Below are 115,343 nucleotides of genomic sequence, written 5' to 3' on the forward strand. Positions count from 1 at the left end.
TTAAATCAGCGTATAATAGCTAATTAAGCGAAGTTAGCGTTCGCGAATTCCCAGTTAACAAGCGCCCAAAAACCTTTAAGGTAATCAGGACGAACGTTACGGTAATCAATGTAGTAAGCGTGTTCCCATAAATCCACAGTTAGGATTGGTGTAACACCTTCGTCTGTAAGCGGCGTTGCTGCGTTAGACGTGTTTACGATATCTAATGAACCGTCAGCTAGTTTAACTAACCATGTCCAGCTAGAACCAAAGTTATTAACCGCTTTGTCGTTTAATGCATCTTTAAACGCGTCAAAAGAGCCCCATTTAGCGTTAATAGCGTCAGCGATAGCACCTGTTGGCTCGCCGCCGCCATTTGGAGATAGACAGTTCCAGTAGAAAGTGTGGTTCCAAATTTGTGCAGCGTTGTTAAATACGCCACCTTCAGATGAACAAACAATCTCTTCTAAAGATTTGTTTTCAAATTCAGTACCTGGAATTAAACCGTTTAATTTAACAACGTAAGTGTTGTGGTGCTTACCGTGGTGATACTCAAGAGTTTCTTGTGAAATATGAGGCTCAAGTGCATCAATTGCATATGGTAGTGACGGTAGTTCAAATGCCATTTTTTTATCTCCATCTTCTTTTGGTTGATAACTCGCTTGATAGTACGTAATGCCTGATAGAACAGACCACTTACCTATACCAAACGAAAATATAGTGTTACTATAATTGTTGAGTATTTTACTCAAGTTTAAGCAAACAGCAATGCTATTGCTAAAGACTATTTCAATTGCGGCTTTATTTGCCCATTTTAAGTTATATATCTGTGGCCACAATGATTTATTTTCAAGCCCTAGGTATATCAAGCTATCGTCATTTTGAGGTTGTAGATGGAAACCATTGATAAAATTAAACAGCAGATTTCAGAAAACCCAATTATCCTTTACATGAAAGGGTCGCCTAAATTACCAAATTGTGGTTTTTCTTCACAAGCGTCACAAGCTCTAATGTCATGTGGCGAACCATTTGCCTATGTTGATATTTTACTTAATCCAGATATTCGCGCTGAGTTACCAGCATACGCAAATTGGCCTACTTTCCCACAGCTTTGGGTTGAGGGCGAATTAGTAGGTGGTTGTGACATTATCATTGAAATGTTTCAACGTGGTGAATTACAGCCACTGATCACTGAAACTGCAGCTAAGTATAAAGAAGCTGACGCAGAGTAATTGCTACTTTGCTAGATTATTAAGGCCACGTTTTACGTGGCTTTTTTGTGCCTATATAACTTTATTACGTCTTAATCTCTTGAACAGCCCATCAGTGGGTGATTAAAACCATTAATCTGTGCTCAATAGTTAGCAAACTCAGCTCTCGATTCTAGTTTAGGTGCATCTAGTAAGGATAAGTAAGCAACAAAGCTACTTATATCAGCGCGAATTTTAATTAAAATATGAGTTTTATATCAATGCGCAATAAGACTTAATCAATTTAAGGGGCTAAATGTGTCGCTATTTGCGCTAAAAAATTATTTTAGAACAACTAAATAGCGAGTTTTTTGCCCAGCTATCAACACGTTTTTCCAGCCTCAAAATAGTTCGCTCAATCAAGCGAATTGGTAATAAATAAAAATTCACTACATCTGCACTAAAAACGACACAACAATTAATAACTATACTAATGAACGCTAAAAAAGCGTGATCCTAAGCCTCTAATTTATTTAAAACGCATTAAACTATCTAAATGTTAACTGAACCTGCGGGAAGTTAGTGAATATTTATTCATTGCTTTTGTGCTTTACGTTTACGTAAAGGGTATTGCTTTAACGCCTTTGTTTTTACAAAATGTTAAAATTGACACCAGTGTCATGAAAAAATAACGCGCAAATAAGCGCTAAATGTTAAAACTTATGGGTGAAAAAGAAATCTTGCCTTGAAGTGAGAAATATTCAAGAATGTGAATATGTATTCAAAATAATATTGACTCTATTTACTATAGAGGCTAGTTTTGTGCGTCTGTTAGCAAATCGTCGAGCAGTTCATTCACGTTAACAGTGCAGCAAGGGAGGGGTCTATGTTATACGACTCAACATTAGAAAAAGATAATTGTGGCTTTGGCTTAATAGCCCAAGTAAATGGTCAAGCTAGTCATCGGCTTATTCGTACAGCTATTACTGGACTTGATCGCATGCAGCACCGCGGTGGTATTTCTGCCGATGGTAAAACAGGTGACGGCTGTGGTTTATTACTACAAAAACCTGACAGTTTTTTCCGTGCTATTGCGAGTGAGCATAATTGGCACTTAGGTAAAAATTACGCCGTAGGCATGGTTTTCTTAAATTCAGATCCCGTTTTAGCACAAGCTGCAAAACAGGTTTTATGTGAAGAATTAGAACAAGAAACACTTAAAATACTCGGTTGGCGTGAAGTGCCTACTGACCCTTCAATGCTAGGGCCAATTGCGACACAGCAATTACCTGGTTTTGAGCAAATTTTTGTTAGTGCGCCTGAAGGTTGGCGTTCTAAAGATTTAGAGCGACGTTTATATGTAGCACGTCGCCGTGCAGAAAAGCGTTTAGCAGAGGATGAGTCGTTTTATATTGCGAGTTTATCGGGGTTAGTGACTATCTATAAAGGCCTTATGATGCCTGCAGATTTGCCTAACTTTTATTTAGACTTAGCTGATATTCGTATGACCAGCGCTATTTGTGTATTCCATCAGCGTTTTTCTACTAATACTCAGCCGCGTTGGCCTTTAGCACAACCATTTAGGTATTTAGCGCATAATGGTGAAATTAATACCATTGAAGGTAACCGCCAATGGGCTCGTGCACGTTCGTATAAGTTTTCATCGCCACTTATTCCTGATTTACAAAGCGCAGCGCCGTTTGTAAACGAAACCGGCTCCGACTCTTCAAGCTTAGATAACATGCTGGAGCTGTTTTTAGCGGGTGGCATGGATTTATTCCGTGCTATGCGTATGCTTGTGCCACCTGCATGGCAGAAAAACCGTGCTATGGATGATGATTTACGCGCATTTTACGACTTTAACTCTATGCATATGGAGCCGTGGGATGGCCCTGCGGGCATTGTTATGTCTGATGGGCGTTTTGCAGCCTGTAACCTTGACAGAAATGGTCTGCGTCCAGCGCGCTATGTTATTACCCAAGATGGCTTTATTACACTTGCCTCTGAGGTAGGGATTTGGGATTACACTGCAGATGAAGTGGTCGAAAAAGGCCGTGTAGGGCCAGGTGAGCTGTTAGTAATTGATACTAAATTAGGCAAAATTTGGCACTCAGACGAAATCGACCAAGATTTAAAATCGCGTCATCCTTATAAGTCATGGCTTGAAGAAAACGTTAAACGTTTAACCCCGTTTGAAGAGCTTACCGAGCAAGATGCGGGTAATCGCTCTTTTGATGACGAAACACTTGTTAAATACCAAAAAATGTTTGGTTACACTAACGAAGAGCTCGATAGTGTTATTCGCGTAATGGGTGAAAATGGCCAAGAAGCAACAGGCTCTATGGGTGATGACACGCCATTTGCAGTACTTAGCGAAGGGCATCGTTCATTGTACGATTACTTCCGCCAAAAGTTTGCACAAGTGACTAACCCGCCAATCGACCCGCTGCGTGAAAACCACGTAATGTCACTGGCAACGTGTATTGGTAGTGAGCAAAACGTATTTAATGAAACCACAGGCCACGCTAAGCGCCTACAGTTTGATACGCCAATTTTAATGTATGCAGACATGCAGCAGCTACTAAATGCCGATGACGAGCATTACAGCTACTGTAAAATTGATATTACATACACAGCAGAGGAAGGTTTAGAAAAAGCGGTTGCACGTATTTGCGACGCTGCACAAGAAAAAGCAGCAGCCGGCTGTGTAATGCTTATTTTATCTGACCGTAACTTCAGCGAAACTCAATTACCAATTCCTGCTGCTATGGCGGTAGGTGCTGTACAAAAACGTTTAGTAGATAATAACTTACGTTGTGAGTCTAATATTATTATTGAAACGGGTAGCGTACGCGATGCACACCAATTTGCCGTATTACTTGGTTTTGGTGCAACCGCAATTTACCCATACCTTGCATACGAGTCACTGGTTGCGATGAGCGACAGTAAAGTGATTGATAAATCGTACTGCGAAGTGACGCTTTCGTACCGAAAAGCCATTAATAAGGGCTTGTACAAAATTATGTCTAAAATGGGCATAAGCACAATTGCATCGTACCGTTGTTCAATGCTTTTTGAAGCGGTTGGTCTATCTGATGCTATGGTAGAAATGTGCTTTAAAGGTGTGGCAAGTCGTATTAAAGGCGCCTGTTTTAGCGATTTTGATATTGATCAGCAAAAGCTACATAAACTTGCTTTTAGTAAGCGTAAATTACTGAGCCATGGCGGTTTATTAAAATACGTTCACGGTGGTGAATACCACGCTTACAACCCAGATGTTATTCAAACGCTACAAAAGGCCGTACGTTCAGGCGATTATAAAGACTACGCAGCCTATGCTGATTTAGTTAATAACCGTCCTATTGCAACGCTGCGCGATATGTTAGCGCTTAAATTACCTGAAAAAGGCATTAGCATTGATGATGTTGAGCCGGCTGAATTTTTATACCAGCGCTTTGACTCTGCAGCTATGAGTATTGGTGCACTTTCGCCTGAGGCGCATGAAGCGCTTGCCATTGCAATGAACCGCTTAGGCGGGTGTTCAAATTCTGGTGAAGGCGGCGAAGATAAGCTGCGCTACAACACCGAGAAAAACTCCCGTATTAAACAAGTTGCCTCGGGTCGTTTTGGTGTAACGCCGCACTACCTTCGTAATGCTGATGTAATTCAAATTAAAGTGGCGCAGGGTGCTAAACCTGGCGAAGGCGGGCAATTACCAGGTGAAAAAGTAACGCCGTATATTGCAAAACTTCGTTATTCGGTTCCCGGTGTAACATTAATTTCACCACCACCGCATCACGATATTTACTCAATTGAAGATTTAGCCCAGCTAATATTTGATTTAAAACAAGTAAACCCAGAAGCGATGATATCGGTGAAGTTAGTATCTGAGCCGGGTGTAGGCACAATTGCCACAGGTGTAGCTAAAGCCTACGCCGACTTAATTACTATCTCAGGTTACGATGGTGGTACCGGTGCAAGCCCATTAACGTCAGTTAAATACGCGGGTAGCCCGTGGGAGCTTGGCCTTGCAGAAACCCAGCAAGCGCTTGTTGAAAATGGTCTTCGTCACCGTATTCGCCTGCAAACAGATGGTGGTTTAAAAACAGGTTTAGATATCATTAAAGCCGCTATTTTAGGTGCAGAGAGCTTTGGCTTTGGTACGGGCCCAATGGTGGCGCTAGGTTGTAAATACTTACGTATTTGTCATTTAAATAACTGTGCGACCGGTGTTGCAACGCAAGATGAAACACTTCGTCAAAAGCATTACCACGGCTTACCAGAAATGGCGATGAACTACTTTAAGTTTATAGCCCAAGAAGCACGTGAAATTATGGCAAGCTTAGGTATTGCTAATCTAACTGACTTAATTGGCCGTTTAGACTTATTAGAAGCGATTGAAGGTAAAACAGCGAAGCAAAAGAAAATAGATTTATCGTCTGTAATTGCTCAGCCAAATAACCCAACGGGCGAAACCTTATTTTGTAGCTCACCAAATAGCTCGCACTATTTAGGTGAACTTAACGAAACGTTACTAGGTAAAGCGCAACAAGCGATTGATACCTCATCGGGTATTTCGCTCGTGAGCCGCATATGTAATACAGACCGTTCAGTGGGCGCAATGCTGTCGGGTTACATAGCCTCTAAGCATGGCAACCAAGGTATGGCTGCAGATCCAGTATCTATTGAGCTACATGGTACAGCAGGGCAATCATTTGGTGTTTGGAATGCCGGTGGCCTTGAAATGACCCTTATTGGCGATGCAAACGACTACGTGGGTAAAGGCATGGCTGGTGGTAAGCTTGTTATACGCCCACCACTGGGATCATCGTTTGAAAGTCATAAAGCGACTATTGCTGGTAACACATGTTTGTACGGTGCTACGGGTGGTAAGTTATTTGCCGCAGGCTGTGCTGGTGAGCGTTTTGCAGTGCGTAACTCTGGCGTGCAAGCCGTTGTTGAAGGCGTAGGTGATAACGGCTGTGAATACATGACTGGCGGCGTTGTATGCGTGCTAGGTAATGTAGGCGTTAACTTTGGTGCGGGTATGACAGGTGGTTTTGCTTATATTTTAGATGAGCGAAGTGACTTTGAAAAACGCATTAATCAAGAGCTTGTAGAAGTAGTAACACTTGATGATTTAAGTTCGCACCAAGAGCATTTACGTGGCCTAATTGCCGAACATTTAGAGCTTACGGGTTCATGTCGAGCAGAAACCATTTTAGCTAATTTTGAACTGTACTTACCTATGTTCAAACTAGTTAAACCAAAATCAAGTGATGTAAAAAGTTTACTCGGGCACCGCGCTCGCAGTAGCGCAGAACTTCGTGTTCAAGCGCAATAAGGGGGCAGTATGAGCGAAAATGTATATCAATTTATAGACGTGCAGCGTGTTGATCCGCGCAAAAAACCAATCTCGTCGCGTAAAAAATCTTTCGTGGAAATTTACGAACCCTTTTCTGAGAATCAGGTAAATTCACAAGCTGACCGTTGTTTAGATTGTGGTAACCCTTACTGTGAATGGAAATGCCCAGTGCATAACTACATTCCACAGTGGTTAAAACTAATTAGAACTGGCCGTATTTTAGAAGCGGCTGAGCTTTCTCACCGTACAAATAGCTTGCCTGAAGTGTGTGGACGCGTATGTCCACAAGACAGACTGTGTGAAGGTTCATGTACGCTTGATGAAGAGTTTGGCGCAGTAACGATAGGTAATATTGAAAAATACATTACCGATACCGCATTTAAAATGGGCTGGAAACCAGACATGTCATACGTGACATGGACGGATAAAAAAGTAGCTATTATTGGTGCGGGTCCGGCTGGTTTAGGGTGTGCAGATATTTTAGTGCGTAACGGTGTAAAGCCAGTGGTTTTTGACCGTCACCCAGAAATTGGCGGATTACTTACTTTTGGTATCCCTTCTTTCAAACTTGAAAAAGAAGTAATGCAAAAGCGCCGTGAAATTTTCACCGAAATGGGTGTGGAATTTAAGCTAAACGTTGAAGTGGGTGTAGATATCACTATGGACGAAATTTTAGCTGACTACGACGCGGTATTTTTAGGTGTAGGTACGTATCAGAGTATGCGTGCTGGTCTTGAAAACGAAGACGCGCCAGGCGTACACGACGCACTGCCATTTTTAATTGGTAACACAAATCGCGTTATGGGTTACGATGAAAAAAACCAAGCGTGCATTGATATGGCCAATCAAAAGGTTGTGGTACTTGGCGGTGGTGATACCGCGATGGACTGTGTGCGAACGTCTATTCGCCAAAATGCAGCTAAAGTAACTTGTGCTTATCGTCGTGATGAAGAAAATATGCCTGGCTCTAAGCGTGAAGTTAAAAACGCTAAAGAAGAAGGTGTAAACTTTACCTTTAATGTACAGCCAACGGGTATTGTACTTGATGATAATGGCCATGTTGCAGGCGTTAAAATGGTTAAAACACAACTGGGTGAGCCTGATGAAAACGGCCGTAGCCGAGCAGAAGTTGTACCAGGCTCTGAGCACGTACTTGAGGCAGACCAGGTTATTATGGCGTTTGGCTTTAAACCACACAAAATGGACTGGTTAGAAAAGTATGATGTAGAAATTAACCACTGGGGCGGCATTAACGCACCAGAGCAAGGTGAATTTACTCATCAAACAACTAATCCGAAAATATTTGCAGGTGGCGATATAGTGCGAGGCTCTGATTTAGTGGTAACGGCTATTTTTGAAGGGCGTAACGCTGCTGAAGGTATTATGGATTATTTAGAGGTTTAATTATCTCGTTAAGTTTTAAATATAATAAAGGCAAGCCAACTGGCTTGCTTTTTTTTTGCTTTTTCAAATGAAAAAGTATTAAAAAGTTGTCATTAACCAATAATTAACGTGTAAATCTTGCTTAAAGTACTATTTCAGTACAAACTTGCTGCTAACTTCTTTTTTAAATCCTCGGAAAATGAGCTTTTAAAGCTCGCTTGCAAATAAAAAATAATAATATGAATGCATACTCAGACAACAGAGAAAGAAAGCTAATTGTTCGCTTTTTTTCGACCATCGGATTTATAGCTACCTTCGCTATGGCGTGTAATGCATTGTCCAGTGCTGATGTAGTGCTTGGTATTATGCTGCTAGTTTCAGCTGGTTTTTATGCGTGGGCTTTTAGCCTTTATCGCGCAGTCGAAAAATCAGCAACCACCATTTTATATAACCTTTACTGTTTAATGCTGTATTTAGTGATCTCGGGCGGAGCTGAAGGTACTGGGCCAATTTGGATATTTATTGTATCACCGGTGACTTACTCTATTAGAGGCCTTAAAAAAGGAACATTTGATATTGTTGCCTTTTTATTTGCCGTGATCGCCGGCTTTATTATTACAGATAACTTTAATATTTATGATTATCAGCCTGAAGCACTTCCACTAAGGGTGGTCATTTCTTTTATTATTGTTGCTTTATTAAGTGGTTTTTATGAGCGCTCACGCGAAAAATACAATGAAAAAATAGTCGCGCTGAGTCAAAAAAATGAGCGCCTTGCCACAATAGATCACTTAACTGATTTACCTAACAGACGTTTTATGATGAAAGAACTTGCTGAGCTTAAACATCTTTATAAAAAAAATAAGCAGCCGTATGTAATTTTGCTAGCTGATGTTGATAATTTCAAAAACATTAATGATAACTACGGCCACGACTTTGGTGATGAAGCGTTAACCCAACTTGCCAATATTTTAAAAAAGAGCATGCCAAAGCAAGGTATTGCTTCTCGGTGGGGCGGTGAAGAGTTTTTAATTGCACTACCAAACAGCGACAAAGATCAGGGGCAAAGTATTGCAGAAAAAATTCATGCAGAATTACAAAAAAATCCAGTGCGCATGAGTGGGAAATCGGTGGTATTAACTATAAGTATGGGGCTTGTGCAAAGCCAGTTAGATACAACCATAGCCCAAGACATAAAGCTTGCCGACGAGCGATTATACAAAGCAAAAGAGCAAGGTAAAAATAGAACTTGCTCTTAACGCTTGTGTTAGTTAATCCATAGAAAAACTATCAAGGTTGGGGCGGCTTTTACTTTTTCGCCGCTGTAAACTTAAATAGCACATTGCACAGCACAGTATCTGTGCTAATAAAAGTAACCATTGATTATTAGCCACTATGTTGCCAATAATAAACCACTGCCAAACACTCACCGTTACTTGATAAACCAATATAAGTTTTAAAAAGCTAAAGAGTTTTAGCTTAAATTCTGCGTGCTTAAACTTACTAAACCCAATAAGCAAAAAGCTCAAAACAAAAAGTAGCCACCCAGTAACATGGCAAAAATTTATCAGCATGCTTTGCATTTAAAACGTCTCTCCACTGTTGTAGCAAAAGTATAACTTAGGCGTGCGCCATAATAAGCTCTTTAGCATTTGCTTTAGCGGTTTTACTTATATTATCGCCGCCAAGTAAGCGTGCAATTTCATTAATACGGCCGTCTTTATTTAGGCTGAGCATTTGAGTAAAGGTCTCGCCTTGTGCTATTTCTTTTGCTACAAAAAACTGCTGATGCGCACTACTTGCAACCTGGGGTAAATGGGTTACACAAATAACCTGTGTTGATTTTCCTAGTTGGCGTAGTAACTTCCCTACAGAGGAGGCGGTAGGACCTGATATACCTACATCCACTTCGTCAAAAATAAGCGTTGGCGTTGTCACTTTTTGGGCAATGATCACCTGTATGGCAAGGCTAATACGCGACAGCTCACCACCCGAGGCAACTTTAGCTAAAGGTTGTAATGGCTGCCCAGGGTTAGTAGAGACCAAAAACGAGACGCTATCAAAACCTAATGCATTGGGTTGGCGCTCAGCTTCTTGGGTAAGCTGAATTTCAAAGACCCCATTTTCCATCGATAAATTAGCCATGCTTTCACTAATTAATTGATTTAATGTATTAGCATATTTATGGCGACTTTCGCTTAGCTGATCACTGGCGTGCTGGTATGCACTTAGCGCATTAGTTATTTCATCGTCTAATTGCGCCAAACGTGAGCTATTGTTACTAATTGATTCTAGCTCTTGTGTTAAACCTTGATGAAACTCAACCAGCTCTTGAGGCTTTATATGATGCTTACGGGCTAAGTCCATTGCGCCACTTAAGCGCGCTTCTACTTCTGTTAATCTAGCAGGGTCTAAGTCGGCCTGCTCTGCGTAGTTTCTTACTTCTCTGCTTGCTTCTTCAACTTGCACTGCGGCTTCATCTAATAATGCAGCTACACTTGCTAAGCTTTCGTCATAATTTGCAAGCTCGGCAAATTGCTGAGCGCTGTGTTGCAGCATTGAACAGGCATTTTGCTCATCACTTTCGTATAAATGTTGAAGTTCGCGCTGGCAGGCTTCTAAAATGGTTTGGCTATTACTTAGCTTGTAATGTTCGGCTTCTATTTGTTCAAACTCGCCGTCTTGTAAGGCAAACTCATCTAATTCGGCAACTTGGTATTCGAGTAATTGTTTTTGAGCGGCTTGTTGTAATTGCTGTTGCTCAAGCTGTTTAAATTCTTTTTGCAGGTTTGCATATAATTTAAAGCTTTGGCTAACCGCTTTTACAAGCTGATTGTGGCCTGCGTAGGCGTCTAGCAGTTGCAGCTGGTGTTCAGCTTTTAAAAGGTGCTGATGAGCATGCTGTCCGTGTATAGAAATTAAATACTGTCCCAGCTCTTTAAGTTGAGCTGCTGTAACAGCGCTGCCATTAATATAGCTTTTGCTACGGCCATTTTTACATACAACGCGTCTAAGTAGGCATTCGTTGTCGTTACTCGTTAGCATGTGTTGTTCTAAAAATGCTTTAGCAAGAGGAAGGGCAGTTAAATCAAATTGTGCGCACACTTCTGCTTTATCTGTGCCAGGGCGAACCGCCGACGCTTCAGCGCGCTCGCCTAAACACAGTGAAAGTGCATCAATGGCAATCGATTTACCCGCGCCGGTTTCACCCGTGATCGCCGTCATGCCGTTATGCCACTCAGTGCTTAAGTTACTTACAATTGCAAAATTTTTAATTTCTAAACCAATTAACATACTGTTCATCCATCCAGTGAATTAACTGTTAATTTATACAGTGTTTAGGTTTTTTGCAAATTAATTTTTTACTTTTTAAGCAACACTCGCATTTTGAGAAAACTGACTATCAGAGTCAGTACTTTCATCAGAAGGGGTTTCGTCAGTATTTTCAAGGCTTTCGCTTGGGTTTTCAGGTGTGTCAGTTTTAATTTGTACAATCAATGAGGGCAAAATTTCATGATAAAACGCTTTATTATAAAGTATGCCTTGCTGGGGTAACTCACTCACAAAGTACTGTATATTATCTTGTAGCGCTTGGGCGTTTTCACTTTGCAGTGCTTTTTGAAACTCAATCGAAAGCGTGCTCACTAAGCTGTCGCTAATATCTTCTAAATGCTGTAGGTTTTCATCAGTATGGGGCTGAACCACAAAAAAATTGGTCACAATTGCCTGAATTTGCGCTACATACTTAGGTCTTATTATTTTGGCTTCTAATAAATTGTTTAGCTTGGTTTTGAGGCGAGTGTTTACTTGGGCAACACGTTCGTTAAATTGTTTCTTCTTGGTTTCTAACGCTTTTTTTCTATTGTTTTCAACTCTAATATAAGCGCCAAGCAAAGTGATAAGTAATAACAAAGCAAAGATAACAACATAAGTCATTGCTAGATATTCCTAGTTTGATTAATTTTTATTTGTCTTGTATTTTGCGCTAAAGCACTACGCTTGGCAATAAAATTAGTATAAACGGCTGCCCCAATTAAGTTTAGTACGTAAAACGTTGTAGTAAGAGTAGTTTTTTGGGTGAATTAAGCGCAGTTTTCTGTCGGCTTTTTTAATAACTACTTCATCGCCGGGTAAAACGGCAAGCACTACATGGCTGTCGCAACTGACTTGTAAGCTGTCGGTGTTCTCAAGGCTTAACTTTAAGCGTACCTCGTTATCGGCATCAACCACTAAGGGTCTGCTTGATAATGTATGCGGAAACATAGGCACTAACGAAATTGCATTAAGCTCAGGTGTTAAAATGGGCCCGCCACCCGATAAAGAATAAGCTGTAGAGCCGGTAGGGGTTGATACAATTAAACCGTCAGAGCGCTGAGAAAACACAAAGTCGTTATTTATAAAAGCCTCAAACTCAATCATGTGGGCAACTTTGTCGGCGTGTAGCACCGCTTCGTTAACGGCTGAATTCGCACTTTTAAGTTCGTTATGGCGGTATACTTCTACCTCGAGCAAAAAGCGTTTTTCTTCTAAATACTCGCCGCTTAACACTTGCTCTAGGCTACCTTCAAAGCCCTCTGGATTTAAGTCGGTTAAAAACCCTAAATTACCTCTGTTTACGCCTATTACAGCTACGTCAAAGCGTGCCAGTACGCGAGCAGCACCAAGCATATTGCCATCACCCCCTACAACAATAGCAAGGTCGGCTTGCTCGCCTAAGCTAACAAGGTCAACTTGATGAGTATCAGGGACATCCGATAACTGCCCACCGGTGCGCTTTTCTACAATCACGGTAAAGCCAAGAGCCGATAAAAAAGTATGTAAACGCTGTAACGTAGCCGCAGCTTTAGGATGGTTTGGTTTACCTATAAGGCCAATAGTTTTAAACGGTGAGTGCATAACGGCTGCAATAAAAAGTAATAATATTTTTGTAGGGTAACTCAAAACAGAAGTGTTTGAAAACACAGATTTACCAATATGATAATGATTCACTTACGCCTGTATATTGCCAAGCTCACCTAAGTGCTGATTATTGGCTCAACAGATTAAATTACCCCTTTAATTTTTATATTTAATGCTTAAAAATAGTTGCTGCAGTGTTTTATTGTAATGCATGCAACAACATATTCACTTAAAGCGTGCTTTAGGCTTGAATTTGTTTTAACTGCCCCGATATCTCTTTCATGCAACAAGATGTAGATAACATGAATATAAACCCGCGAGATCAACAAATTTTTTCAGCAGTGATGAGCCTTTATTGTAATGGTGAAGGGTTACCCGTTCCATCAACAAAAATAGCGAAGCAAAAAGGCATGGCGGTTTGTTCTGCTACGGTACGAAATGCTATGGCGCGACTTGAAAAAGTAGGCTTGTTATATTCCCCTCATACATCGGCAGGGCGTGTGCCTACAAACCAAGGGTTTGATTATTGGTTTGATGAGTTTTTTCCGTTAGCTGAAATAGCTAATTACTGGCAGCCAAAGCAAGCACAACTTGTGGAGCTTGCCCATGGATTAAGTAAAAAGTATCAAGTATGTTGTTGTGTAGGCTTACCACAAGCAAGCTCGCAACAAGTGTTTAGAGTAGAAGTACTTGAGTTTGATTCTAACGATTGGCTTGTACTGCTAATAGATAGAGCAGGGCAAAGCCACAATATTTGTATCAACAAACCTGATGATTCCTCAGATGCTGTGCGTTATCAATTTGCAACTTGGTTAAACACAGTATTTAGCCAACAAACCTTAATGGAAGGTTTGTACAGAATGCAAGCAATGGCAAACACCGCACCGCGTAATTGCCATGACTCACTGACACAGTGGACGCGCCAGCTTAGTCATAAGCTTGGATCAGATAACAGTATTGTAGTAGGCGAAAACTATTTATATAAAAAGGTCGATTGCGAACAAAGCTTAAATATTGGCGTTTCATTTTTAAATTTTGTCGAAGATAAACTCGCATTTAAAAACGGTGTATCAGTTTTAAACACTGAAAACTTACCGTTTACAGAGTGCAATGAGCTGATAGTAATTAGTGTGCCGTACTTTCAAAATCAAGAGTATCAAAGCCGTTTTTGCGTAATTTGCCCTAAATCGGCGCAAATTGAACAATTAATCCAAGAATTTAAATTATTAGAGCCATCTAACTCTTGAATCTTTTTATTCAATCCCCATAATTACCGCAGTTGTAAAGAATTGGAGCACGTATTTTATGTCTGAGCAGACACAAAACCCAGAGCAAGAAGTAGAACTAAACGAAGAAGTAGCTCAAATGGAAGCTGATGTTGAAGCAGCAGTAGAAGCCGCAGAGCAACACGAAGCAGACCAAGAGCAAAGCCCTGAAGCTGAAATTGCAATGCTATACGCAGAGCTTGAAGCCGCTAAGCAAACCATTGCGGATCAAAAAGACAGCGTTGTACGCGCCGCCGCAGATGTAGATAACATTCGTCGTCGTGCTGCACAAGATGTAGAAAAAGCACATAAATTTGCACTGGAAAAGTTTGCTAACGAATTACTTCCAGTAATCGATAACCTAGAGCGCGCTATTGAGTTTTCTGATAAAGAAAACGAAACCCTAAAGCCATTGCTTGAAGGTATTGATATGACAGTTAAAAGCTTTAACGATGCGGTTGCAAAGTTTGGCGTTGAAATTGTTAACCCACAGGGTGAGCAATTCAATCCAGAATTCCACCAAGCAATGTCTATCCAACCAAGTAACGATGTTTCACCAAACACGGTACTTGCAGTAATGCAAAAAGGATACACATTAAATGGTCGTTTATTACGCCCTGCAATGGTTATGGTATCTAAAGCAGCAGACGCTTAATTAGTCACTGTTTATAAAAAATGCCTCATTATGAGGCATTTTTTTTGTCTATTTTATAGTGGATTAACTGCACCAGCATAGTTAATAGTACGGCGCTAAACATTAAGCTTGAAAACGGCACAGCACTTTTTGCATGCACCACCGCAAGCAATGGGCCAACGAGCGCGCCACTGCCAAAGCGCAGCGTTCCAATAACAGCGGTGGCGGTACCGGTGTTTTTTTCAAACTTCATTAATATTAATGAATCAGCATTACTCGCCGTTACCCCTAGGCTCATCATTAAAGGCGCAATGGCCGCTACAATGTAGTATAAAGAAAGCTGCAACAAGCTAAACGTAAGCAGTGCCAGCCCAGAGGCAAAGCCACATACAAGCCCTATGTACAGCATTTTTCGAGAGCCAATTCTTGGTACAATTCGGGTATTTAAAAAGTTACCACACATAAGTGCCATGACATTAAATGCGAATAAAATACCAAATAATTGCTCAGATACATTATATAAATCTAAGTATACAAAAGGCACTGAGGTTAAAAAGCAAAAAAAGCCAAACGAGACAAACATAGAGCTTAATATGTCTGCACGTGCATCTTTATTACTAAGTACCGTTTTATAGCTGTCGAAAAACAAGGCTAGGCCTTTTTTCTCATTTTTATGAATGGGGATATCAATTAAATACACCTGTACAAACGCTAAAATTAAAAAGCTATAGGCAGCAAGAACCAAAAATATGGTTGACCATACCGAGAACCCTAAAATAAACGAGCCCACAGAGGGGGCAACTAAGGGCGCTACCATCATGATCATAGATACATACGACATGCCTTTAGCGGTGTTTTTTTGATAAATATGCCTAATTACGCCAGGCACAACCACCGTAGCTGCCGCGCCGGTGAATGCTTGCACGGCTCTAAGTACCCAAAAGGTGTGTATTTCGTTGGTAAAAGCCAGCGCAAATGAGCTTGCACCAAATAAGGTTAAGCCAATCCGGGCTAGTTTTCGTCGTCCGAGTTGATCGGCAATAGGGCCAAAAAATAACATGCCTAGCGAGTAGCCAGCCAAATAAATACTTAGCGAAATTTGTACATTTGGCATAGTGGTTTGTAAATCGTTCGCAATAACCAACATGGCCGGTAAGTACATGTCTATAGCCAGTGGCGTAATAGCAACAATACTGGCTAACAAAGGTAACAAAATTCGGGTATTAAAAGACGAGGCCGAGGCGTCCATGTAGTCACTCAACATTCACTAAAAACAAGGCTTATAGTGTAACAGGGCTATGCAAGGGTATAAACTTAGTTTGTCTGGCAAGGTCATTTATTTATTAAAAATAAAAAGCGGCGTAATAAAGAGCAAAGATTCTAAACTGGCACCGTGTTTGCTATTCTACAACTAATAAAAATTAAAGACTTGAAGGAAACACCATGAAAAAACTAGCCCTTGCCTTACTCGCAACCGCAGTTTTAGCCGGCTGTAAAACATCGCCTACGGGGCGTACTCAAATTGCGCTGTATTCAGAGCAACAAATGAGTGAAATGGGCACTGCAAGTTTTGCTCAAATGAAGGAATCACAGCCAATCAATAAAGATGCAAAAACCAATGCGTATGTAAATTGTATTGCTGAAAAGGTCGTGGCTGTTTTACCAAAAGAATACGCCTCACAAAATTGGGAAGTCGTAGTATTTGAAGATGAGTCGGCAAATGCTTTTGCATTACCTGGTGGCTACATAGGTGTTCATACGGGGTTATTAAAAATAGCCACCAATCAAGATCAGCTTGCAACCGTACTAGGGCACGAAGTGGGCCACGTCATAGCAGAGCATTCAAATGAGCGTGTATCACAAAGCTCAATTTTAGATACTGGTATGCAATTAGGCAGCGCAGCGCTTGAAATGGGCAACGTACAATACCGCAACGAAATTATGCAAGGTTTAGGTTTAGGGGCGCAGTACGGCGTAATTTTACCGTTTAGCCGTTCACACGAATCAGAGGCCGATACCATTGGCTTAGATTTAATGGCGCAGGCTGGCTTTAACCCACAAGAGTCGGTAACGCTTTGGCAAAATATGAGCGCAGCAGGCAGTGGTAGCACACCTGAGTTTTTATCTACTCACCCTGCACCGAGCAATCGAATTAATAATTTACAAGCACAAATGAGCGAAGCACTTAGCGAGCAAAGTACGGCTAAATCGCAGGGTAAAAACCCGCAATGTACGCTGTAAATTAAAAAGCCCCTGTAAGCAGTTTACTTACAGGGGCTTTATTTTATTAAGTATCAAGCTATTAATCACTTAGTGCTTGTTTAAACACTGCCTTAAATCGCTCAAAATCTTCTACTTGCGGTAAATGCCCTAAATTATCAAGTTCAAACAGTTGCGAATCAGGAATAAGCGCAGCAGCGTGTTTTCCTAATTTGTCGTAACGCCCCAGCTGATAATCTATCCCGTCTTTTTTCCAGTTTCGGCCAGGGCCTGTTCTGTCACGCGTACCAATAATTAATTTAACGGGCACCGTTAAGTCTTTAAATTCAGTGATCACCGGTTGGGTAAAAATCATATCGTAGGTTTTAGCGTTAACCCAAGCAATTTGCTCTTTATCTGGGCCTTGTATTTGCCCTGTAATAAAGTCGGTTAATGCTGAATACTGGGTATTCCATTGACCATCGTAATAGTTTTTTTGCTGGTACTTTTTAACACCTTCGGGCGTTTTGTTAAGCTCATTTTTATAAAAAAAGTTGGTGTCTTTGTATTTTACATAGTGTAAGTAGTTTTCAAGCCCTATTGGATTAAGCAAAATAAGTTTTGTGGTTGTATCTGGGTACATTAATGCAAAACGGCTCGCTAGCATTCCCCCCATAGAGTGGCCAACAATAATCGACTTTTCAAGGTTTAGCGAGTCCATTAATGCATGTGTATGATGCGCAAGCGCCGCAAATGAATATTGATAGTTAGTGGGCTTTGAAGACTTACCAAAACCAATTTGATCGGGGATCAGCACCCCAAACCCAAGCGACTGTAAGTAACGGGCTGTGGGGCTCCAGTAGTCGGCATTAAAGTTTTTACCGTGCATTAGCGTCACTGTTGGCATATTTTTTTGTGTGGGTTTTAAATAAATATACGCCATTTTTAGCGATTGCTTTTGTGAAGCAATATCAAAATAATTTACTTTAAAATCATACTGGTAATTTGTTAAAAGTGCATCGTAAGAGAGGGTTTTAGAGGGTTCTGTACTACTGGCAAATGCATTATTAGTAAAGGCTAATAATGCAGACAAACAAATAACTTTAATCGCTGGCATTTCCTTACTCCTATTAAAGGCAAGCACACGGCTTTAATTAAAGTAAGACAATAACTAAGTATTAAAGGCTGTTCAATTAAATAGTTTTCATGGCAAAAAAAAGAGCACTGTTTAAGTGCTCCGTTTAAAAGTAATGTTGACTCTGTTTTACACTGTATGGACTTAAAAAGTCCACTCAACGTGTATTTGTGGAACCGATTCAGTGACCTCAGTGCCTAGCTTATTATGCCAGTATTGCAGTTCCATACCCAGTAATAGGGTGTTTTCTTTCATTTCTAACGCGTGGCCCATATCCCATACTAAAATAGGCTGTGCAAGTATCCACGCTTCTACGTCGTTACCAAACTCATCTTCGCGCTCTGCAATGTATTCAGCGTGTCCTTTAAAGCTAAATTTTTGCGAGCCTAGGGTAAACGGGTATTCAAAGGCTACATCAAACATCCAGCTGTTAGTTTCAATAGGGGCACCGCCTTTGGCTACGCCTTCACTGTCATCAATATAGGCAGTGACAAGTGTTTGAAAAAAGTTGAACCCAGGTACATCCCAGCTTAATTTAACACCCGGTAGGTATTTCATCATTTTGGCATCGCCGGCAACGTTAATTCCGCCAGTAAGGCCTACATCTAATAATGCACCAGCGCCAATTTTCTCACCGCTAATAGCCGATAAGCTTAGCGTTGAATACCATTCGCCGTAAAAGTTGCTATCTTGGTAGCCGTCGGTTGTATCGTCTTTGCTGTAATCAATAAAGAAAAAGTTATCACCGTAATCATAGCCCGATGCATGTTGCAGCGAGTAAACAGTAGTGTCTGATTCTTGCTTGGTAAATGGGTTTTTTTGGTCGCCATTATTAACATGTAATGCGGTGCTGCTCCAATTAGCAGCAAGGGCAGAAGATGATAAAGCGATTGACGTAAGGGTAACGAGGGGAAGTATTTTTTTAAATTTCATAATCTGTATTTAACTATAACTTTAGTGACACGCGAAAGCGCGCATTATAGCACAAGGTATTGATTTGTAGATTATTATTTTAACATATGTTGCAGCTTATTTATTAAGCTGCAACATAAGGTTTTGCACAAAATTTAGGCTTTATTGCGGCGCAAACAAATAACGGCAATGGCAGTAAAAGCTAAAATAAAGCAGTAGTAAGATGACGTTGATACTTCCCACGGGCTAATTTTAAACGTAGCACCTAACAGTAATGCTTGAGCACCATAGGGCAGTGAGCCTTGCGTAACACAAGCAAAAATATCAAGTAAACTTGCAGAGCGTTTACCACTTATTTCGCCATCATCAGCAAGTTTTTTAGCAATAGGGCCTGCAACAATAATGGATACCGTGTTATTGGCTATACACACGTTACTGGTTAATACCAACGCAGCTATACCAAGCTGATCAGCTACTTTGCGGTGCCACTTGGCAATCACTTTTGTAATGGCTTGAATTTTTTGTGCCAGAAAATCAAGGCCGCCGTTAATACGAATGAATTCAGATAAGCCACCAATAAACATAGAAAGTAAAAATATTTCCTGCATATCGGTAAAACCTTTGTAAATATCTTTTACAAAGCTTGCGCCTTCGTAGCTGCCGGTAAAGCCCATTAGCGCAGCAAATACAATACCGCTAAATAGCACGACAAACACGTTCATACCGGCAACAGCCAATACTAAAATAAAGGCATAAGGCAGCACTAATAATAAATCAAAATCTTTAGTTTCTACTGCTTGTGGAGCAGGTGTTAAATAAAGCAGCAAAGCAATGGTTAATACGGCAGCAGGAACCGCTATTTTTAAGTTTTCTTTAAACTTGTCTTTCATTTCACAGCCTTGCGTACGCGTTGCCGCAATGGTTGTGTCTGAAATAATAGAAAGGTTATCACCAAACATTGCGCCCGATACTATAGTACCGGCCATTAGCGCAGGGTCGATGCCTGTTTTAACGGATACCGCATAAGCAATTGGCCCTATAGCACCAATGGTACCCATTGATGTACCCATTGCAGTAGAGACAACCGCAGCAATTAAAAATAGCCCAGGTAATAACAGCGACGGGGGAATAAGTGACAAACCAGCGTTTACAACCGCATCCACACCACCGGTGGCACTTGCTACTGCCGAAAATGCACCAGCAAGTAAATAAATTAAACACATGGTAATAATGTTGTTGTGTCCTGCGCCTTTAATAAAGGTTTCAACACATTGGTTTACTGTGCCTTTGTTTAAAATAAAGGCAAGCATAATAGCGGGTAGTATAGCAACCGGCGCTGGGAGCTGGTAAAAAGCGTAATCAACCCCTTGCGATTGTAAATATAAACCTGAGCCTAAAAAAAGGGCTACAAAGGTAAGAAGGGGAAGCAAAGATAGAATTGCTTTGTTTTTATTAAATGTTGGCTGCATTGTATTCCTCATAACCAGTTAATATAACCACAGCCAAAACTCCTCTTTTAGCTGAATTTAGTAGATCACTCTTTAATAAAAAAGTAGATGACCACAGCGCCCGCAAGCCAAAGACCAAATCGACGCGAAAGAGAAGTTTAAATGTATAGATGGCTAAAGTAAACTGGTATTGTTATTATTATTTAATTAAGGGCTTACCTGACTATTGCACGACTTTTAGATAATATCTACCGGTGTGCGATTATATGCGGCTAATAATTGCTCAAAGCAAGTTTAGGGCGGCAAATTAGTCAGGGTACTCAACAACAGATCCAACTAAATCAGATTAAGGCAATAACAATGAATCGAATAGGTGTTTTTGGTGCTAACGGCAGAATGGGCTTAGCCCTATTAGAAGCCGCGACAATTAAAGAGCAAACACAACTTGGTGGTGCGTATGTTCGCAGCAGCTCATCGTTATTGGGTATTAATGTAAATCAAGTAAACAGTGCAGCCGACAAATCCATTAGCTTTAGCGACGAGAGCAAGGTTGCTGATGTTGATGTACTTATCGATTTCACGTTACCAGCAGGTATGCGCAATCACTTAAAAACAGCGCTCGATAAAAAACTGCCTATGGTTATAGGCACCACAGGTTTAACTAGCGAAGACATGGCATTATTAGAAAATGCTGCTAAACATATTCCTATTGTGTTTGCGCGTAACTACAGCGTTGGCGTTAATGTGCTACTTAACCTAGTGCAAACAGCAGCCACTAAATTTGGTGACGACCTAGATATAGAAGTTTTTGAAGCGCATCATCGTCATAAAATAGATGCGCCATCGGGCACAGCATTAGCCATTGGTGAATCTATTGCACAGGCTAAAGGGTGGGATCACGATGAAGTAGCGGTATACGACCGCAGCCAAGTAGAAACCGCAAAATCACAAAATGAAATTGGCTATTCAGTACTAAGAGGCGGGGACATAGTAGGTGAACACACCGCCTATTTCGCAACTATGGGCGAAAGGCTTGAATTAACCCACAAAGCAAGTTCGCGAATGACCTTTGCATTAGGAGCTATAAGGGCTGCGCAGTGGTTACAAAATAAACCAGCAGGACTTTATGATATGCAAGATGTGCTAGATCTGAAGTAGTTTAGTTACTTTTTTAGCTGTTTGGGTCTATTTTTGCCTAAAGCGACTTATTTGTAGTATTTATCTAAATAACGTTAGACCTAAATAGCATCTTCATGTAGAATGCAGCCAATTTGCCAAAAATTACTAAATGCGTGTTTCCAATTATACCCAAGTGGCTAGTAAAACCAGGGGTTTCAGTGGGAATGAAAAGAGTTTTAGGCAAGAAAAATGATTGAAGGTTTAGCGTTTTATATCGGCATCATTTAAGACTGCGTAAAACAATTTAAGCTCACAAAAAAATCTGGTTTTGACGATCCCTCTGGGTATTGGCGGGGTGTTAAGCATTTGCTTACTCCCGTTTTTTACTGTTAGGAGGTTTAACTTGACTAAATCCGCTCTGTTAGTCCTAGAAGACGGCACAGTGTTTCGCGGTACTGCAATCGGCGCTGACGGCATGTCAGTCGGTGAAGTAGTATTCAATACGTCTATGACTGGTTATCAAGAAATTTTGACTGATCCATCATACGCGGAACAAATCGTAACTTTGACGTACCCACATATCGGCAATACGGGTACCAACAGCGAAGACGAAGAAGCGAATCAAATTTGGGCTAAAGGCCTAGTGATCCGTGATTTGCCACTGCTAGCAAGTAACTTTCGTAACGAGCAATCGTTAGATGATTACTTAAAACAACGTAATATTTTAGGTATTGCGGACATCGACACCAGAAAGCTTACCCGTATTTTGCGCGACAAAGGCGCACAAAACGGCTGTATTATTGCCGGTGACGAGTTAGACGAAAACAAAGCGTTACAAGCCGCGCAAACCTTCCCAGGTTTAAAAGGTATGGATTTAGCAAAAGTTGTCTCAACCAAGGAAAATTTTGAGTGGCGCGAATCAAGCTGGACATTAGGCCAAGGATTTAAAACCCTTAGCAGCGATGATGAAAAGTTTCATGTAGTAGCCTACGACTTCGGTGTTAAACGTAATATTTTACGAATGCTAGTTGATCGCGGTTGTAAATTAACCGTTGTACCAGCGCAAACCTCAGCCGCCGATGTACTTGCTTTAAACCCAGATGGTATCTTCTTATCTAATGGTCCTGGCGATCCAGAGCCATGTACTTACGCTATTGATGCAATTAAAACCTTTTTAGAAACCGACACACCAATTTTTGGTATTTGTTTAGGGCATCAATTATTAGCACTGGCCTCAGGTGCTAAAACAGTAAAAATGAAATTTGGCCACCACGGTGGTAACCACCCAGTAAAAGACTTAGACCGCGATGTAGTAATGATCACTGCACAAAACCACGGTTTTGCTGCCGATGAAGACACACTACCAAGTAACTTACGTGCCACGCACAAATCGTTATTTGATGGAACACTACAAGGTATTCATCGTACTGATAAACCAGCGTTTAGCTTCCAAGGTCACCCAGAAGCAAGCCCAGGCCCGCACGATGCAGCCCCATTATTTGACCACTTCATCGACCTGATGCAAGCGCGTAATAACTAATTTAACTGGAGTAATAATGCCAAAACGTACCGATTTAAAAAGCATTCTTATCTTAGGCGCAGGCCCAATTGTAATTGGTCAAGCTTGTGAATTTGATTACTCTGGTGCTCAAGCGTGTAAAGCACTTAGAGAAGAAGGCTTTAGAGTAATATTAGTTAACTCAAACCCAGCGACTATCATGACTGACCCAGAAATGGCCGATGCAACGTACATCGAGCCTATTCATTGGGAAGTGGTAGAAAAAATTATTGAAAAAGAAAAGCCAGATGCAGTACTACCAACAATGGGTGGTCAAACGGCATTAAACTGTGCACTTGATTTAGATAAGCACGGCGTACTGGCTAAACACGGCGTTGAGCTAATTGGCGCAACCGCCGATGCAATCGACAAAGCAGAGAACCGTGAACGCTTTGACGTAGCCATGAAAAACATTGGCCTTGAATGTCCACGTGCTGAAATTGCTCACTCTATGGATGAAGCACACGATACGCTAACACGTATTGGTTTTCCGTGTATTATTCGTCCTTCTTTCACTATGGGTGGCACCGGTGGCGGTGTGGCTTACAACATGGAAGAATTTAACGAAATCTGTGAGCGCGGCCTAGATTTATCACCAACAAGTGAGTTGTTGATTGATGAATCACTGATTGGCTGGAAAGAATATGAAATGGAAGTTGTTCGTGATAAAAAAGACAACTGTATCATTGTATGTTCTATCGAAAACTTTGACCCAATGGGTGTACACACTGGTGATTCAATCACCGTTGCACCAGCACAAACGCTAACCGACAAAGAATATCAATTAATGCGTAATGCCTCTATGGCGGTACTGCGTGAAATTGGTGTTGAAACCGGTGGTTCAAACGTACAGTTTGGTGTAAACCCTGATGATGGCCGCATGGTTATCATTGAGATGAACCCTCGTGTATCTCGCTCATCAGCATTGGCATCTAAAGCAACGGGTTTCCCTATTGCTAAAATTGCCGCTAAGTTAGCAATTGGTTACACGTTAGATGAACTTCAAAACGACATTACGGGTGGCAAAACACCAGCGTCATTTGAGCCATCAATCGACTACGTAGTAACAAAAATTCCTCGCTTTAACTTTGAAAAATTTGCCGGCGCGAACGACCGCTTAACAACGCAAATGAAATCAGTGGGCGAAGTAATGGCGATTGGTCGTAACCAGCAAGAATCGTTACACAAAGCATTACGCGGTCTTGAAGTAGGCGCAACGGGCTTTAACCCAATTGTGGCACTTGATGACCCGAAAGCGCGCGAAAAAATCATTCGTGAACTACGCGAGCCAGGCGCTGAGCGTATTTGGTACATTGCCGATGCAATGCGCCACGGTATGAGCGTAGAAGAGGTATTTGAACTTACCAAAGTTGACCCTTGGTACTTAGTACAAATAGAAGACATTTTAAAAGACGAAGCTAAAATTGCTGAAGGTGGCATGGCCGGCTTAAATGCCGAGTTTTTACGTAAACTTAAGCGTAAAGGCTTCGCCGACCCACGTATTGCTGAAATTGCTGGTGTATCTGAAGCCGAAATTCGCAAAAAGCGTCATCAGTTAAACATTGTACCTGTGTACAAGCGTGTTGATACCTGTGCTGCTGAATTTAGCTCAGACACAGCTTACATGTACTCAACGTACGATGAAGAGTGTGAAGCGAACCCGTCAGACAAAGACAAAATCATGGTTATTGGTGGCGGTCCTAACCGTATCGGCCAAGGCATTGAGTTTGACTACTGTTGTGTGCACGCAGCCCTTGCGCTACGCGAAGACGGCTATGAGACCATCATGGTTAACTGTAACCCTGAAACGGTTTCTACCGATTACGATACCTCTGACCGTTTATTCTTTGAACCAATTACACTTGAAGACGTATTAGAAATTGTACGTGTTGAAAAACCAAAAGGTGTGATTGTACAGTACGGTGGCCAAACACCACTTAAACTAGCACGTGAACTTGAAGCGAATGGTGTGCCAGTAATTGGTACTTCACCAGATGCGATTGACCGCGCAGAAGACCGTGAGCGTTTCCAACAGTTAGTAGAGCGTCTTGATTTACTACAACCAGAAAACGCAACAGTTACATCAACTGAAGAAGCATTACTTAAATCAGGTGAAATTGGCTTCCCACTGGTTGTGCGTCCATCGTACGTACTGGGTGGCCGTGCAATGGAAATTGTTTACGATGAGCAAGACTTACGTCGTTACATGACCGAAGCGGTACAAGCTTCAAATGAAGCGCCAGTACTACTTGATCACTTCTTAGATAATGCAATCGAAGTGGACGTTGATGCAATTTGTGACGGCGAGCAAGTAATTATTGGCGGTATAATGGAGCACATTGAGCAAGCGGGTGTTCACTCGGGTGACTCAGCATGTTCATTACCTGCACACTCTTTATCACAAGAAGTGCAAGATGTTATGCGTAAACAAGTAACCGATATGGCACTTGAGCTTGGCGTAGTGGGCTTAATGAATACACAATTTGCTGTAAAAGATGACAAAGTGTACTTAATTGAAGTGAATCCACGTGCGGCGCGTACTGTACCGTTTGTATCTAAAGCGACCGGTATTGCACTTGCAAAAGTAGCCGCGCGTTGTATGGCGGGTCAGTCTTTAGCAAGCCAAGGCATTACTAAAGAAGTAATTCCACCGTATTACAGCGTTAAAGAAGTTGTTTTACCGTTTGCTAAGTTCCAAGGTGTGGATCCTATCCGTGGCCCAGAGATGCGCTCTACAGGTGAAGTGATGGGTGTTGGCGATACTTTCGCCGAAGCGTTCGCAAAAGCACAATTAGGTGCAAGCAACACTTTACCACGCGGTGGTCGCGCGTTACTATCTGTACGTAACAGCGATAAGTCTCGTGTTGTAGAACTTGCTAAAACCATGACAGACCTTGGTTTTGAAATTGATGCAACAGGTGGCACAGCAGAGGCTTTAAAAGAGGCCGGTATTGAAGTACGCCGTGTAAACAAAGTATATGAAGGCCGCCCGCATATTCTTGATAACATCAAGAATAAAGAGTACAGCTATATCGTAAATACCACCGAAGGTCGCCAAGCGATCGAAGATTCGAAGGTGTTGCGTCGTGGTGCATTGCAAAACAAAACCAACTACACGACAACCTTGAACGCGGCATTTGCTAACTGTACTGCTAACCAAGCGGACGACCGTAGTAAAGTGACGTCAGTTCAAGAGCTACACCAGCGATTGAACTAAGGAAATGTACCAAGGCCACTAGGCCTTGGTGTTAAGTGAGAAAAGTATGCAATCAATTCCGATGACAGTTCGTGGCGCAGAGTTACTGCGCGAAGAGCTTAACGAATTAAAAACAGTTACCCGTCCTAAAATCGTAAATGATATTGCGATTGCACGTGAACATGGTGACTTAAAAGAAAACGCTGAATACCACGCAGCGCGTGAGCAACAGGGTTTTTGTGAAGGCCGTATTCAAGAAATTGAAGCTAAGCTTTCAAATGTGCAAATTATTGACGTAACTAAAATGCCTAATACAGGTAAAGTTATTTTTGGTACTACTGTCACTATTGTAAATGTAGAAACAGATGCCGAAGTAACCTACCGTATTGTGGGTGATGACGAAGCAGATATTAAAAATAACTTAATTTCTGTTAACTCACCGATTGCGCGCGGTTTAATTGGTAAACAAACAGATGATGCTGTGACCATTAAAACGCCTAAAGGCGACGTTGAGTACGAAATCATTGACGTTGAGTATCTTTAATATTTAGCTCACAGTAATGTACAAGCAAAAACCGATGCAATTGCATCGGTTTTTTTATGCCTAAAAACTAGCTAAAGCCAACTTATCCTCATAAACCCCATATATAACACCACCCCTCAAAATAAAGAGCTGAGTTAAACGGATTGGCATAAGTGGATTGCTAAAAAAGCGCGTGCCATTACCCGTTAAAAAAATTTATAAATAAAATGGTGACTGCATAAATGCTAAACACACTCTACGCTTATTCATATTGCATAAAGAGTGTGCGTGTTGATATAGGTACATTCATATAGGTAATGTGTAAATGCATAACGGCTTTTACACAGTGGAATCACTTTATTAAAAGGAACATTCATGGCTAATATACTTTATCCAGCGCCTTTAAAAGTAGGCTCTAAAATTGCTATTTGCTCGCTTTCGTCGGGCTTAAAAGAAAAATACCATGCACGATTAGATAGAGTGATAGACGGTTTAAAACACCGTGGTTACGAGGTAGTAGAAGGGGAGTTTTTACGCCAAAATAAACCCCGCGATGAATTAGATGCAAAAGCGCATGCCAAGCAATTAATGGGCTTTTTGCTAGACGATGAGGTTGCCGCCATTATGCCGCCAATGGGCGGAGAGCTGGCAATGGAAATTTTGCCACTACTGGATTTTAACGCCATAAAAGAGGCCAAACCTAAATGGCTGGTGGGTTTTTCTGATGTGAGCACAATTGCTTGTGCACTTACGGCTAAGTGCCAATGGGCAACACTTCATAGTGCCAACCTAATGCAGCTCCACCCTGATGAAACAAACCCCTACAGCTTACAAATTTTTGAAACCATTACCTACGAGTCAGGAAGTAAATTTGAGCAAGGACCTTCTGCTTATTATCAAAAAAATAAACCCAATTACGCACAAAACCCTGATGAACTGCTAGCGCCAAGCGAGCCTACCCAGTGGCAGTGCCTAAATTACACAGATGAGCGCTCAATAGAGATGTCTGGGCGCTTATTTGGCGGCTGCCTTGATACGGTAGGATTATTGCTGGATTCGCCATTTTTAGCATTGCACGACTTTAAAAAACACAGTGCGAACGAAGGGCTAATTTTATACCTAGAAAATTCAGAGCTTACGCCTACCACCGTGGCACGATTTTTACTGTCGCTCAAACTTGCCGGTGTATTTGATGATATTAACGGCCTTATTTTAGGGCGCAGCGAAATAACACAAAGTCATCACGATGCATTTGATTACCGCCATGCGCTAGAGGTGGCATTGGGTGGGTGTTTATTCCCGGTAATAATAGATGCTGATATTGGCCATGTGCAGCCAAATTTAAACTTAGTTAATGGCGCAAAATGCTCACTCACGGCCGATATTAACCAAGGTAACGTACTCAATGCCTCACTAAACACTGAACTTATTTAACGTTTATTTTTGAATAACGTATAAATACACGCGTATAATGCGCAGGCCTGAACAGATAAGTTCACGGTACATTCTCAGGGCGGGGTGAAATTCCCCACCGGCGGTATGTTTTACTCATTAGCTTTTGAATAAAACGAGCCCGCGAGCGCTTTATTTAATAATCGTTTTTTTAATGTATTAAATAAAGGTCAAGCAGATCTGGTGAGATGCCAGAGCCGACGGTTATAGTCCGGATGAAAGAGAATATAGCTTGTAGCGTATGCAAACACGTGGCCTGTGGCTGCGTGTTTAATACCAATTCGCAATAATACTTAATTATTTTGAGCGACACGTTTTTCTAACCTCAAAATAAATCACTTAATTAAGCGGATTGGTATAAGCTGTTTAGTGGCAAAAAGTGCGCAATTTAGTTTGTGTGTTTTGCCATGCCTTTCAGTGTCCTGAATCTATTTATTTTTATGTGGAATATAATAATGATTCAGTCTTTACTTAGCCAATTTGGCGAAAGCCACACCCGCGTAGGAAACGCCATTGCTGCTTTGCAGCAAGGCCAAGGCGTACTTGTTGTTGATGACGAGAACCGCGAAAACGAAGGTGATTTTGTTTTTTCTGCCGAGCATTTAACGACCCAACAAATGGCGGAAATGATCCGCGAAGGCAGCGGTATTGTGTGCCTGTGTATGGGCGATGAGCGTATTAAGCAGCTCGAGCTACCGCAAATGGTAACTCACAACACCAGCCAAAATAATACAGCCTACACAGTCACAATAGAGGCTAAACACGGTGTTACAACCGGCGTATCGGCCGCCGATCGAGTAACAACGATTAAAGCCGCCACAGCCGATAACGCCAAACCCAGTGATTTATCGCGCCCAGGCCATGTTTTTGGCTTAAAAGCACAAACAGGTGGGGTTTTAGTTCGCCGCGGCCACACCGAGGCATCTGTTGATTTAATGCAGCTGGCTGGTTTAAAACCGTTTGGGGTTATTTGTGAACTCACTAACCCTGATGGCACCATGGCGCGTTTACCACAGGTAAGTGATTATGCTAATAAACACAGCATGACAGTGGTAACGATTGAAGACTTAGTACAGTACATACAAATGCAAGAATTAAAGGTCAGTTAAGGTTTTTTAAGCATTACCTAAGTAAAACCCAGCTTTATTGCTGGGTTTATATTTTGTAATAAGTAATTAATTACTCGTTTTTATTTGATAATGTTTCTTGCCTAGGCGGCTTTTTCAAAAATCCTCAGCCTGTAAACTTTACCTAAATAGTCAGTGCAGCCGCACACAGTTTATTATTTAGGTGAAACTATGAAAATTAACACGTTTTTATTAGCAACTGCTTTAACAAGCAGTGGCGTATGGGCAGCGCAAAGTAAACTTGAACAGCAAATAACGCCTGCACCCCAAATGGGCATAATGGATAGTTATAATCAGCACATTACTAACGCCCCTTTTTTACTTAATCTCGACAGCCAACCCAAAGAGCAAATGGGCCCATATTTAACACGCCAATATTTTCATGGTACGCAATCTACGTTTGTAAAATGGGTGGCTAAAAAAGGCGGCAAAGTACCGCTTCATAAACACCCTAATGAACAAGTAACGTGGATCATGTCAGGCGAGGCTAAAGTGTTTTCTGGCGGTAAACAATACCTTATGAAAGCGGGTGACATGATGGTGATTCCGGCCAATGTACCGCACGAATTTCACTTTACCCAAGATACGGTAGATATTGATTTTTTTGCCCCAGCTCGACAAGACTGGATAGACGGCACAGCTAATTACATTAAGCAAAAGTAGGGCAAATTATGTTTTTAAATAAATCTAAATTAGGGCTAAGCGCTATAGCCTTGCTAATAAGTGCCTCGGCTTTTGCAAATGACACGGTACCCGCTGAGGTTTACGCACAAACCGACGGTGCTGTGGGCGGTATTACGTATACACTAAACAAGCGCTTTATTTTTAGTTATCACCCTTTTTATAACCCAAAAGTAAAAGTGGGGGAGCTTTTAAAAAGTGGTGAGGTAGTGCCATTTCCTAATGCGCAAATGCAAATTCCTTATAAAAGTGATGGCAGCTTAAAAAATCCCGCTAACTATTTAAATTGGGTATTAGGGGTAAGGGCTGATGACAGAGGTAATGTATGGATACTCGACTCAGGCCAGGCGCAGCCGCGTATTACGCCAAAGCTGATATCATGGGATGCGCTAAACAATAAGCTTAATAAAATTATTTATTTACCTAGCCCTATATCGGTTGCTCAATCTCAACTTAATGATTTAGCTATATCGAGCAAATACAATACATTGGTGATCGCTGATGAAGGTATTGCAGATGGCGGAAATGGCAAGCAAGCCGCCCTTATTATCGTTAATACTAAAACAGGTAAGAGCCGGCGAGTACTGCAAGGTCACGAAAGTGCATTACCCGATTACACAATGCCAATAATGATTGATGAAGGGACTGATAACCAAAAGCAACTTAATGCCTTTATTGGTGCCGATGGCATTGTGCTTGATAACGCGCAGCAATGGCTTTACTTTGCTCCGCTTAATAAAAAGTATGTTTACCGTATTAAAATGGCCGACATTGCTAACGAGCAATTAACCGATAAACAACTAGGCGAACGAGTAGAGCAATACGCACAAAAACCAGTAAACGGTGGTTTAAGTATTGATGCTGATGATAATTTATATTTAACCATAGTGGGTGAGCGTACTGTGGGCGTTATTGATGCCAAAACACGTACTTACCGTGATTACACGTACGATAAAAACATGATTTGGCCAGATGGTGTAAGCATTGGACCAGAGGGTTACATGTACACCGGCGCTGCACAATTGCCGCTTTCGGCACAACTTAATAACGGCAATGCTCAAAATAAAGCACCCTATTACATATTTAGATTTAAACCTTTAGCTGAGGGCGTAATAGGGCGCTAACTATAATGTGTAAATTAAGCACGCCTTTATGGCGTGTTTTTTTATGTTATTAACTACTTATATCAATCCGCATTAACGCTTAATCATTTTCAGGGGCTAAACGTGTCGCTATCTGCGTTAAAAAATTCTCATTTAGAACGACTAAATAGCGAATTTTTTGCCTTGCTATCAACACGTTTATCCATCCTCAAAATAGATCACTTAATTATGCGGACTGGTATTAAAGCGTGATTATCAATTTTTACAAGATAAAGTTTCAACCTAAATGCGGTTTTTCTGCGCTGACTATTTGGGTATCTTACGGCCATAGGTACTTAACCCGCTTTAGGCTTTAATTAATTATGAAACTATACAGTTACTCCCATTGTCCTTTTTGTGCGCGTGTTATATATGTAGCAGGCAAATTAGGCATTAAGCTTGATGACGTTGTACTTGATTACGACGACACTGAAACACCAACAAAACTAATTGGTAAAAAAATGGTACCTATTCTTGAAATGGATGACGGCACTGTTATGAGTGAAAGTAACGAAATTATTAGCCTGTTTATTAAACTTGCTGGATCTAGCGAATCAAATAAGCCAACGCAAGGGGCTATTGAGTGGCAAGGTGGCTCGTTTGCGCCTTTATTGCAAATTGGTTTGCCGCGCTGGCCATTACTTGATTTAAAAGAGTTTAAAACAGAATCTAGCCGCATAGCGTGGGAAGATAACAAGCAATCGACAGAGCTTAACTTTGTAAACCTAATAGCATCAACTCCTGAGATCGTTTTACAAGTAAATGAATTTTTAATTGGCACCGAAAAACAGCTCAATATTAATAATGGTAAAACGTCATTAAGCTTGCTTGATAGCGCTATTTATTTTTCTATATTACGCGGTTTATATTGCGAGCCAAGCATTACCTGGCCAGAGCAATTAAACCAATGGATGAACTATCAGGCATTAGAATCTCATGTGCCGTTATTAAGATAACGAATACTGAAAAAGTTTTAACAGCCAGTACGACTCCCTTCGTATTGCCTTCTTTTGGCCGGTGACCTCGTCACTGGCTTTTTTTATTTAGCTCTGAAAATCACCCCTTTTAATCCAGCACTTAGCAGTGTGCGTGAGCATGGCTGAGTAGTATATTAATAACATTAAAAAATTAGTTACCTATTTACACTACATATTATTAGTGGAATTATTAAGCAGGCTTATTCAACGCTATGAATACGCAAAATAATACCAGGAGCTATTATGTGGGATGAAAGGTATAACACTCAGCAATATGCTTATGGCAAACAGCCAAACGATTTTTTAGCTGAGCACTATAAGCAATTACCTAAAGGCAATGTTATTAGCTTAGCCGAAGGTGAGGGACGAAATGCGGTATTTTTAGCAAAAATGGGTTACAGCGTTACCGCGGTTGATGGCTCAAAAGTAGGGCTTGAAAAAGCGGCAAAGCTTGCCAAAGAGCACAACGTAAACATTGAGATCGTACACGCCGATTTAGCGAAGTTTGATTTTGGAAAAGAAAAATGGGATGCAGTAGTGTCTATTTATTGCCCTTTACCAAGTGCCGTGCGTTCAGCGGTATATAAGCGCGCTGTTAAAGGTTTAAAGCCAGGTGGGGTGTTTTTACTTGAGGCCTATACGCCTGAGCAAGTAAATTATAATACCGGAGGCGGCCCAAGTGTCGATACTAAAACCTCAAAAAGCGACTTACAAGATGACTTAACCGAGCTTAGCTTTATACATTTAGAAGAGCTAAAGCGAGAAGTGTTTGAAGGCACATACCACACAGGTTTAGCGTCGGTACTGCAAGCTATTGCTAAAAAATAAAATGAATATAAAAGCTTAGCACTCATTAGCGCTAAGCTTTTTTAATAGGTTTTTATAAAACCTGAATAACTTGCTCTTTTGCTAAGCGAGATTTAGGTAACTTAGCGTTATAATCTTCAGTGTCATCGTGGTAGCCAAGTACCAACGCTACATCACAAATATAGCCATCGAGCTCTTGTTCAAACACTTCACCAATAAGCTGTGCATCTACACCTTCCATAGGTGTTGAATCAACGCCTAAGCGTGCTGAGGCGTGCATTGTGTTGCCCAGGGCAATGTAAGTTTGCGCTTTGGTCCACATTGCATTGTTGCCTTGCTCATCGGTATTCATATCAACAAAAGCAAATGCGCCAAACGCTTGTTCGCGGTTTTCACTTTGAGTACGGCCATTTTTAATGTCTGCATCAATGACTTGTGCGTAGTCATCACGTTTATATTTAGGGTTGTAAGCAAATAAAATAACGTGCGATGCAGTTTTAATATGCGGCTGATTAAATTGAAATTTATTAGCAAACGTAGAGTGCATACGCTCTTTAGCTTCGTCTGACTCAATAACAATAAATTTCCACGGCTGCGAGTTAATCGATGAAGGAGAAAGACGCATAGCTTCGTAAATTACATCTAGATCATCTTGAGGAATGCGCTTGGTTGTGTAGCGTTTAGTTGTATAACGTTTTTCTAAATCATTAATAATTGGATGGGTCATGGTTATCTCCGTTAAGTGGCTATTTTAGCCAAGTAGTGTCTATATTGAGCCTTTTTAAAAAAAACAAAGCACAAATTACTATTTAATTGGATTGTTATTAAGCCAATTACGCGTTACGTCATCGAGTGGTTGTAAGTTTTTGCATACTTTATAGTCAAGCTCGGCAATGGTCTCATTTGAAAAGCGTAATTTATCAAGGGTGTTTAACTGTGCTTGGTTAAACAGCGCTTGTTTATCTTCACGTAGGAGTAAAACAGCTCTATCAACAACGCCAAGTAACCCTTGTGGTTCTTTAAGCTCACGAATTGTGTGCTTGTAATGCAAAAATTGTGGCTTCCATAACGGCACTACGCACCAGGTTTGGGTGGCGACGGCGTTTTCAAACGCGCTAAAACAGTCATGCTCTGTGCCGGTTAAAAACTCATATCCTGAGCTCGTCAGCCCATATTCTTTCATCATATTAATAGAAAAACGGGTAATACCAGCACCGGCATTAATGCCCTGAATTGTTTTTTGCATTTTTGAAAGCACATCTGGTTTTAACAAATCACTAATTTCGTTCACTGCACTTTGCGGTACGTAATCTGGTACGCCCCAGTGTGCATAAGGCTCATAATGTAAGCCAAGCTCAACGAGTGGCATAACTTGTTCAACATCGGCTTTATAAATACCGTGGCTTGAAGGTAGCCATGCTGAGGCGAGTAAATCTACTTCACCAGATTTAAGGTTTTTAAAATTATCTTGATGCGGCGCATAAATGCGCTCAACGTTAAAGCCCATATCAGTTAAAACATGGCTCACTAAAGAGGCCGTAACATGGTGAAACGATAAATCGGTTACGCCTAATTTTAAATGTACTGTACTCATAATGAATTACTCCATTTTATAGAGCAGCCCATGCTGGGTGTTTGCTGCTCAGGACCTTTGCCTGTGGCCGCAATTTGGCGCATGGCATTAACTAACTCAGGAGTGCGATGTGCATCGTCATTCATTTTTGCATCGTCTAAGCGGCCACGGTATTGCAGTGCCCCATGTTTATTGAAACCAAAAAAATCAGGCGTGCAAACCGCGCCATACTGTTTGCCTACGCCTTGGTTTTCATCAACAAGGTAGGGAAACAAAAAGCCGTGCTGCTTAGCAAATTTTTCCATATTAGCTGGGGAGTCAGCAGGGACGCTTTTATAGTCGTTCGACATAATAGCTAACACATTTATACCTTCGTTTATTAATAACGCTGTATCTTCGCTTAAGCGCCTTGCAACACGTTGCACATAAGGGCAATGGTTACAAATAAACATGATTAATAAGGCGTTTTCGCCTAGGTTGTCGGCTAAGGTAAAAGGCTCGCCTTGCGGGGTTTTTAACGTAAAGTTGGGCGCTTGCCAGCCAAAGTCACAAATAGGGGTATCCAGTAGCATAACTTAACTCCTAAAAAGCCAGCGGGTATGGCTGGCTTATAAAAATAATTAATTATTTTTGATTAAAGCGAAAACGCGTTAATACGTAAGGTGGTTTTGCATTACCAAAGCCTTGGCTAAATGCAGGGTGCTGGTGGAGCTGATCTTGGGTTACATAAATCCAACCATTGCTCACTGCTAGGCTATCAGGCCATGATAATCGTTTGTCTTGAACAATTATTTCGTAGTGGTCTTTAGTCGTTAAGCCAATGGCATTGTTTTCAAGGTCGGTTACTAAAATACCGCCACCTGGCGCGTAGGTCATGCCATCGCTTGGGTTTTTAGGGCCAAAAACTTCAATGCTTTTTGCTTTTTTAGCATCTGAATATGTACTATTAGCAAGTGTTTTTGCCGGAATACGGTACACGCTAGTGCCTGTAAATGCGCCAAAGTATACCCATTCATTTTTATCATCAATAGTAATTGGGTTTAAACCAAAACGTAGGTTTGTTGTTTCACCTTTTGCTGATTTAGATGCAACAGGAGAGGCTTCGATGACAATATCGCGCTCCTCTGGCATTAGCTTAGCATTGCCCTCAAGTACACGCGTTGATTCGCCGGTTTTTAAATCAACAACAATAAACGCAGGTTTAGTGGCGCCCATAAAGTTACCAAAAGACATATCGGCAATGTAAATTTTGTCGTTACGTTCATCAATAACAAAGTCTTGTAAAAACGAGTTATCAAGTACAGCATCTTTATTTAATTCAATGGTATTAACTAAGGTATTGGCAACGCTGTCCCAGGCTATAAGTTTTGGGGCTACTTGCTCGCTGCCCATGTCTAAAATCCACACCACACCTTTGCTGTCGCTATGCACGCCAATTACGGCTGCAAGGCCAACTTTGCCAAGCTCGGGGCCGTCAGCCCAATCTTCGCTAGGGAAAGGTTGTTGAGCACCGTTTGCCATAATTTCAACTACTCGCGTTTTTGGTGCATCAAGCGGGTGCATGCTTACAATCATTCGCCCTGCAGGTGTTATAGTTATACCTGCGCCGCGATATTTATTAAAAGTAGTCACCGTTTCAAGGGGGCCAACGTCTGCTGCATAGGCGCTTGAAAAAGCACTTGCGGCTAATGACAGGGTTGCTATTGCTAAAGTGGTTTTTAATCGTTTCATACTGTGATACCCGTTATGCTAAAAAATAGAGTAAAGCGATTTAAATAGCCTAAATGACTTCGCTTGCGTTGACGTGAATAATAGGTGAGAATTTTTATGCGATAAACAGGGTAATAATTGAATCTTTATCAAATAATATTAGTTAATTGATAAAGCGAGCGATTGCTTTAAACAAATTTTCTTTTTAAACATACTATTACTGCCAAAAGCTGGGTTTACTAATAAACGCCTTAAAGATTGTCCTAATTTAATAAATAGTGGTTAGTGACTAGCTGTTGGCTACAGTGTAATATTTGCCTTTATATTGATAAACCGCGCAATAGATAAGCATTGTCAAATATAAATAGACAATAAATCACTTTTTGATTGCTCAATACACTGTAAGCAAACCTAAAGCGCTTAATTTTGCCAAAAATAATAATTAAATTATTAAGTTGATAATGGATTAATACACAATGCTTTTAGAAGACTTACAGGTAATTTTAAAAGTGGCAGAGTTTAAAAGTATTACTGCTGCAGCATCAAATTTAGATATGCGCACCGCCACAGCAAGTGCTGCTGTTAAAAGGGTAGAGCAGGCTTTAGGTTTTGAACTATTTATACGCACCACTCGCCATTTAAGGCTTTCTGCAGCCGGCGAGCGTTACATTCCGCAATGCCAGCAAGCATTGGCAATGCTTGAACAAGCCAAAAATACACTTAAAAGCGATGACGATATAATTGATGGCGAGCTGCGTATTGCGCTTTCTTCTGATTTAGGGCGCAACATTGTGATCCCCTGGCTTGACGAGTTCATGCAAACCCACACTCAGCTCAGCTTGCGCGCCAATATAAGCGACAGTAATATCGACTTTTATCGTGACTCGGTCGACATTGCACTGCGTTATGGTAAACCTAACGATGCCAGCATGTACGGTTTTAAAATTTGCGATGTACCGCGTATTTTATGCGCAGCACAAAGCTACCTTGATACACATGGCACGCCTGCTCATCCACATGATTTAACAGAACATAAAGGGCTGTTTTATCAACTGCAAGATATAATTAAAGATGTATGGGTATTTAGCGATGCCAGCGAAGAGTTTAAAGTAAAATTGCACGGTGGCCATGCGGCTAACGATGGCGATTTAGTAAGGCGCTGGTGTGTGTCGGGCAAGGGGCTGGCGGTTAAATCGTGCTTAGATATGTCTAACGACTTACTTGCCGGTAATGTCATAAGTGTTATGCCAAGCTTTAAACCCACGCCTACAGAGCTTTGGTTGGTGTGCCCAAGTAGGCAGTCAATCACTCCGGCGGTGCGCTTACTTCGCGATGCCTTTAGAGAAAAAAGCGCCGGTATTTTAAAAGCCCTTATTGCAAAAGGGATTATTGATAAAAGCGTGCTTGGCTAATGAAGGACTGATAATGCAAGTTGATGATATTAGAGTGTTTGTGCCGTGTAAAAATTATCAGCAATCGTGCGACTTTTATCAGGCGCTTGGCTTTACTATTGAGCCTGCATCAGCTGATTTAAGTATTGCAACATCAGGTGAATGTAGTTTGTTTTTATACCAATCGTGTTAAGTTATTAGGCATTTATAGCGACAGTTAAATAGCGTGATAACAAGGCATAAATATCGTCATGTAGTTGTTCTACATAAGAAATTTATAACGCTGTTAGCGCTCTATTTAGCACGCTAGAATGATTAAATATTTAAGTCGATTGGTATTAATCGTTACTACAACCAAGAATTTGCTGAAAATTTAATGCTGCAAGTGTGCGTATTAAACATAAACGAAGCCTTTAACACTATTAGTAAGTTAACTCACTTTGATATTCGCTTTGAAGGGATAAAACAAGAGCCGTGGGGTAAAGTGATTTATTTATGGGGACCATCTGGTGAGCTTTTACACATTACAGAGCTCAATTAACTTAAAAAATGCCACCCATTTTAAGCTGGTGGCATTACCTTATTATTAACTTAGTTTTTCATTAAAAAACGCTAAGGTACGCTGCCAAGCAAGTTCTGCTTTTTGCTCATCATAACGCCCAGTAGAGTCGTTATGAAAACCATGATTAGCGCCTTCGTACATGTGCATAATGTACTCAACATTGTTAGCTTTTAAGCTTTTTTCATAATCAGGCCATGTAGCGTTAACGCGTTTATCAAGCTCACCTAATTGAATCATTAAAGGCGCTTTTATATTTTTGTGCAGTGACTCACTGGCAGGAGTACCATAAAAAGGCACGCCCGCGCTCAATAAGTCACTCTCAACCGCCGCTAAGTAATTAACAATGTAACCACCAAAACAAAAGCCCACAGCTCCCAGTTTGCCGTTACTATTCGAATGATTTTTTAAAAAGTGAGCCCCAGCTACAAAATCGTTTTGAATTTTAGCTCTGTCCATGGTTTTTTGCATGGCGCGGCCTTCATCGTCATTGCCCGGGTAGCCACCAAGCGCAAAGAGCGCATCGGGTGCAAAGGCAATAAAGCCTTTTTTGGCTAAGCGCCTGGCTACATCTTTAATATATGGGTTTAAACCACGGTTTTCGTGAATAACTAATACAACCGGCAGTTTACCTTCAATTTTGCTAGGTACAGCTAAGTAGCCTTTGCCTTTACCATGCCCGTTTGGCGAATCAAATTCTTCGTAGGTGGCTTTAATATCATCATCGTTAAATGATACTTGCTCTGCAAACGCATAATTAGGTAACAGGGCACTGGTTAGTACGCTCATTGAAAAACCAAGTGCAGCTAACCCACCTAGTTTTTTCATAAATGTACGTCGGTCCATTAAACCGTGGGCGTATTCGTCGTACCAATCAAAGGCTTCTTGCGGGATATGATCTGATTGCGGGGTATTCATGGCTGCTCCTTAACTTTATTATGTATATTTATTATTTAAATACCATAACGTATTAGGAGTAAAAAACGAGCAGTTTATCTTTTAAATTTATAGATCTCATTAATATAAAATAAAAGACTAGTAAACTTTAATTTATCTACCTTCATAGCCCTTCATCAATATTTATAAAAAGCTCGGGGAATTCTGAGCTTTTTTAGTGAGTTACCTAAGTGACGTGTTACGCCATAGCGTCGTTGGCTACAGGGTATTTAGGGTCTTCAACAATGTTAACCTCAACCAAATCACCGGCTTTTTGTAATAACTTGGCAGACTCTGGGCTCAAATGGCGCAAATACAACGTTTTATCTAATGCTTTATAACGCTCACTTAAACCATGTATGGCTTCAATGCCTGATTGGTCACACACTCTGGCATTGGCAAAATCTATACACACTTTTTGTGGGTCGTTATATGGATTAAACCCTTCTTTAAACGAGGTTATTGAGCCAAAAAATAGATTACCCGTTACTTGGTAGGTTTTTTCGCTTTGCGATTCATCACTACATTGAATACGGATTTCTTTTGCAGAGTTCCATGCATAAACCAAGGCAGAAATAACAATACCTATGCCTACGGCTACGGCTAAATCGAGCAATACGGTAACGGTAGATACCACAATAATGATAAATATTTCAGACTTTGGAACACGACCAAATAAGCGCAAAGATGACCACTCAAACGTAGCAATAACCACCATAAACATAACGCCAATTAAAGATGCCACCGGTATCATTTCAATTAAGCTTGGAAAAAACAAAATAAATACCAGCATAAATAAAGCGGTAGCAATACCTGCTGCACGCCCTCGGCCGCCTGAATTTAAACACACCATGCTTTGGCCAATCATGGCGCAGCCACACATGCCACCAAATAAACCGCTTAAAATATTGCCCGAGCCTTGCGCTACCGACTCACGATTACCTTGCCCGCGGGTTTGTGTTATTTCATCCATAAGCGAAAGCGTCATAAGGGTTTCTATTAGCCCTACAGATGACAAAATAAGCGCAAGCATGAGCACGGTAATAAGTGCATCGAGCGAGTTGCTATTGGTTAAATCCCAACTAATTTGCGGAAAGTGAAAACTCGGTAATGCACCTTTTAAACTGCCATCAAGTGGGTCGATGGTGTCTTTTAAGCCCTCAGCTACTTTTTGCGCTTCGTTTTCTTGCCATTTAGCCGTAATCTGCGCATCGGTTGGGCGCTCAAGCGCAATATTTTGCGCCACTTCGCTGTATTGCCCATGAGGTACTTGATTTTTTATAGCTTCAAAATTTTCAGTAATGATCTCTTTTTCAATCATTGAAGTACGCTGCGTGTGCACAACATCGCTAACAAGTTTTGACTCAAGTGGCGTAAAGGTGACCAGCGCTGTACACACTGCTATTGCAGCAAGAGGGGCAGGAATTGCTTTAGTATAGCGCGGTAAAAAATACACAATTGCCATAGTTAACGCAATTAGCCCCATCATGGTAAGCATAGCTGGGCTGGTTAGTTGCATCCAATCGCCTGCGTAGGTAAACATATCGTGTTGCTTATCGTAAACTACGCGAACGTTTTCTTTAAATTGGCCAAATTGCGCCATACCAATCACAATAGCTAAGCCATTTACAAAGCCAAGCATTACAGGGTGAGGTAACAGCCTAATAAATTTGCCCATTTTAAAAGCGCCAAACACAACTTGCAGCACACCGGTTAATACCACGGCGGCCAACAAGTATTCGAGCCCAAACATAATAATAAAGGCGGTGGTGACTACAGCCATAGAGCCAGCAGCACCCGAAATCATACCTGGGCGGCCGCCAAACACGGCGGTAATAAAGCCAACAAAAAATGAGCCATAAAGCCCCATCATTGGGTCAATTCCCGCTACAAAGGTAAACGCAACAGCTTCGGGAATGAGCGTAAGCACAGCGGTTAGGCCGGCTAATACATCATTTTTTAAATTAGCGCTGCGTTTGCTTATTAAATCAAACATAGGGTTCCTTAGGGTGCATAAATAAACTAGATGCCATAGCGCTTTAAGCGAATAGCAGTATGTTTAGGTGTTTTAAATTTACGTGTATAGGGCGTGTTGATCTTTGCGGATTGAGACTTGTTCAATCTAGGGGCGATCAAATCGCGACGCGAGGTTTGTAACCTAGTGGGCTCGATAACTGCTCCTGCGTTATTCTAATGACTTACATCCATGTAAGAATAAGTAAAAACCGAGCAAAGCTTCCGCGTCCTGCTCACGCCCCTTATCTACATCCATGTAGGCAAGAAAGAGTTTATCGCCCCTAGGCAGAACCCAAAGGGCAGCGTATGTTTGGCATTTATGCTACGTTATCGCCTATTTATGGGGAGTAACCACACTTCATAGGCTCTGCCTTGCCTAAAAACCAAACATACTGCTGCAAATTCAAACGCCAAAGGTCAACACGCCCACGTTATTAGAACTAAGTGGAGGGCACTTAACTGACAAGCGGCTCAAAACCATTGCGGTGTGAGCTTAATGCTAAGCAATAAAATTATAATGCGTTAGCGATGTTTTAAATTGAGTGCGCATAATACGCTGATATAATTAAAATAATTACCCATAATTTATTTGAAACACTTTATAAAAACTATTAATAATGCAGTGCAATTTGCAGGCAATAAAAAGCTCGGCGTATTAGGCCGAGCTTTAATGGTTGGGAGAGAAACTTTAATTATTTGGCAGTGGGTGTCGGTTGAATACTTATAGGCTGCGATTTACCAAGTAGCTTACGGGTAAGGCGCTTAGCGTCTTCTAGTGCTACGTATTGGCAAGGTATAAGTATTAAAGTAATTACCGTGGCAAATAGCACACCAAAGGCCAGCGATACCGCCATAGGAATAACTATTTTAGCCTGTAAGCTGGTTTCCATAATAATTGGCATTACCCCAATAAATGTAGTGATTGAAGTGAGCAATATAGCTCTAAAGCGCTTTGCACCGGCTTGCATAACGGCCTGTTTTACGGCCATGCCTTCTGCGCGTGCTTTGTTTACAAAATCAACCATTACGAGTGAGTCGTTTACGACTATGCCAGCTACGGCAATAATGCCAAACATAGACAGCCCGCTCATGGTCATACCTAATATTACGTGACCAAACATTGCACCTACTACACCAAATGGAATAACCGACATAATAATAAGCGGCTGCGAGTAAGAGCGAAGCGGAATGGCCAATAAGGCAAATATAATCATCAGCGATATAGCAAAGTCGCGTAACTGCTCATCGGCGCTGTCCATTTCTTCTTGTACGCGCCCAGCCACATTACTTTTAACGCCTGGGTAGCTTTTAAGCAGTGAAGGTAAATAGGTATCACGAATTTCTTGTGCAATAGCAAACGGCTCTACTTGGTCAGTATTTACTGCTGCCCACACATTAACAGTACGGTTTGAGTTTTCGCGGCGAATACGGTTTACACCATCTACTAGCCTAACTTCGGCTACTTCGCTTAACGGTACTTCTGCGCCGGTTGGCGTAATAATACGCGCATTTTGAATGTTGCTAATTGAGTTACGCTCGCTTTCTGGGTAGCGTATCATTACTTTAATTTCTTCGCCTTCGCGTAAAATACGCTGTGCTTCTAATCCGTAGTAACTAAAGCTTACTTGCGATGCAACGTCGGCAAGTGTAAGTCCCATGCTGTAGGCCAGAGGTTTTAAATCAAGCTGTACTTCGTCGGTGGCACTTTGCAGTGAGTCGTTTACATCGCCTACACCTTCCATGCTTTGTAGTTTAGCTTTTAATTTACCAGCTACTTCTTTTAGCTCATCGGCATCTTTGCCTTGTAGCCTAAAACTTACGTCGCCGTCATCACGTCCGCCGCTAAAAATATTATCTTGAATATTAAGCGTTTTAACACCTGGAAGCGGGGGCATTTGTTCGCGCCACAGGGTGCTTAATGCAAAGGTGTCGATAGGGCGCAAGTGTGGCTCTACTAAAATAGCCATAATGTTTGCTTGAGTACGCCCACGTAAGCTTACCGATAAATCGCGGATCATGCTTTGGCCGTATTGCTCTTCAAGCTCTTTATCTACTTTGAGTAATACATCTTCAATTTTACGGGCCGTTTCAAGGGTGGCTTGCTCCGAAGAGGCCAGGTTCATTTCAAGCGTAATACGTGGAAAATCATGCGGTATTTTAGGGTTAGGCACAAACTTAACTAAGCCGCCTGCAAACATACCTGCACTGACTATTAATATGCATAAAAAGCCAATAATTACGGTATAACGATAATGTATACAATGGCCTATAAAAGGCGTGTAATAGTTTTGTACAAAGTGTTTTAAGCCACTATCAACCACATTACGCAGTTTATGTAATGGGTTTTTAGGGTTAGGTTTACGTGGGTTCATGGCTGCAATATGCGCAGGTAATATTAGCTTTGATTCAATCAGCGAGAAAATCAAACACAATATAATAACCACACCAATGGCTTTAGAAAACGCAGCGCCTGGGCCCGATGCCATAGCTTGCGGTAAAAACGCCGCGATAGTGGTTAAAACCCCAAAAGTGGCAGGCATTGCAACGCGCTTAACTCCGCGAATAACATTATCAAGGCTATGGCCGTGTTTTTCTATTTCGGCACTGGCAGACTCACCCACGACTATGGCATCGTCGACCACAATGCCAAGTACAATAATAAAAGCAAATAACGACACCATGTTTATGGTGATGTCTAAAAAGCCAATTGGCATAAACAAAAAGGCACCTAGAAAAGACACCGGTAAGCCCATCATTACCCAAAAAGCTAAACGCAGCGGTAAAAACAGTGCCAGCACTATCATTACTAAAATACCGCCCCATACCATGTTGTCGATCATCATATCGAGTCGACCTTCAAGGTAGTAAGTTAAATCAACAATAGGGGAGAGCTTTACGCCTTGTGGAAGTTTCGATTGTTTTTCTGCCATGTAGCCTTTAAGAATTTTAGCTACATCGGTAATGTCTTGATCTTTAGAGGCATCTACTTCAAACGTGAGTGAGTTTTTACCGTTATATTTAGAGTAAAGTAAGCCTTCTTCAAAGCCATCATTAATTGTTGCTACATCGCCTAAGTTAATCTGTGCGCCATCGGCAAGCGTTATAAGCGGAAGCTTTGCAAATTCACCACCACGGTAGGCTTGTTTTTCAACACGCATTGAAATATAGCCAGTATCAGAGCGAATTTGCCCTGCCGACATATTGGTAGAAAAATTTTGCACCGCACTTGAAACATCTCTAAAAGTTAGGCCATATTCACGTAGTTTATCAGGGCTTATTTCTATGCCTATTTCGTAATCTAGGCCACTGTAAAAGTCGACTAAATTAACGCCAGGCAAGGCGAGTAGTTCATCTTTTATGTCGTTACCTAGCTCTTTAAGCTGGTAGTAACTCATGTCGCCATAAAGCGCGAGGATCATCACCTCTTGCTGAAATTTTTCACGTTGAATAACGGGGCGCTCCATTCCTGCCGGAAAGGTATTGATAGAATCAACTTGCGCTTTTATTTCGTCTAGGGCTTCTTGTAGGTCGTATTTTTCTTCTATTTCTACCCACGCTTGCGCATAACCTCGGTTAGAGTAAGTGATTAAACGTTTTATACCCTCGGTACCTTCAAGGTTTTCTTCAATTTTTATGGTTATGCCTTCTTCAACCTCTTGCGGGGCTGCGCCTGGGTATACCGCTTGAATACTCACCCAGTTACTTTCAAACTGCGGGAATGCCTGTTTACGAATTGTTAGCGCTGTTAAAAGCCCGCCAATAAGTATAAAAATCATGATGAGGTTTGCCGCCACTGGGTTACGTGCAAACCATGCAATTAAGCCTTTTTCTGAGGTACTCATGGTGTATCCTCTTTAAGTGCTAATTGAGTCACATCGCTTTTAGGCTCAGTGCCTTCCAGCTTAACCGCCATGCCTTCTGTTGGGTATTCAAGGGCAGAGGTAATAAGTTGCTCACCACTGTTTAAGCCTTGGTCCGCAATCACCATACCGTTTTGTTCACGTACAATATTAAGCGTTTTAAAACTCAGGGTGTGATCGTCGTTTAAAATAGCAATTTTGTTATTTTTAACTAAATGGTGCGGCACTATAATCGCGTTATCAAGCGCGCGGCCTTTTATGGTGGCATTTATATAAGAGCCAAAACGCAGTGGTTTGGTGTTATCAGCGTACGGAGTCGGTAACTGAGCAACTAAATAGCTCATACGGCTGGTTTGATCAACCACACCTTCGCTTCGTACAACCTTGGCTTGCCAGGTTGTTTGCTTGCCGGCAAATTCAGCGTTAAGCGTAACCAATGCGCCAATACCGCCGTTATCTAAGTATTGCAGCTCTTTATCTGCAACCGGTAAACGTACCTCTGCAACTGAGGTAGCGCTTAGCTCGCCAAACTTGCTACCCGCACTAACCACTGAGCCTAAGCTAATGGTGCGTTGGTTTATTATAGCGTCGTAAGGAGCTTTAATGTACGTGCGTTCTAAATTACGTTTAGTGCGTTTTACACGGGCTTGGGCAGAGCGAAAGTTTGCCATTTTTTCTGCAAGTTGTGGTTTACGTAAATAAAGCTCCGATGCAATTGCATCGCTTGAGTCTGATTTAATACGTTCCCATTCGGCTTTAGCTACGTGAGCTTGCGCGCGTTCTATTTCGAGCGCTGAACTTGCTTGGGCAAGGCCTGCTTCGGCCTCAATTAAATCAGCCTCGTAATCATTTGGATCAATTCGTGCTAAAATATCGCCTTGCTTAACAAACGCGCCTTCAACAAATTGTTCGGCTACTGAAATAACTTGCCCGCTTACTTGTGCAACCAGTTCTGTACGGTCTTTAGGTTTTACTACGCCGTACGATTTAACATCGAGCGTTATTGCATCAATGTTTACGTTTTGCGCAGCAACAAGTGGGCGAGTGTCTTGCTCTGGTTTTTCTTCTGGTGGCGTTTTCATGGCTGAAAGGCCAAAAGCGAGTGCAATCCCGGCTGCTAAAACCGCGACTGGTAATAAAATTTGTTTTTTAGTAGCCACAAGGCATTCCTTCATATATTTGGTGACAAGGCAATAATACGCAATAAAGTGTTTACAAGGCGTTTTAAGATGTAACAAAGCATTACATATGTGTATTACAGATAAATAATGGGCTAGGCAGGGTGTAAATTTAAATACAAAGGCCTGGCTTTAACTAACAGAGGTATTTATGAAAACAGAGCCTATGGCATGTCGCTTAGGCTGCGGCGCATGTTGCATTGCCCCAAGTATTAGCTCCCCAATACCCGGTATGCCAAACGGTAAAAAAGCCGGAGAGCGTTGTATTCAGCTTGATGAGAACAATTTATGTAAACTATTTGGCGATGAAAGCCGCCCTAAAGTATGTAGCGATTTTAGCGCCACGCGCGATGTATGTGGGTCAACTAATGCAGAGGCTCTAGCGCTTATTACCGAACTTGAGCAGTTAACCTAGCTTACGAAGTTAATACACATATATTTACATTTATCTATTACTGAGTAATTTTTTAAGTAATTAAAAGCTGCGCTGTTCACGCGAGCAAGCTCTGCGTCTACCGCAAATGTGTAGATATATGGTTGTTTTGTAGACGTGAAGCTTGCTTACGTGACAGGTAAAACCTGTAAAAGTGGATTATTTACAAAGAGGGGAAGAGGCGCTGCGCTTTTAGAGGGAGAGATTAACTTTAAGCAGTAGTTGCTTTTGTTTTCTCATTTACTACTCATTCGCTTCTCTTTGTGCTGCTTTTACTGGCTTAAGGCCATAAAGTGAATAACTCACAAAGAGGGCAAGAGGCGCGGGGCTTTTAGAGGAAGAGATTAACTTTAAGCAATAGTTGGTTTGTGTTTTCTCATTTACTGCTTATTCGTTTCTTTTTGTGCAACTTTTTAGCTTTGCTTTATATAAAAACGCGCTGCTTTTACTGGCTTAAGGCCATAAAGTGAGTAACTCACAAAGAGGGCAAGAGGCGCTGCGCTTTTAGAGGAAGAGATTAACTTTAAGCAATAGTTGGCTTTTGTTTTCTCATTTACTCCTCATTCGCTTCTCTTTGTGCAATATTTTTTGCCTAATATAGAGCTTTTATAAAAAACACAGCGTCTACAAATCAAAGTATAAATTGAGTTTGTAAACGCCGCTTTAATTTTACCAACTATACGTTGCGCTTAACGTATATTGTTCACCGCGCCCTGGTGTACCAGGTATTTCTTCAAACGACTCATCCCATACGTTATCTGCCGCTAAAGTAATAAATAAATTGCTTATCTGAGGCGGGGTTATTTTAAGCGTGAGTTGGGTAAAAAGCGCGTTGTCGTCGCCGTTTCTAAGCGCGTTTTTGTGTTGTGTACGCCATTCGTTATCTATTCTAAATTCTAAAATATCAGTTGGGTTATACACAGCGCCGAGTGTTAAACGGTGATCGGGGAAGTTTAACGCGTAAAAACTGGCATCAATATCGGTTGCGCCGTAGTTCTCTGATTTATGTAAATAGGTGTAGCTAGCAATAAGTTTTGCTGTATCAAAGTGCTTAGTCGCTAAAAATTCAACCCCTGCAGTATCAATATCAACCGGGTTTGCAAAGCGCGCCGAGGTAGAATCAAAATTAAAGGTCCAATCGGTTAAGTTATTATCTTTTCGATAAAAAATAGCCGAATTCAACTGCCAACTTTGCTCTTCAAGTAATAAACCTAGCTCTAAGTTTGAAGTAGTTTCGCGCTCAAGGTTGTAGTTACTTCTAAATAATCCACCAGAATCGCTGCCGCCAATGGCTGTGTAGCCTGCAACTTGGCTTGCCTGCGCGTATGATAAATAAATACTTTGCGCTGTGCCGTCATTATTTTGGGTATTTAAGGTTATATCACCAATAGCTGATACTTCAGCATCATCACGGTTTGTATCGTCATACGCCGCCCCTAAACGAAAAATAAGCTGTTGGTTAGCCTTTAGCGCCATTGTGTATTGGGGCAATACGCTCAGCTTATAATATTTTCGTGAGGTAAAATTGTTTTCAAGTGTGGTTGATTCAATCGAGTCATCAATAAATTGTGCTGAGTAATTGATTGCAAATGCATTGCTTTGTGCATGGCGGCCCGAAAGAGCAAGCGACTTAACCTCGCTTTTATGAAACGCTTCGAATGCACTTGGGTTTTCGCGCGAGTAAATATAGTGATCGTCATGGGTGCGGTAATACGCCGATACTTCAACATTACTGTTTTTAGCGTAATTTTGTTTGTGATTAAGAATCCAAAGGCGGGTTTCTAAATCTTCAGTTTCGTTAACGCCAAAAGGGGTATACAAGTTAGGCCAGCCAAAAAACTTATCCTGTGAGCCATAAAATAAATCGGTTTGGCTATGCTCGCTTGCCAATTGCACGCGAGCTGAGGCGCGCGAAAAGTCATGGTCACCATTATCAATAGTGCCATCACTTTGCGAGTGAGAATATTCACCTTCAAAACCTAAGGTATAGCCAGCTAAGCTATCAAGTTGTGTATTTTTAGCAGCGTGAATACTTTGAAGATTAAAGTCGTTCGTACCAGTACCAAGCGATACACTACCGCCAGTAATAATCGGTTTCCAACCAAACGAAACCGTACCTACAGAGCTGTTCATACCGTACAGTGCGTTATCGGCACCGGTTAAAACTGCTGGGCCGCTTAGCATTTGCGGTGCAATGGGAATTTCAGCAAAATAATGACCAGATTGCGGGTCAAGCAGGGTAGCACTGCCTACTCTAAAGCCGGTGTTTTCAAAAATACCGCCACGAATAGTTACATCAGCTTGTGCCTCAGCCATATTTCGTGATTGAAGATCTACACGCGGATCGTATTCTAAATTAGAAATAGGCGAGTCAAATGTACCTACAGGCAGTTTATTCGCAGTAGGCGAAGCCTCCACTGTTATTTGCTCGATTGAAGACTCATCAGATAACGTATTAGCATAAACGAATGGGGTAACACTGCATAAAAGGGCAGGCAATATAATGTGTGGTGTGCGGTTCATGTGTTTCTCGTCGTTTTTTATTTGTAGCTGCGGTTACAATTAATTTCAAAGCTCATATTTGAGCATGATAAAATAGCCAAATGTAACAGCAGTCATTTTGTGCGCGATTGTACATTAATTTGTTAATATCTGCATTTGATAACCATTCACACTTTTCTCATTAGGTAACATTTATAATGGATATTAAAGAACACAATACTATTTACTTTGCTGGTGGGTGCCTATGGGGCGTACAAGAGTTTATGAAACACTTACCAGGTGTTGTTAGCACACAGGCAGGGCGCGCTAATGGTACAAGTAAAACTACAGATGGCGAATATGATGGTTATGCTGAATGCGTAAAGGTAATTTTTGACCTAAACGCCGTTAGCTTAAATAAGCTGTTTGACTACTTTTTTGAAATTATTGACCCACACAGTATTAACAAACAAGGGGATGACGAAGGCCCTAAATACCGCACTGCTATTTACAGTAAACACCAAACCCATTTAGACGCAGCAAACAGCTATATCAAAAAGCGCAGCGATGCCGATAAAATTGTAGTTCAGGTAGAGCCGCTAACCAATTACGTACCAAGCGATCCTGAGCATCAAGACCGTTTAACCAACCACCCAGATGACTATTGCCATATACCTTTTGATTTATTGTATAAATACAAAACGACTTAATAAAAACTATTGTTTATTTTTTCTTTGAGCTTTTTTGCTTAGCTTTTTCTCTTTTTTACGCGGAAACATTTCTCTGCTTAGGTACGGTACTGCTAAAAAAAAGATCCCACATCCTAAGTAAAAGAAAAGGTTAAAAAGATAAGCAAATGGAGAGGTCGAGAAAAAATAAACCTCAGATTCAACACGATAATCTGTTGGTGTAAGCACATAACCGTCGTATATAGATTTTACTGCGATTATGATGGATAAGGAGCCTATAGCTAAAAAAAACAAGGAGAATGCTATTTTATTTAATAACATTCTGGTATTACTAATATTAGCGTGTTTTATTTTTGGCTTCTTTTTTGTTTTTTTATTATTTGATTGCTTCATGCTTACCAAAAAAAGTAATAATCATAGCTATAAATATTCCAACAAAGCCTACGGTTGAGAAAACTAAACTATATTCACTTTGAATACTGAAAATATTTAGAAGACTAGTTATTAATAAAAGTAATATTCCAGCAGCTTTTATAATTTCTTGTGTTTTATTCAAACGTATCCATGTTTGACAATATGGGCACTCGACTTCAAAAAATATCCCTTTTTTATTGGTATTTTTTATTTCCGTACTTTTGATCTTATGATGGCAACAAGGGCATGTAGGTTTCATTTTAATCCTTTATTTAACTTTTTTAATTTCTCTTAAGACCCTAAAACCAATAGAGTTAGCTCTCGAATTTATAGTAAAACCCATTCTAAGTGAGTGATGCACATGAGGCTGTGGCATGGTCCAACTAGCCCCTTTAACCGTTTTATTCTTACAGTTAATTATTTTAATAGGAGCAATAGTCTTTGTTGCATTGTTATGATTATCTACATAACAGTCCTCTACCCACTCATAGACATTAGAAGTGACGTCGTATAAGCCAAAAGGGTTTGGCTTTAAAATACCTACATGCCAAGGGTGTCCTAAATCAGCCCCCTTTGGACAACCCCCTAAATCTCTATCGCAGTGATCAATGCCTTGTTCATAATCATTACCCCACCAAAACTTACTCGTTGATCCAGCGCGAGCTGCGTATTCCCACTCAACTTCGCTAGGCAGGCGATAAATATTGCCAGTTTCTTTGCTCAACCACTTTGTGTAAGCAACAGCATCAAACCAAGATATATTTACAACAGGTTGCTTACCACGCCCCCAGCCTTCATCGTTAGGACACGACCTAATTCCGGTTTTACAAAACTGATCATATTGTGCAAAAGTAATCTCGGTTTCACTTAGTGCATAGCTTTCTTTTATTACTGCTTTAAAAATAGGGGCTTCATCTTGAAAAGAGCGAAAATTTTCACCGCCTATGGTGCCTGTACCTGGCGGTATTATTACCATTTTAGGTGATAATTCACCGCTTTTAAGTTTATCTTGTATATAAGTGATTTTATGGTTAGAGATTTTAAAACTAGGCCAGCTAATATTAAAAAAGCCGATACTGAACCCAATCAAAATTAAAATAACAACGAGATATTTAACTTTTAATTTATTTAACATATATCACTCTGTAGTTATGCCAATAATATAGCTTGCTGAATTTCTTATTTTATTATGTAAGCCATTTACGCTTCCATACATCGTGGCTGCAGTTCCTGCTCCAGTAGCTAATGATGTTTTAGTTAGAAATGCCTTGTAAAAAGAGCTTCTGATTAACCTCTGTACTTGTGCCTGAGTGTATACCTTTGTTGCTTTAGTGCCATCATCGAGAAGAGTTTGCCCTCTCAAAACTTGCTTAAGTAATTTTTGGTTTTTGGTTAACTCAGGCTTTTTAAGTTTCAAAAGTTCTACTGCAAGCTTTTTACGATTTTCCCGAGTCATTCCTTTATACATTTTTAATAGTTTATTCTGTCCTAAAGCTTTATTTTGACTAAATTTAACGAGTAAAGAACCAGCTTCTAAACCTGCTTTAGTTAAGTCGGCAACTTGAATAACATCTAATGTAACCATCAAAGTTGAAAAAGTAGGAGATGTATCAAGCCATTGATTATATTCTGCATTGCCGCTTAGGTGATTAAATACACGCCCAGTACTAACTCCACATTGAAAAGTGGCGGCGGTAGTAGATGTCAAAGTTAATGGAATCGCAGCCCATGTAGCACCGAAGCTTGCAGCCCCGCCTCCCATCTCTGCAAATACTAACACCCAACCTGATGCGGCTCCGGCACACGAGACAAAAGCATTAAATGATTCATCGTAAAGTGAGGAATTAATTTTATCTATTCTTTTATCGGCTTTCATTTGTTTAGGAAAAATATATTCGCGAATATAAATATTTTTCCTATCTGCTCTGCAACTTACTCTTAATATTTTACTGTTATAATGGCTACTTGGATTTAAAAGTAAACTACCAGGATTTACAGAGAGTTTTGCAATACTATCTTTCTCGGCCTCGAAGATAACGCCAGCGTGTCTAAATTCTGGATCAGAGTCTAATGAAGCAAACATTTCACGTAAGACTTCCTTAGGGAATAGATTTTTAATTTTAAGTTCGAAGGTTGGATCTAATGACATACTATTTATTCCTTTAAATATTTGTTCCCAATTTATCATAATACTTATCAGATTTAAATTTCTTCCTTTGAATATTTTGCCAAATTAACGACGGTGCGCTAATTAAGACTGGGTATTATTTTTACCCACAAAAAAGCCCACATAATGTGAGCTTTTTAAAACTTATTTAACGCTAATTTTAACTTACTGCTGCTTTTGCGGCGGGAAGTTGCTTAAAATATTAGCGACTGTTTCTTTAATTGATGCTTCGCGTTGCTCAGGCGATTGTTTTTTCTTTAAACGGCCTTCTTTTGCGCCGCGCCATACAAGTTGGTTTGATTCGCGGTCAATAATATCAATTACTAACGTACCCACTTCGTATTCGCGGGCGCTAATGTCGCGTTGAAAACCCGTACCCCAGTATCCCCAACGTGCGCCGTAGCCTACGTTAAAGCTGTCTACTTCTAGCTCTTTATCTACCGATGCATGGTAGTTAACTAGTACGTCAGCTTGGGCTGGGTCTACTAAGCTCATACCTAATGTTTGGCTAAGCTCTTTATTAACGGCAGTACGTACACGTTTTTCCATTAAGCCGTTAATTTGGTAGTTTGTGGTGTCTTTGGTTAGGCTCGCGTTTTCTACCCAAGCAAATGTTTTAAAATTACTAAAGTTGGCTGATTTGTCGTAATCCCAGTCTGGGGTTTGCGTACAGGCTGTAAGTAATGTCAGCGCTGCAACAATAAGTATATTTTTCATTACCTTTGCTCCAATAAAATGCGTTAATTTAAAATAACACACATCGTTTAAATGTGTATTAGTTTAACGTCCTATATTTTAGTTTAGTTGGTTTGCCTTAACGGCCAATTAATTGTGTTCAACTTCAATCCAGTCTTTTTCGTCTACCCAGTTTTGGGCGCCATCTTTTACTGAACGAATAGGTACAATGTAATCACAGCTTACCTGCGGCTTAACCGAGGCAAAAATTGGCACAAAGCCAAAGCTCAGTGCCGTTTCTATGATTGCTTTTTGGTTTTGCGGGTCAATGTCGGCCGCTTCATCAATATAAATAGGTATACGGTAAAGGTTTTGTTCCTGATCGCTTAATAAGTAACGAATAAACAACATGCCACATAATAACTTAATAGTAATCCGCGTCCCGTTTGAACCGGCTGAATCGATTTTTTCAAAGTGTTCGGTTTCACCTGCGCGGTTAACCACTTCAAAACGAATATCAAATAAATCAGTTAATGTAAGGCCTGCTTTGTCGGAGGCAAGTTTTATTAGGTGATCTTTTGATTCGTTTACCGCGCTTTCGCTGTAAGGTTCTTGGCTTAATAAATCAAGGGTGTCGCCTTGTTCAAACTGATGCGACGTGCTGATAATGGTATCAATACTATCAACCAGCATTTTGCGCGGTATTACGTTAATTTTAAACGCTTGAAGGTTAGAAATACGGTGCTGGCTTATCCCTTTATTAAAGCTGTTCATTTCGCGGCGAAGTCGGTCTAAGTCTTCACGCAAGCCTTTAATTGTGGCGGCTACTTCGGTCAGGGCTACGCGGCCTTGGCGCTCAACGGCATCGCGTTCGTTATCAAGGTTATGAAATGCGCTAATCAACTTTTGGTATTTAGTAAATTCGTCGTTTTCGTTATCGAACTTAGTAATACCCGCGTTATATACATGCAAATAGGTATTACGTACGTTTATGTCAAAGTTGCGCAGCTCTTGGCAGTCTTTATTAAAGTGATGTACTAAGTCGCTTAAGTTATCAAAGTCGACTGTTATATCAATCATATACGGGGTAACTTTACCGCTGTATAAATCAAGCGTGTGGTCAATTCGCTCGCTTTTAACTTGGCGTAGACGCTCAGTTTGGCGACTAATTTGCTCTTGCTTAGATTTAATTAACGAGCGCCTGTCAGCAATTGAGCCACTATTTTTTTGAATGTCTTGTAGGTAGTCGTCAACTTGTTCGCGCTCTGCTAATAACTGCTCTTTTAGCATGGATTGCGCTTCTACCGACTGCTGCATTACCTCAAATTGCTCTAAGCGTTTTAGGGCGCTCTCTGCGCTCATTAGCTCATCGTAAAGTGCATCTTTTTCTTTTTGTTTATCGGCCACGTTAGCGGCTACTTCGCGCTGTTGTTTAAACTCTTTTAACGAGCGTTCCAGCGCGTCTAGCTGAGCGCTAAGCTGGGCTTTGTTTTCGCCGCTTTGCATTTGCACTGGGGAAAGTTTTTTAAGTTTAATGCTTGCCCCTGGTAGGGTTAGTACACCGCCTTTAACGTTTTCGCTTAATAGCGATAAAAATTCTCCAAAGGCGTCTTCATCATCAATGGTTATATCGCCATTGCTGGTGGTGGCAAACGAGAGTATATCGGGGTTTAAAATGCGCGATATTTCTTCTACTTCTTTAAGCGATAGGTCTTCGCGCATTCGAGTAAACAAATTAAACTCAAGGTTTTTAAGCTGCAGTTTTAAGCTTTTAATTTGCTTTTGCGTTTCGCTAATGCGGTAATCAAGCGTGTGTAGGCTTTGCCCTTGTGCGCTGGTAATAGAGTGCGAAAGCGACTCGTAGTCTTGCTTAAGTTGGCTAAGGTTGGTTTTAAGGGTGGCTTTATTTACCAGTTCAAACTCGCTTTTAAGAGCGCTGTAATCTAAAAACCATTGCTCAATTTGGGTTTGCCTGCGTTCTATATCGCGCGATTGCTGTACGTATAAGCTTTGCTTTTGCTCAAACTCGTGTTTTTCGTGCTCTATGTCTTCAAGGGCAATGGCTAGTTCGCTTAGTTGCTCTTCTTGGTAGGTATCAAAGTCTATTAATGCTTGATCAATTTTAGGCGCGTAGGCTGCTAACTTACCTTTAAGCACGGTTTGGTTTTCAAGCATTGATTCAAGCGCTGTTATTGGCTCTTGCATTGATTCAAGCGCTTTTAACTCGCGTTTAGCACGATTTACTTTATCAAACGAGCGACGCCATACTTCGTAAAAGTCCACTTTAGAGTTAGACATATGGCGTTCAAACACACGTAGCATAAAGCGTTTAACATCGCTTGCACCCAATTTGTGTAAGTTAAGAATACGCCTAAAAATTTCTTTATAAATGGCGGAGTCTTGCACGTTATTAAGCGGGATCATTTTTAAATTAATGTCGCCGTCAAAAGGGGTTGCGCCGCCGGTAAGCAGGGCGTTTAGCTCTTGTGCTTTAAGCTCTATAGGGTTGTAACCTTGCGTTTTTAAATGATTAAACAGCTTGGTAAACTTAATAATGGTATTACCTTGCGTGTACTGCGCTAAATCAAGTTTGCCCTGATAACAAAAGTACTGATGCGCGTAACCGGCTATTTTACCAAGGCCTGCTACACCAATAACCACCGAGCCATGGGGGAGGTTGGCTTCGAGCAAAATGTACGACTGATCTGATGAAAAATAAAATTTACGGGTTTCATCTAAATCGTGCCCGTCCCATTCGGTTAAGCGTAAATCGTTTATTAGCGGAAATTGCAGGGCGTTTATAACCGAGCTTTTACCGGTATTGTTTGGCGCACAAATAGAGCTGCTTTTATCAAGCGGAATAACACATTTTGCATAACCTGCGGTATTAAGTAGGGCGAGTTTACTTAGTCCGTATAAGTTTTTCATTGCTCGTCCTCTGTAATGTAGGTTTCTTCGTTTACTTCCATAAGTGCATCAATATAGCGGTGAATAGGCGCTTGTAGCATAAAGCCGCCTTCTACTTCGCGGGCAAGGCCTAAACGTACCATGCGCAGGTATACGTCTTTTCGTAAATCTGAGCCCGAAAATATCTCAAGCTGATCAAACAAGTGCTTATTAATTTGCACTAAGGTTTGCATCAGTTCTAAATCGTTTACTTCATCAAATAGGGCACGCATTGGGTCTTTACCCGTATTGGCAAAATGCTCAATTAAAATGTAAATAGTCAGTGCAATAGCACGGGATATTTTACCCATGTTTGGCGTGCTTTCGTCGCTGCCAAAGTAGTAAAAGCCGCGGCTGTCGTGTTTTAAATCGTGGCCAAGGGCGCTAAATAAGGCGCTATAAGATTCTATGTGCTGGTCAAGCTCTTGCCACATTACGTTGTCTTGTTCGCAAATATGGTAACCCGCACCTAATTTTTTATTAATGGCTTGTAGGTGCGTAAGCTCGTCTAAGTTTATATGTGTCATGTGTTACTCGTCTGCCTGTGTATCTGGCTGAGGCGCAGAATTAAATGGGTATAACGAAAAATGCTGACCGGCAATTTTTACGCGTGTTTTTTTATCGCTTTGGCTAATGTGAATTTCACTGTCGCTGACTAGTTTTTGATATAAAAATAGCATTTCGTCGGCGTCTAATTCTGGGTAGCTTTCATCTAAAAATTGCAGCAATGGCTGGGGCTTTTTACGCTTTTTATTAAAGCGTTTTGCAAAGCTTTTTTTAACATCATGGTAATCAGGAATGTTTGGCGTAACAAATGCCGGCACGTCTTGTTGCTCTGGGAGCTGGTATTCTTCGTGTTCAAATTCTACCAAGCTTGCCATATAGGCAACTATATGACGCTGCTGGCCAAGCGAATAACGCTGCGCATCGCTTACAAAATTTGGTTGTACCGCGCTTAGCATGTTGTCTACGCCATTTTTACGCACAAGGCCAAGCACTTTGGCTGCCTGGCGGGTAATTAGGTTATTACGGCGTAGCTCTTCACGCAGTGGCATAAGCATATCGGCACTTTTGCGTAAGCTTTCTCGGCCAACTAAATGCATTTCGAGTATGCGAGTACGCAATTGCTCAAGCATACGTTTGTCGTTGTAGGCTTTGCCTGAGCGTTCAATGTGCTCTATTTGCTTACTTATTTGTTGCTCAATAAGTGTAAAACAGGCATGAAAGTCACCGCGAATATCGACCATTTCAAGCATCGGCTCTATGTATTCGTCAAAGGCTTCTATTACCGCTTTGTAGCGCTTTTGCAAAGATTGCACCGCGTGATCAGATTTAGCTTGCTCAACAATGTTTAAAATAGCGTTTTCGTTGTGCGCGTAAAGCTTCATTATTTTACGCACCCGATCATCCATAATGCGGCTATAGCGGCGTAAATCGTCAAAGTCTTCTATTTCGCCGGCATTATCTAAACGGTTTCCTAGGCGTGCTAAATCATCAACCAAAACGCTAATTTCTTGTGCTAAACCTAGGTGTTCTTCTTGTAATAAAAAGGTCGCAAAATCGGCAATGGCGCGGTTTATTTCAAGCTGGGATGATTTAGCCAATGGAATAAGTATATCTTGATTGAGCAAACGGTTAGTTTCTTTGTATATGCGCTCGTTTGTCCATGTGGGCTGTTTTTGCTTAATGGCGTTTTGCACGTCTTTGAGGCTAAAGTCGGCCATTTTAAAACGTTTAAATAATAGCTCTAAAACACCCCAGTGTTCGCTAAGGGTATTAAGCAGCTTTTTAGCTGGGATCATAATGCGGTGATACATCCTAGTAATGAGTTAACTACGCTTAAAGCAGAGCGTAGTTTTTATATTTTTATAATAAAAAGTACTCGTTATTAACTGGCTTAATTTACACATTTTTTTAGCTGGCGTACAGGCGAGTTACATTAAGCGCTGTAAAAGTAGCCAGCAATGTAAACCTTGGCTAAATTATTCGCGTTATATTAGCTAAAACACCTTGACAGCTAGACGTCTAAACGATAACTTTCAAAGCCCCGCTACACAGTGGGGTTTTGTTTTATTAGCCACAGGTTAATACAACATTCAGAAGAGGTGCGATACTTAGGTATTTAATGGTAGGTGACGAACGCCCATAACCATTAAAGAGGGAAGTACTCGCCGAGGAAAACAAGGTTACGTCAACCGTGTTTTTCGGTTTATGGGGCTGAATCCCCAAAACTGTCACCAACTTAGGTGGAGAGCTTCTGGCAGCGGACTCATCTTATTTGCATTCCTTTGCCAAGTTCTTCTTGTTTTTTAGCGGTTTGGATACCGCGAAAGGAGACGAAATGACTACCCAATCAGTGCCACAAACAGTATCAGGCGCAAAATCAGATTACATCGTTGCCAAATTTGGCGGAACCAGTGTTGCAAACTTTGAAGCGATGAGTCGCTGCAGCGAAATTATTGTTGCAGATAAAAGCGTACGTATTGTAGCTGTGAGCGCCAGTGCCGGCGTAACTAACCACTTAGTTGCACTGTGCAAACCCGACCTTAGTAAAGAGCAGCGCCAAGCACACATAGATGGCGTATTAGCTATTCAACAGGCTATTTTAGATGAGCTGTCGCTTGATGCCGATTTAGCGGTGGGTTTTAACGAAACGTTAAAAGCATTTCAAATTTTAGCCCTTGAAACACTCACCACTGATCAACAACACGATGAGCTGCTTAGCTTTGGCGAGCGTTTATCGTCTTATTTATTTGCTCAAGTGCTGCGCTTAAAAGGCTTAAATGCAGATAGGTTTGATGTACGCAAAGTGCTTAAAACAGACAGCCAATTTGGTAAAGCAACGCCCGATGTTGCGGCCACTGCACAAGCCGCTAAAGACCTGTTAATTCCGTTATTAGATGAGCAAGTAATAGTTACACAAGGGTTTATTGGTAGTGATGAATTTGGCCAAACCACAACGCTTGGTCGTGGTGGCTCTGACTACAGTGCGGCGTTATTAGCAGAGGCTATTAACGCTAAAAGTGTACACATTTGGACCGATGTAGTGGGTATTTTTAGCACCGACCCGCGTTTATGCGCTAAGGCAACGCCAATTGCCCGTTTAAGCTTTGATGAAGCCGCAGAAATGGCGACATTTGGCGCAAAAGTATTGCACCCTGCGACTATTTTACCAGCAAGCCGTAGCCATATTAATGTATTTGTAGGCTCTAGCCGCGAGCCAGAGCGCGGGGGGACGTGGATTGAGCGTGAAAAATCGCAGCAGCCAGGTATTCGTGCCGTTACGCAGCGTAAAAACCAAATATTGCTAACGCTTAAAAGCCCAGAAATGTTATTAGCAAGTGGCTTTTTGGCCCGTGTATTTACCATTTTGAGTGAATTTAATATATCGGTAGACTTAGTGACTACCTCAGAAATTAGTGTTGCCATTACGCTCGATAACGCGCCTAATGCCTCGCGACCTGAGCTTGAGCAAGCGTGTTTAGATAAATTGGCCGAATTTTGTCATGTATCGGTTGAAAACAACTTAACCTTAGTGGCGCTTATAGGCTCTGAAATACAGCTACGCCAGCACGAAATGAACCTAATGAACGTATTAAAAGAGTTTAATATTCGTTTAATTTGTCATGGTGCAAGTAAGCACAACTTATGCTTTTTAGTAGAGCAAAGCGAATCAGATACCGTGGTACAAGCAATACACAGCCGCTTATTAGAAAGCGCTGCTTAAGCTTTTAAAGCCAAGTTATTCAGTATCCAAGTTATTAAGTATAAAGCACCGCCAGTCGGTGCTTTTTTTATGCGCCACGCTTATATCAAACTCCTCATTGGCAACCGTTATGCTGTTACTCGATGCTGTAAGGTTTAACAAAGAAAATTCATCAAATACATTTGGGCTAAGCAATTGCGCTATTGGGCGGCTAGTTGCTTTAGCGAGTGCCTCTTTTAAGGTCCAAATTCTAAAAAAGCGGTAGGCTTGCTCTTTTATAGCCAAAGGCGCGGTAATTAAGGCAATTTCAGCCTTATGATAAAAATGCTTAGCGAGCTTTTCGAATGGGCGTTTTAAGTTTATTTTTTCAATATCAAAGCCAAACTCCGACTTAGTAACATTCAGTGCTACTCCAACTAAGCCATGTGAGTGCGAAATACAGGTATTAATAACGGTGTGGTTTATATGGAGCTGCAGTTTTGAGCACTCTTCATTAAAGTGGGTGCTCATTTTATTAAGCGGTATGTGTGCGTATTGGGGCTGAGTATGCTTTGCAAGTTGCTTTAGTAATATGCGCGATGCTACATATTCTTGCTTTGCTTGCATGCGTTTACGGCGATTTATAACGCTTAGCTCAAATGGGCTTAGGTACTGGGTTAAATCAAGGTGTTCTACATTAAGTGTGTTGGCATTAAACACTAAAATAGTATTGTTGTTAGGGGATAAATCGCTATAAAAAGAGGGAGCAATACTTAGGGTGTTTTTAAAAAAGTGGTTAGTCATACGCGCTTAAAATAAGTGAGTGCTGTAATTATGAGCGGTTAACAGCGCTTATTTATGCCAAAAGCAATTTTATTACTCAGTTGGCATTAAATATGGTTTAATTCACAATAATCAAAGAATAACAGAATTTGTAGATGTATGGCACAAGTGCGTGATGGATTTCAAAGCCGTTTTGGTTTTGTTTTAGCCGCTGCAGGCGCAGCAGTGGGTTTAGGTAATATTTGGGGTTTTCCTACGCAGGCGGCCAACCATGGTGGCGGTGCATTTTTATTGGTTTACTTTGTAGTTATATTTTTACTTGCGCTACCTGCGCTTTATACCGAACTTTATTTAGGCCACCAAGCGCAAGCAAACCCAGTAAAAGCATTGGGTAATGCGTGGCAAAATACCAACAAAAAAGTAGGGGCTGCCGCAGGATATATTGGCCTTGCTGGCGCTGTGGTTATGCTTAGCTTTTATTCTATTGTAGCTGGGTGGATGCTCTCTTACGCGATAGAGCCTATTACTAAATTTTTTGGTTTTACCGCCGCAAGCGAATTTTTACACAGCGACTCTATGGTGCGTAATTTTATATTTACGCCGCTTATGCTTATTTTAACCGCCAGTATTATTTTAAAAGGGGTTAAATCTGGGATTGAAACCTGGTCACGCCGTTTAATGCCATTGTTATTGGTGCTACTAATAGGCTTAATTTTTTATATAGCCAGTTTAGAAGGCGCCAGCGAAGGGTTTGCTGCTTATTTAATTCCTAATTTTAGCCAAGTGCTTGACCCAAATTTAATCATTGCTGCAATGGGGCAGGCGTTTTTCTCGCTCTCATTAGGGGTTGGCTGCATGATGATTTATGGCTCGTACCTGCAGCCAGATGCAAACCTGCCAAAACTAACTGCAAGCGTTGCACTGCTTGATACCAGCGTGGCCTTTTTAGCAGGTTTACTGATAGTGCCTGCAATTTATGTAGCGCAGCATAACGGAGTAGAGGTGTTTAGCGGCGGAAAACTTATAGGTGAAGGGCAGCTTATATTTGCTATTTTACCTGAGCTTTTTAGTACCATGGGCGAAATTGGTTTACTAATTGGGTTACTGTTTTTTGTACTTATGTCGATTGCATCGGTTACATCGACTATTTCTACCACAGAAATACCGGTAGCGTTTTTAGTAGAAAACCACCGCGTAGATCGTACTAAAGCAACGTGGGCCGTTAGCCTAGTGGTGTTAATATGCGCTAGTGCAATAATATTAAACTTTGAGTGGCTATTTGGTTTAGTAATCATGCTATTTACTCAGTACCAACTACCACTTATGGGGCTATTTTATTTTATAACCGCAGGTTGGATGTGGAAACGCGGTAATAAGCTTCATAAAGCCAGCACCGGCGCGCATTACTGGTTTGCTCAATACATTCGTTTTGTGTGCCCAGTATTAATGACTCTTGTTTTTGCAAACGTTGCGTTTGGCTAGAGTATTTTAAGCTTTACCCGTTATGTAAATAGCAAAACGGGTAAAGCTAAATTAATGGGCCGCGGCTTTATAAAACCTCATTAGTTAAAGGTCTCTGTTCATTAATTTCTATTGCGTTTTGTATGGTGGTATTGGCAATTTTGCTAAGGGCTTCTTGAGTAAAAAAGCCTTGGTGGCCAGTTATTAATACGTTTTTAAAACTAACTAAGCGTGAGAATATATCGTCTTGGTTTATCTCGTCGCTATGGTTTTTAAAAAATAGCTCCGACTCCTGCTCGTACACATCAAGCCCTAAATACCCTAGCTTTTTAGTTTTAAGCGCATTTATACACGCTTTGCTATTAAGTAGCGCACCACGCGAAGTGTTAATTAGCATTACCCCAGGTTTCATTTTATTAAATGCATCGTCATTTATTAAATGATGTGTTTGCTCATTCAGTGGGCAGTGCAATGAAATTATATCGCTTTGAGTAAGCAGCGAATCTAAATCGGTAATGGTGTAATTGCCAGGTGTTGCATAAGGGTCGCACACTAAAACATGCGCGCCAAAGCCATTTAAAATATTACAAAGGGCAAGGCCAATTTTACCACAACCTATAATGCCAACTGTTTTGCCGTGTAAGTTAAAGCCTAATAAACCGTTTAAATCAAAGTTGTCTTCGCGTACGCGGTTATAGGCTTTATGTGTTTTACGGCTAAGGGTAAGCATAAGTGCAACACAGTGCTCAGCTACGGCTTCTGGGCTGTAGGCGGGTACTCGTAATACCTTAATGTTGTGTGCTTTGGCAGCCACTAAATCAACATTATTAAACCCTGCGCAGCGAAGTAAAATAGTATTAATTCCTTGCTCAGCAAGGTGCTCAATAACGAGGGCGTTAACTGTGTCGTTTACAAATACACACACAGCATCAAACCCTTTAGCAAGCAGGGCTGTTTGCTCGTTCAGTGCTTGCTCAAAGTAACAAATCTCTATTTGAGGGTGTTTGTTAATACTGCGCTCAAAAAAAGGCTGCTCGTATTTTTGCGTACTAAAAAAAGCAATGTTCATGTTATTTACTCCAAAGCCTAGCTGTTATACCAATGCGCATAATCAAGTGCTCCATTTTGAGGATGGAAAAACGTGTTTATAGCAAGGCAAAAAATTCGCTATTTAGTTGTTCTCGGCAATTGCTCCTGCATTGCTCTACCTTCTGCATCCATGCAGTCGTAAATGAGAGTTTTTTAACGCAGATAGCGACACGTTTAGCCCCTAAAAATGATTAAGTATTATTGCCGATTGGTATTATACGTAACCTTAAACTAGTTTAATAAAGCATGCTTGAGTAACCACCCATTTATTGATTTAGAATAATTAAGCGCCTTTTAATGCATTAAAGTTGGGTATTATTTTTGCGTTATTTAAATTATTAGCGTTTAGTGCGCTAGGTAAATTTGCCTCTATGACCTGTTTAAGCGTTTCGGGCTTGGTGCGCGGCGCATAACGTGCAACGAGCTGACCTTGTGGGTTAATTAAAAACTTGGTGAAGTTCCACTTTACTGCGCGGTTTTGCGAAATACCACGGGTATGCGACTTTAAGTAATTAAACAGCGGATGCGCCTCGGGCCCATTTACCATTACCTTACCAAACACTTTGAACGACACGTCAAATTGTCCTTGATAAAAGTCTTTAATTGCGAGGTTATCAAGCGGCTCGTTTTGGCCAAATTGATGACACGGAAACGCTAAGATAGTGAAACCGCTATTTTTATATTCTTGATAGAGCTTTTCTAGCGAACTTAATTGCACCGAAAAATTGCACTTACTTGCTGTATTAACAATAAGTACTGTTTTGCCTTTTAGCTGGCTAAGCGCAAAGCTTTTGCTGTTGTACAAAGGGGCACTAAATTGATAAATACTATCCATGGTTACCTACTTATTTCCTTACGTTGGAAATTTATAAAGACTTAATTCGCTTTTTAAGCAGCCGATTGACATAATCGGGCATAGTTTCTAAGTTAGCAGGAAAATAAGGCACTTTTATGTCAATCAATGTTGCATTTATAGGTTTAGGGGTAATGGGTTACCCAATGGCAGGGCATTTAGCAAAAGCGGGCTTTAATGTGTGTGTATATAACCGCACTCAAGCAAAGGCGCAAAGCTGGGTAGATGAGTATGCAGGAGGTTTTGCTACCACGCCGCGAGAAGCTGCTAATAATGCTGATATTGTATTTATGTGTGTAGGTAATGATGATGACTTACGTGCGGTTGTTTATGGTGAAAATGGTGTTTTAGCGGGGATGGCCGTTAATAGCATTTTGGTTGACCATACAACGACATCGGCCGAAGTAGCCCGTGAAGTAGCAGAAAAAGCAGCCTTGCAAAATATCGATTTTATAGACGCGCCTGTATCAGGCGGACAAGCAGGTGCTGAAAACGGCGTGCTTACAGTCATGGCTGGCGGTAACGAAGCTGTTTTCACTAAAGTGCAACCCGTAATGGCGGCATATAGCCGTTTTAGCCAGTTATTAGGCGATGTGGGCGCAGGGCAGTTATGTAAAATGGTTAATCAAATTTGTATTGCCGGCGTAGTGCAAGGCTTAGCCGAGGGCTTACACTTTGCTAAACAAGCAGGGCTTGATGGTGAAAAGGTAATTGAAACCATTTCAAAAGGGGCTGCGGGTTCGTGGCAAATGGAAAACCGCTATAAAACAATGTGGGCAGGTGAGTACGAGTTTGGTTTTGCCGTAGATTGGATGCGCAAAGATTTAGGCATCGCGCTTGATGAAGCTAAAAACAACGGCGCTACGTTACCGATGACCGCAACGGTTGATCAATATTACGCCGACGTACAAGCGCTTGGTGGCGGCCGATACGATACATCAAGCTTACTAGCACGCATTGAAGCACTACATAAAAAATAACGTTTACATTGAGTATATCAATGTAAACACGAAGCTTGCTGGCGTGATGGGCAAAGCCCGTAAAGTGATTTATTCACAAAGAGGTAAGAGGCGCTGCGCTTTTAGAGGAAGAGATAGATCTAAAAGGTTGTTGTTTTTATGTTTTCTCATTTACTTCTCATTCGCTTCTCTTTGTGAGTAGTGTTTTATTTATGTAATTAAAAGCTGCGCTTTTCATGTGAGCAAGCTCTACGTCTACCGCTAAGGTGTAGATATGGGTTTTACTTGTAGACGCGAAGCTTGCTTGCGTGATGGGCAAAGCCCGTAAAGTGATTTATTCACAAAGAGGATAAGAGGCGCTGCGCTTTTAGAGGAATAGATAGTTCTAAAAAGGTTTTTGTTTTTATATCTTCTCATTTACTCCTCATTCGCTTCTCTTTGTGGATTATTTTATATTTAAAAAACTGCGCTTATCACGTGAGCAAGCTCTACCTCTACCACGCTGGTGTAGACATGGGTTTTACTTGTAGACGCGAAGCTTGCTTACGTGACGGGCAAAGCCCGTAAAGTAATTTATTCACAAAGAGGATAAGAGGCGCTTCGCTTTTAGAGGCAGTGATAGTTCTAAAAAGATTGTTGTTGGCCTTTATGTTTTCTCATTTACTTCTCATTCGTTTCTCTTTGTGCAAAAAATTTTGGCTTTGATTGTAGTAGTAAAGTTATATAAAACAAAAAACGCGACACTTTATTGCTAAAGTGTCGCGTTTTAAAAGTGTTCTACACAAACTTAAACTAAATTACATGCTTTGCGCGTAGTTATACAAAGCCTTTAAAATGGTTAGGTTTTTTTCGCTGTCGTCGTGCTCATGGGCCAAGTTTTCAAGGGTGATCATAAAATCTTGTGCACTAATTGAGGGTTGATCTTCTCCGTGCATTAACTTGTTTTGGCAATACTGACGCCATTGGTCAAGCTCTTGCTGGTTGAGCGTTTCAGGCCAGTTTCGCGCGCGGTATCTAAACAGTAATGTATTGAACTTTTTATCTTCAAAATCTAAATTTAAGCCCGCTAGCTCGTCTGGTTTAGCATCGCGAATAATCGCAAATTTAGCTTTGTCGGCATGGCTTGTAAAGCCATCGTAAAGTAAGTAATCAACGTTAGTGGTTGCGCTGTAACCGCCTTTTTCATTAAACACTTCGGTTACTTTATCGCGAAGCTCGGTATTGGCTTTTAAAATAGCTAAATTAGCGAGGCATTGCTCGCGGTCAATGCCTAAACGGGCTGCATTTTCAGGTAATAACGTTTTAGCAGGCGCTAAAATAGGGCACTTGTTTAAATGCACCAATTTTAAACCAACAGGTAAATCACCCTCGGCTAAATCAACACGTTTGGTGTATAAACGTTTACGTAACTCTTCTACGTTTAAATCAAGCAATACTTGCGGGTTTTGGGTTAAATCAAAACATATAATGGCGTTTTTATTTACCGGATGAAAGCTCATAGGCGCCACCCACGTAGTACAGCCTTGCGTTGCAGGAATACGCGATGATGTGTGTACCAGCGGCGTCATGTTAAATACATCAACTAACTCACCAAGCGCTTTTTTATTACGCAGCCCAAAAAAGAAGTTATAAAGCTTTGGTTGTTTTTCTTTTATAAGTTTAGCCAGTGCAATAGTGGCAGTTACATCGCTTAGCGCATCGTGAGCAGCGGCGTGTTCAATGCCATTAGCTACCGTTAAATGTTCAAGCTTAAAGCTCGGGCTGCCGTCTTCTTTTAACGGCCATTCAATCCCCTCAGGGCGCAGCGCATAACACGCACGTACTAAATCAATAATATCCCAGCGGCTGTTATTGTTTTTATATTCGCGCTCGTACGGGTCGTAAAAGTTACGGTAAAAGCTATAACGGCTTACTTCGTCATCAAAGCGAATACTGTTATAACCAGCCACACAGGTGTTTGGCGCACTAAATTCAGCGTGAATTTTGGCTATAAACTCAGCCTCAACCAAACCTTTTTGCATCGCCACTTGTGGCGTAATACCGGTAATTAAACATGCCTCAGGGTGAGGCAAGTAATCCGCTTGCGGCTTACAATATTCAATAAGCGGCTCGCCAATTATATTTAAATCAAGATCGGTACGAATTCCCGCAAACTGACTCGGCTTATCCTTCTGAGGGCTCGCCCCCCAGGTCTCATAATCGTGCCAGTAGATTGTTGCTTGATTTTGCTCTTGATATGCCATGCTAAAAACCCTGAGAAGTTAACTTAAAAACGCCTAAATGCACGCCAAGTTACTAAAATAATGAATTATTTAGATTATGGCATATGGGCGAGGGAGTTTATAGGTTTGCGATTGATAAGGGAGTTAAATTAGGTGGTGTTTACTAATTATAATTAAAGCACTTGCTATGAATTGCTTACTAGTTTGGCATTAGACTAAAGTCTATAAGTTAATTTTCTTCACTTATTGGTTTTGTTTTAATCGTTTGTCGGTTTTGTGTTAATTCTCTAAAGTTGAATTGTCGGCAACAAGCACGACTAACTCAACAGGAATATAATCATGAAAAGCTCACTTATCAAAACCATCGCTCTTGGCTCTTTATTAACTTGCTCAGCTGCTGTAATGGCTGATACAAGTGACTACAAATTAATGGTTATCGAACAAGCGACTGCACCGCAGCCAATTGAGCAGTCGTTTAATAGTTGCGCACTGAATGTTAAGTCAAAAAACTATGCTGAAGCTGAAGCAATTTGTACAAAAGCAATCGCACTTTTAAAAGATGCAGACGGCCCTAAATTTAAAGTACGCCAACTTACGTCATTCGCGTTAAGTAACCGAGGTGTTGCGCGCTTAAAATCAAATAATGACACCGCAGCCATTGCTGATTTGTACGAGGCAGTGCAAATGTCTAACAGTACAATGGTATCGCATAATTTAACACTTGCTAAAGAAGAGCTTGCGCTATAAAAAAGCACTAAACATGCTTTAATTAAGCCAGTGTATAAAAAGCCCATGTTAGGTTTATTCTTAACATGGGCTTTTTGCGTTGCACGGTTAAAAAGTGCAAATCATAAAAGTGGAAACTACCTATTAGGCTTTAAATTTAAGAGAGCTAGATTATGGATGTCACCAGTACGTTGAGCATATTTGAAATTAGCGCGATTTTTTTATCTATAACCGCATTACTTGCTTATATAAATCATCGGTTTATTGGCCTGCCAACCACCATTGGGGTGATGGTTATTTCGCTTTTAGTGTCTATTGCGGCCATATTTTTGGGCTTTTTAGGGTTTGATGAACTTATTGATTACGAAGTAAGCCTACTTGATCAACTCAATTTTACTCATGTATTGCTCGATGGCATGCTCTCAATGCTGCTTTTTGCTGGGGCGCTGCACGTTAATGTAAGTGACTTAAGACGTTATAAATTACCCATAGGTATTTTAGCGTGTGTGGGTACGCTAGTTTCAACAGTGATTATTGCTACAGCGTTATATGTAGTAGTGCCTTTATTGGGATTTAATTTATCGTTTATATGGTGTTTATTATTTGGTGCGTTGATTTCGCCAACCGATCCGATAGCGGTGATGGGTATTTTACGCTCTGCTGGTGCGCCTAAAAGTATTGAAACCGTAATAGCGGGGGAGTCGCTATTTAATGATGGTATAGGCGTGGTGGTATTTGCGCTTTTATTAGGAATTTTAACCAGTGGTGATATGCCAACTACATACTCAGTGGCTCATACACTCGCTGTTGAAGCGGGGGGCGGTATAATATTTGGTTTAATATTGGGCGGTGCTTTAAATTATTTATTAAAAGCAATAGATAGCTACCAAGAAGAAGTATTACTTACGCTAGCGGGTGTTATAGGCGGTTATGCATTGGCGAGTCACTGGCACTTATCGGGGCCACTTGCGATGGTTATGGTGGGATTAATGGTGGGTAATCATGGCCGTAATTTAGCCATGAGTGATAAAACACGCCACTATGTTGATTTGTTTTGGGAGCTAATTGATGAAATTTTAAATGCCATTTTATTTGTGCTAATTGGCCTTGAAGTGGTAATGATTGTGTACTCAGCTAATTTGCTGGTGGCGGGCGTTTTAACCATTTTAATTGCGCTATGCGCACGTCTTATTGTGGTTGGCCTAACAACAACTATTTTTAATAAACAGCTCGAGCTGCCCAGCGGTGCATGGAAAGTGTTAACCTGGGGAGGGTTACGTGGCGGTATTTCGGTGGCACTGGTGTTGCAGCTCCCTGATGGAGCGCAGCGTAATATATTATTGGCTTTAACTTATGCAGTGGTGGTTTTTTCAATTTTAGTGCAAGGCTTGAGCGTAGGAAAAGTCGCCAAAAGCATAAAAACAAAATAAATTATAAAGACTGATTTTTGTACATTTCGCTGGCTTGTTTGCGTAGCTACAGCATAAGATTCGTTTTAAAACCTTTTTCAAAACAAGCAGTAATTACGCTGGTTTACACGCTGTTAAACATTTAAATTTGTACGTATATTAGACTAAAGTCTATAGGTTAATTTTCTTCACTTATTGAGTTTGTTTTTCTCGTTTGTCGGCGCTGAGCTATTACTCTAAAGTTCAGTTGTCGGCAACAAGCGCGACTAACTTAATTAGGAAAGACAAACCATGAAACGTACACTTTTAAAAACCATCGCTCTTGGCTCATTACTAACTTGCTCAGCAGCTGTAATGGCTGATTCAAGTGACTACAAACTAATGGTTATCAAAACCGCTACTGCACCATTGCCACTTGAAGAGTCATTCAATAGCTGCGCACTTAACGTTAAATCTAAAAATTACGCTCAAGCTGAAGAAATTTGTACTAAAGCCATTGCACTATTACAAGATGCACAAGGCCCTAAATTTAAAGTACGCCAGCTTACATCGTACGCTTTAAGCAACCGTGGCGTTGCACGTTTAAAAGCGCATAACGATACAGCAGCATTAGCTGATTTATACGAAGCAGTACAAATCTCTGAAAACACTTTAGTGTCTCATAACTTAACTCGCGCTAAAGAAGAGCTTGCCTTATAAAGCAATTTAATTAGCGAGAGTCACAAAAAAGCCCCTACCGATTTATATTCGGTAGGGGCTTTTTTGTGCGTGTAATAAAATTTTTTATAAAACTCACATGTAAATTTAAAAGCGAGAAAGCCCGTTTTAGAAAGCTTAATTTTTGGAATTATTACTTTTACCTGTTTTTTATACGAGGTTTCTGTAAAATTAATGAGTTAACATTTGTTATTGATTTATAACACCTGTTATTGACGTAATCATTCAACTAAATATAAGCAGGTTATATGATTTTCTATATTGTTGGGTTGAGTACATTGGTTATTATTTTGTGTTTAGCTATTTATGTTATTTATAGCAATATACGCAAAAACCGAGTAAGAAAAACTAAGGAATACAATGTGCTGTTTGATAAAGACACCATTGTAGATGAGCTTATTACTCAACTTACGGATAAAAACCAAGCCCAAGCAGATAAACATAAAAAAATAAAAGGCAAAGAAGAGATCCTTGCAACATTTATAGAATTGCATCGCTCAGGTAGTTTTTGTGCGCATTTAAGCGAGCAAGAAATTATTTACTTTGTTAAGAAAAAACTAAACATGGAGAGTAATGAAAATGGATAGCGATAAAAAAGCGGTTCCAGAAGAAAAGTCACAATCATTTATAGGTCGTTTTGGCCGCCGAAATGTCATTTTAGTAACATCAATAGTGGTTGTGTTGGCTGTTATAGCAACGCTTACTTCACAAGTTATTTCTTGGAACGAAGCTGACGAGCGCTTAGTTCATCAATCGGCGTTTACCGGAAAGTTAACGGTTATTAACCAAGCTGGCCCATACTTAAAAGCATTTGGCACTACATCTGCTTATAAAAAGGTTATATCGATTAACTTTACGGGTGACGAAAACGCGACTGCCAGTGCAATTGTACCTCTTATTCCAATACGCTTTTTGGATACAACAACCGGTGGTGCACGTGGTGTATCGCGCTTTAGGTTGCCAGGCAATGTACCAGCCACTGAAAAAGGTGAATTACGTGGATTACTAAAAATACACGAAGAGTTTGGTTCGCAAGATACGCTTATATCTAATTTACTTATGCGTGCTACTACAGAAAACGTTAAAGCGTCGGCGCGTATGATGTCGGTTGAGCAGCATTATTCTGGTGGAAACGGGCAACTTAGCCAAGACTTCTCTGATCAACTTACTAATGGTATTTTTGTTACTGAGCAAATAATCAGCAGCGGTGAGCGGGATAAAAGCGATGAACTAGGTAGCTTAAGTAAACAGCAGCGTGTAACGGTAAATATTAAATCTGATAAAGAGGGTAAACCGCTGCGTAATGCGCCGATTTTAGGTGCGTATGGTATTACTGTTGTAGATGCAAGTATTATTGATATTGACTACGAAAGTAAAGTAAACGCGCGCTTAGAAGCGCAAAAGCAAGCGGCTGCAGATGAAGCCTTGGCACGTCAAAATCTTAAAAAAGCAGAGCAACAAGCGCGTACAGAAGTTGCCTTAGGCGAACAAGCAATAGCAAAGCAGCGGGCAGAGTCTGAAAAGCTTAAAATTAAAGAGCAAATCGATGCCGAGCGTATTAAAGCGAATGCTATTATTTCTGCGCAGCAACGTGTAGCTGTAAAAGCTGAGTTGGCTAAAGAGCAAGAAGAGATATTAAAGCAACAGCGTTTAGAAGCACTAGGCATGGATGTGTTAGCTGAGGCACGCTTACGTGCTAAATCAGCAGCGCTTGATCCTAAATATGTGTTTGATGAAACATTAAAAGCTGAGGTGAAAATTCAAACTGCTTTATTCAATAGTTTAGGAAAAAGCCGTTTAGTGCCTGAAATTGTAATAGGTGCAGGGCAGGGCGAACAAAGCAATGGTTCTGAATTTATGCGATTATTAGCGGCAGATGCGGCTTTAAGTCTTAAAAAACGTTTAGAAAAAGACCAAAAATAAACAATTAAATATACAAGCAATAGTGAGTTTTTGGCTATAAAGACTCTACACCAATAAAAACGCTGGCTGATATATCAGCCAGCGTTTTTTATTATGTGTTTTTTGCTATTGTATTATGCAGATAAGCCTATACCAATGCGTAATAATACTTAATTAAGCGAATTGGTATTAGATGCTAGTGAAAACAGTTTTTCAATTACACAGTAAAAAAGAGTGAGTAGTATTGATGGGCTCCAGCAAAAATCAGCTTAATTTAGACTTAGGACAAGAGCATATTACTATCCAACGCCGTTATGAAGCATTAGGCGCAGTTAACGATTTTTTAATTGCGGTGTGGTTTTTAATTGGTAGCTTTTTCTTTTTAAATGAGTCATTAGTTGAAAGCGGTACCTGGCTTTTTATAGCTGGCAGTGCGCAATTAATAATAAAACCTGTATTAAAATTAATGAGTTTAGTTCACGTAAAAAAAGTGTTTCGTTCTAACAATACTCACTAGGCGTTCAGGTATTGTAATTAATAATTTAATGACGACTTACAGCAAAGGTAATGCATTGAAACTACTAAAGTGGACTTTGGGCGCAGTTATAATTTTATTAATAGTGGGTTTACTCATTCCTGAGAAGCTAGTAATTCCTGTGCAAGGCGCTACAAGTAAAGATTGGAACCACAATACGTTTTGGTATGAGCCGTGGGGGCGCTCGGGTGTACATAAAGGAATTGATATTTTTGGCGCTAAAAACACGCCTGTGGTTGCTGCAACAAGCGGTATTGTTATTTTTTCAGGTGAACTAAACCGAGGTGGCAAAGTGGTTGCGGTATTAGGTGCAAAATGGCGAGTGCATTATTTTGCACATTTAAATGACTACAATGTAAGTGCAGGGGATGTAGTTAGCATAAACAGCCAAATTGGCTTACTGGGTGATACCGGTAATGCTGCAGGAAAGCAACCTCATGTGCATTATTCTATATTATCGCTTATGCCTATGCCGTGGCTTTTTACAACACAAAGACAAGGGTGGAAAAAGATGTTTTTTTTAAACCCACATAAAAAGTTAACTGCTAACTAACTCAGTTTTATGTATGGATGGGCCTTTACTGATTAGCTGCCAACGTTGTTAACTCACTTGTTTTTGCTGTATTTTTTTGAGAGTGAAAGAAACGCTATTTAAAGCAGGCATTAGACTAAAGTCTATAAGTTAGATTTTCTCACTTATTAGGTTTGTTTTTATCGTTTGTCGGGGGGAGAGGATTTATCTAAAGTTAAGTTGTCGCCAATAAGTACGACTAACCAAACAGGAAGATAATCATGAAACGTACACTTTTAAAAACCATCGCTCTTGGCTCATTATTAACTTGCTCAGCTGCTGCAATGGCTGATCAAAGTGACTACAAATTAATGGTTATTGAAGATTCTGTAACAGCCGCGCCGGAGTTTGAACAGCCATTTAATAGCTGTGCACTTAATGTAGAATCTAAAAACTACACAGAAGCTGAAGCCATTTGTACACAAGCAATTGCCTTATTAAAAGAAAGCCGTGGCCCACGTTTAAAAGTACGCGAACTTACATCGTTTGCATTAAGTAACCGTGGTGTAGCCCGCATGATGGCAAAAAAAGACACCGCAGGCCTTTCAGATTTATACGAAGCGTATCAAATCTCTAAAAACTCACTGGTATCTCATAATTTAACGCGTGCTAAAGAAGATTTATCGTTATAAATTTATTACTTAGCACTTAAAAAGCCCCTGCGAGTTTATAAACTCGCGGGGGCTTTTTAGTTTTTATTTTTGAAATTAACCAATGTGAGTTGTTAATTTTTAAGCGGGTTTAACGTGTATCCTCACTTAAATACCTATTTTAATTGGGGGTTTTAAACTTAAAATATGGTAATAACACCATTGCAAGTAAGGTTAACCGAGAATCACAGGGTTAATTGTTTTTAAAATCGGGATATTTTACTAATGGCTAAGCGTATATAAAATGCTCTAAGGGTATTAAATTTCTTTATATTTGCGTCTATTTTCATTAAAGTACTTAAAATATAGCAAATTCAGTTAACATTAATCTTTGTAAATAAGTTTATGTTTAATGTCATTTAGCTGTTTTGTGCATTTTTCTAATTAAAACTAAAAATAAATAAGTAACTGCACTTTTAATGGAACTACGTGATTTTAGCGCAGATAAAAGGATTTAAAATGAAACTTACCTTCAATCGCATTGTTGCATCTTTTTTTGCAGCAACTGTTAGCCTCTCTGTAACCGCCGAAGATATAGAGCTATACGTAAACCATAACGTAGAAACCGATGAAAACCCCCGTGTTGTGATTATTTTTGATACCTCCGGAAGTATGGGAAGTAAGCTTCCTTACAACGGACCTAAAAAAATAGATGCAGCTAAAGATGCCATGACCCAACTGGTTAATGATAATAGCGCCATTGACTTTGGTTTAATGCGTTTTAATGGTAACAACGGTGGTTATATTATGGCTGGTTTAGGCTCATCACATGACACTATTTTAGGCCAAATTGAAAAGCTACCTGCTAGCGGAAACACCCCCGTTACAGAAACCTTATGGGAAGCCTACCTTTATATGACAGGCCAAACCGTTTGGTATGGACAAAATACCAATCAACGTGACTTTAGTGTAGAGACCAATGACAACCCTTTAACGCCCCCTGATTATATATCGCCGTTTAGACAGGCATATGGTTCGCAAGAGCGCTGTGATAATTCTATAAATTTAATATTAATGACCGACGGCGACCCTACTCAGGATAATAACCGTAATGACGATATTAAAGATTTATACAAGCAAAAATTTGGTTATAACCCAAGTAAAACAAGTAACAGTTATTTAGCGGTATTAGCGCAAATAATTCATGGTACACAAGACGTTGAAATAGATCTTTACGAAGACACACCGGAAGTAGCAGACACAGGCCGCGTATTTACTATTGGTTTTGGTAGTGGCATGAGTAGCAAAGGTAAAACGCTTCTTGAAAAAACCGCTGAACTAGGTGGTGGCGAGTACCTTCACGCAGATACCTCAGCAGAGCTCTCTGAAGCATTAAATAATACTATTTCTAGAATACGCGAAGTAAACGATAGCTTTTCATCGCCTACGGTTGCCAGTAATAACGTTGACCAAACCCGCAGCCGAGAAGCAATTTATTTTGCTATGTTCTACCCTGAGACCGGGGCTCGTTGGGGCGGAAATTTAAAAAAATTAGTTATGTCGGGCTCTAACATAGTTGACTCTACAGGCCGTGAGGCGATAGGTGACGACGGCTTAATTAAAGAAGACGCTCGCACGTTTTGGCTACCTTCAAATAAACCGGCCGATGGTAATTTAGTCGCACAAGGGGGCGTAAACTACTTACTTTCAAGCTTAGACTCACAAAGCCGCAAACTGTATATAGATTCGGACGGTAGTATTGTTGATTTTACCTTTGATAGAGTTAAAGAAATTTTAAATATAGTGTCAGACGCCATAGGTGGCATCATACCGGGCACTGATATTGCTATCTCGCGCAATGATATTAATTGGGCAAGAGGCATGGATGTAGATAACGAAGATAGCGATAGCTCATCAGTAGATCAGCGTGCCAATATTTTTGGTGATCCTTTGCATTCTAAACCGGTATCTATTGATTATGGTGATGGCAACATACGTATTTTAGTGGGCACTAATGCTGGCTTTCTGCACATGTTTAACGATAAAGGTAACAGCATTGAAGAGGAGTGGGCGTTTATGCCTGCTGAGCTGTTAAAAAACATACCTGCACTTCGTACAAATCAAGCCAATACTAAAGTATATGGTATGGATGGGCCTATTAGTGTGTTTTTTAACAATAAAAGTTTAAACAGTGACGGCTTAAATGACGGAGTAATAGATGCCACTAAAGGTGATGAAGTATGGGCATTTGCTGGCATGCGCCGCGGGGGTAAAAACTATTATGCACTTGATATTAGCTCACCAGATAAACCAAAACAGCTTTGGAGTAAGCCTATTGTAGGCGGCTCAGATGGGTTTGAATACCTAGCTCAAACCTGGTCAAAACCACAAATAGCCTATATTAAAGCGTTTGGAGATGAGCCTTTACTGGTATTTGGTGGCGGATACGATACAAACAAAGACAACGCGATTCGTAGCGAGGATGAATCAGGCACGGGCATTTACATTGTTAAGGCTAAAACCGGCGAAAGAGTATGGGCGTTAACGCCCGAGGATAATAATTTCCAAGGTAAGCACAGTATAGCTGCCGATATAGCAACGCTTGACTCAGATTATGATGGTTACATTGACCGTTTATATGCCACCGATACGGGGGGTAATATTTGGCGTGTGGATATGCCAGGCTCTGACAAAAATAGTTTTTCTCATTACAAATTAGCAGAGCTTGGCAGTTCATTAGCAACGCAAGACCGACGCTTTTTTTACAAGCCACTAGTGGCACGTACTATGTTTAGTAAAGTGAGCAAAACGATCTATGGCGATGAAGAAATAACCACACGATTAGATACGCCTTACGATGCAATCGTTATAGGCAGTGGTAATCGCTCAAATCCGCTTGCAACCAATGAGCAAGATCACCTTTACATGATTCGCGATGAACAAACCGTAACTAAAACCTTCGATTCACAAAATACGCCAGAGCCCATAGTGCCAAGTGATTTAATGCGTATGAATGACGACCCATTTGGCAATGCACTAGATAATGTAGATGAGTTTGTAGAACTTGAAGCTGATTTAGCAGGCTTTAAAGGGTGGCGATATGAGCTAAGTAATGGTGAAAAATCATTAGCTGCAGCCACCGTAGTAGGAGGCGTAGCTTATTATACATCGTTTACACCTGCACTAGAGTCTGATAAAAATCAGTGTTCTTTAACTGGAGGCGGTGGTGCAATGTACGCTTTTCATTTGCACTATGGCACAAAAGTGTACGACCAACTTAAATTTACTACCAGCTACGATGTACCCGACACCGCTCAGTTGTATTTTGGTGAAGGCGACTCATGTATAGATGCTAATAATAATGGATTATGTGATGTGCCAACACCTGATGATGGTGACCCAGATGACGGTACCCCAGGTGGTGGCTACGAGTACGAAGAAACAATACCTGTTAGCCAAGTAAGCCAGTTTTATTTAATCGGCCCGAGCCTTACTGGGGAAGGCGCAGTAAACCCTATCAAACCGCCTGAAATTAACGGACCAGGGCTAACTGTTGTTGATGGTAAAGTTAAACTTGTAAATGACAGTGATACATTAGGCTTTGGCTTTAAAACGCAGCAAACCTACATATATAAGCGTAAAGAAAACGATTCTTCATCTGATTAGGTTAGCCTTAGCTCAGGAGTCACAGCGCTTATTTACCGCGCATGCTTTAAAAAAAGCATGCGCTAATTTTCTCTCCTAACTAATGATATTGCGTATTTTAATGCCCATTTGCAATAATACTTAGACACTTTTTTATGCCAAAGCAAACCTAGCTACGTTGAAGCTTTTTGATTTAGAAAATCGTAATAAAAATTTTTTTGCCTAAAATTCAACACGCCTCCTATCTAAAATAGATTACCTAACCAAGCGAATTTGTATTAATAAAAGCCCACATTTATCCGCAATTATTGTGTTTAAGTATTATAAAAAGAGGGTTTATTGTCCCTATATTGAAAATAGACATACGGGTATTAATTGGTTTATGAATTGCTCGTAAATAAACCAATTATTGTGTAAATAAATATTAAATAAGTCACTAAATAGTAAAGCAATATTTGCATAACATGGTTAAAAAAAAGATTTATAAAACTTACCATTTTAAATGGTTGCTAGTGCTCAATTTTGCCGCTATTTTAAGGTTAAGTTGTATTAGATGGAATTAGTATGAGTTTCAAATTGCTCTCTTTTTGCTATTGTATTCCCGTACTCTTTTTAAATGGTTGCGATGAGGAAGTGAGTTTATTTAGTAGCAGTAAAACGCCATTAGTGGCTAAAAACGAAACCGCTAATTTACCGGCTACTGCTATCGAGCAAAAGCACCTTGTTGTAGAAGGCCTAATAGAGGGAATTGTACCAAGTCACTGTAAACGTGGTGAAACAGCGTATATAAATGCAAAAATGCAAAAGGTTATACGCAACCCAACCGCAAAAGTGACTTATACACTAAAGCCCACTGATAATATTTTGTCTGTGTGTGTGGCCAATGATAACTCAGCTATTACTTATCGTTATGGCACTGAGCAAAAAATTGGCCTAGAGTATACGGCCACTGCTGCGCAGCCATTTGGTAGCTACTATCGTCAAATAGGGAAAGTAGGCGAAAGTATTTTGTTTTTTAACAAAGGCAATTACTATTACTACATTATTAATGCTGGTGGTATGGGCAGTGGTGTTTCAGTGAACGTATATAAAAATAAAACGCTTATTGCGGAGTTTTTCTCTGGTAATGAGGCGTATAACGACTTTGTTATTGCCAGTAATTTAGACTTGCCGAAGTCGTTGGCAATAGAGCTTCAACCACATATAAACACAATGCAATGAATGGATTAAGTAAAGCACATTGTAACATTATTGAACAAGGGCAGTGGTTTTCTAAGCGTGATGCACACTTAAAACAGTTTTTACTAAGCCACGCAAAAACTTTAAGCCTTAGCGCGCACCAATCTCTTTTTTTACGAGGTGATAAACACGACGGTATTTATGCTGTATTAAGTGGTGTGGTGCGTATTAGTGGGGTAAGTAATAATGGTAAAGAAGCTGTTTTAAGCTTTGTTGACGCCTCGCTGTGGTTTGGCGAAGTCACTTTATTTGACCGCGGAATGCGTACGCACGATGTTTATGCGCAAACCGATGTAACACTGTGTTTTATTGGGCAACGTGCACTAGAGCAACTGTTAAAACAATACCCGCATTATTGGCAAGACTTTGGGTTACTTCTTGCCCAAAAATTGCGAGTTATGTTTACTAGCATGGAAGATCACGCACTATTAAGTGCCGAGCAGCGCGTTGCAAAACGCTTACTTATATTGTGCGCGCATTTAGCGCATAGTAATGGCCATACGTTTACTTTATCTCAGCAGCAATTAGCTGATATGACTTACCTTACGCGGCAAACCGCCAATCAAATTTTAAAAAAATTAGCAAAGCAGCAACTCATTGAGGTCGGCTATAACAAAGTGACCATTTTAAACCAATCTGCTTTAGAGTTACTTTGTAATCAGTAAATGTCGGCTTCCCGACAGAGTGATATTTTAAAAGCCTGATATAGTGTAAAAAACACAATAAAAGGCACACACATGAAAACTCTACAGCAACAGCTTGGTACATACGGTTTGTACCATCGCTCTAAACGCAATGTTTTAACTCATTTTTTTGGTATTCCGCTTATTGTATTTGCGGTGCTGTGCTTGTTAGCGCGTATTCAAATACCCATTGGCAGCCTTCTTATTGATGGCGCGCAGCTTTTTGTTTTTGCAAGCGTAGTGTATTACTTAATGCTGAGCGTGTCACTTGGCTTAATAATGGGTGTACTGTTTACCTTATTGCTTTTAGCAGCCCAGCCAATCGCTGCTATGGCTTTTTGGCCTTGGTTAAGTATTGGCGTGGGCGTGTTTGTATTTGGCTGGGTGCTGCAGTTTATTGGCCATTATTATGAGGGTAAAAAGCCTGCGTTTGTAGATGATTTAATTGGCTTAATTATTGGCCCGTTGTATGTAACCGTTGAGTTTTTATTTTTAATGGGGCTTTATAAATCGCTAGAGCATGAAGTTAACGCCATAGCAGGCCCCACCAAGGCATAATGCTAAGCGGCTTAAATATTTAGTTATTCGAGTGTGCTAAATAAAGCGTTAACCACGTTATAAATCATATATCTGTCGCTATAAACGTTTAAAACTTAATACGATTGCTATTAGCAGCGGATAAAATAATAAAGGCAAATAACCCATGCAATACAACAATAAAACCGTATGGATCACCGGCGCATCATCAGGTATTGGCAAAGAGCTCGCAATACAATTTGCAGCACTGGGTGCCAAGGTTATTTTATCAGCCAGAAGCGTTGATAAACTTAACGAACTAAAACAAAGCTTACATGGCGATGGCCACATTATTGTGCCTCTTGATTTGTCATCGCCTGAAGCTGTTTTAGCTCAAGTTACTGATTTAATTAGTACATTACCTGCTATCGATATTTTAATTAATAACGGTGGGGTATCGCAGCGCAGCCTATTTTTAGAAAACGAATTTAATGTTTACCGCCAGTTGATGGAAGTTAACTATTTTGGCCTAATTGCACTTACTAAAGCGGTGGCGCCTAGTATGGTAGCAAGACAAAGCGGTTCAATCGTCTCTATTAGTAGCGTTGCGGGTAAAGTAGGCTCTAAATTTAGAACGGGCTATTCAGGCTCTAAATATGCGGTAGTGGGCTTTATGGATTGCCTGCGTGAAGAGCTTGCAGAGCATAATATTCATTGCTTAACTATTTGCCCCGGCTCTATGGTTTTGCCCGCGTAGTAACCGACAACGCCACTTTTGCCTATTTGGCTGATGTATTTATTACCCCAGATTTGCAAGGTAATGGTCTGAGCAAGTTACTGGTTAAAACGATAGTAGAGCACCCTGAGCTGCAAGGGCTCAGGCGCTTTTTATTAGCCACTTCTGATGCGCATGGCCTTTATGCGCAATACGGGTTTAAACCGATAGATAATCCAGCACTGCTAATGCAAATAAATCCTGCAAATGTGTATGAGGGAAATAATAGTGAGACCTTATAAATGGGGCGAAGAGTTTAAGAAGTTTTCTATGTGCCTAATTTACCAAGACTATATTGTTCTATACTACCAGCGGAAAAACAAATACCAACATAAAGCCAAACAGTACTCGCTACAATTTGCCAAGTATCTAAACCTGAGGACGTTACAAATGTAGGAACAGCAATTAATCCCCGCAATAAGCAGATCATTGCAATGGTAATTAAAGCTGATTTGAGCAGAGGAACTTTGCGAATTAAACCAACTGCTGAAAAAGCAAAAATAGTACAAGCAAACATTAAGCTTGCAACGATTATTGTTCCAATTGGAGCAAGTAAAGTTCCTTGAATCGAAGAGTCGATTATTTGTTGAGGTGCCCGAGCAAATGCAAACCAACTAGGACCGCCAAAAATACAGAGTAGGTGCCAGATCGCAGAAGCGGAAGCTATAACACCTGCACTAATTAATAATTTTGATTGAACACTAAAAATCAATGCTTACTCCATATTGTACTGGCACATAACGCCTTGTTATATTTCGTTGGATCATTTAGCTGCTAATTCGGTTTCGTCTTTCTTCATCAAGCTTTTTTAATGTATTGAGTGTAAAATTAGGCTTTAATACTAATTCATGCTCACTTGCATTACCTTCGAACAGCACCTGTGAATCATCTATTTCCATAAGGAATACTGGCCTAGCTTTAAGCATGGATTCGGACATTCCAGATGCATGGTAAAAAGCACTAAGCCCTTCAATTTCCCTTGCCCACGAGCAACCTAAATCCTGTTTAGACTCACCATCTCTACCTATTCGATATAATGTTAAAGCTTGATTCAAAGGCGTGTAGCTTTGAGGAAACTTTGACAAATCAAAGCGAAAACAATCATAACTTCCTGATATTACACTTGAGGTAAATAGCTCGTTTAGTGTCTCTTTTTTCCCTTTGCCTTCCATAATATTGATTATGCCCTCCTTATGGGCATTCAGAAACATTAGCAACACCTCCAATTTATCGCCATGTTCATCAGTATAAAAAGTTCCTTCGAAATCTTTCTTAGATGCCAACAGCTTATCGATATATGTAAGTTCCTGGGGACTAAGATATTTATATTTTAAGTGTTCGAGATCGATACCGATGGAACTAAGTAATGTGGATAAATACTGATTCAAATAGATCTCTCTTAAGAAATATAACGCCTCAACTTTGGGGCACAAATATATGGGCTAAAATTACGAGCGAAGCGAGGGTGCCCATGTATTTGTGTCCCAGCGAACGCAGTGAGTGACAACAGTTGTTTGTTAGCCGTCATATCTCATTCAGCTCTAGCTTCATTTGCTCCTTTAAAGCATTATGACAGTTTTGTACGTCCTGCCCGAATATGGTCGCTTTTTCCTGATATGGAGTGATCAAAGTTTGATCTGCCCAGAACTCTTGCGTTGACATAAATCTAAGCATTTCGGTAGAAGCGTCGGTTGCATTCTTTACCGCAATTTCTAGCTTATCCAGTAACGCGTCAACTTCCTTCGAAGCTATCAACCGAATACTATTTTGTTCAGTTTTAACTTTAAGATGTTCCTCGTTTAACTCAAATACAAGCGATTGAACGTCTTGATTATATTTAACAATTCCTTTATTTTTGGCTGCCTCATCATCTTGTAAACAAGCCGTTAAAAATTCAGCCATAATTGGCTGAAACTTCTCTACAAAGATTGAATTACACTTTCCGTGGAACTCATCAAGTAGAGAAAAGTATTTTGAGAATTGAAGCCTTTTATCCTCATATTGATATTTTCTCTTTTCAATATCTAAAGAGTGCTGTTTTTTAATTTTTTCTGTTTCGGCGCGATACTTAGCAACAATCTTCTGTTTGTCTTCTTCAAGCTGGCGATTATCTTCAATTAGTGCTCGGTTTTTACCCTTGACCTTTAAATACGCGGTCAGGTATATCGAAAGAGCACCAAGGGCAAAGCAAAAAATATTAAATAACACTTCCATGCTCGATATAAACTCCATGACGGCTAACAGCTTTATTAGAGGACACTTTCCTCTTTTTATGAGCAATGTATGTCCTCTTAATGATTTTTAATATTAATAACAAATCTTGTAACACATTGCGAGTATTAAACTTTAAGGCGGGGTGTTCTTTTTATGGCAGGTGGAAAAGAGGAAATTATCCTCATTTTCTGACTTAGGAGGAAAAACGCCAGCGCTGTAAGCAAATACAGCAGTTAAAGATTTAAAATGAAAACCAAACCCCTTTTTTAAATCATTTAACCGCCACTAAAAACAGCATCGAAAATATAAGTAACCGCTTTAAGTACATTTGTTTATGCAAGCCTATTATAAAAGGTGGTTTTTGGCTGGTGGAGGCTATAAAACGAGGTGATGAATTATTTACTAAACGCGTCTTTCTACTTTTAAAACAGTACAGACACGATATTTATACCAATCGACTTAAATATTTAGCCTTTCTCGCGTGCTAAATAAAGCGTTAACTGCGTTATAAATTTCTCATGCAGAAAAACTACATGTCGAAATTTATGCCTTGTTATCACTCTATTTATCCGTCGCTATAAATGTCTAATTACTTAACACGATTGGTATTATCTGGCTTTTTTTGCTTCAAGCGCTTCTATTTCACTCCAGATTTTTTCGGCTTCTGCGCTTAACATGGCGTAGCTTTTAATGTCGCCTTTACGCTGTGCTTGCATGCCTTGCTCAAGCTTTGCATCGTACTCTTTACGTAATTTTTTTGTCGGGTCTGATTTAAATAGTGAAAACATGTGGCTCCTTAGTTTTATAAAAGTATTAGCATTACCATACGCTACAAAGAGCTAAATAGTTCTTTTAGCCGTAGGGCGTTTACCTTGTTATATAAAACAAGGTAAACGCATTATTTGCTATGCTGCGGTTACTAACGGTTTTATTGCTCAGGCTCAAGGCGTTTAATTCCTTGTCCGTCAATGCCTAAGTAAATATAGCCATCACTGCCTTGTGCTAAGCTGCGGACGCGGCCTATCCCTTCTAAAATTTTATATTGCTTTGAAACACCTTTGTTAGATATTTCCAGTGCACTTAAAAACGAAAACTTCATAGACGATAGCAAAAGCTTGCCTTTTAATTGCGGGTACTTATCGCTGCTAACCAATAACATGTCAGAAGGGGCTATGGAGGGGGTCCAATGCAGTACGGGCGATTGCATGCCGTCTTTTTCTTGTATGTCGGTAAACGACGTACCGCTGTAATTAACACCATAACTAACCACCGGCCAGCCATAATTAGCGCCCGCTTTAACTATGTTTAGCTCATCGCCGCCACGTGGGCCGTGCTCATGAGACCATAACGTTTGTATTGTTTTATCAAACCACATGCCTTGAGGGTTACGGTGTCCGTATGACCATATAGCGTGTTTAGCGCTTTTTTGATTTACAAACGGGTTATCTTTAGGAATACGGCCATCGGCGTGTAAGCGATAAATTTTACCACCATCACGGGTTAAGTCTTGCGGGTTTTTATCGCGCGAGCCGCGATCGCCAATCGAAAAGTAAACATACCCTTGGTTATCAAACACAATACGGCTTCCGTAGTGCTGGCCTTTTGTGCTGTTATGCTCACCTTTATAAAGTAATTGTGTGCTTAAAAGCTCAGTGCGATCGTCACTAAGCTTGGCGCGCATTAGGGCTGTATTACTGCCACTTTTAGCGCCGTGGGTACTTGAGTAAGTTATGTAAAGCCATTGGCTATCGTCTGGTCCGCTATGTAGGGCTAAATCTAGTAAACCGCCTTGCCCGTTTGCATCAATTTGTGGCAAACCCGAGAGCTTAGTTAAGTTAGATGAGTTTTTAGGCAGTAAATAAAGTGCGCCGCTTCGCTCGGTTATAAGTAAATCACCATTACTTAACGGCTCAATAGCCCAGGGGATAGTTACCCCTTTAGCCACACTGACGGCCTTTACATTGAGCGGTAATACATCAAGGGTTTTGTAATCTACAGCTGCCACCGGCGTTGAAACGAGTACAGCTATAAACGCCGTTGATAATGTTTTAGCAATCGTTTTTATAGGTAAAAACACAGTTGTTGTCCTGTCCAATAAATAAGCAAGTAATACCTACATTAGCATGCTGTTGATGATTTTGCTAAATGTAGCGCTTTAATAAAAACTATATATATTTCAATCATAAAGAGTTTACCCGAAGTGCTGTATGGCTGGTTTTAATATTTTAAACAGCTATTTATTACACCTTAATTGAGGCTTTAGTACAGCGTTTTAAATTAGAGAGCTGCGTAAAAATTGCGCTAAAAAACTGAATATTTACTCTAATACTATTGAAATTAATTTTTTTGGGCGTACACTTGTGCGCTGAAGTTTGAGCGTACACATGTAAGTTCAAATTCAATATTTAATATCCAAGAGATTAATAGTGATGATTATTAAAGTATTAGACCAATTTTCGAAGTGGTTTTTACACCATCAAAGCTTTGCAGGCTACATTGAGCCCATTATGCAAATGGTTAAGCCTGCGTGGCGTGCTGGTCTTTATAGAGCAAAAATAGAAGAGCTGACGCAGCACAATGGTGATTTTTTAAGTATTACCTTAAAGCCTACTCAGCACTGGCAGGCACACATTGCTGGCCAACATATTAGTTTAACGGTAGAAATAAACGGGCGTTTATTAACTCGTGTTTTTACGGTTGCCTCAAGCCCTGAGCAATTTAAAACTACGGGCTTGGTGCGTTTATTAATTAAAACTAATGAGCAAGGGCGTTTTACAAGCCTTTTAAGCAGTGCTTTACGAGTCGGTGAGTGGTGCAATATTTCAGCGCCTAGTGGCGACTTTGTTTATAAAAACACCCAAAACAATGCAACGTTTATAGCTGGCGGCTCGGGTATTACACCTATGCTTGCCATGATTAGTGAGCATTTAAAACATACCACACAAAAAGTATCGCTGATTTATTATGCCAAAGCCGCAGCGCACCAATGTGTAGACGAGCTAAGCGCATTAGCAAACCAGTTTTCGCATTTTTCGTTTTTACTGCTCACACGCGAGCAATCAGATGATATTACTCGCCATGTAAATGTATGGGAAAACCCAGACATATACTGCTGTGGGCCTGCAAACTTCATGAAAACGGTGTGTGACTTTGCTAAAAAACATCATTTAAATTACTACCAAGAGGCATTTGGTTTAACGCTGCCAAGCCAAAATGACGACAGCCTGTTTAACGTGCAGATTAATAGCAGCGCTCATGTCGTAAATGCCAACAACGCATTGTTAGCACAGTTTGAAGCAAAACAATTACCGGTTAAACGCGGGTGTGGCATTGGTATTTGCCACCAGTGCCAGTGCATTAAAAAGTCTGGCGTGGTGCGTAATTTAAAAACTGGTGAGTTGAGTGATAACGGCGAGCAGTTAATTCAACTGTGTGTAAGTCAACCTGTTAGCGACTTGGAGTTACAGCTATGAAAAACATAAACTTTGATCTGTTAGCCCACGATTTAGATAGCATAAAAATGGATACGCTAGGCAAAGTAGGGCAACAAGATGCAAACTACATTCGCTCGGTTGTTAAAAAGCAGCGGCTATGTGAGTGGAGTGGCCGTATTTTACTTATGCTGGGCTTTATTCAGCCACTTTTATGGGTTGTGGGTGTACTGCTATTAGCGCTGGCAAAAATTTTAGACAATATGGAAATTGGCCACAATGTTATGCACGGCCAATACGATTGGATGAACGACAAGCAGCTTAACTCGCAGCATTATGAATGGGATATTGCTTGCGATGGGCAAAGTTGGCATCGCGTTCATAACTTTGAACACCACACCTACACTAATATTATTGGTAAAGACCGCGACTTTGGTTATGGTTTATTACGTTTAAGCAATGATTTTAAATGGCGCTTAAAAAATGTGTGGCAGTTTATTACGTATATTAATTTAAGTGTGCTGTTTCAGTGGGGTGTGTCGTATCACGAACTGGCAGCTGAGCGTGTGTTTATTGGTAAAAAGAAAGAAAACCGCGAAGGGGGTGTATCGCATTCTACCCTAAAACAGCGCTTTTTTAGTAAAGGTGCGCGCCAATTAATAAAAGATTATGTGATATTTCCTTTATTGGCAGGCCCTTTGTTTTTATGGGTATTAGCAGGCAACTTACTGGCAAATTTAATCCGTAATTTATGGACCTCAACCATTATTTTTTGTGGCCACTTTACCGAGGACACAGAAACCTTTAAACAAGAGGACTGCATAAACGAAACGCAAGGGCAGTGGTACTATCGCCAAGTTTTAGGCTCATCTAATATTACAGGCCCGCATTGGTTTCATGTTTTAACTGGGCATTTAAGTTGCCAAATTGAGCATCACTTATTTCCTGATATGCCGTCCTCACGCTATCAAGAAGTGGCCCCGCAAGTGCAAGCCGTTATGCAAAAGCACGGTATTGATTATCATACCGGTGGTTTTTTTAAACAGTATAGCTCGGTATTAAAACGTATTATTAGGTACTCGTTTAAATAAATAATGTGCCTTTAAAAAGCCGATTAATGAAGATGCATTAATCGGCTTTTTTGTATGTGCTTAACAATATGGCTAATTTATAAACAGTAGTTGCAAAAAATTCTTTTTGATAATTAAAAAAGCCTCAGTTTTGCTATGGTTAAATGATGCATGAATGTCATACAATGGAGAAAAATAGACCACACAAGAGAGATTAAAATGGCCGCATTCGGTACCGTGTTTATGCCGCAGATGATTCAAGCTCGTTTTTCTGATAACCAATGGAGCGAAAGCTCAATCGTCCCTTCCGATAAACTTGAACTTCATGCGGGCGCGCACGTCCTTCATTATTCAAGCACGTGTTTTGAAGGCTTAAAAGCTTTTCGCCACGAAGATGGCTCTATTTATATTTTTAGAATAGATGCAAACATTGCGCGTATGCAGCAAAGCTCTGCGTTATTAAGCTTACCAAGCTTTGACGGTCAAATGCTAAAAGACATGATTATCGAGATTGTTAAAGAGTATGCTGATGAAACGCCATTGCCACCGGGCTCTATGTACATTCGCCCAACTCACATAGGAACAGAAGCTGCCATTGGTAAAGCGGCTGCACCGTCAATGAGCTCGTTGTTATATACACTTTTATCGCCAGTTGGCGATTACTTTACAGGCGGTGCTACTGCACTGCGTGTATTACTTGAAGAAGATGGCATGCGCTGTGCCCCGCACATGGGCATGGTAAAAAGTGGCGGTAACTACGCCAGTGCACTTGCACCAATTAGCGCAGCGCGCGAAAAATACCAAGCCGATCAAATCTTGTTTTGCCCAGGTGGCGACGTACAAGAAACAGGTGCTGCTAACTTTATTCTTATTGACGGTAACGAAATTATTACCAAAGCGCTTGATAGCACGTTTTTACATGGCGTAACCCGTAATAGCATTTTAACCATTGCAAAAGACTTAGGTATGACGGTAAGCGAGCGTAACTTTAGCGTTACCGAGCTTTTAGAGCGTGCTGCAAAGCCAGGTACAGAAGCTGCGCTTTCAGGCACAGCTGCGGTGTTAACGCCGGTAGGCACGTTTATTCATAACGATAAAGAATACAAAGTAGGCAGTGGTGAGCCAGGCCCTACAACAGCGCGATTACGCCAAGCATTGAACGATATTCAATGGGGTAAAAGTGAAGACAAACACGGCTGGTTAACTAAAATCTAATTGATTTGAGCAGTTCGCAGTAAAAAGCCACCGACTAGGTGGCTTTTGTGTTTTTGAGTACTTTTTGAAATGTATAGCGCTTAAAACTTCATTTCTATTTTGCCGTATACGTAACGGCCATTAAATCCGTAGGGCGAAAAGCTCGAATAAGCAAACAAGCGAGAAAAAGTAGAGACTTCTTCTACATTTTCGCGGGTAGGATCTGGGTATACATCAAAAATGTTATTGGCACCTAAACTAAGCGTTAGGTTATCGGTAGCGGCATAGGCTACATCTAAATCAGTGAGCCACTTAGGCTTTAATACCTCGTTTAGCTCAGGCGTTGATGAAGGGTCTTGGGTTTCACCATAACGCGTAGTTCTTAGTGTGGTACGCAGCGCATCATGGGTCCATGTAGCACTTAAATTGTATTTATTGCGCGGGGTGCTTACTTCAAAGCGGCGCAGCTCTGTACCTGAGAACAAGTTGTCTTGATCAAACCCAGCACCTTGCAGTTCAGCGGGCGGGTCAATAATATCAGTGACTTCATTTTTTCCGTAGTTATACCCTAAGTTAAAGGCAATATCGCCATAGCCATCGGTGATTAAGTTGTACGAGGCAACCACATCAACACCGCGCGTTTTACTATCTATAGCGTTTAAGAAAAAGCGGCCTTGGTTAGCGCCCGTACCTGCTAGCAACTCTTCTATTGCTGCGCCCGATAAATTATTAGATAAAACAATACGGTCATCAATTAGTATTTGATAGTAATCAACCGATAAGCTGAAATTAAAATCGGTAGACCAAGTAAAGCCAACCCCGTAGTTAGTGGCTTCTTCGGCATCAAGGCCCGGTGAGCCAAGCGCTTTGGCTACATCGCTGCTTGGTGCAAAGGTGCCGGTTTCGGTCGGAACGCTATCAACAAATACGGTAGCAACCGAGGTAAAATATTGCTGTTGTAATGAAGGTGCTCTAAATCCTGTTGAGGCTGAAGCGCGTATGGCTAAATCTTCGGTTAACGAATAGCGCGTTGCAATTTTGCCGTTAAGTGTATCGCCAAAATCTGAGTAATCCTCATAACGGGCTGCCACAGCTATGTTCCAATCATCTGTCAGGTAGGTTTCTAAGTCTATGTAAAAGCTTACATTGTGGCGGCTGTTGTCACCTTCTGATTCGGGGGTAAAGCCTGGAAATACTTGCGCACCTGCTGCACCAAATGGGCCATCTTCGCCTGTGACTACGCCACCTGGGCCAAATGAGCCTTGTGCGTATGAGGCTTCTTCGCCAGCTTCTATTTGATAGCCTTCTGTGCGGTACTCAGCCCCAATGGCAACACTTACCGCGCTTTCTAAAAAGCTGACATCCACTTCGCGGCTTAAATCAACATTTAAAGTAAGTTGATCGTATGTAAGCGTACCTGCATCAAAGCGTGTTTGGCTAGTGGGGCCATATGACGTATTTAAACTATTGGTTACACCAAATTCGAACGCATCTTCACCATACACAGCCGATACATCGTAGTTCCAATCACTTATAAAGCCTTTAACACCTAACGCGAGTGAGTAGTCGTTTATATCTGAGGTGATCACAGGTAAAAAACCGTCAGGGTATATTTCTTCTATATTACGGCTATCGCTTGCGCGTCTATAAAAACCAGCGCCTTCACCTTCACGTTTAGAGTAAGAGCCAAATGAATACAAATCTGCATCGTTAGCTAGTTGATACCCTGCATTATAAAAAACCGATAGGTCTTCTACATCCCCATTACCAAAGTTATGGTTATAACGGTTAACTGTAAACTCGCGGGGGTCGAGCGAGCCATCTTCTAATCGGTTGTAGTTTTCGCGTTGATCGTAATCGGCACGGTTAGTTGAGTGGCGGTCGCGGTATTCGGTCGAAATGTTTAAAAAGCCATTATCACCAAGCTCTAAACCAATATTACCTTGCAAAGTGAGCGTTTGCCCATCGGTTAAAGAGCGCTCGCCGCCTTCGGTAAATGCTAGGTTGCCATCGCTACCCTCAGATACCGATTCAAGCTGAGGTACACCATCCATTTCGGTGATATTAGCCCCATAAATAGCCGCAAGGGAGCCGCCACTGCTTGCGCTTTTAAGTACAATATTAATCACACCCGCTATAGCATCAGAGCCGTATTGCGCCGCAGCGCCATCGCGTAAAACTTCAATGCGTTCAATTGCATTAGCTGGTATTGCATTTAAATCTACAGAAGATGAGCCACGCCCCGTTGAACCATTTAAATTAAGCAGTGCGCTACTATGACGACGCTTCCCATTAACCAGCACTAAGGTATGATCGGGTGCTAAACCTCGAAGTTGTGCAGGGCGTACATGATCACTGCCATCGGTAAGTGATGCCTGTGGAAAGTTAAAACTTGGTAACAAATTGCTCAGTAGCGCGTTTGTTTCCGTAAGGCCTGAACTGGTAAGCGCCTCAGCGCCAATAATATCAATAGGTACGGCGCTGTCTTCGACTGTGCGCCCTAAACGGCGTGAGCCAATTACGCTAATTTGCTCTATATCTTCTTGTGCTTGAGGTGTTTGCTGTGCCGCGTGTGCAGAAAACGCACCAAATAGCGAAAGCGATGCACCCACAGCCACTGCTGTACTCACTTTTAAGTTATTTAACCTAAACGGTAGGCTTTTATTCATGTTGTTAATCCTCATCTGATCACCCATTGATTTAAAGTTTTTGTTTTTATAGCTGCTACTTTTTAGTGGAGCTGCTTTGAGAACATAAACCGCATTAACAAAATGAGTCAATTGAATAACATTCAATTAAAATTAAAGGGTATATAGTTACAAGGTTTAATTAATAAGACTAAATGAGGTAAAAGCTAGAAATAGGCTATGATTTGTAAGTAACTGATGGAGCTTAAAATAATTGGCAACCATGAGGTTTACTTTTGATTAACAGGTAAGAGCAGTGTGTACGCCTTTAATAATGGCTGTTGCTAAGCGTTTTTTAAATTAAGTGTATAACCCACCTTTTATATGTTAAATAAATTAACATATAAAGAGCAGATTATTTAAGCTGAAATTTGTATAGCGTTTAAAAAGGTTGCCAGTGATTTTTATAATAAAATAATATAAAAATTAAAATTTTATTTTACCGATAAGTATATCTTTAAACATGACCCAATCTCCCCATAAGCTATAAAGGGGGTGCTTAAATGTAGCGGGGCGGTTTTTTTCAAAAAAGAAATGCCCAATCCAAGCAAATCCGTAGCCAATAACCGGTAATAACCACAGCAAGCTATATTGCTGCTTGATTAATGCAATAAAGATGACAGCAAGTACCAGCGTGCTGCCAATAAAGTGAAGCCTTCTGCAGGTTACATTGCGGTGCTCTTTTAAGTAATACGGGTAAAACGCTTTAAAGGAGTTAAAAGTGTGTGGTGTGTTCATAGTCAATGCTCTTATTTTTATAGTTTATTAAATATACAAGGGCCTGCTAGATTTTGCAGGAAAAATTTTTGCAAACAATAGGTTATTTAATCGCGGCGCTAAGTTTGTAACCGAGTGGGCTCGATAACGGCTTTTGCAAACGCCTATTTATTTGCAATAACCCCTTACATAGGCTCTACCTTTACCTAAACGCTTAGCAGGATGTGCTCTTGGCTTTTTACTGTACTGGTGAGAATAACCGCTGATAGGTTTTATAGGCGTACTCATCGCTCATGCCGCTTAGGTAGTCGCATATTATGCGCATCCCTTGGTTTTGTTTTTCAGCGTCTAGATAAAGCGCTTGCGTTGTTTCGGGTAATAAACGCAGAGGGTCACTGGCAAAAGCGGTAAATAATTCAATCAGTAAGTTTTGACCTTTAAACTCTATTTGCTGCATTTCTGGGTCGCGTATTAAGCGATTAAATACAAAATGCTTAAGTATTTGTAAAACGTGCTCGTACTGTGGGTCTAGCTTTGCAGTGTACTTTAAAATAGGGCACTCAAAATCACCATGCTGAACATCTAAATGAATATGAATAATAAACATATTTACCAGCTCGCCAATGGCGTCTTTACGCTCAAAATCGTTTTTTGAAAACAAGCGTTGGGTAAGCGAGTCTAATTTAGTGTTTAACCAATCGTAATTAAGCGCGTTTAAGTGGGGTAATGCATGTGTTTGCCAATCATCTAGTGTGAGCACTTTAGTGGCTATGGCATCTTCTAGGTCGTGCACTGCATATGCTATGTCATCGGCATGTTCCATTATGGCGCTATCTAACGATTTATAACGGGTTTTTGCACGGTACTGATCTACTGGCGTATGGCTTGTTAATAGGGCTTTGTCGTTGTCGCTTAAAGGGGCAATGATCCATTCAAATATTTGTGCATCGTCTTTGTATAAGCCTTTAGCGGGGCGCCAATCATCTGCTTTTATAAATGAGCGTGTGTTATTTACCTTCGGAATGGTGTGCCATAAATCGTCTATAAATGCGGGGTATTTAATAAAGCCAAGCAACGTGCGGCGCGTTAGGTTCATGCCGTGGCCGTTAGAGTATGGCTCAAGTTTAGCGACTATACGTAATGTTTGTGCGTTGCCTTCAAATCCACCGTGCTCACGCATCATATAATTTAAGGCAATTTCGCCGCCATGGCCAAACGGGGGATGGCCTATATCGTGGGCTAAACATAAGGTTTCTAATAAACCGGTAGAGGGGAAGTGTTCAAAATCGCTGTGTTGTGCTTTTAAATGCCGCAATATGCCGGTACCAATTTGCGATACCTCCAAAGAATGCGTTAAGCGTGTGCGATAAAAGTCGTTTAAGCCTATCCCCATAATTTGGGTTTTTGCTTGTAAGCGCCTAAAAGCTGCAGCATGAATTATACGAGAGCGGTCTACCTGCCAGGGGGAGCGATTATCGTTAGGGCGATTTTTATACTGTTCTATTATTCGGCTTTGCCATTGCTTATCCATACTGCTTACTCACAAAACGTTGTTATACACGGTATAAGCTCAGTATACCCATGCCCTAATAAATTGCGAATGAACAAGTACATAACCTTAGCTGGTGGATAATATATTTATCGCAAGCAGCCACTTTAGCATTTTTTAGCAAAGCGTGGCCCTTAAAGGGTTACACACAGGGTGTTATTCGCGTTTATATAGTGGCTTAGGTATAATGGGGTTTCGTATGTGTGTGTATTACCCATGCATAATTGTTGTTTGAAAGAGAGACTACATGCTAAAAACCATTTTAAAGCTGTTACTAAGCGTATTTTTTTTATGGGCGCTTGCATATCCGTTTATGCAAAGTAATGAGCACGAGGTTGAAGAACAAACCACAGGTGAACAACCTAAAAAAGTAAAGAAAAAAGAAAAACCCCTGCACAATGTTACCTTACCTAAATTTTCTGAATTTGCTGATGTAAAAGAGAAAAAACAGGCATTTTTTGATTTTATTCGCCCACATGTTGAGGCTGAAAATAAAAAAATATTACAGCAACGCGCTAAGTTAGAAATTGCGCGTATGATGCTTGAATACAACGAACCGCTCGAGAAAAAACAACAGCGCGACATCGTTAATATTTTAAAAGCCTATGGCTTACCTGAAACAGTAAACACCCTAATTTTAAGCCAAGCGCTGCGCCGTGTTGATATTATTCCTAAAGAGCTTGCGCTAATGCAAGCGGCGAATGAGTCGGCCTGGGGTACATCACGCTTTGCACGCATAGGGCTCAACTTTTTTGGCCAATGGTGTTATTCAAAAGGGTGCGGTATGGTGCCAAGACGCCGCAATAGCGGAGCGGCGCACGAAGTTGCTGCATTTAAGTCGGTACGCGCAGCAGTAAGCTCGTATTTTAGAAATATAAACACGCATAATGCCTACAAAGATTTACGGCTTATACGCGAAGATTTACGACAACAGCAAAAGCCCATTGCGGCAACGGCACTAACCCATGGTTTAATGTCGTACTCAGAGCGCGGCGAGGCCTACATAGAAGAGCTAAACACCATGATTAACCAAAACAGAGCTTACTTTGATGAATAAAAAACGACTCATAAATATTAACGCCATACTCATTTTATTAAGTTTGGCGGCAAGTACCGTCAATGCCAAAGAGTTTGTTATGTCGTACGATGGCTTTTACGATAGATTAAAAGTGGTTAACAAGGGCGACTTTCAGTATGCAAGGGTTAACTTTTACATTAGCGATATTGCCACAAACGAGGCATGCGCTATTAAAAGCGGCACAATTTTAACTGAAAATAACGAATACCCGCTTAATTTTACCGATAAAGCACAGTTACTTTTACCGTTTGATAAGCAGCTCGATACGGATAAAGCCGTTATTGTTGTAGAGCCACAAAATCCTGATCACGATTGTCAGTTAAAATTGCAAATTGAGGCCAGCGAATTTGAAGGGCTTAGCTTAACTAAAGATTCGTTGTATACAATTAATAACGAGTTAGATGAACTTTTAACCGATTTATCGGGCTTTTTTGTTAGTAAGCTCATGTGGTTTTTATTGCCTGAGCAAAAAGGCGTTGCTGTAACGTTTAAAGAGCCTGTGACCTTTAATAACCCACATATACAGTGCGAAAAATCAATCTGCTACTTTGCAGTACAGGATAACTGGGAAGATGACGTAAATCTGCTTGGTGATATAGAAAACGTAGTTAAAGTAACCCCCTGGATAGCAAAATAAGTTGCAGGGGGTTAATAAAAACGGCGCTTAATATAGCGCCGTTTTTTTATGCGTTATTTTGGCAGTGGTTGTGTTGAATCACGTTTTATAAGGGTGGGTTCAAACACGCGGTTTATGTGTAAGTTTTTATACTGATACACATCTTGTAGCACCATTTTTGCAGCCATTTCACCCATTTCTTCTACTGGGTTATCTATGGTGGTAAGTGTAGGGTAAAGATAATTGGCAAATATAACGTTATCAAAGCCAATAACCGACAAATCGTCTGGTAAATTAAAGCCATGCTCACGGGCGTATTTCATAGCACCTGATGCCATTTCATCGTTGGCACACACTAAAGCACTAAACGGAATACGCGTGTTGAGTAGTTTTTCAAGGCCTTTGCTGCCGCCAATTTCGTTAAAATCACCTTCGTAAAACAGCGCCTCATTAAAGGGAATGTTTTTTTCGTGCAGCGCTTTTTTATGGCCTTTTAAACGGTTTCTGGCATCGGCTTTAACTTGCGGCCCCGCGATATAAGCTATATTTGTGTGGCCTTGTTCAACAATAGATTTACTGGCTAAGTAGCCGCCGAGTTCGTTATCTAGGCTAATGCAGTTACTTTCAAGTGAATGTACGTATCGGTTAATAAGGTAAATAGGGGTTTTACCTTTACTTAGCTCAATTAGGTAGTCATCACTGACTGACTCTACATGTAAAATTAGTGCATCGCATTTGCGGCTAATTAAAAATTCAATGCCGTCTTTTTCTTTATCGTCTTCACTGTGACCGGTGGTAATAATAACGTGCTTACCCGCAGCGCGCAGGGCTGACTCTATGCCTGCCATCATTTGAGCAAAGAAAGGACCATGAAGCTCTGAGACCAAAATACCCACGCTGTTGGTTCTGTTTGAGGCAAGCGATTGCGCAATAGAGTTGGGCTTATAGCCCAGCTGCTGCATTGCATCGAGTACTTTTTTAGTGGTTTTTTCACTTACGCGGGTGTTTTTATTCATTACCCGTGACACTGTAGCTAACGATACGCCAGCAAGCTCCGACACTTCATAAATTGTGGCCATGTTATTGTTAACTCACTTATATCCTTTATTTTGGCGGGCAAATAATACCGTACCCACCAAATGTTAACTAGCACTAGTTTTTAGCGATGCCTGTATAGAGGCTAACTGTGCGTTATTGAGCGTGTATTTACGCATAATAAATGCAACAAACAAAGAACCAAACGCCGGTATAATAGTAAACGATAATAAAATACCCTGCTGCGTATCAAGGCTCTGCATTGTTTGCGCCTGATAATTATAAAAAGAGAGCAGCCAGCCCGCAATTGCACCGCCTAACGCCACACCCATTTTTATAAAAAATATAACGCCCGAATACACAAGACCAGTAATTCTTACCCCAGTTTTGTGGTGCCCGTAGTCTATGGTGTCAGCCATTTTTGCCCACAGTAGCGGGGTGGCCATATCTAAAAAAAACTTCCACAAAATAAAGGCGGCAAATGCCAAGGTAATGTTATCAGGGGAGATAAAATAGCTCACAATACATATGCCCGCAGCGATTAACTGCAAACTAATATAGGCTTTTATTTTACAAAATCGCTTAGCCAACGGCTGAGCACACGCACACCCAACCATACTGGCAACCACTCCTAGGGTCATAAAGGAGGTAATTAAATCATCTTGCCCTAAATAGTATTTAACGTAATAAACACCTAAGGTTAAACGTAATACTTGGCCAGTGAGTAAAAATAGCGCGGCCGCGCATAGGACTCGCCATTGATCGTTTTTAATCAAGGTTTTTAAGCTTTTAAACAACGACAGGTTTTGCTCAGGCGGTTGCTCTACACGCTCTTTGGTACCAAAAAAACACAGTAAAAATAACACTAAGCCAAGCAAGCTCATTGCCGTCATGGTGTATTGGTACCCTTTTGCATTATCGCCTTGGCCAAAGTATTCAACCATTGGCATTGTACAGCCCGCAACAATAACGCCGCCTAACATACCAAACACAAAACGATACGATTGCACGCTAACACGCTCTTTTACATCGTTAGTGAGCACGCCACCTAATGCGCAATAAGGAATATTTATGGCGGTATACGCCACCATAAGCAAGGTGTAGGTAGTAAAGGCGTAAATAATTTTATCAGTGCCTTCAAGCTCTGGCGTGGTAAAAGCTAAAATACTAATAAGCGCAAAGGGCAGGGCAAGCCACAATAAATAGGGCCTAAAATGGCCAAAGCGCGACTGGGTTTTATCGGCTAAGTTGCCCATCACTGGGTCGGTGATGGCATCAAACAACCTAACCACTAAAAACATGGTGCCTACCACCGCTGGAGAAAGCCCTACTACATCTGTGTAGTAAAGCATTAAAAACATCATAACTGTTTGAAAAATAATATTACTTGCCGTATCGCCAAGGCCATAGGCTATTTTTTCTTTTACACTTATCATGATGTTAGGTTCTCGCTTTTTGATTTTTATTTATGCGATTAATCGAATAGCTTTTATTGGCTATTTACGGCTTTGTATCAAGCTTTTAAAAGCTTGGCCACTGGCTTTTATAGTACGTTGCTGAGTTTTATAATCAACGTAAACAATACCAAAGCGTTTTAAGTAGCCCTCAGCCCATTCAAAATTATCCATTAAGCTCCACGCAAAGTAACCAATAATATTAACCCCTTGCGCTGTGGCATCGTGAACGGCATTTAAGTGGCTATGATAATAGTTTAGGCGATCTACATCGTTTACCTCGCCATTTTTTATGGTGTCGGGCATAGCCGCGCCGTTCTCGGTTATATAAATAGGCGGTAAGGTGTAGGTGTTGTTAAGCGTTACAAGTAAATCGGTAAACGACTGCGGGTAAATTTCCCAGCCCATGTCGGTTAAAGGCCCTTGTGGTGCAAGTGGCTCGTATATATCGCTAGGGTGTGCTTTGTATACTTGGCGCGTATAAAAATTAATGCCCAAGTAATCAATAGATTGTGAAATTATGTCCATATCGCCAGGGTGGATTTCAGGCTGCTGATTGCTAGGAAGCTGTTTTATAATTTCTGGGTATTGGCCGTCCATTATTGGTTTCATATACCATTGATTTAAATAATCATCGGCGTAACGAGCTGCGTGTATATCCTCGGCTGACTGCGTTAATGGGTAGCAAGGTGTAAAATTAAGCACAATACCATTTTGAGTATTAGGCGAGGTTTGCTTTAACACATCCATTGCCAAACCATGGGCAAGCAATAAATGGTGCGCTGCTTTTTTACCGTACTCTTTGCCCACTAAACCTGGGGCATGTATTCCTACTTCATAGCCTAAAAAGGCACTGCAAAATGGCTCATTTAGGGTCGCGTACGAAAATACCCGCTCGCCAAATGCTTGGCTAATAAGCTTTACATAGCGAGCAAATTCATAAGCTGTGTCGCGATTTAACCAGCCGCCTTTGTCTTCTAAATGTTGAGGTAAATCCCAGTGATATAGCGTTACAAACGCTTTAATGTTGCGCTTATTGAGCTCATCAAGAATATTAGTATAAAACTTTACGCCCTCAGGGTTTAGCTCGCCCGATAAGGTAATAACGCGCGGCCAAGAGATAGAAAGTCGATACGCATCTACGCCAAGCGAGTCTATTAATTCAATGTCGTTTTGCCACTGGTTGTAATGATCGCAGGCAACATGCCCATTTGAGCTGTCGGCTATTTTGTTGGGTGTATCGCAAAAGGTATCCCATATACAGGGCAGGCGATGCTCATACCCGCCTTCAATTTGAAATGATGCCGTAGCCACACCATAAACAAAGTTTTTTGTTAATAGAGGTGAATGAGATGGTAACGATAATTTTGTCATTAGTAACAAACCTTTTTAAACCTTAAATGCATAAATAGCCACTGTATTTACTGCGATGAAGCGTAAGGGCGCGTTTATAAAAAAATAAAACTTGTTGAAATATGTTACATGTTCGTATTTAATTACACGTGAAAGCGCTTACATTTTTAGATTAGTGTTAATTGATACGAAGGTCAACTCTTTAATGTTGCTGGGTTACACGGCAATTTTTAATAACGACTTTTGCATTAATTTATAATAATAAATTGCGGAGAGCCCATGGCCAGTTCAGCACCACTGACGACACACACACAGTCGCAAAACTACCAAGATAAAAACTATGGTTTTGCATTAACATCTTTAACTACTTTATTTTTTATGTGGGGATTTATTACCTGCTTAAATGATATTTTAATCCCGCATTTAAAAGCGGTGTTTAACCTAACTTATGTTCAGGCAATGCTGGTTCAGTTTTGTTTTTTTGGGGCTTATTTTTTAATGTCACTGCCAAGTGGCTATATAGTTAAAAAATTAGGGTATAAAAAAGGCATTGTAGTGGGGTTACTTATAGCGGCATGTGGTTGTGTACTTTTTTACCCAGCCGCGGCACTACATAATTACCCGGTATTTTTGTTTGCTTTATTTGTTCTGGCAAGCGGTATTACCTTGTTGCAGGTTTCTGCAAACCCTTATGTAAGTTTATTGGGCGCCCCTAAAACAGCGTCTTCTCGCCTTACCTTAACGCAAGCATTTAATGCGCTAGGCACGACGGTTGCCCCTACATTTGGTGCATTTTTGATTCTTGACTCTGCTTCTGAAGCGTTTTTAACACCGGCACAAAATGCAGAGTCGGTACAACTTCCTTATTTACTATTAGCAGGCATGCTTATTTTATTAGCCGGTATTTTTGCGTGGCTTAAATTGCCAGACATAATGAATGAGCAAAAAGAAGCCGCTGAAAAGTCAGAGACAATTGAAGGTAGTGCATGGCAATACCGCCACCTAACACTCGGTGCTGTGGGTATATTTATGTATGTAGGTGCAGAGGTTGCGATTGGCAGTTTTTTAGTTAGCTTTTTAGCCCAAGAAAATATTGCTGGATTAAAAGAGCATGTTGCCGCTCACTACATCACATATTATTTTGGCGGAGCTATGGTGGGGCGTTTTATTGGTGCAGCGGTAATGCAAAAATTACCCGCTGGTAAAGTACTTGGCTTTAACGCAAGTATGGCTATTATTTTGGTGGTTATTGCCATGAGCACGTCGGGTCAATTAGCAATGTGGTCAATACTACTGGTTGGTTTATTCAATTCTATTATGTTCCCAACTATTTTTAGTTTAGCGTTAAATGGCCTGGGTAAGCATACCGCGCAGGGCTCTGGTATTTTGTGCTTGGCGATTGTAGGGGGTGCAATAGTGCCTCTTTTACAAGGTGCACTTGCTGATAGTGTGGGTGTTCAACTTTCGTATGTTTTACCTATTTTTTGTTACTTATTTATCGCGTTTTATGGTTTAAGCGGAAGCAAACCAGTTCAAGCTCAGGAGACTCTATAATGAAAACCCTTTTTTCACTTAATAAAATAGCACGTGCCTCATTAATTGCATCACTAGGCATTTTAGCGGCTTGTTCAAATGACGGGACCACCACTCCTGAAGCTAATAATGCGCTGTCTAAAACAGAGAAAATTTGGCCAAAACTTAATATTGCCGTAAAACAAGACCCAAAAATTGAAGCTAAAATAGCTGATTATTTAAAAACGATGACACTTGAGCAAAAAGTAGCTCAAATGATTCAACCAGAAATTCGTGACATTACCGTTGAAGATATGCGCAAATATGGCTTTGGCTCATACCTAAACGGGGGCGGTGCGTTTCCTAACGGTGATAAACACGCAACACCAATGGACTGGGTAAAATTGGCTGAAGATTTTTATCAGGCGTCGGTAGATGACTCTATTGATGGCAGTAAAATACCCACAATGTGGGGCACCGATGCGGTGCATGGTCACAATAATGTAATTGGCGCGACCTTATTTCCGCATAATATTGGTTTAGGTGCGGCAAACAACCCTGCATTGATTGAGCAAATAGCAGCTATCACTGCGGTTGAAGTAATGGCAACGGGTATTGATTGGGTATTTGCACCTACAGTGGCTGTTGTGCGTGACGACCGCTGGGGCAGAACCTATGAAGGTTATTCAGAAGATCCTCAAATAGTACGTGATTATTCAGCCGCAATTGTAAATGGTTTACAGGGCAAGGCCGATGGCGACTTTTTAAGTGATAAACGTGTTATTAGTACCGTTAAGCACTTTTTAGGTGATGGCGGCACAGTCGATGGCGATGACCAAGGTAATAATATCGACAGTGAGCAAGATTTGTTTGATATACATGCCCAAGGTTATGTAGGCGGCTTATCGGCGGGAAGTCAGTCGGTTATGGCATCGTTTAATAGCTGGCATGGAGTTAAAAACCACGGCAACAAATACCTGTTAACCGATGTGCTTAAAACCCGCATGGGCTTTGATGGTTTTGTGGTAGGGGATTGGAACGGCCACGGTCAAATTGAAGGCTGTACAAACGAAAGCTGTGCACAGGCTGTTAACGCGGGGCTTGATATTTTTATGGTGCCAACGGGCGCTTGGAAGCCGCTGTACGAAAACACCATAGCGCAAGTCAAAGCTGGCGAAATCAGCATGTCGCGCATTGATGATGCAGTAAGTAGAATTTTACGCGTTAAATTGCGTGCCGGTTTATTTGATAAACCAAGCCCAGCTAAGCGTCAGTTTTCGGGTAAAACTGAGCTAATTGGTGCGCAGCAGCACCGCGAAGTTGCGCGTCAAGCAGTTCGTGAATCACTTGTTTTACTTAAAAACAAAAACAATATTTTGCCTCTTGATGCTAACCAAACTGTACTAATTGCCGGCGATGGAGCCGATAACATAGGTAAGCAGTCGGGTGGTTGGAGTATTACTTGGCAAGGGACGAATAACAAAAATGCTGATTTTCCTGGTGCCACGTCTATTTACGCAGGCCTTGAAAAACAAGTTACGCAGGCGGGTGGACGTGCCATTTTAAGTGTGGATGGCTCATATGAGCAGCGCCCAGATGTAGCCGTTGTGGTATTTGGTGAAGAGCCTTATGCAGAAGGCCATGGCGATAGAGATAACCTTGAATTTGAGCGTGGTAATAAAAAATCGCTCGCGTTATTAAAGTCGTTAAAAGAGCAGGGTATTACGGTTGTATCGGTATTTATTTCGGGTCGCCCTATGTGGGTTAACAGTGAATTAAATGCCTCAGATGCATTTGTTGCAGCATGGCTGCCAGGTACAGAGGGCGGCGGTATTGCCGATGTTATTTTAAAAGGCAAAGATGGCAGTATTCAACATGACTTTAGCGGCAAGCTTTCGTTTTCATGGCCTAAAACAGCAGTACAAGCAACGGTTAATAAAGGCGATGACGATTACAGCCCATTATTACCGTACGGCTTTGGTTTAACTTATGGCGATAAAAATGTATTGGCTGATAATTTAGACGAAGACTCTAAATTAGATAACTCAGCACTCACTAGTATGGATATTTTAGTTGGCGCACCGGTTGCTCCGTGGCGTTTATTACTTAAATCTGGCGATGAGCTATTAGATGTATCAAGCAGTACTCATCAACTAGGTGCACTTAAATACCGTACTGAGGATAAAACAGTTCAAGAAGACGCGCGCCAATTTAATTTTAGTGGCGAGCAAAAGGCAAGTGCTGAAATAGTCACAAGCTTTGCAGAAGATACCATTACGTATTTAGAGGCTAATGGCGTTATTAGTTTTGATATTAAACTCAATGAGCCACTAACCGATGACGTAAACCTTGCTATGACTTGTTCAGGTGAGTGTGGTGGTGCGATTGCCTTGAGTAAAATGGTTGATCAATCCATCAAAAATAAATGGCAGTCGGTGTCGGTAGACTTACGTTGTTTTGCTAACCAAGGCGTAGACTTTGCAAGCATTACAAGCCCGTTTAGTTTACATGCAAGCAGTAAAACCTCAGTGTCGGTAGCAAACATTCAGTTTGTGCCTAATAAGGCAGACTCTGCTGGGCTTAAATGTCAGTAATCATTTTGTTTTAGTGTGTATGTCAAAGCCCTTCAATTGAAGGGCTTTTTTTATGTGCAAACCGGTTTGTTCTTTATAAAAGGGTTTTGTGCAGATTCATATATAACTTTGTCGCGTCCTGTGGTTTTAGCAATATACAAGCGCTTATCTGCCGCACTAAGTAGCGATTTGAAAGAGCTTGTTTGAGTATCGCTGCATGCCACTCCAGCGCTTATTCTTAAATAAATGGTGTTGCCGTAATAGCTAAAAGGCTTGTTTTTAATGTTTTTTCTGAGGGTGTTTGCCGCGCACTGTGCCTCATTTAAAGTGCAGTGGTTAAGTAAAATTGCAAACTCTTCGCCGCCAACACGCGCGGTAACCGCGCTGTTAGAAAAAAGCGCGGCAATATGCTGCGAAACCCATTTAATTGCCTCATCACCTGCATCGTGTCCGTATTCATCGTTAACGCGCTTAAAAAAGTCTATATCGACCATAATAATGCTAAGGGGATGCTCGGCATTATTTTTATTAAATAACGTATTGGCCACTGCATTTAAACCGCGTTTATTTAATAGCTGGGTTAATGGGTCGCGTTTAGCAAGGGAGTTGAGCGTATGCTCTGTATTGGCAAACACTAAAAAAGGCAGCAATAGGGCGGCGCTAGTGGCAAGTATTAAGTGTACAGCCAAAGTAAATTGCAAAACAGAGGCAAAATTAAAGTTGAGCGCAGTAAAAAATGGCAACAGTAATAAAACTCCCTGTATTAGCATAACGAGTGCGTGCAGTAATAGGCAAAGCAATAGCATACGTTGCTGTAATTTTGCTATAAAGCGGGTGTTTAAAACAATATACGAAGCATACAAAAATAACCCTGCCACAGTTAAACTAACCAATACTTGCTCTACAGCGGTGTTGTAAACTACGAGCAAAAAAACCGCAGCCATGATGAGTAAAGAGCTAACTTGCCTGCATATGCTTTTATTTAAAGGACTGAGTGCTTTTAATCCCATAATTAAAAAAAGTGGGCAAGCAATAATAAATAGACTGGCAAAGTAATGGGTAATAAACGGCCATGCAATGATCACTCGTAAGCTTGCGCATAGTATGGCGAATGTAAAGGTGGTACAAGCTAGGCCAAAATATAAAAAACTAGTTTGTTTTTTATATTGATAAATAGAGATAAAATACAGCCCAATTATAAGGTTTAAAATAAAAGAAAGGCTTATAACGGTTGGTAAGTGCAGCATAGAAAGGTTCTTTTATTATAAAACGACTATTTTAATGGAGATTAGATACTAAAGCTTATATTAATTACAGCAACCTAGCTTAAAGTAGTATTTTTATAACCTTTAGTAGGTGTATCTATGCTGAATACACCTACTTTATTAAACTTCTCAGAGCTGAATCTATATCCGTAAAATGAAAACGGTAATTGTGCGCTAACGCTTTTTTGGGTATTACATATTGCCCAGTAGTGAGCAAATCAGACATTTCACCCATTAACACTTTTAACACAGGGCTTGGCATGGTTAGGGCCGCAGGGCGTGACAATGCTTTACCTAAACTTTTGCTAAATACTTTATTGCTAACAGGGGTGGGTGCAGTAGCGTTAATTGGCCCGCAAAGCGACGTGTGTTTTATAATAAATAAAATCAGTTGAATCATGTCATCAATATGAATCCACGACATACCTTGTTTCCCATCACCAATGGGGCCACCTGCAAAAATTTTAAACGCAGGAAGCATTTTACTTAAAGCGCCGCCGTTTTTGCTAAGTACAATTCCCGTGCGTAATAAGCACACCCGTGTTTTATCACTTTGCGCTTTTAGTGCCGCATGCTCCCACTCTTTACATAGCTGATGGCTAAATTCATCATTTACATCGTCGGTGTCCTCGTCTACGGGAGTATCGCCTTGGCGGCCATAATAGCCAATGGCACTGCCAGATATAAATGTAGCAGGGGGCGTGCTGCAATTTAAAATAGCATCGCTGATTTGCGTGGTAAGGTTTATTCTGCTGTTTTTAATTGTTTGTTTTTGTGCTTGCGTCCAGCGTTTGTTGACGATAGGTTCGCCGGCTAAATTAATCACAGTATCTACATGGTTAAAATTAACCTCATCAACGCTGCTTACTACATCAATATTATGACCAAGCAATACATGGGCTTTGGTTTTATTTCGGCTCAGTACGGTTACTTTATGATGATGCAGCAAAAAAGGCGTTAAGTGTTTACCTATTAGGCCTGTAGCGCCTGTAAAAAAAATATGCATAAAAATCTTACCAATTTTAAGTGTACGATTTGTTTAAAATGTATACTATTTAAACTATCTTAATGCAAATTATTACGTTAACTAAAAAACAACGATCACTTTGTAAATATTTCATTTAATTAGTTTTTGCCTTACACTAAAGCGAATTTCATAAGAAAAGGATTGGCGCGTTGGCAAGTTTAACTGGCGTAAATAAAAGCTTAATAATATTTGCAGCCCTGGTGGTTGTATTAGCCGGTATTAAGGCCGCAAGTGTTATTATTATTCCCTTTATTTTGGCGGCGTTTATTGCCATTGTATGCAATCCGCTGATCACATTTTTTGGTCGCTATCGGATCCCTAAAGGGGTTTCTGTTGTTATTGTGGTGCTTATCATTGTGGGCTTAGGTGTAAGCTTAGGCGGCCTCGTAGGACAATCAGTTAACGACTTTTCTCAGCAACTTCCTGAATATAAAGCCCAGTTACAAGAAGAGTTTGTTTGGCTGGTCGATCTTGCATCGCAATACAATATCTTAATCGATAGAGATCAAATTCTCTCTATGTTTGACCCAGGTAAAATGGTCGATGTAGCCACGAATATGCTTACCGGCTTAGGTGGCGTAATGGCAAACATGTTTTTAATAATTTTAACTGTGGTGTTTATGCTTTTTGAAGGGCCTGCATTAAGCAAAAAAATTCATATGGCACTTGCCGACCCAGATAGAAAAATGGAGCAAATTGACCGCTTTTTGGTTTCTATTAATTCGTATTTAGCAATTAAAACATTAGTGAGTTTAGCCACCGGTATTATTGCAGCATTTTATTTATGGATTTTAGATGTTGACTACTTTGTGCTGTGGGGCGTGTTGGCCTTTATGTTTAATTATATTCCTAATATAGGTTCTATTATTGCCGCAGTACCAGCTGTATTGTTAGCACTGATCACACAAGGACCATTAACAGCCGGGCTTGTAGGTGCAGGGTATTTAATTATTAATACGGTAATGGGTAACATTGTAGAGCCTAAATTTATGGGTAAAGGGCTTGGGCTTTCTACCTTGGTGGTGTTTTTGTCGTTAATATTTTGGGGGTGGTTATTAGGCACTGTAGGCATGTTGCTATCGGTACCGCTTACCATGATTGTTAAAATAGCCCTAGAGGCAAGTGATGAAGGGCGCTGGGTTGCCACGCTACTTGGTACTGGAGAGTCGATAGACGATAAATAATATCAATTGGTTTTCATAGCTTAAAATTGCGTATTTGATTAAATATTTGATACAAAAAAAAGCGATTAATACACAGTATTAATCGCTTTTTTTGTAGGGGTTAATCCCCGTTTAAAGTGGCTTTTTAAGCACTTGAGTAAACTGTTCAATAAGTGCAAGTTCACATAATTTGTAATCAATAGCGGCTTGGCTGGCATTTGGCAGTTTTAATATGTAGCGCCATTGGCAGCTTGCTTCAATATACTTTTGGTGGTTGTCGACGCTGCGCTTAAACAACATCAGTATTTGCGTATTTCCGCTTTGCTCTTCTAATTTAGTGAGTTCATATTTACGTTTTTGAACCCAAGTACCCTGATTGTATTTAGCCTGATTTATTTGGGTGTCTAAACACTGCGTATAGCGTTTAGTTTGGCTTGGCGTTGCGTTTTGCTCAAGCGTACACTGTGCTTGCGCACTGACATTAGCACTTAGTGCTAATAGGCTCGCAAGTGTAATTAAAAGGCTATTTTTTATCATTGTAATTAAACTCTAAAATAAATTGTGCGCCGCCCAAGGTGTCCGACTTATTAATCGTTAAGTGACCGTTATAAGATTTAACCAAATCAGAGACTATCGCCATGCCAACACCGTGGCCGCTTTCGTAAGTATCAAGGCGGGTACCACGGGTTAATAAAGACTCGCGTTTATCCTCGGGTACACCGGGTCCATCGTCACTAATGCCTATGCACAGTGTTTTACTTTGAATGACTTGTATTTCTACTTGTGAGCGACACGCTTTACAGGCGTTATCAATTAAATTACCCAGTAATTCCATTAAATCTGTTTGGTCACCTAAAAAGTAATCTTTATCGGTCACGGTACAATTAAATATAATGTCTTTATCGCGGTATACCTTGGCCATTGCACTTAAAATAGAATCAACCACAGGTTTAACTGGGGTTTGTTTTTTCCATGTATCTGAGGCGCCAGTAGCTGCACGCTTTAACTGATGCTCGATCATCACATTTATTCTATCAAGTTGCTCTTGGGCATCGGCATCATTAGCAAGCGGGCTTGATTTTAATACCGCAAGGGGCGTTTTTAATGCATGTGCTAGGTCACTTAAAGAGGCTCTGTAGCGCTCTTTTTGACGTTGCTGCGACTCTAGTAATAAGTTTAGGTCTGATTTAATTGTTTGTAGCTCTACAGGGTATAAGCCTTTAATTTCTTGAATATCGCCCGACTCAATGGCTTTTATTTCTTTATCAAGACGTTGTAACGGCCGGCCGCTCCAAATAAATCCAATTGCCATTAAACCGGCAATCGCAATACCCATTATAAACATCCAATCGACTAAGGTTTGCTTAAAGCCATCCATTAACCTTAGCAGTGCATCGTTTCGTTTGAGTAATATAAAACGTGCCTGCTCAGATTGGTCAATATTATTTAAAATGACCGTTAGGCTTAATTGCCAGTAAACCGCATTGTTGTAAACCACACGTCTAAAGTCGGCCGCACCTGCTTTAGGCTCTATGTACTCGGGTTTAAAGTTTACGTTTACAGCCGACTCTGAGTGCCAAACAGGTACATCATCGCGGTAAATCATGGCGTAGGTATCTGAATTTAAGTTATTAAGCTCAGGCGTTAAAATTGTGCTGGGCATAATAATGCCGCGCTCAGTAAAGTCGACTTCAGAAATAAGGGAGTATAAGTGGGCTTCTAGATTTTTTTCGGTGGTTTCGACTAATGAGGCGTAATACGCTTTACCAATCGAGTAAAACAAAATAGGCAGTGCCACCAATAAAACAAAGACAAGGATAAATCCTTGCCTTATTTTAAGCGATATTTGCGATGCTACCACTGACTTTTAAGCCTGTAACCACGCCCACGTAGTGTTTCTACTGGGTTTAATGTGCCTTCAGGGTCTAATTTTTTACGCAGACGAAGTACAAATACTTCGATAACGTTAGAATCAAGATCGAAATCTTGGTCGTAAATGTGCTCAGTAAGTTCTGATTTAGAAATTACTTTTTGCGGGTTAACCATTAAATACTCAAGTACTTTGTACTCATAAGCCGTAAGGCTAAGTTCTTTGTCGTTAACCCAAACTTGTTGTGAGCGAGTATGAATTTTAATTGGACCCGCTGTCATTTCAGGGTTTGCTTTACCAGCACTGCGGCGAATAAGTGCGTTACAACGCGCAATTAATTCTTCAACATGAAACGGCTTGGTTAAGTAGTCGTCTGCACCTGCATCTAGGCCTTCAACTTTGTCTTGCCAGCGGTCGCGCGCCGTTAAGATTAAAATAGGGATTGTCACGCCTTGCGCACGTGCTTTATTGATTAGCTCAATACCGTCAATTTTTGGTAAGCCTAAATCAACCACCGCCATATCTAGCGGGTATTCTGTAATATGGAATAGGCCAGCTTCGCCATCGTGACATAAATCAACACTGTAACGTTCTTTCTCTAAAGCATTACGTAGGTTGTCTGCTAAGTGTAAATCATCTTCTATAACTAAAATTCGCATTTGCTAATCCTTTTTCACTTCGCCGGTTTTTTTATTTATATGTAAATCAACGACGTGGCCGTCAGATTTGAGTATACGTACAGTATAAAACTTTGCTTGTTCTGTAATTTTTAAGGTTTTACCGTCAGTTTCTTCTTTTGCAAGTATTACGGCTTTCTTTTTGCTGATCTCAGTTTTTTTAACTGCATTGGTAGCAGTCGAACTTGCGTGTACGGCGCCACTGACGCTAATACAGGCAATTAAACCAAGGGTTAATAATACACGCATGACGGGAACTCCTAGATCAAACCCAGCTATTCTAATTAACTAAGCTACTAAAACTCAAGTAAAAACGTCCAATATGCGCTTTTACGTTCGCCAGCTTAATTAATTAGCAGTGAACCAACCCTGAATTAAATAACGTTTTAAATTCAGGGTGTTCGTTACGCTGGTAATACTTTTTTATATGGTTTTACAACGGTGTTTGCGTAAACGCCGGCTGCAACGTATGGATCAGCTGCTGCCCATTCACGTGCTTTTTCAAGTGAATCAAATTCGGCAATGACTAATGAACCTGTAAATCCAGCATCTTGCGGATCTTCACTGTCGATTGCTGGCAGTGGGCCGGCAACAAATAAACGGTTTTGAGAGTCAAGTTCGCTTAAACGTGCTAAGTGGGCGGGGCGGGCTTCTTTTCTAAGCGGTAAGCTGTTTTCAACGTCGGTTGAATAAATCATGTACAACATAGTAATTCTCAAAAAAATGTTAAGTTTAATAACGCAAATACTAGCACAACGTTGATAGTTGGTGAACAAATTACCGTTAAAGCTAGGTTTACAGTTATTAATTATTTTTAGTGTGTAATTGCTTGAAAAGCGCGGCACAACACTGGTAGAGTCGCTTGAATAACTTAAAAATAACAAGGTTAATACATGAGCAATAATAGAGAGCATTTTAGCTCCCGTCTTGGCTTTATACTGGCTGCAGCAGGTTCGGCAGTGGGTATTGGCAACTTAGTAGGTTTTCCTGTGTCGGCAACTAAAAATGGTGGTGGTGCATTTTTACTTGTATACGCTTTGTTTGTTGCTTTTATTTGTTTACCGGTAATGATGGCTGAAATGGCCATGGGTCGTAACGCGCAAAAAGATCCACTTGGTTCGTACAAAACGCTGGCAAATAACGACAAAAAATGGAAGTTTGCAGGGTTTTTGGCTGTATTAACGCCGTTTATGATTGCCGTATTTTACATGGTTATTACCGTGTGGATTTTTGGCTACTTAAGCCAAACCGCCATGGGTAATTTAGATGCATTGGCAGATCCGAGCCATTTTGGCAGCTTTATAAATAGCTACACTGTTTTTGGCTACATGGCTGTGGTGGTTATTATTGTTAACCTTATTTTATTGGGTGGGGTTAAACAAGGCATAGAAAAAGCCGCTAAGTTTTTAATGCCGGCTTTATTTGTTATGTTGCTTGCCCTTGTAGCGTATGTATTAACGCTTGATAACGCCATGGCTGGTGTTAAATATTATGTTATTCCTGATTTTTCTAAAATGAGCGCCAGCGTGCTTAATGGTGCACTAAGCCAAGCGTTTTTCTCACTATCGCTAGGTATGGGTATTTTAATGACGTACGCCTCTTACATATCTAAAAAAGATGACATTGTTGGCAGTGCTAAAATGGTAGCTATTACCGACTCATTAGTGGCATTTGTTGCCGGTTTAATGGTGTTACCGGCAATATTTAGTTTTGATCCAAATACCGACCCAGCCGCGCTTTCTGACTCGTCTGTATCGATGATATTTGTATACTTACCTAAAATTTTATTAGCACTACAAAATGATATTGGTTACTTTGGCGCGTCTGCAGTAGCGTTTTCGTTCTTTTTATTAGTGTTTTTTGCAGCGATTACTTCGCTTGTATCAATTGTAGAAGTACCTACAGCGACCCTTAGCGACCGCAAAGGGATCAGCCGTAAAAAAGCCTTAGGTATTTTAACGCTAGCCACAGGTGTGTTAACTATATTATGTACTATGTCGTTTGGTATGGTTGATAGCCTAACGTCGTTTACTAGTTACGGCAGCGGTAATAAAAGCTTTTTTGATATTGTTTATGATGTATTTTACGACACTATATTGCCACTGAATGGTTTAATGGTGTGTTTATTTGTTATGTACCGCTGGAAAAAAGCGCGCCTAACAGATGAGCTAAGCCAAGGCTCACCAAATTACGCCGGTAGCTTTATGGAGAAATACGTTAACTTTTCGCTTTCTACGTTTATTCCGGTTATTTTATTAGCCATATTTATTAACACAGTAGCGACTAAGTTTTTTGCCTTTAAGTTATTTGGTTTTTAGGCTAAAAGAAAGTTTTCAAAAGCCGCGTATTAACGCGGCTTTTTTGTGTTTAAAATAGCGGCTTAGCTTGTTAGCTGATAGCTCCTGAGTCTAATGAACTGCCAATCCCCAGTGTAAACATCCACAATCCCCATAAGCTATGCTCAATTACACACACTATGGTTGAGCGGCTTTGCGCGTAAGTAAACGAAAATAATAACCCGCCTAAAAATGCTAAGCCTACAGCCACCCAATTGGCATACACAATATGGGCAAGGGCAAACACCGTTGCGCTTACCACTATACGCACTCTTTTTTTGGGCATAATGCGTTTATAGCGATGAAAAAAGTAGGTCCTGAAAATTAGCTCTTGTGGTAATACCGACAGCAGCGGGTATAGAAGCAGTAAAAGTAACCAGTTATAAAATGAGTGCAGCGGCATACTAAACCAATTTTCTTGGTGAATAATGCCGTAAAACACGCCTGAAAAAAGCGCTCCTAAAAAAAAGAAACTAAATAAACGTCGCTTTACCGCAGAAAACTGCCCCAGGCTTGTGAGTCTAAATCGCTTAAAGTGAGGGTCGTTCAGTAATAACATGCAGCACACACTCATTAAAACAATCAGTGCGGGTATTAGCCAGTTCGCTAGGTAACTACGAAGGGTAAAGCCTATTAAAGGCAATAAAACAAATATTAGGGTAAATTCAAACCAGCGGTATTGATTGGCGTTCAAGGTCGTCTCTGATTGATTTTTTTTACACGCTATCAAGCAAAGACGACATTTTTATGACGAAGGTGTTTTACTTTGCGGGTTCTTCTTCATCAGGGAAGTATTTATACAAAGCAAAAATAGTGATCAAAATACTCACAAAAGTAATGGCCATTAAGCCAAACACTTTAAAGTTAACCCAAAAATCGAGTGAGAAATTATACGCAATGTAAATATTCAGCACTGCAATACCTGCGGTAATGGCAACCCACATTAAGTTAAGCTTATTCCACACCGGCTCAGGTACTTCAATCGCCTGTTTAGAGTCGTTGGCGTTTTCGAGGATTGAGTTAAGGGCTTTTTTAACAAGATTTTTATTCAGCACGTAGCGGCTAATTAATAAGGTAAGGCTTAAGCCGGCGTAAATTAACGTGGCTTTCCATTTTATATACTGCTCATCGTGGAGTACTAAGGTTAATGTGCCAAACACCGCTGCAATAGCAAAAAATAGCCATTGGCGGGCAGGTACATGGCCGTGCTTAAAGTAGCTATACGCAACTTGAATAAGCGTAGTGACCATTAAAAGGCCTGTTGCCCAGTAAATATCAACTAATTTAAATACCGCAAAAAATAATATTAGCGGGATGTATTCAATCAATGCGTGCATATACTACCTAAATTATACAAAAAGAAGTCAGGGAAGTTTTTACCACATAACACTAGGCAACTACAAGGTTGACTTGTTGCCCTGTAAGCCTTAGCCTGCGTGGCTTTAATTATCCATCATCATATTCCCACGCTTAACCAACACTGATTAAGTGTGCATTTAGGAGCCTACAATGAACAAAGCACAACTTGTTGCCCAAATAGCAAAACACAGTGAACTAACAAAAAAAGACACACAAGCAGCCCTTACTAGCTTACAAAAAGTAATTACTAAATCGTTATCTGAAGGCGACCAAGTGCAAATTAATGGATTTGGTACATTCGCTTTAAGCTACTACCCAGCGCGCACTGGCCGTAACCCACAAACAGGCGAAAGCATTGAAATAGAAGGCGCTAACAAGCCCGTATTTAAACCAGCCAAAGCATTAAAAGATCTCCTTTAAATAGCAACTTGCATTGACCGGTACCAGTGACCGGTACCAGTGACCAGTACCAGCGACTAGTTCCTGCAACCAATACTTGCTAAGCCCGGTTACCTTTTTAGGTTTAGTTAGCGCTATTAATCATAAAATTATAGTTCGGCGCACCCCGCTAATAGGGTGCGTCTACAAAATAAATACCCAGTTTTTAGTTAATGCCTAACTACTTCATCTTATAAGCAAAGCTTGTGTGCTGGTTTTTAATACGCACTTTAAATTAAGCTATGTAGATTGTTCAAACCCTCTAAATGATTTACATAGCTTTGACAGCTTTAATTTATATTATCCATTATTTTCAATAGGTTAAATTTGGCATCGGTTATGCTTTTAAGAGGGTGATTGAAACATTTTATTAAACGCAATAAGGAGATCTATATGTCTACATTACAAACAAGCACTCGTTTACAAGGCAAAAAAATTGCTATTTTAGCCACCGATGGCTTTGAGCAAAGTGAGCTATTATCTCCACGTGATGCTTTACTTAATGCCGGCGGCGATATCGATATTGTGTCGGTAAAAGAGGGTGAAATCACCGGCTGGGATGAAGATAAATGGGGCGACAAAGTAAGCGTAGATAAACTTGTTACAAATGCCAATGCCAGCGATTACGATGCGCTTATGCTGCCAGGTGGCTTATTTAACCCAGATACGTTACGCCAAGATAAGCACGCAAAAGCGTTTATAGACGGTTTTTTTGGCGCCGAGAAAAACAAACCCGTCGCAGCTATTTGCCATGCTCCTTGGTTACTTGCCGAAATTAATAAATTACGCGACCGTACCGTTACATCATTCCCAAGCATTAAAAGTGATTTGATTAATGCTGGTGCCAATTGGGTTGATGAAGAGGTGAGTGTAGACCAAGGCTTAGTAACAAGCCGCAGTCCTGCTGATTTAGAAGCATTTAATGCAAAATTTATTGAAGAAATTTTAGAAGGTAAGCATCAAGCTCACTAAGTTTAGAGCTTAATAAAAAAGGGCATTTTAAATGCCCTTTTTTAATGCGTAAATTTTAATTTTTTACAGTGCGGTGGCCGCTTTCATATCAGCTACAAACGCTTTTAACTGCGTTGTCATCGCGTCTAAATCATTAAGGTTTGCTTCAATAATTTTAACAACGGCCGAGCCTGAAATAGCACCAGCTGCGCCGGCGTTTAGAGCGGCTTTTACATCATCGGGCGTAGAAATACCAAAGCCTAATAAAGCAGGGGCTGCATGGTATTCTTTTAGCTTAGTTACTATGTTACCCGCTGGCATTTGCGCTTTAGTATCGGTGCCGGTAACACCCGCACGCGATAATAAATACGTGTAGCCACGGCCGTAAGATGCACATTGGCGCAGAGTATCGTCATCGGCATTGGGTGTGGCAATAAATATTGGGTCTACACCGTTTGCCATGGCTGCTTTTCTAAACATTTTAGACTCATGAAGTGGTACATCAGCAACTAAAATAGAGTCTACGCCCGCCGCTTTTGCATCTTTATAAAATGTTTCTAAACCGCGTTTAAACACAAGGTTAGAATACAATAATAAGCCAATTGGAATATCTGAATTGTAATCGCGTATTTCTTTAATAATATCAAAGCAATCTTGCGTGTTAATGTTTACATCGAGAGCGCGAATATTCGCCGCTTGAATAACTGGGCCATCGGCGATTGGGTCCGAAAACGGAATACCTAGCTCCAGTGCATCCGCGCCGCCATCAATTAAGCTTTTAATAATGGCAACACTTTGCTCTTTACCTGGGTCACCAATGGTAACAAATGGCACAAATGCGCCTTGTTTTTGCTCATTAAGTGCAGCAAAGGTTTTACCGTAACGATCTGTATTTAACTGGCTCATAGTTGACCTCCTTGTGATAAAACACTGTGTACGTGGGTTAAATCTTTATCGCCACGGCCACTTAAGTTAACCACTAAAATGCTTTCTTCTGTTTGCTCTTCGGCGTATTTAAGCGCATAAGCAAGGGCATGGCTTGATTCAAGAGCTGGAATAATACCTTCGTTTTTAGCCAGTGCTTGGAACGCGTCAAGGGCTTCTGTATCGGTAATCCCCACATATTGAGCACGGCCTGTTTCGTGTAAAAACGCGTGCTGTGGGCCTACTGCTGGGTAATCAAGACCGGCAGATACTGAGTATGACTCTTCAATTTGGCCATCGTCATTTTGCATAATGTACGTATAGGTACCGTGCAAAATACCTTTAGTACCTTTACAAATTGTAGCGCCGTGCTCGTGGGTATCTAGGCCTTTACCTGCAGGCTCTACACCAATAAGTTTTACACTTGGCTCGTCAATAAAGTCAGTAAACATACCAATGGCATTAGAGCCA

99 protein-coding genes, 2 pseudogenes and 2 riboswitches (1 of these 103 only partly in view) are annotated in these 115,343 nt (G+C 40.7%); of the genes and pseudogenes, 50 read left to right on the plus strand and 51 right to left on the minus strand.

The window, feature by feature from the left end; genetic code table 11:
- Positions 1 to 23 precede the first annotated feature (23 nt).
- Positions 24 to 605: a Fe-Mn family superoxide dismutase gene (locus tag MSC25_RS00250; RefSeq protein WP_004588111.1), complete on the minus strand. Its 582-nt coding sequence runs from the start codon at positions 603 to 605 to the stop codon at positions 24 to 26.
- Positions 606 to 872: 267 nt separating this feature from the next.
- Between MSC25_RS00250 and MSC25_RS00255 the strand changes: the two genes are divergently transcribed.
- The 4 genes from MSC25_RS00255 to MSC25_RS00270 all read left to right on the plus strand — a co-directional run bounded on the left by MSC25_RS00255 (position 873) and on the right by MSC25_RS00270 (position 9,176).
- A complete protein-coding gene (locus tag MSC25_RS00255) occupies positions 873 to 1,211 on the plus strand; it encodes a Grx4 family monothiol glutaredoxin (protein WP_004588110.1) in 339 nt (112 codons plus the stop codon).
- An 844-nt stretch (positions 1,212 to 2,055) separates the two neighbouring features.
- The gene (gltB, locus tag MSC25_RS00260; protein WP_248441966.1) at positions 2,056 to 6,513 is read left to right on the plus strand and encodes a glutamate synthase large subunit; all 4,458 of its coding nucleotides are present in this window, start codon (positions 2,056 to 2,058) and stop codon (positions 6,511 to 6,513) included.
- A 9-nt stretch (positions 6,514 to 6,522) separates the two neighbouring features.
- Positions 6,523 to 7,938: an FAD-dependent oxidoreductase gene (locus MSC25_RS00265; RefSeq protein ID WP_004588108.1), complete on the plus strand. Its 1,416-nt coding sequence runs from the start codon at positions 6,523 to 6,525 to the stop codon at positions 7,936 to 7,938.
- A gap of 218 nt (positions 7,939 to 8,156) precedes the next feature.
- On the plus strand, positions 8,157 to 9,176 hold the full coding sequence (locus tag MSC25_RS00270) for a GGDEF domain-containing protein (RefSeq protein WP_248441974.1): 1,020 nt from the start codon (positions 8,157 to 8,159) through the stop codon (positions 9,174 to 9,176).
- A gap of 361 nt (positions 9,177 to 9,537) precedes the next feature.
- Here the strand turns inward: MSC25_RS00270 and recN are convergent, their stop codons facing one another.
- The 3 genes from recN to nadK all read right to left on the minus strand — a co-directional run bounded on the left by recN (position 9,538) and on the right by nadK (position 12,813).
- Positions 9,538 to 11,211 (minus strand): DNA repair protein RecN, encoded by a 1,674-nt coding sequence (gene recN, locus MSC25_RS00275; RefSeq protein ID WP_024033375.1) that lies wholly within the window; start codon positions 11,209 to 11,211, stop codon positions 9,538 to 9,540.
- A 75-nt stretch (positions 11,212 to 11,286) separates the two neighbouring features.
- Complete coding sequence (locus MSC25_RS00280; protein WP_248441976.1) at positions 11,287 to 11,853, minus strand: hypothetical protein; 567 nt, start codon at positions 11,851 to 11,853, stop codon at positions 11,287 to 11,289.
- Between the two features lie 75 nt (positions 11,854 to 11,928).
- Complete coding sequence (gene nadK, locus MSC25_RS00285; RefSeq protein WP_004588103.1) at positions 11,929 to 12,813, minus strand: NAD(+) kinase; 885 nt, start codon at positions 12,811 to 12,813, stop codon at positions 11,929 to 11,931.
- A 284-nt stretch (positions 12,814 to 13,097) separates the two neighbouring features.
- On the opposite strand from nadK, the gene MSC25_RS00290 reads away from it, so the two are divergent.
- Both MSC25_RS00290 and grpE read left to right on the plus strand, forming a co-directional pair.
- The gene (locus tag MSC25_RS00290; protein ID WP_031289855.1) at positions 13,098 to 14,063 is read left to right on the plus strand and encodes an HrcA family transcriptional regulator; all 966 of its coding nucleotides are present in this window, start codon (positions 13,098 to 13,100) and stop codon (positions 14,061 to 14,063) included.
- Between the two features lie 58 nt (positions 14,064 to 14,121).
- Positions 14,122 to 14,736, plus strand: coding sequence for a nucleotide exchange factor GrpE (gene grpE / locus MSC25_RS00295; protein ID WP_024033377.1), 615 nt, complete (start codon positions 14,122 to 14,124; stop codon positions 14,734 to 14,736).
- A gap of 28 nt (positions 14,737 to 14,764) precedes the next feature.
- On the opposite strand, the gene MSC25_RS00300 is transcribed toward grpE, so the two are convergent.
- Positions 14,765 to 15,964 (minus strand): Bcr/CflA family multidrug efflux MFS transporter, encoded by a 1,200-nt coding sequence (locus MSC25_RS00300; protein ID WP_248441985.1) that lies wholly within the window; start codon positions 15,962 to 15,964, stop codon positions 14,765 to 14,767.
- Between the two features lie 194 nt (positions 15,965 to 16,158).
- On the opposite strand from MSC25_RS00300, the gene MSC25_RS00305 reads away from it, so the two are divergent.
- Positions 16,159 to 16,956: a M48 family metallopeptidase gene (locus MSC25_RS00305; RefSeq protein ID WP_248442013.1), complete on the plus strand. Its 798-nt coding sequence runs from the start codon at positions 16,159 to 16,161 to the stop codon at positions 16,954 to 16,956.
- Positions 16,957 to 17,017: 61 nt separating this feature from the next.
- Here the strand turns inward: MSC25_RS00305 and MSC25_RS00310 are convergent, their stop codons facing one another.
- The 3 genes from MSC25_RS00310 to MSC25_RS00320 all read right to left on the minus strand — a co-directional run bounded on the left by MSC25_RS00310 (position 17,018) and on the right by MSC25_RS00320 (position 20,430).
- Positions 17,018 to 18,031, minus strand: coding sequence for an alpha/beta hydrolase (locus MSC25_RS00310; RefSeq protein WP_248442016.1), 1,014 nt, complete (start codon positions 18,029 to 18,031; stop codon positions 17,018 to 17,020).
- 162 nt (positions 18,032 to 18,193) lie between these two features.
- On the minus strand, positions 18,194 to 18,982 hold the full coding sequence (locus MSC25_RS00315; protein WP_248442024.1) for a nucleoside-binding protein: 789 nt from the start codon (positions 18,980 to 18,982) through the stop codon (positions 18,194 to 18,196).
- Positions 18,983 to 19,116: 134 nt separating this feature from the next.
- Complete coding sequence (locus MSC25_RS00320) at positions 19,117 to 20,430, minus strand: Na+/H+ antiporter NhaC family protein (protein WP_004588096.1); 1,314 nt, start codon at positions 20,428 to 20,430, stop codon at positions 19,117 to 19,119.
- A gap of 339 nt (positions 20,431 to 20,769) precedes the next feature.
- Between MSC25_RS00320 and dapB the strand changes: the two genes are divergently transcribed.
- The 10 genes from dapB (at position 20,770) to MSC25_RS00370 (ending at position 33,012) form a co-directional block, all read left to right on the plus strand.
- Positions 20,770 to 21,567: a 4-hydroxy-tetrahydrodipicolinate reductase gene (gene dapB, locus MSC25_RS00325; RefSeq protein ID WP_096041514.1), complete on the plus strand. Its 798-nt coding sequence runs from the start codon at positions 20,770 to 20,772 to the stop codon at positions 21,565 to 21,567.
- A 364-nt stretch (positions 21,568 to 21,931) separates the two neighbouring features.
- A complete protein-coding gene (carA, locus tag MSC25_RS00330; RefSeq protein WP_004588094.1) occupies positions 21,932 to 23,068 on the plus strand; it encodes a glutamine-hydrolyzing carbamoyl-phosphate synthase small subunit in 1,137 nt (378 codons plus the stop codon).
- 16 nt (positions 23,069 to 23,084) lie between these two features.
- Positions 23,085 to 26,303 (plus strand): carbamoyl-phosphate synthase large subunit, encoded by a 3,219-nt coding sequence (gene carB, locus MSC25_RS00335; protein WP_248442034.1) that lies wholly within the window; start codon positions 23,085 to 23,087, stop codon positions 26,301 to 26,303.
- A 46-nt stretch (positions 26,304 to 26,349) separates the two neighbouring features.
- The gene (gene greA, locus MSC25_RS00340) at positions 26,350 to 26,826 is read left to right on the plus strand and encodes a transcription elongation factor GreA (protein WP_004588092.1); all 477 of its coding nucleotides are present in this window, start codon (positions 26,350 to 26,352) and stop codon (positions 26,824 to 26,826) included.
- A 354-nt stretch (positions 26,827 to 27,180) separates the two neighbouring features.
- Positions 27,181 to 28,239 carry a S66 peptidase family protein gene (locus MSC25_RS00345; protein ID WP_121637638.1) on the plus strand — a complete coding sequence of 353 codons (1,059 nt, stop codon included), beginning with the start codon at positions 27,181 to 27,183 and terminating at the stop codon, positions 28,237 to 28,239.
- A gap of 66 nt (positions 28,240 to 28,305) precedes the next feature.
- Positions 28,306 to 28,488, plus strand: a riboswitch (FMN riboswitch).
- A 224-nt stretch (positions 28,489 to 28,712) separates the two neighbouring features.
- Positions 28,713 to 29,366: a 3,4-dihydroxy-2-butanone-4-phosphate synthase gene (gene ribB, locus MSC25_RS00350; protein ID WP_248442039.1), complete on the plus strand. Its 654-nt coding sequence runs from the start codon at positions 28,713 to 28,715 to the stop codon at positions 29,364 to 29,366.
- Positions 29,367 to 29,555: 189 nt separating this feature from the next.
- The gene (locus tag MSC25_RS00355) at positions 29,556 to 30,047 is read left to right on the plus strand and encodes a cupin domain-containing protein (RefSeq protein ID WP_248442049.1); all 492 of its coding nucleotides are present in this window, start codon (positions 29,556 to 29,558) and stop codon (positions 30,045 to 30,047) included.
- A gap of 8 nt (positions 30,048 to 30,055) precedes the next feature.
- Positions 30,056 to 31,189, plus strand: coding sequence for an L-dopachrome tautomerase-related protein (locus tag MSC25_RS00360; protein WP_064385173.1), 1,134 nt, complete (start codon positions 30,056 to 30,058; stop codon positions 31,187 to 31,189).
- 341 nt (positions 31,190 to 31,530) lie between these two features.
- Positions 31,531 to 32,163, plus strand: coding sequence for a glutaredoxin 2 (grxB, locus tag MSC25_RS00365; RefSeq protein WP_248442056.1), 633 nt, complete (start codon positions 31,531 to 31,533; stop codon positions 32,161 to 32,163).
- Between the two features lie 264 nt (positions 32,164 to 32,427).
- Positions 32,428 to 33,012, plus strand: a complete 585-nt coding sequence (locus MSC25_RS00370) for a class I SAM-dependent methyltransferase (RefSeq protein ID WP_248442064.1) — start codon at positions 32,428 to 32,430, stop codon at positions 33,010 to 33,012.
- Between the two features lie 52 nt (positions 33,013 to 33,064).
- On the opposite strand, the gene MSC25_RS00375 is transcribed toward MSC25_RS00370, so the two are convergent.
- The 4 genes from MSC25_RS00375 to MSC25_RS00390 all read right to left on the minus strand — a co-directional run bounded on the left by MSC25_RS00375 (position 33,065) and on the right by MSC25_RS00390 (position 36,295).
- Positions 33,065 to 33,718, minus strand: coding sequence for a nitroreductase family protein (locus MSC25_RS00375; RefSeq protein WP_248442073.1), 654 nt, complete (start codon positions 33,716 to 33,718; stop codon positions 33,065 to 33,067).
- A 78-nt stretch (positions 33,719 to 33,796) separates the two neighbouring features.
- A complete protein-coding gene (locus tag MSC25_RS00380) occupies positions 33,797 to 34,585 on the minus strand; it encodes a glycine betaine ABC transporter substrate-binding protein (RefSeq protein ID WP_248442080.1) in 789 nt (262 codons plus the stop codon).
- On the minus strand, positions 34,582 to 35,136 hold the full coding sequence (locus tag MSC25_RS00385; protein WP_248442084.1) for a thioredoxin family protein: 555 nt from the start codon (positions 35,134 to 35,136) through the stop codon (positions 34,582 to 34,584). The genes MSC25_RS00380 and MSC25_RS00385 overlap by 4 nt, the downstream gene beginning before the upstream one ends.
- A gap of 52 nt (positions 35,137 to 35,188) precedes the next feature.
- Entirely contained in the window at positions 35,189 to 36,295 is a 1,107-nt protein-coding gene (locus MSC25_RS00390) for a major royal jelly family protein (RefSeq protein ID WP_248442085.1), read from the minus strand.
- A 455-nt stretch (positions 36,296 to 36,750) separates the two neighbouring features.
- On the opposite strand from MSC25_RS00390, the gene MSC25_RS00395 reads away from it, so the two are divergent.
- The 3 genes from MSC25_RS00395 (at position 36,751) to MSC25_RS00405 (ending at position 38,206) form a co-directional block, all read left to right on the plus strand.
- The gene (locus MSC25_RS00395) at positions 36,751 to 37,686 is read left to right on the plus strand and encodes a LysR family transcriptional regulator (protein ID WP_029774282.1); all 936 of its coding nucleotides are present in this window, start codon (positions 36,751 to 36,753) and stop codon (positions 37,684 to 37,686) included.
- 13 nt (positions 37,687 to 37,699) lie between these two features.
- Positions 37,700 to 37,858, plus strand: a complete 159-nt coding sequence (locus tag MSC25_RS00400) for a hypothetical protein (protein ID WP_004589679.1) — start codon at positions 37,700 to 37,702, stop codon at positions 37,856 to 37,858.
- Positions 37,859 to 38,041: 183 nt separating this feature from the next.
- A complete protein-coding gene (locus MSC25_RS00405) occupies positions 38,042 to 38,206 on the plus strand; it encodes a hypothetical protein (protein ID WP_232510967.1) in 165 nt (54 codons plus the stop codon).
- Between the two features lie 45 nt (positions 38,207 to 38,251).
- Here the strand turns inward: MSC25_RS00405 and MSC25_RS00410 are convergent, their stop codons facing one another.
- From MSC25_RS00410 to MSC25_RS00425, 4 genes are all read right to left on the minus strand, one after another.
- On the minus strand, positions 38,252 to 39,142 hold the full coding sequence (locus tag MSC25_RS00410; RefSeq protein WP_054983126.1) for a dienelactone hydrolase family protein: 891 nt from the start codon (positions 39,140 to 39,142) through the stop codon (positions 38,252 to 38,254).
- Positions 39,143 to 39,359: 217 nt separating this feature from the next.
- Positions 39,360 to 41,156, minus strand: coding sequence for a SulP family inorganic anion transporter (locus MSC25_RS00415; RefSeq protein WP_248442086.1), 1,797 nt, complete (start codon positions 41,154 to 41,156; stop codon positions 39,360 to 39,362).
- Between the two features lie 712 nt (positions 41,157 to 41,868).
- Positions 41,869 to 45,018, minus strand: a complete 3,150-nt coding sequence (locus tag MSC25_RS00420) for an efflux RND transporter permease subunit (protein ID WP_055255739.1) — start codon at positions 45,016 to 45,018, stop codon at positions 41,869 to 41,871.
- A complete protein-coding gene (locus tag MSC25_RS00425; protein WP_004588902.1) occupies positions 45,015 to 46,196 on the minus strand; it encodes an efflux RND transporter periplasmic adaptor subunit in 1,182 nt (393 codons plus the stop codon). Before MSC25_RS00425 ends, MSC25_RS00420 begins: the two co-directional genes overlap by 4 nt.
- 169 nt (positions 46,197 to 46,365) lie before the next feature.
- On the opposite strand from MSC25_RS00425, the gene MSC25_RS00430 reads away from it, so the two are divergent.
- Positions 46,366 to 46,629 carry a YkgJ family cysteine cluster protein gene (locus tag MSC25_RS00430; RefSeq protein ID WP_029774574.1) on the plus strand — a complete coding sequence of 88 codons (264 nt, stop codon included), beginning with the start codon at positions 46,366 to 46,368 and terminating at the stop codon, positions 46,627 to 46,629.
- Positions 46,630 to 47,316: 687 nt separating this feature from the next.
- Here MSC25_RS00430 and MSC25_RS00435 read toward each other — a convergent pair.
- Positions 47,317 to 49,170: a TonB-dependent receptor gene (locus MSC25_RS00435; protein ID WP_248442087.1), complete on the minus strand. Its 1,854-nt coding sequence runs from the start codon at positions 49,168 to 49,170 to the stop codon at positions 47,317 to 47,319.
- Positions 49,171 to 49,346: 176 nt separating this feature from the next.
- On the opposite strand from MSC25_RS00435, the gene MSC25_RS00440 reads away from it, so the two are divergent.
- Positions 49,347 to 49,838: a peptide-methionine (S)-S-oxide reductase gene (locus MSC25_RS00440; protein WP_096041528.1), complete on the plus strand. Its 492-nt coding sequence runs from the start codon at positions 49,347 to 49,349 to the stop codon at positions 49,836 to 49,838.
- Positions 49,839 to 49,844: 6 nt separating this feature from the next.
- Here the strand turns inward: MSC25_RS00440 and MSC25_RS00445 are convergent, their stop codons facing one another.
- From MSC25_RS00445 to MSC25_RS00480, 8 genes are all read right to left on the minus strand, one after another.
- Positions 49,845 to 50,210 carry a hypothetical protein gene (locus MSC25_RS00445; protein ID WP_096041529.1) on the minus strand — a complete coding sequence of 122 codons (366 nt, stop codon included), beginning with the start codon at positions 50,208 to 50,210 and terminating at the stop codon, positions 49,845 to 49,847.
- The gene (locus tag MSC25_RS00450; RefSeq protein ID WP_248442088.1) at positions 50,194 to 50,373 is read right to left on the minus strand and encodes a hypothetical protein; all 180 of its coding nucleotides are present in this window, start codon (positions 50,371 to 50,373) and stop codon (positions 50,194 to 50,196) included. Before MSC25_RS00450 ends, MSC25_RS00445 begins: the two co-directional genes overlap by 17 nt.
- A 126-nt stretch (positions 50,374 to 50,499) precedes the next feature.
- The gene (locus MSC25_RS00455) at positions 50,500 to 51,366 is read right to left on the minus strand and encodes an SUMF1/EgtB/PvdO family nonheme iron enzyme (protein WP_096041531.1); all 867 of its coding nucleotides are present in this window, start codon (positions 51,364 to 51,366) and stop codon (positions 50,500 to 50,502) included.
- A gap of 3 nt (positions 51,367 to 51,369) precedes the next feature.
- On the minus strand, positions 51,370 to 52,380 hold the full coding sequence (locus tag MSC25_RS00460) for a hypothetical protein (protein ID WP_248442089.1): 1,011 nt from the start codon (positions 52,378 to 52,380) through the stop codon (positions 51,370 to 51,372).
- Positions 52,381 to 52,563: 183 nt separating this feature from the next.
- Entirely contained in the window at positions 52,564 to 53,115 is a 552-nt protein-coding gene (locus MSC25_RS00465; RefSeq protein WP_004587699.1) for a DUF4136 domain-containing protein, read from the minus strand.
- 108 nt (positions 53,116 to 53,223) lie between these two features.
- Positions 53,224 to 56,001, minus strand: a complete 2,778-nt coding sequence (locus MSC25_RS00470; RefSeq protein WP_248442090.1) for an ATPase — start codon at positions 55,999 to 56,001, stop codon at positions 53,224 to 53,226.
- Entirely contained in the window at positions 55,998 to 56,546 is a 549-nt protein-coding gene (locus tag MSC25_RS00475) for a hypothetical protein (protein WP_248442091.1), read from the minus strand. Before MSC25_RS00475 ends, MSC25_RS00470 begins: the two co-directional genes overlap by 4 nt.
- Positions 56,547 to 56,549: 3 nt before the next feature.
- Positions 56,550 to 57,821 (minus strand): hypothetical protein, encoded by a 1,272-nt coding sequence (locus MSC25_RS00480; RefSeq protein ID WP_248442092.1) that lies wholly within the window; start codon positions 57,819 to 57,821, stop codon positions 56,550 to 56,552.
- 290 nt (positions 57,822 to 58,111) lie between these two features.
- Positions 58,112 to 58,284: riboswitch (Lysine riboswitch) on the plus strand.
- A 76-nt stretch (positions 58,285 to 58,360) separates the two neighbouring features.
- On the opposite strand from MSC25_RS00480, the gene lysC reads away from it, so the two are divergent.
- The gene (gene lysC, locus MSC25_RS00485; protein WP_248442093.1) at positions 58,361 to 59,746 is read left to right on the plus strand and encodes a lysine-sensitive aspartokinase 3; all 1,386 of its coding nucleotides are present in this window, start codon (positions 58,361 to 58,363) and stop codon (positions 59,744 to 59,746) included.
- Positions 59,747 to 59,761: 15 nt separating this feature from the next.
- Here lysC and MSC25_RS00490 read toward each other — a convergent pair whose 3' ends face one another.
- The gene (locus MSC25_RS00490) at positions 59,762 to 60,508 is read right to left on the minus strand and encodes a 4'-phosphopantetheinyl transferase superfamily protein (protein WP_248442094.1); all 747 of its coding nucleotides are present in this window, start codon (positions 60,506 to 60,508) and stop codon (positions 59,762 to 59,764) included.
- Positions 60,509 to 60,646: 138 nt separating this feature from the next.
- Between MSC25_RS00490 and MSC25_RS00495 the strand changes: the two genes are divergently transcribed.
- Positions 60,647 to 61,969, plus strand: a complete 1,323-nt coding sequence (locus tag MSC25_RS00495; RefSeq protein WP_248442095.1) for a sodium-dependent transporter — start codon at positions 60,647 to 60,649, stop codon at positions 61,967 to 61,969.
- A 67-nt stretch (positions 61,970 to 62,036) separates the two neighbouring features.
- Here the strand turns inward: MSC25_RS00495 and MSC25_RS00500 are convergent, their stop codons facing one another.
- Both MSC25_RS00500 and MSC25_RS00505 read right to left on the minus strand, forming a co-directional pair.
- Positions 62,037 to 63,017, minus strand: coding sequence for a 2-hydroxyacid dehydrogenase (locus MSC25_RS00500; protein WP_248442096.1), 981 nt, complete (start codon positions 63,015 to 63,017; stop codon positions 62,037 to 62,039).
- A 303-nt stretch (positions 63,018 to 63,320) separates the two neighbouring features.
- Entirely contained in the window at positions 63,321 to 63,872 is a 552-nt protein-coding gene (locus tag MSC25_RS00505; RefSeq protein ID WP_248442097.1) for a glutathione peroxidase, read from the minus strand.
- A gap of 116 nt (positions 63,873 to 63,988) precedes the next feature.
- On the opposite strand from MSC25_RS00505, the gene MSC25_RS00510 reads away from it, so the two are divergent.
- Entirely contained in the window at positions 63,989 to 64,870 is an 882-nt protein-coding gene (locus tag MSC25_RS00510) for an NAD(P)-dependent oxidoreductase (RefSeq protein WP_248442098.1), read from the plus strand.
- 776 nt (positions 64,871 to 65,646) lie between these two features.
- On the opposite strand, the gene sbcB is transcribed toward MSC25_RS00510, so the two are convergent.
- On the minus strand, positions 65,647 to 67,092 hold the full coding sequence (gene sbcB / locus MSC25_RS00515; protein WP_248442099.1) for an exodeoxyribonuclease I: 1,446 nt from the start codon (positions 67,090 to 67,092) through the stop codon (positions 65,647 to 65,649).
- 318 nt (positions 67,093 to 67,410) lie between these two features.
- Here sbcB and MSC25_RS00520 point away from each other — a divergent pair, with 318 nt between their 5' ends.
- The 14 genes and pseudogenes from MSC25_RS00520 to MSC25_RS00585 form a co-directional block, all read left to right on the plus strand.
- Positions 67,411 to 67,818 carry a hypothetical protein gene (locus MSC25_RS00520; protein ID WP_248442100.1) on the plus strand — a complete coding sequence of 136 codons (408 nt, stop codon included), beginning with the start codon at positions 67,411 to 67,413 and terminating at the stop codon, positions 67,816 to 67,818.
- A 152-nt stretch (positions 67,819 to 67,970) separates the two neighbouring features.
- Positions 67,971 to 69,227, plus strand: a complete 1,257-nt coding sequence (locus tag MSC25_RS00525; RefSeq protein WP_004587202.1) for a sodium:proton antiporter — start codon at positions 67,971 to 67,973, stop codon at positions 69,225 to 69,227.
- A gap of 270 nt (positions 69,228 to 69,497) precedes the next feature.
- On the plus strand, positions 69,498 to 69,905 hold the full coding sequence (locus MSC25_RS00530) for a hypothetical protein (protein ID WP_096739465.1): 408 nt from the start codon (positions 69,498 to 69,500) through the stop codon (positions 69,903 to 69,905).
- Between the two features lie 266 nt (positions 69,906 to 70,171).
- Complete coding sequence (locus tag MSC25_RS00535) at positions 70,172 to 70,510, plus strand: hypothetical protein (RefSeq protein ID WP_039972209.1); 339 nt, start codon at positions 70,172 to 70,174, stop codon at positions 70,508 to 70,510.
- Positions 70,503 to 71,846 (plus strand): SPFH domain-containing protein, encoded by a 1,344-nt coding sequence (locus tag MSC25_RS00540; RefSeq protein ID WP_004587205.1) that lies wholly within the window; start codon positions 70,503 to 70,505, stop codon positions 71,844 to 71,846. The genes MSC25_RS00535 and MSC25_RS00540 overlap by 8 nt, the downstream gene beginning before the upstream one ends.
- A gap of 226 nt (positions 71,847 to 72,072) precedes the next feature.
- Complete coding sequence (locus tag MSC25_RS00545) at positions 72,073 to 72,342, plus strand: YrhK family protein (RefSeq protein WP_004587206.1); 270 nt, start codon at positions 72,073 to 72,075, stop codon at positions 72,340 to 72,342.
- A gap of 28 nt (positions 72,343 to 72,370) precedes the next feature.
- Positions 72,371 to 72,913 carry a M23 family metallopeptidase gene (locus MSC25_RS00550; RefSeq protein ID WP_248442101.1) on the plus strand — a complete coding sequence of 181 codons (543 nt, stop codon included), beginning with the start codon at positions 72,371 to 72,373 and terminating at the stop codon, positions 72,911 to 72,913.
- A 239-nt stretch (positions 72,914 to 73,152) separates the two neighbouring features.
- Positions 73,153 to 73,563, plus strand: a complete 411-nt coding sequence (locus MSC25_RS00555; RefSeq protein ID WP_004587208.1) for a hypothetical protein — start codon at positions 73,153 to 73,155, stop codon at positions 73,561 to 73,563.
- 477 nt (positions 73,564 to 74,040) lie between these two features.
- Positions 74,041 to 77,187 carry a PilC/PilY family type IV pilus protein gene (locus MSC25_RS00560; protein WP_248442102.1) on the plus strand — a complete coding sequence of 1,049 codons (3,147 nt, stop codon included), beginning with the start codon at positions 74,041 to 74,043 and terminating at the stop codon, positions 77,185 to 77,187.
- Between the two features lie 543 nt (positions 77,188 to 77,730).
- Positions 77,731 to 78,387 carry a hypothetical protein gene (locus tag MSC25_RS00565; RefSeq protein WP_248442103.1) on the plus strand — a complete coding sequence of 219 codons (657 nt, stop codon included), beginning with the start codon at positions 77,731 to 77,733 and terminating at the stop codon, positions 78,385 to 78,387.
- Positions 78,384 to 79,070: a Crp/Fnr family transcriptional regulator gene (locus tag MSC25_RS00570; protein WP_024033419.1), complete on the plus strand. Its 687-nt coding sequence runs from the start codon at positions 78,384 to 78,386 to the stop codon at positions 79,068 to 79,070. The genes MSC25_RS00565 and MSC25_RS00570 overlap by 4 nt, the downstream gene beginning before the upstream one ends.
- Positions 79,071 to 79,142: 72 nt before the next feature.
- Entirely contained in the window at positions 79,143 to 79,646 is a 504-nt protein-coding gene (locus MSC25_RS00575) for an Mpo1-like protein (protein ID WP_096739468.1), read from the plus strand.
- Between the two features lie 145 nt (positions 79,647 to 79,791).
- Positions 79,792 to 80,346, plus strand: a pseudogene (locus MSC25_RS00580) (SDR family NAD(P)-dependent oxidoreductase); the annotation flags it as partial.
- Positions 80,346 to 80,621, plus strand: a pseudogene (locus MSC25_RS00585) (GNAT family N-acetyltransferase); the annotation flags it as partial. The pseudogenes MSC25_RS00580 and MSC25_RS00585, both read left to right, overlap by 1 nt.
- Before the next feature lie 26 nt (positions 80,622 to 80,647).
- Here the strand turns inward: MSC25_RS00585 and MSC25_RS00590 are convergent.
- From MSC25_RS00590 to MSC25_RS00610, 5 genes are all read right to left on the minus strand, one after another.
- Complete coding sequence (locus MSC25_RS00590; RefSeq protein WP_248442105.1) at positions 80,648 to 81,091, minus strand: hypothetical protein; 444 nt, start codon at positions 81,089 to 81,091, stop codon at positions 80,648 to 80,650.
- Positions 81,092 to 81,146: 55 nt separating this feature from the next.
- Positions 81,147 to 81,767, minus strand: coding sequence for a hypothetical protein (locus MSC25_RS00595; RefSeq protein WP_248442106.1), 621 nt, complete (start codon positions 81,765 to 81,767; stop codon positions 81,147 to 81,149).
- 136 nt (positions 81,768 to 81,903) lie between these two features.
- The gene (locus MSC25_RS00600) at positions 81,904 to 82,593 is read right to left on the minus strand and encodes a hypothetical protein (RefSeq protein ID WP_248442107.1); all 690 of its coding nucleotides are present in this window, start codon (positions 82,591 to 82,593) and stop codon (positions 81,904 to 81,906) included.
- A gap of 608 nt (positions 82,594 to 83,201) precedes the next feature.
- Positions 83,202 to 83,381, minus strand: a complete 180-nt coding sequence (locus tag MSC25_RS00605; RefSeq protein ID WP_029772742.1) for a DUF6435 family protein — start codon at positions 83,379 to 83,381, stop codon at positions 83,202 to 83,204.
- Positions 83,382 to 83,521: 140 nt separating this feature from the next.
- The gene (locus MSC25_RS00610; RefSeq protein ID WP_248442624.1) at positions 83,522 to 84,622 is read right to left on the minus strand and encodes a PQQ-dependent sugar dehydrogenase; all 1,101 of its coding nucleotides are present in this window, start codon (positions 84,620 to 84,622) and stop codon (positions 83,522 to 83,524) included.
- 400 nt (positions 84,623 to 85,022) lie between these two features.
- Between MSC25_RS00610 and MSC25_RS00615 the strand changes: the two genes are divergently transcribed.
- The 3 genes from MSC25_RS00615 to MSC25_RS00625 all read left to right on the plus strand — a co-directional run bounded on the left by MSC25_RS00615 (position 85,023) and on the right by MSC25_RS00625 (position 88,309).
- Positions 85,023 to 86,066, plus strand: coding sequence for an FAD-binding oxidoreductase (locus MSC25_RS00615; protein ID WP_248442626.1), 1,044 nt, complete (start codon positions 85,023 to 85,025; stop codon positions 86,064 to 86,066).
- On the plus strand, positions 86,063 to 87,115 hold the full coding sequence (locus MSC25_RS00620; RefSeq protein ID WP_248442108.1) for an acyl-CoA desaturase: 1,053 nt from the start codon (positions 86,063 to 86,065) through the stop codon (positions 87,113 to 87,115). Before MSC25_RS00615 ends, MSC25_RS00620 begins: the two co-directional genes overlap by 4 nt.
- A 150-nt stretch (positions 87,116 to 87,265) precedes the next feature.
- Complete coding sequence (locus MSC25_RS00625) at positions 87,266 to 88,309, plus strand: branched-chain amino acid aminotransferase (RefSeq protein WP_083901793.1); 1,044 nt, start codon at positions 87,266 to 87,268, stop codon at positions 88,307 to 88,309.
- 80 nt (positions 88,310 to 88,389) lie between these two features.
- Here the strand turns inward: MSC25_RS00625 and MSC25_RS00630 are convergent, their stop codons facing one another.
- From MSC25_RS00630 to MSC25_RS00640, 3 genes are all read right to left on the minus strand, one after another.
- Positions 88,390 to 90,957 (minus strand): TonB-dependent receptor, encoded by a 2,568-nt coding sequence (locus tag MSC25_RS00630; protein ID WP_248442109.1) that lies wholly within the window; start codon positions 90,955 to 90,957, stop codon positions 88,390 to 88,392.
- Between the two features lie 444 nt (positions 90,958 to 91,401).
- On the minus strand, positions 91,402 to 91,713 hold the full coding sequence (locus MSC25_RS00635; RefSeq protein ID WP_024033431.1) for an Mpo1-like protein: 312 nt from the start codon (positions 91,711 to 91,713) through the stop codon (positions 91,402 to 91,404).
- Positions 91,714 to 91,930: 217 nt separating this feature from the next.
- Positions 91,931 to 93,223, minus strand: a complete 1,293-nt coding sequence (locus tag MSC25_RS00640) for an anti-phage deoxyguanosine triphosphatase (protein ID WP_024033432.1) — start codon at positions 93,221 to 93,223, stop codon at positions 91,931 to 91,933.
- Positions 93,224 to 93,488: 265 nt separating this feature from the next.
- Here MSC25_RS00640 and MSC25_RS00645 point away from each other — a divergent pair, with 265 nt between their 5' ends.
- Complete coding sequence (locus MSC25_RS00645) at positions 93,489 to 94,298, plus strand: glucosaminidase domain-containing protein (protein ID WP_248442110.1); 810 nt, start codon at positions 93,489 to 93,491, stop codon at positions 94,296 to 94,298.
- Complete coding sequence (locus tag MSC25_RS00650; RefSeq protein ID WP_031289865.1) at positions 94,291 to 94,956, plus strand: DUF2987 domain-containing protein; 666 nt, start codon at positions 94,291 to 94,293, stop codon at positions 94,954 to 94,956. Before MSC25_RS00645 ends, MSC25_RS00650 begins: the two co-directional genes overlap by 8 nt.
- A 53-nt stretch (positions 94,957 to 95,009) precedes the next feature.
- On the opposite strand, the gene MSC25_RS00655 is transcribed toward MSC25_RS00650, so the two are convergent.
- The 3 genes from MSC25_RS00655 to MSC25_RS00665 form a co-directional block, all read right to left on the minus strand.
- Positions 95,010 to 96,014 (minus strand): LacI family DNA-binding transcriptional regulator, encoded by a 1,005-nt coding sequence (locus tag MSC25_RS00655; protein ID WP_096041553.1) that lies wholly within the window; start codon positions 96,012 to 96,014, stop codon positions 95,010 to 95,012.
- Between the two features lie 63 nt (positions 96,015 to 96,077).
- Complete coding sequence (locus MSC25_RS00660) at positions 96,078 to 97,406, minus strand: MFS transporter (RefSeq protein ID WP_248442111.1); 1,329 nt, start codon at positions 97,404 to 97,406, stop codon at positions 96,078 to 96,080.
- 60 nt (positions 97,407 to 97,466) lie between these two features.
- Positions 97,467 to 98,798, minus strand: coding sequence for a GH1 family beta-glucosidase (locus tag MSC25_RS00665; RefSeq protein WP_248442112.1), 1,332 nt, complete (start codon positions 98,796 to 98,798; stop codon positions 97,467 to 97,469).
- 258 nt (positions 98,799 to 99,056) lie between these two features.
- On the opposite strand from MSC25_RS00665, the gene MSC25_RS00670 reads away from it, so the two are divergent.
- Both MSC25_RS00670 and MSC25_RS00675 read left to right on the plus strand, forming a co-directional pair.
- Positions 99,057 to 100,331, plus strand: coding sequence for a sugar MFS transporter (locus MSC25_RS00670; RefSeq protein ID WP_024033438.1), 1,275 nt, complete (start codon positions 99,057 to 99,059; stop codon positions 100,329 to 100,331).
- Complete coding sequence (locus tag MSC25_RS00675; RefSeq protein WP_248442113.1) at positions 100,331 to 102,883, plus strand: glycoside hydrolase family 3 N-terminal domain-containing protein; 2,553 nt, start codon at positions 100,331 to 100,333, stop codon at positions 102,881 to 102,883. The genes MSC25_RS00670 and MSC25_RS00675 overlap by 1 nt, the downstream gene beginning before the upstream one ends.
- Before the next feature lie 50 nt (positions 102,884 to 102,933).
- Here MSC25_RS00675 and MSC25_RS00680 read toward each other — a convergent pair whose 3' ends face one another.
- A complete protein-coding gene (locus MSC25_RS00680; RefSeq protein ID WP_248442114.1) occupies positions 102,934 to 104,109 on the minus strand; it encodes a GGDEF domain-containing protein in 1,176 nt (391 codons plus the stop codon).
- A 130-nt stretch (positions 104,110 to 104,239) separates the two neighbouring features.
- Positions 104,240 to 105,133, minus strand: coding sequence for a TIGR01777 family oxidoreductase (locus MSC25_RS00685; RefSeq protein WP_248442115.1), 894 nt, complete (start codon positions 105,131 to 105,133; stop codon positions 104,240 to 104,242).
- Positions 105,134 to 105,303: 170 nt separating this feature from the next.
- On the opposite strand from MSC25_RS00685, the gene MSC25_RS00690 reads away from it, so the two are divergent.
- Positions 105,304 to 106,338: an AI-2E family transporter gene (locus MSC25_RS00690; protein WP_024033443.1), complete on the plus strand. Its 1,035-nt coding sequence runs from the start codon at positions 105,304 to 105,306 to the stop codon at positions 106,336 to 106,338.
- 111 nt (positions 106,339 to 106,449) lie between these two features.
- Here MSC25_RS00690 and MSC25_RS00695 read toward each other — a convergent pair whose 3' ends face one another.
- The 5 genes from MSC25_RS00695 to MSC25_RS00715 all read right to left on the minus strand — a co-directional run bounded on the left by MSC25_RS00695 (position 106,450) and on the right by MSC25_RS00715 (position 109,571).
- Entirely contained in the window at positions 106,450 to 106,854 is a 405-nt protein-coding gene (locus MSC25_RS00695) for a hypothetical protein (RefSeq protein WP_029772701.1), read from the minus strand.
- Entirely contained in the window at positions 106,841 to 108,178 is a 1,338-nt protein-coding gene (locus MSC25_RS00700) for an ATP-binding protein (protein ID WP_004586805.1), read from the minus strand. The genes MSC25_RS00695 and MSC25_RS00700 overlap by 14 nt, the downstream gene beginning before the upstream one ends.
- Positions 108,172 to 108,846 (minus strand): response regulator transcription factor, encoded by a 675-nt coding sequence (locus tag MSC25_RS00705; protein ID WP_004586804.1) that lies wholly within the window; start codon positions 108,844 to 108,846, stop codon positions 108,172 to 108,174. Before MSC25_RS00705 ends, MSC25_RS00700 begins: the two co-directional genes overlap by 7 nt.
- Before the next feature lie 3 nt (positions 108,847 to 108,849).
- Positions 108,850 to 109,113: a hypothetical protein gene (locus MSC25_RS00710; RefSeq protein WP_248442116.1), complete on the minus strand. Its 264-nt coding sequence runs from the start codon at positions 109,111 to 109,113 to the stop codon at positions 108,850 to 108,852.
- A 155-nt stretch (positions 109,114 to 109,268) separates the two neighbouring features.
- A complete protein-coding gene (locus tag MSC25_RS00715) occupies positions 109,269 to 109,571 on the minus strand; it encodes a YciI family protein (RefSeq protein WP_248442117.1) in 303 nt (100 codons plus the stop codon).
- A 186-nt stretch (positions 109,572 to 109,757) separates the two neighbouring features.
- Between MSC25_RS00715 and MSC25_RS00720 the strand changes: the two genes are divergently transcribed.
- A complete protein-coding gene (locus MSC25_RS00720) occupies positions 109,758 to 111,182 on the plus strand; it encodes a sodium-dependent transporter (protein WP_024033447.1) in 1,425 nt (474 codons plus the stop codon).
- A 70-nt stretch (positions 111,183 to 111,252) separates the two neighbouring features.
- Here MSC25_RS00720 and MSC25_RS00725 read toward each other — a convergent pair whose 3' ends face one another.
- Both MSC25_RS00725 and ispZ read right to left on the minus strand, forming a co-directional pair.
- Positions 111,253 to 111,894, minus strand: a complete 642-nt coding sequence (locus MSC25_RS00725; RefSeq protein ID WP_024033448.1) for a CPBP family intramembrane glutamic endopeptidase — start codon at positions 111,892 to 111,894, stop codon at positions 111,253 to 111,255.
- A 67-nt stretch (positions 111,895 to 111,961) separates the two neighbouring features.
- The gene (gene ispZ / locus MSC25_RS00730) at positions 111,962 to 112,537 is read right to left on the minus strand and encodes a septation protein IspZ (RefSeq protein WP_248442118.1); all 576 of its coding nucleotides are present in this window, start codon (positions 112,535 to 112,537) and stop codon (positions 111,962 to 111,964) included.
- Between the two features lie 172 nt (positions 112,538 to 112,709).
- Between ispZ and MSC25_RS00735 the strand changes: the two genes are divergently transcribed.
- Positions 112,710 to 112,979: an HU family DNA-binding protein gene (locus tag MSC25_RS00735; RefSeq protein WP_248442119.1), complete on the plus strand. Its 270-nt coding sequence runs from the start codon at positions 112,710 to 112,712 to the stop codon at positions 112,977 to 112,979.
- A gap of 411 nt (positions 112,980 to 113,390) precedes the next feature.
- Entirely contained in the window at positions 113,391 to 113,969 is a 579-nt protein-coding gene (locus tag MSC25_RS00740) for a type 1 glutamine amidotransferase domain-containing protein (RefSeq protein ID WP_248442120.1), read from the plus strand.
- 63 nt (positions 113,970 to 114,032) lie between these two features.
- On the opposite strand, the gene trpA is transcribed toward MSC25_RS00740, so the two are convergent.
- The gene (trpA, locus tag MSC25_RS00745) at positions 114,033 to 114,854 is read right to left on the minus strand and encodes a tryptophan synthase subunit alpha (RefSeq protein ID WP_248442121.1); all 822 of its coding nucleotides are present in this window, start codon (positions 114,852 to 114,854) and stop codon (positions 114,033 to 114,035) included.
- Positions 114,851 to 115,343: the final stretch of a tryptophan synthase subunit beta gene (gene trpB / locus MSC25_RS00750; protein ID WP_004586795.1), read on the minus strand. Its footprint extends 692 nt past the window's final position; only the last 493 of its 1,185 coding nucleotides appear in the window; its start codon lies off the right edge, out of view — the gene reads right to left on this strand; it ends in the stop codon at positions 114,851 to 114,853. The genes trpA and trpB overlap by 4 nt, the downstream gene beginning before the upstream one ends.

It is taken from the genome of Pseudoalteromonas sp. 1CM17D, from assembly GCF_023161805.1.
GTDB lineage: Bacteria > Pseudomonadota > Gammaproteobacteria > Enterobacterales > Alteromonadaceae > Pseudoalteromonas > Pseudoalteromonas atlantica.

Bases quoted from the DNA above. Each gene is read 5' to 3' on its own strand.
- MSC25_RS00530 (WP_096739465.1), top strand. From the start codon at position 69,498: ATGAAACGTACACTTTTAAAAACCATCGCTCTTGGCTCATTACTAACT.
- MSC25_RS00680 (WP_248442114.1), bottom strand. From the start codon at position 104,109: ATGCTGCACTTACCAACCGTTATAAGCCTTTCTTTTATTTTAAACCTT.
- MSC25_RS00715 (WP_248442117.1), bottom strand. From the start codon at position 109,571: ATGTTGTACATGATTTATTCAACCGACGTTGAAAACAGCTTACCGCTT.
- MSC25_RS00250 (WP_004588111.1), bottom strand. From the start codon at position 605: ATGGCATTTGAACTACCGTCACTACCATATGCAATTGATGCACTTGAG.
- MSC25_RS00370 (WP_248442064.1), top strand. From the start codon at position 32,428: ATGTGGGATGAAAGGTATAACACTCAGCAATATGCTTATGGCAAACAG.
- MSC25_RS00265 (WP_004588108.1), top strand. From the start codon at position 6,523: ATGAGCGAAAATGTATATCAATTTATAGACGTGCAGCGTGTTGATCCG.
- MSC25_RS00415 (WP_248442086.1), bottom strand. From the start codon at position 41,156: ATGTTTGATTTAATAAGCAAACGCAGCGCTAATTTAAAAAATGATGTA.
- MSC25_RS00705 (WP_004586804.1), bottom strand. From the start codon at position 108,846: ATGCGAATTTTAGTTATAGAAGATGATTTACACTTAGCAGACAACCTA.
- MSC25_RS00505 (WP_248442097.1), bottom strand. From the start codon at position 63,872: ATGGATAGTATTTATCAATTTAGTGCCCCTTTGTACAACAGCAAAAGC.
- dapB (WP_096041514.1), top strand. From the start codon at position 20,770: ATGAATCGAATAGGTGTTTTTGGTGCTAACGGCAGAATGGGCTTAGCC.
- MSC25_RS00300 (WP_248441985.1), bottom strand. From the start codon at position 15,964: ATGGACGCCTCGGCCTCGTCTTTTAATACCCGAATTTTGTTACCTTTG.
- MSC25_RS00290 (WP_031289855.1), top strand. From the start codon at position 13,098: ATGCAACAAGATGTAGATAACATGAATATAAACCCGCGAGATCAACAA.
- ispZ (WP_248442118.1), bottom strand. From the start codon at position 112,537: ATGCACGCATTGATTGAATACATCCCGCTAATATTATTTTTTGCGGTA.
- MSC25_RS00270 (WP_248441974.1), top strand. From the start codon at position 8,157: ATGAATGCATACTCAGACAACAGAGAAAGAAAGCTAATTGTTCGCTTT.
- MSC25_RS00620 (WP_248442108.1), top strand. From the start codon at position 86,063: ATGAAAAACATAAACTTTGATCTGTTAGCCCACGATTTAGATAGCATA.
- MSC25_RS00575 (WP_096739468.1), top strand. From the start codon at position 79,143: ATGAAAACTCTACAGCAACAGCTTGGTACATACGGTTTGTACCATCGC.
- MSC25_RS00625 (WP_083901793.1), top strand. From the start codon at position 87,266: ATGAATGTCATACAATGGAGAAAAATAGACCACACAAGAGAGATTAAA.
- MSC25_RS00510 (WP_248442098.1), top strand. From the start codon at position 63,989: ATGTCAATCAATGTTGCATTTATAGGTTTAGGGGTAATGGGTTACCCA.
- MSC25_RS00310 (WP_248442016.1), bottom strand. From the start codon at position 18,031: ATGCCAGCGATTAAAGTTATTTGTTTGTCTGCATTATTAGCCTTTACT.
- MSC25_RS00670 (WP_024033438.1), top strand. From the start codon at position 99,057: ATGGCCAGTTCAGCACCACTGACGACACACACACAGTCGCAAAACTAC.
- MSC25_RS00405 (WP_232510967.1), top strand. From the start codon at position 38,042: ATGCTGCAAGTGTGCGTATTAAACATAAACGAAGCCTTTAACACTATT.
- MSC25_RS00665 (WP_248442112.1), bottom strand. From the start codon at position 98,798: ATGACAAAATTATCGTTACCATCTCATTCACCTCTATTAACAAAAAAC.
- MSC25_RS00655 (WP_096041553.1), bottom strand. From the start codon at position 96,014: ATGGCCACAATTTATGAAGTGTCGGAGCTTGCTGGCGTATCGTTAGCT.
- MSC25_RS00385 (WP_248442084.1), bottom strand. From the start codon at position 35,136: ATGCTACTGGATACCCCTATTTGTGACTTTGGCTGGCAAGCGCCCAAC.
- MSC25_RS00660 (WP_248442111.1), bottom strand. From the start codon at position 97,406: ATGATAAGTGTAAAAGAAAAAATAGCCTATGGCCTTGGCGATACGGCA.
- MSC25_RS00395 (WP_029774282.1), top strand. From the start codon at position 36,751: ATGCTTTTAGAAGACTTACAGGTAATTTTAAAAGTGGCAGAGTTTAAA.
- MSC25_RS00545 (WP_004587206.1), top strand. From the start codon at position 72,073: ATGGGCTCCAGCAAAAATCAGCTTAATTTAGACTTAGGACAAGAGCAT.
- MSC25_RS00280 (WP_248441976.1), bottom strand. From the start codon at position 11,853: ATGACTTATGTTGTTATCTTTGCTTTGTTATTACTTATCACTTTGCTT.
- MSC25_RS00360 (WP_064385173.1), top strand. From the start codon at position 30,056: ATGTTTTTAAATAAATCTAAATTAGGGCTAAGCGCTATAGCCTTGCTA.
- MSC25_RS00600 (WP_248442107.1), bottom strand. From the start codon at position 82,593: ATGGAAGTGTTATTTAATATTTTTTGCTTTGCCCTTGGTGCTCTTTCG.
- recN (WP_024033375.1), bottom strand. From the start codon at position 11,211: ATGTTAATTGGTTTAGAAATTAAAAATTTTGCAATTGTAAGTAACTTA.
- MSC25_RS00565 (WP_248442103.1), top strand. From the start codon at position 77,731: ATGAGTTTCAAATTGCTCTCTTTTTGCTATTGTATTCCCGTACTCTTT.
- MSC25_RS00520 (WP_248442100.1), top strand. From the start codon at position 67,411: ATGAAAAGCTCACTTATCAAAACCATCGCTCTTGGCTCTTTATTAACT.
- MSC25_RS00475 (WP_248442091.1), bottom strand. From the start codon at position 56,546: ATGACACATATAAACTTAGACGAGCTTACGCACCTACAAGCCATTAAT.
- MSC25_RS00555 (WP_004587208.1), top strand. From the start codon at position 73,153: ATGAAACGTACACTTTTAAAAACCATCGCTCTTGGCTCATTATTAACT.
- MSC25_RS00535 (WP_039972209.1), top strand. From the start codon at position 70,172: ATGATTTTCTATATTGTTGGGTTGAGTACATTGGTTATTATTTTGTGT.
- grxB (WP_248442056.1), top strand. From the start codon at position 31,531: ATGAAACTATACAGTTACTCCCATTGTCCTTTTTGTGCGCGTGTTATA.
- MSC25_RS00435 (WP_248442087.1), bottom strand. From the start codon at position 49,170: ATGAACCGCACACCACACATTATATTGCCTGCCCTTTTATGCAGTGTT.
- MSC25_RS00375 (WP_248442073.1), bottom strand. From the start codon at position 33,718: ATGACCCATCCAATTATTAATGATTTAGAAAAACGTTATACAACTAAA.
- MSC25_RS00550 (WP_248442101.1), top strand. From the start codon at position 72,371: ATGACGACTTACAGCAAAGGTAATGCATTGAAACTACTAAAGTGGACT.
- MSC25_RS00430 (WP_029774574.1), top strand. From the start codon at position 46,366: ATGAAAACAGAGCCTATGGCATGTCGCTTAGGCTGCGGCGCATGTTGC.
- MSC25_RS00650 (WP_031289865.1), top strand. From the start codon at position 94,291: ATGAATAAAAAACGACTCATAAATATTAACGCCATACTCATTTTATTA.
- MSC25_RS00675 (WP_248442113.1), top strand. From the start codon at position 100,331: ATGAAAACCCTTTTTTCACTTAATAAAATAGCACGTGCCTCATTAATT.
- MSC25_RS00495 (WP_248442095.1), top strand. From the start codon at position 60,647: ATGGCACAAGTGCGTGATGGATTTCAAAGCCGTTTTGGTTTTGTTTTA.
- MSC25_RS00640 (WP_024033432.1), bottom strand. From the start codon at position 93,223: ATGGATAAGCAATGGCAAAGCCGAATAATAGAACAGTATAAAAATCGC.
- carB (WP_248442034.1), top strand. From the start codon at position 23,085: ATGCCAAAACGTACCGATTTAAAAAGCATTCTTATCTTAGGCGCAGGC.
- MSC25_RS00315 (WP_248442024.1), bottom strand. From the start codon at position 18,982: ATGAAATTTAAAAAAATACTTCCCCTCGTTACCCTTACGTCAATCGCT.
- MSC25_RS00440 (WP_096041528.1), top strand. From the start codon at position 49,347: ATGGATATTAAAGAACACAATACTATTTACTTTGCTGGTGGGTGCCTA.
- MSC25_RS00720 (WP_024033447.1), top strand. From the start codon at position 109,758: ATGAGCAATAATAGAGAGCATTTTAGCTCCCGTCTTGGCTTTATACTG.
- greA (WP_004588092.1), top strand. From the start codon at position 26,350: ATGCAATCAATTCCGATGACAGTTCGTGGCGCAGAGTTACTGCGCGAA.
- MSC25_RS00615 (WP_248442626.1), top strand. From the start codon at position 85,023: ATGATTATTAAAGTATTAGACCAATTTTCGAAGTGGTTTTTACACCAT.
- MSC25_RS00345 (WP_121637638.1), top strand. From the start codon at position 27,181: ATGGCTAATATACTTTATCCAGCGCCTTTAAAAGTAGGCTCTAAAATT.
- MSC25_RS00420 (WP_055255739.1), bottom strand. From the start codon at position 45,018: ATGAGTACCTCAGAAAAAGGCTTAATTGCATGGTTTGCACGTAACCCA.
- MSC25_RS00500 (WP_248442096.1), bottom strand. From the start codon at position 63,017: ATGAACATTGCTTTTTTTAGTACGCAAAAATACGAGCAGCCTTTTTTT.
- MSC25_RS00605 (WP_029772742.1), bottom strand. From the start codon at position 83,381: ATGTTTTCACTATTTAAATCAGACCCGACAAAAAAATTACGTAAAGAG.
- trpA (WP_248442121.1), bottom strand. From the start codon at position 114,854: ATGAGCCAGTTAAATACAGATCGTTACGGTAAAACCTTTGCTGCACTT.
- MSC25_RS00685 (WP_248442115.1), bottom strand. From the start codon at position 105,133: ATGCATATTTTTTTTACAGGCGCTACAGGCCTAATAGGTAAACACTTA.
- MSC25_RS00355 (WP_248442049.1), top strand. From the start codon at position 29,556: ATGAAAATTAACACGTTTTTATTAGCAACTGCTTTAACAAGCAGTGGC.
- MSC25_RS00380 (WP_248442080.1), bottom strand. From the start codon at position 34,585: ATGAGTACAGTACATTTAAAATTAGGCGTAACCGATTTATCGTTTCAC.
- MSC25_RS00645 (WP_248442110.1), top strand. From the start codon at position 93,489: ATGCTAAAAACCATTTTAAAGCTGTTACTAAGCGTATTTTTTTTATGG.
- MSC25_RS00635 (WP_024033431.1), bottom strand. From the start codon at position 91,713: ATGAACACACCACACACTTTTAACTCCTTTAAAGCGTTTTACCCGTAT.
- MSC25_RS00470 (WP_248442090.1), bottom strand. From the start codon at position 56,001: ATGAAAAACTTATACGGACTAAGTAAACTCGCCCTACTTAATACCGCA.
- MSC25_RS00735 (WP_248442119.1), top strand. From the start codon at position 112,710: ATGAACAAAGCACAACTTGTTGCCCAAATAGCAAAACACAGTGAACTA.
- sbcB (WP_248442099.1), bottom strand. From the start codon at position 67,092: ATGGCATATCAAGAGCAAAATCAAGCAACAATCTACTGGCACGATTAT.
- MSC25_RS00570 (WP_024033419.1), top strand. From the start codon at position 78,384: ATGAATGGATTAAGTAAAGCACATTGTAACATTATTGAACAAGGGCAG.
- MSC25_RS00465 (WP_004587699.1), bottom strand. From the start codon at position 53,115: ATGAAAAATATACTTATTGTTGCAGCGCTGACATTACTTACAGCCTGT.
- MSC25_RS00540 (WP_004587205.1), top strand. From the start codon at position 70,503: ATGGATAGCGATAAAAAAGCGGTTCCAGAAGAAAAGTCACAATCATTT.
- MSC25_RS00560 (WP_248442102.1), top strand. From the start codon at position 74,041: ATGAAACTTACCTTCAATCGCATTGTTGCATCTTTTTTTGCAGCAACT.
- nadK (WP_004588103.1), bottom strand. From the start codon at position 12,813: ATGCACTCACCGTTTAAAACTATTGGCCTTATAGGTAAACCAAACCAT.
- MSC25_RS00255 (WP_004588110.1), top strand. From the start codon at position 873: ATGGAAACCATTGATAAAATTAAACAGCAGATTTCAGAAAACCCAATT.
- MSC25_RS00410 (WP_054983126.1), bottom strand. From the start codon at position 39,142: ATGAATACCCCGCAATCAGATCATATCCCGCAAGAAGCCTTTGATTGG.
- gltB (WP_248441966.1), top strand. From the start codon at position 2,056: ATGTTATACGACTCAACATTAGAAAAAGATAATTGTGGCTTTGGCTTA.
- MSC25_RS00740 (WP_248442120.1), top strand. From the start codon at position 113,391: ATGTCTACATTACAAACAAGCACTCGTTTACAAGGCAAAAAAATTGCT.
- MSC25_RS00460 (WP_248442089.1), bottom strand. From the start codon at position 52,380: ATGTCATTAGATCCAACCTTCGAACTTAAAATTAAAAATCTATTCCCT.
- MSC25_RS00710 (WP_248442116.1), bottom strand. From the start codon at position 109,113: ATGCGTGTATTATTAACCCTTGGTTTAATTGCCTGTATTAGCGTCAGT.
- MSC25_RS00630 (WP_248442109.1), bottom strand. From the start codon at position 90,957: ATGAATAAAAGCCTACCGTTTAGGTTAAATAACTTAAAAGTGAGTACA.
- ribB (WP_248442039.1), top strand. From the start codon at position 28,713: ATGATTCAGTCTTTACTTAGCCAATTTGGCGAAAGCCACACCCGCGTA.
- MSC25_RS00480 (WP_248442092.1), bottom strand. From the start codon at position 57,821: ATGATCCCAGCTAAAAAGCTGCTTAATACCCTTAGCGAACACTGGGGT.
- MSC25_RS00320 (WP_004588096.1), bottom strand. From the start codon at position 20,430: ATGCAGCCAACATTTAATAAAAACAAAGCAATTCTATCTTTGCTTCCC.
- grpE (WP_024033377.1), top strand. From the start codon at position 14,122: ATGTCTGAGCAGACACAAAACCCAGAGCAAGAAGTAGAACTAAACGAA.
- lysC (WP_248442093.1), top strand. From the start codon at position 58,361: ATGACTACCCAATCAGTGCCACAAACAGTATCAGGCGCAAAATCAGAT.
- MSC25_RS00455 (WP_096041531.1), bottom strand. From the start codon at position 51,366: ATGTTAAATAAATTAAAAGTTAAATATCTCGTTGTTATTTTAATTTTG.
- MSC25_RS00305 (WP_248442013.1), top strand. From the start codon at position 16,159: ATGAAAAAACTAGCCCTTGCCTTACTCGCAACCGCAGTTTTAGCCGGC.
- MSC25_RS00400 (WP_004589679.1), top strand. From the start codon at position 37,700: ATGCAAGTTGATGATATTAGAGTGTTTGTGCCGTGTAAAAATTATCAG.
- MSC25_RS00525 (WP_004587202.1), top strand. From the start codon at position 67,971: ATGGATGTCACCAGTACGTTGAGCATATTTGAAATTAGCGCGATTTTT.
- MSC25_RS00390 (WP_248442085.1), bottom strand. From the start codon at position 36,295: ATGAAACGATTAAAAACCACTTTAGCAATAGCAACCCTGTCATTAGCC.
- MSC25_RS00695 (WP_029772701.1), bottom strand. From the start codon at position 106,854: ATGATAAAAAATAGCCTTTTAATTACACTTGCGAGCCTATTAGCACTA.
- MSC25_RS00490 (WP_248442094.1), bottom strand. From the start codon at position 60,508: ATGACTAACCACTTTTTTAAAAACACCCTAAGTATTGCTCCCTCTTTT.
- MSC25_RS00445 (WP_096041529.1), bottom strand. From the start codon at position 50,210: ATGAAGCAATCAAATAATAAAAAAACAAAAAAGAAGCCAAAAATAAAA.